The sequence below is a fragment of the Mesorhizobium sp. CA12 genome (assembly GCF_020165255.1).
Classification (GTDB): domain Bacteria; phylum Pseudomonadota; class Alphaproteobacteria; order Rhizobiales; family Rhizobiaceae; genus Mesorhizobium.
Genome location: NZ_JAIUHT010000016.1, coordinates 1 through 113,257, shown reverse-complemented (window position 1 = coordinate 113,257; position 113,257 = coordinate 1). Strand labels below are relative to the sequence as shown.

Genomic DNA, 113,257 nt, shown 5'->3' with positions numbered 1-113,257 from the left:
CGCCAGCCATGTCGGCTTTATTTTCTTCGCCAAGAGTCCGCGTTATGTCGAGCCCGCCGAGGCCGGCCGTTTGCGTCAGGCGGCGCGCGGCAAGGCCCTGGCGGCAGCCGTCAGCGTCGACGCCGATGATGGCTTTCTCGACGAGATCGTCGCGAAAATGCAGCCCGACATGCTGCAATTGCATGGTTCGGAAACGCCTGAGCGCGTGGCCGAGATCAAGGCGCGTTACGGCCTGCCGGTGATGAAGGCGCTGCCCATCAGCGAGGCGGCGGATCTCGACCGCATAAAACCCTTCATCGGCATCGCCGATCGCTTCCTTCTGGATTCCAAGCCGCCGAAGGGGTCGCAATTGCCTGGCGGCAACGGCGTCGCCTTCGACTGGCGCATCCTTGCCGGCCTTGACGCCGGGCTCGAATACATGCTTTCCGGTGGGCTCAACGCCGCCAATATCGGCGATGCCCTGAGACAGGCCGACCCGCCCGGAATAGACGTTTCGTCCGGTGTGGAAAGCGCTCCGGGCGTCAAGGATCCGGCGCTGATCGAGCAGTTTTTCCGGGCCGTCAGGGCCGCGCGCGACGACCGCGCCGCCTGAATACAATTCACATCAGGAGATCGGCGATGAACAAGCCGGCAATGCCCAATTCTTTCCGCACCGGGCCCGACGAGCAGGGCATGTTCGGCATTTTCGGCGGCCGCTTCGTCGCCGAGACGCTGATGCCGCTGATCCTCGATCTGGAAGAGCAGTGGAACAAGGCCAAGACCGATCCCGAGTTCAAGGCCGAGCTGCAGAACCTGTCGACCCATTATGCCGGGCGGCCGTCAAAACTCTATTTCGCCGAGGGCCTGACGAAACATCTCGGCGGCGCCAAGGTCTATTTCAAGCGCGAGGACCTCAACCACACCGGCTCGCACAAGATCAACAATTGCCTCGGCCAGATCCTGCTCGCCAAGCGCATGGGCAAGAAGCGCATTATCGCCGAGACCGGCGCCGGCCAGCATGGCGTCGCCTCGGCCACCGTCGCCGCGCGCTTCGGCTATCCTTGCGTCGTGTACATGGGCGCCACCGACGTCGCCCGCCAGAGCCCGAACGTCTTCCGCATGAAGCTGCTCGGCGCCGAAGTGCGGCCGGTCACCGCCGGCCATGGCACGCTCAAGGATGCCATGAACGAGGCCCTGCGCGATTGGGTCACCAATGTCGAGGACACCTATTACCTGATCGGCACCGCCGCCGGCCCGCACCCCTATCCGGAGCTGGTGCGCGACTTCCAGTCGGTGATCGGCACGGAAGCCCGCGCCCAGATGCTGGAGCAGGAGGGCCGGCTGCCGGACGTCATCATTGCCGCCGTCGGCGGCGGGTCCAACGCCATCGGCCTGTTCCATCCCTTCCTCGACGACAAGGATGTGCGCATCATCGGCATCGAAGCCGGCGGCCGAGGCCTTGACGGCATCGAGCATTGCGCCTCGATGAGTGCCGGCAAGCCCGGCGTGCTGCACGGCAACCGCACCTATCTGTTGCAGAACTCGGACGGCCAGATCCTCGACGGTCATTCGATCTCGGCCGGCCTCGACTATCCCGGCGTCGGTCCCGAGCACTCCTGGCTGCGCGATTCCGGCCGCGTCCAGTACGAACCAATCCTCGACGACGAGGCGCTGGAAGCCTTCCAGCTCACCACCCGGGTCGAAGGCATCATTCCGGCGCTGGAATCGGCGCATGCCATCGCCCATGCGATGAAGATCGTGCCCACAATGGACAAGGACCAGATCGTCATCGTCAACCTGTCCGGCCGCGGCGACAAGGATGTGCACACGGTGGCGAACATGCTGGGCATGGAGATCTGACAATGACCACCCGGATCGATCGCCGCATGGCAAAGCTCAAAGCCGAAGGCCGCCCGGCTTTGGTCACCTATTTCATGGGCGGCGACCCCGATTACGACACCTCGCTGTCGATCATGAAGGCGCTGCCGATCGCCGGCGCCGACATTATCGAGATGGGAATGCCCTTCTCCGACCCGATGGCCGACGGCCCGGCGATCCAGGCCGCCGGCCTGCGCGCGCTGAAGGGCGGCCAGACCCTGGTCAAGACGCTGAAGCTGGCGGCCGACTTCCGCGCCGGCGACGACGAGACGCCGATCGTGCTGATGGGCTACTACAATCCGATCTACATCTATGGCGTCGACCGCTTCCTCGCCGACGCCAAGGCGAGCGGCATCGACGGACTGATCGTCGTCGACCTGCCGCCGGAGATGGACGAGGAGCTTTGCATTCCGGCGCTGAAGGCCGGCGTCAACTTCATCCGCCTGGCGACGCCGACCACCGACGACAAGCGCCTGCCCAAGGTTTTGGAAAACACCTCCGGCTTCGTCTACTACGTCTCGATGACCGGCATCACCGGCTCGGCGTTGGCCGACACGGGCAAGGTAGCCGCGGCTGTCAACCGCATCAAGGGCCACACCGACCTGCCGGTCTGCGTCGGCTTCGGCGTCAAGACCGCTGAGCAGGCGCGTGTGATCGGCGCCAATGCCGACGGCGTCGTCGTCGGCACCGCGATTGTCAATGCGGTCGCCAATGTGCTCGGCCCCAAGGGCGACAAAACAGCCGATCCGGCGGAAGCCGTCGCCACTTTGGTCAGCGGTCTTGCCCAGGGCGTCCGCTCGGCCCGCCTTGCTGCTGCCGAATAGCCCGACTATTTGTTCTTGAGCAAATTCCGGCCGGAAACCGCCACAGACTTTCCCTGGAATTGCTTGAAGTCCTTTCCAGGACAGGAGCCGAAGCCATGAATTGGATCACCAATTACGTCCGCCCGAAGATCAATTCGATGCTCGGCCGGCGCACCGACATGCCGGAAAACCTCTGGATCAAGGATCCCGAGACCGGCGAGATGGTCTTCCACAAGGATCTCGAATCCAACCAGTTCGTCATCCCGGCTTCCGGCCACCACATGAAAATCTCGGCCAAGGAGCGGCTGAAATATTTCTTCGACGACGGCAAATACGACGTGCTGGAAAACCCGAAGGTCGTCCAGGACCCGCTGAAGTTCCGCGACGAGAAGCGCTACACCGACCGCCTGAAGGAGGCCAAGGCCAAGACCAACCTCGAGGATGCGATCCTCAACGGGGCCGGCACCATCGACGGGCTGCCGGTCATCGTCACCGTGCAGGACTTCGCCTTCATGGGCGGCTCGCTCGGCATGGCCGCCGGCGAAGCCATCGTGCATGCTTTCGAGGTCGCGCTGCAGCGCAAGCGGCCGCTGATCCTGTTCGCCGCTTCCGGCGGCGCCCGCATGCAGGAAGGCATCCTGTCGCTGATGCAATTGCCACGCACCACGATCGGCGTCGACCGGCTGAAGGAAGCCGGCCTGCCCTATATCGTGGTGCTGACCAACCCGACCACCGGCGGCGTCACCGCCTCCTACGCCATGCTGGGCGACGTCCATATCGCCGAGCCCGGGGCGCTGATCGGCTTTGCCGGCCCGCGCGTCATCGAGCAGACCATCCGCGAAAAACTGCCCGATGGTTTCCAGCGCGCGGAGTATCTGATGGAACACGGCATGGTCGACATGGTCGTGTCGCGCCTCGAGATGCGCCGGACCATTTCCCGTCTCTTGAAGATGCTGCTCAAGATGCCGGAGGCCGAGAAGCCGCTGGAGCCGGAGATCCTGCCGCCGGCGGTGGTCAATGCCGAGGCGCGCCCGCAAGCCTGACGCGATGTCGGCCTGAAGCGATATATCGGCTTGGCGCGACATCGCTCGCCGCGAACCGCGAGTTGCGCCGCCTGTTGCGTGCTGTAGCCTCTGATTTGCGCACGGCTCGTTTCGAACCGATTCTCGGTTTCGGGAACCGCCCGCCAAAGCAATTCCAGGAAAAGTGTGGAACGGTTTTCCGTTCGGAATTGCGCCAACAAAAAGAGAGAGCGGTTCTGCATTCCATGAGATGATGAACCGCTCTAGGATTCCATCATGACAACGCTTTCCGCCGAACGCGAAATCGAACATCTGATGAGGCTGCATCCGAAAGGCTTCGACCTTTCGCTGGACCGCGTCACGGGGCTTCTCGAGCGCCTCGGCAATCCACAGGACCGGCTGCCGCCGGTCATCCACATCGCCGGCACCAACGGCAAGGGCTCCTGCGCCGCCTTCGCGCGCGCGCTGCTGGAGGCCGCCGGCCACCTTGTCCACGTCCACACCTCGCCGCATCTGGTGAACTGGCATGAGCGCTACCGGCTGGCGGCCGAAGGCGGCGGCAAGCTCGTCGACGACGATATTTTCGCCGAGGCCATCGCGCGTGTCGCCGAGGCCAATGGCGGCCAGAAGATCACTGTCTTCGAGATACTCACCGCCGTCACCTTCATCCTGTTCTCGGAGCATCCGGCGGAGGCGGCGATCATCGAGGTCGGCCTCGGCGGCCGCTTCGACGCCACCAATGTCATCAAACAGCCGGCGGTTTCGGTGATCATGCCGATATCGATGGACCACGAAGCCTATCTCGGCGACCGCGTCGAGCTGATCGCCGCCGAGAAGGCCGGCATCATGAAGCGCGGCTGCCCGGTGGTGATCGGCGCCCAGGAAAGCGACACCGCGCTTCAGGTGCTGATCGAGTCGGCCGAGCGGCTGGATTGCCCGACCGTGGTCTATGGCCAGGATTTCCTCGCCTTCGAGGAAAACGGCCGCATGGTCTATCAGGACGGGGACGGGTTGATGGACCTGCCCTCGCCGCGCCTGCCGGGGCGCCATCAATACGCCAACGCCGCGGCGGCGATCGCCGCCGTCAAGGCGGCCGGCTTCGAGATCGGCCACCGCGCCGCCGAGCGGGCGATGACCCATGTCGCCTGGCCGGCACGTATGCAGAAGCTGACCCAGGGCAAGCTGGTCGACCTGGCGCCGAAGGGCGCCGAGATCTGGCTGGACGGCGGCCACAACCCCGGTGCCGGCATCGTGATCGCCGAGGCATTGGCCGAGCAGGAGGAAAAGAACCCGCGGCCGCTGGTCCTGATCTCCGGCATGATCAACACCAAGGACCAGACCGGCTATTTCAGCGCCTTCAAGGGGCTTGCCCGCCATGTCTACACCGTGCCGGTAACCAGCAGCGACGCCGGCGTTCCCAACGACGAGTTGGCCTTGCGTGCCGAAGAGGCCGGCCTGTCGGCCGAGCCGGTCAGCTCCGTCGCCAACGCGCTGATGCTGTTGCGCGACTCTTGGGACGGCCCGGCGCCGCGCATCCTGATCGGCGGCTCGCTCTATTTCGCCGGCGCCGTGCTGGCCGAGAACGGCACGCCGCCCACCTGAGGCGAAACCGGGACAGCATTGCGGATTTCGGCGGGGGCCGAAAGGAACCGGCCATGATCAAGGTGAAGCAGCTCGCTCACGTCTGCATCTTCGCACATGACCTGGAGGCGACGCGTCGCTTCTATCGTGACGTACTCGGCATGGACACGCGGTTCAATTTCCTGCGCGACGGCAAGATCTTCGGCTTCTATCTCGACTGCGGCGGCCGCAGCCATGTCGAGGTGTTCGAGAAAAATCAATCCAGCTACAGCGATGCAAACCAGATTAACCACTTCTGCCTCGAGGTGGATGACATCGATGCGGCGATCCTTCATATCCGGTCGAAAGGCGTCGCGGTCACGCCAAAGAAGCTCGCCTGCGACGACACATACCAGGCCTGGATCGCCGACCCCAACGGCGTGAAGATCGAGCTGTTCGAATACACCGCCAAGAGCGCGCAATTCACCGGCGGCGACCGTGTCGCCGACTGGTAAATTGGAGCGACACGTCGCCCGCATGAGCAGTTGAAGTTAGACGGCAAGGTGCATCGCGGCGGGCAACGCCAGCGAGAGCCCTGACAGGAAAAGCAGAACAAAGACGATCTTTCGCATCGTCCCTTGCGACAATGACGGTGGCCAGCGCCGCGCCGCATAGGTCATCAGCATTACGGCCGGTATGGCGAGGAGGAGCGCGACAGGCGACATGGTCGGCAGGTTGCCGCTTGCCGTCACCAGGGTAAGCCGCACCACCTGCGCGGCGCCGAAAGCGGCGACCAGCGTTTCGCGGACACGTTTGTGCGGCATTGGCTGGCGAAAGAGATGATAAACGAGCGGTGGGCCGCCGGTCGCAAACAGCCCACTCATCAGGCCCGAAACGACACCGAAGCCGACGAAACTCGCGTCCGACGACCGTTTTGCCAAGCCGGTAGGCCTGATGGCCAGTTGCAGGCTGGACATCACGATGGCCAGACCGAGTCCGATTTTCAGCAGGTCGGCCCGCGTGTCCGCCAGCCATTCCAACAGGGCATACCCCAAGAGCAGCGAAGGCAGGCTTGCGACCAGGATAAGCCGCAGCTCCCGGCGCGCAATCTCGCGCCAGCCGCCCTGGATCAGCATCTGCGTAGCGTTGACCAGGGTCAGCATGCCGACCATCGCGGCTGCGTCGGGCAGCGGCAGCAAGCCGACAAGCGCAATCGCGCCCATCATCACCAGGCCGAAGGCGAAGCCCGTCAGGGTCTGGACATAAGCGGCCACCGCCGCAAAACCGGCAAAGGCGAGGACAGGCGTTAGACCCACGACATCCCGCACGAGGCAGGAAAGGAAACGTGCAAGCCGGCAATCACAGCCGGCCTACTTCAGCTCGATTTCGATGAAGGCGTATTCGCCGTCATTGGCATTGATGACGTCGTGCTCGACGCCTTCCCGGCGGAAATAGGGCGCGCCTTGCTTCATCTCGGCGAAGGATTCGCCGTCCTTGGTCACCAGCTTCACCTTGCCGTCCATCAGCGGCACGACGACATAGTCGTGGCCATGGCGGTGCCAGCCGGTGTTGGCGCCCGGCGCGAAGCGGTATTCGGTGACGATGACGCGCTCATTGTCGACGTGAACTATGGCCTTGGCGGTTCCGGTCATGGAGCTCTCCCTTTCCTGCGAACAGAGAACACGGAGTGCCCGCAGGCGAGAGCCAGAGCGCGACGAGCCATGACGCCAAAGAAAAGCCCGGCGCGATGGCCGGGCTTGGATCTTGAAAACTTCAGATTGGCTCAGGCGAGGCTGCCGTTGATCCAGTGCGACAGCGCGGTCTTCGGCGCGGCGCCCACTTTCATGTCGGCCACTTCGCCGCCCTTGAAAATCATCAGCGTCGGGATCGAGCGCACGCCGTACTGCGCGGCAAGCTCCGGGTTCTCGTCGATGTTGAGCTTTGCGACCTTGATCTTCGCGCCGAGTTCGTTGGCGATGTCTTCCAGCGCCGGAGCGATCATCTTGCACGGGCCGCACCATTCCGCCCAGAAATCCACCACGACCGGCTCCTTGGCGTTGAGCACATCGGCCTGGAAATTGCCCTTGTCGACCTTGACGGTGGCCATGCTGAAATCCTTTCGAAAATTCGGGTTGCACCAAATGTGGTGGTTGTGGCGGCGATGTTCAAGCAGTTCTTGTGTCACGCTGCCGTGAGTCGGGCAAGGGCGTCATCCATGGCGGGGGCGGGCAGCTCGATCAGTCGCGGCGCCTCGGTGAAGAGCAGCGCCGCCGTCACCTCGCGGCCCGGATAGAGCGGCTGGAGCAGAGCGCGGTAGAGCGCAAGCTGCAGCACATAGGCCGGCGGCACCTCCGCCAGGTCTTTGGGGGCCGGCCGGTTGGTCTTGTAGTCGATGATCGACACCTTTTCGGGCGTGACCGCCAGCCGGTCGATCTTGCCGGAGATCGAGCGCAGCCTGCCCTTCACCTCGAGGCTGCCCATGACGGCGACCTCCGCTCGGGAGGATGGCGAGAACAGCGCGCCGAAGCGGGTGTCGGACAGGATGGAGAGCACGGCGTCCAGCGCCCTGTCGCGCTCGCCATCCGGCCAATCCGCGCCGGCGCGCGCCAGGTAGCGCTCGGCGGCGCCCCGCCTTTCCTCCTCCGCGATGCCGGGCAGCATCTGCAGCAATTTGTGCAGGGCAAGGCCGCGCATGATCGCAAAGCCGGGTTCGGCGGCGGCGTCGAGCACCGGCGAGCGCGTGTCCGGGACGGCTTCTTTCGCCTCGTCGATCAACGCCGAAGCGCCGGAAGGCGAAAGCGGCCGCGGCAGCTCCTCATAGGGCGGGAGCGGCCGGAACAGGTTTTCAGGCAGCGGCGCTGTGTGCTCGAACGGCCCTGCCTCGTCGATGCCGGTCAATGCCACCGGGGGCAGCCTGGTCATGTGGAAGCGATGTACCGCCACCTCGGCCGTCGCCGGATGCCGGCGCTCGGAGCTCTCGGGCGCGCCGAGCAACGCGCGGCTGACGATCGAATGCCACGTGCCGGGGCTGGGCTGCCGCTTGCCGTGATAGCCGCAGACGACCAGCCGGTCCTCGGCGCGCGTCATGCCGACATAGAGCAGCCGCCGGTATTCGTCGTCGGCCAGCTCGCGCGCCCGGACCGAGGCCGCCTTGGAGACGCCATTGGCGACATCGCTGGCCGAGCGCCACAGATAGCCCTTGCCTTTCCATTGCGCGCCCGAGCTCTCGAACCGCATTAGCCGCGGCAGATGCTGGTCGCTGAACGGCGCCGAGCCGCCATCGACCAGGAAGACCACCGGCGCCTCCAGGCCCTTGGCGGCATGCACGGTCATGACGCGCACCTCGTCGCGCGTCTGGTCCATCTCGCGCTTGATCTCGGGGCCGGCATTTTCGAGCGTCGAGAGGAAGGATTCCAGCCCCGGCAGGCCGGTCCGTTCCTCGGCCAGGCAAAAGCTCAGGAATTCGTCGAGGATGTCGCCGGCTTCGGGTCCTAGCCGCGCCGTCATCTTGCGGCGCAGTCCGTCGCGCGCCAGTGCCGCGGCGTAGAATTCGAACACCGGCTTGAACGCCACTTCGGTTGCCCAGCCGTCGAGCCGGCTAACGACAGCGGCGAGGGCCACATCCTCGGCCGCATGTTGCCTGAGCGAGGCGACCAGCGGCTGGCCCTTCGGCCTTTGGCCGGCAAGCGTCAGCAACGTCTCCTCTGAGACCTCGAAGATCGGGCTGCGCAGCACCGCGGCCAGGGAAAGGTCGTCTTCCGGCTGGATCAGGAAATGTCCAAGCGCGATCAGGTCCTGCACGGCGATATGGCCGGGCAGGCTCAGCCGGTCGGCGCCGGCGACCGGGATCTGCCGGTTCTTGAGGCTGCGCGACAGCGCATGGACGAAACGATCGCGCTTGCGCACCAGGACCAGGATGTCGCCGGCGGTCAGCTTCCTGCCCTTGCCTTCGATGACCTCGCCGCTGCGCAGCCAGTTCTGAATGGTCGTTGCCACGTGCTCGGCGACACGCACCGCCGGCGCGCTGGCATGGTTGACCGGCAAGGTCCAGTCGTCCGGCTCCTCGACCATCTCGGCGCCGATCGAAGGCCACACCTCGACATAGCCCGGCGCGTCATTGCGGATCGCCTTATGGCTCAAGGGGTCTGGATCGTGGCTGATGCCGCGCCTGATACCCGGCTCGGCGAAGACGCGATCGACGGCGGCCAGCACGTCGTCGCTCGACCGGAACGACCAGGTGAGCTTGAGATCGGCGAAGTCGGCTTTGGCGTCTTTCACGCGCCCGGCGAACAATAGCCGGCTTTCGGCAAAGGAATCAGGCGCCGCGCCTTGGAAGGAATAGATCGACTGCTTCTCGTCGCCGACGGCAAAGACAGTTCGGCGCACCGCTTCGCGCTGGCCAAGCCCGGCAAAGAACTCTTCCGTCAGCTTCTTCACCACTTCCCACTGGTCCGGGCTGGTGTCCTGTGCCTCGTCGAGCAGGATGTGGTCGATGCCCTGGTCGAGCTTGAACTGCACCCAGGGGCCGGCATCCGGTCGCGACAAGAGACTGACCGTGCGGGTGATGAGGTCGTTGAAGTCGAGGAAACCCCGCCCGCGCTTCAACTGCTCGTAGCGCGCGATCAGCCAGCCGGCGACGGTGAGCGCTGCCGCTGTCCCCTCCAGCATGCGGAACAGCGCCAGCCGGTCGGTTACGTCGAGGATTGCCTTCGCCACCACAAAATAGCGGTCCGGCAGGTCGGGCAGGCGGTCGACAAGCGCCTTCCTGAAGATTTTGGGCGGATCGTAGGGGTCGCCGTCCGCACGCAGGAATGCCTTGGCGAGCAGGCGCAGCCGCCGGATCGGATCGGCCTCGGCAAAGGCGCTCTGCGCATAGGGCAGCACATTGTTCAACACCTGCTTGGCGTCGGCGGCCTCGGCGGCGCCGGCAAATTCGGCGAGCTGGCCAGGCGAAAAGCCAGGCAGCGGCCACAGCGAAGCAGCGATATCCTCGGCCGTCTGTCCAGGCCTGAAGCCGAATTCGGCGAACAGCGGCCGGAAGTCCCGATCTTCGCCGAACTTGGCGATGAAACCGCGCAGTTCATCGCGCTTGCCAACAATCTCGGCAAGCAGCGTATCGAGCCCGAACTCGCCGCCGCGCTCCAGCACGGTGGCAAAGGCTTCCGCCAGCCCTTCGACGCCTGCGCCTGCGCCCGAGATCATGTCGCGGCGGGCATCGGCGAACAGCGAGGCCTCCATCTGCGGATCGAGCATCTCGAAATGCGCCGGGATATTGGCTTCGAGCGGGAACTGGTGCAGCACGGATTCGCAGAAAGCGTGGATGGTCTGGATCTTCAGCCCGCCCGGCGTCTCAAGCGCCTCGGCAAACAGCCGGCGTGCGCGCCGCATCATGTCGCGGTCGGCGCCGCGGCCGTCCAGCGCCGCGATCCTGATCGCCAGTTCCGCATCGGGCAGCGCCGTCCATTCCGACAGGGTCGAGAACACGCGGTTCGACATGTTGGCGGCGGCAGCCCGCGTGTAGGTGAGGCACAGGATCTTCGACGGGTCGGTGCCGTTGAGCAGGAGCCTGATGACGCGCTGCGCCAAGACATGCGTCTTGCCCGAACCGGCATTGGCCGACACCCAGGCAGAGTAAGCGGGATCAGAGGCGCGCGCCTGGCTGGCGGCGGTATCGGAGGGGATCGGATATTTCATCCTTCCGCCTCGTCCTCGCTGGCGCCGCCGGCCGACCATTCGAGCACCCGCGCCAGATGATCGTAGTCGCCGTCGGCCTCGCCCTCGCGGAAGGGAAGGGCGCGCGACAGATAGCCGGTGTTCGGGTCGGCATAATGGAAGAGCAGCCGCTCCAGCCGCGCCCAGGCTTCCTCGGAGAGATCGTTGGCGGTGCGGGGCTTGCGGTTGTATTCGAGGATCGATTCCTCGAACACTTCGCCATTCGGCTTCAGCCGCACGAAGGCAAGCTGCGACGGTTCGCGGATGCCGAGTTCCTTGAAGGCGCCGCGCCTGAGCAACGCGCCCTCCAGCGCGAGCTGCGGCGACAGCAGCGTGTGCGCCTGCGCTTTCGAGGGCGAGGATCCTGTCTTGTAGTCGAGGATGTCGGCCATGCCGCCGGCAAGCAGGTCGATGCGGTCGGCATAGCCGGAAAGCGTCACCCCGGTGCGGCCGACGACCGTTTTGTCGGCGCGCTCCTCGGCATAGCGCCTCGCGACCGCATCGGCGCGGCCATGCTCCCATTCGATGATGTTTTCGGCGAGCTTTTCGAAACGCGGCCACCAGATAGCCTCGATATCAGGCGGAAGCTTTGCGTCGGCAAAGCAGGTACGGCCCGATTCAATGAGGCTGGCCAGCGCGTTCGGCGCCCTTAGATCCTCGACCCGCCGCGAGAACAAATGCAGGATCTCGTGGAACAAAGTGCCGCGTTCGGCCGCGCCCGGATCGCGGATCAACGGCTCCAGCGGCATCAGGCCGAGGATGCGCCGCGCATAGACCGCGTAGGGGTCGCGGCGCAGCGTCTCGATCTCGGTGACCGAGAAATGCTGCGGGCGCAGGCTGAGCGGCGGCTTCGGCTGCGGGCGGGAGGCAAAATCCTTCTTCTCGCCGGCATCGAGCGCGCGCGCCCAGGCAAGCAGCGCGTCGCCGCGGCCGCGAAGTGCTGCCGCCGGCTCCTTGCCGAGGAAGGTCAGGATGCGCTGCAGCCAGCGCGACGGCACCGCCGGCGCATCGCCGGAGCGGGCCGAGCGCGTCAGCACGACCTCTTTTGTGCCCATCGCCATCTGGAAGTCATGCGCGGCAAGGCCGATGCGCCGCTCCGGCGGCTCGAGATCGATGCCGGTCTTCATCAGCCGCGACATGAAGCGGTCGCTCTCGGGCTTGCGCGGCCAAACCCCTTCATTGAGCCCGCCGATCACCAGCGTGTCGACATGCTGCAGCCGAGCCTCCAGCGCGCCCCAGATGGCGATGTTGCGATCGGTGCCTTGCGCCGGCTTGACCGTCTCCGGCGCGATCAGCGCCTCCATCACGTCGGGCCACTCCAAAGCGGCGAAGGTGAAGGGCGACGACGCCGCCACCAGCCCACGCAGCAGGTCGGCAAGTTTCTCGCCCGCATCGCCGGCATAGAGCTCCGCCAGGTCGCCGTCGACGGCGCGACCGAGACTTTCCAGCGCGACCACGCTCGCGCGCGTCAGCGTCGCAATATCGGCGCCTTTCTCATCGCGCATCGCGGTGAGCGGCAACAGCGACTTGGTAAGGCGGCTAAGCATATCTTGGGCCTGCTCGATGCCGCGCACGGTCAAGCGCGGGAACCAGAAAGGCTGCCTTGTGTCGCCGCTCAGTTCTGCCAGCCGTGTCTCGAACAGCGCGCCGAGCGACGCGACATCGGGCCGGCCCGTGCCGCCGCGCAGCGCCACCAGCTCGACGAGCTCGGCAGCCTTGCGCATGGCCTGGCGTTCGAGACCGAGCGCGAGCAGCGGATGCTTGAGAAAGGCAAGCAGGCCGACGGGATCGCCCGGCCGGAAGGCGGCGCTCAGCGCCAGCCTGAGCAGGCTGGCGGCCGGTGTGTTGATTAAAGGCGCGCCGCCGGAATCGTCGGCGACGACGCCGAAACGCAGCAGCTCCGCCGAAACCCGCCGCGCCAGCGCGCGGTCACCGGTGACGAGCGCCGCGCGCTTGCCCGGGGTCTCCACGGCGCGCTTCAGCGCGATCGCGATTGCCGCCGCCTCGTCGCGTTCGTTCGCCGCTTCCACCAGCGTCACGCCGGCCAGCGCCTGTTCGATGTCGAGTGCCGTGAAGCGCGGCCGCGTCTCGGTCCAGTATTCGGTGGTTTCGGCCGGCCGCAGCGCCTCGCCGACCAGGGCCGCGCGCAACGCGAGCGGCGATGGCGCGGCGACGATGTCCTCGACGTCGCGGCGCGGAATGCCGATGCCGCCGATCAACTTGGCGAGGCCATATTGCGGATGGCCGAGCGTTGCCGGACGCGCGCCGGGCGCCGTGATTGCCGCGAAGGATGCGTCGTCCAGGTCGCGGTCGAGCCCGGGCAGCACGACAGCGCCATTGGGCAGGCCGGCGATCACGCCAAGCAGTTCGGCGGTGGCGGGGATGGAGCCGGTCGAACCGGCGGCAATCACCGGTCCGGCCGGCGGAGTGCGCTTCAGCCGCGCCGCCTCCAGCCGGATCAGCGCGCTGCGATGCGCGGCTGGATTGGAGCGGTCCCGCTCCTTGAGCAGTTCCGGCCAGTTGTCGGTGACGATGCCGAGGAAATCGAGCGTCACCTGCCACCATCCGGCGAGGTTGCCGGTGACCAGCGTCGCGAGCTTCGCCCAATCCGTGCCTTCGGTCTCGATCTCGTCCATCAGCCGGGCAAGGTCGCGCGCCAGCCAGATGGCGTCGGCGGCCGAGGTCGGCACCACGAATTCCTCGTTGAACCGTGCCCTCACATGCGCCGGCAGGCTTTCCTTCCAGGCGCGCACCAGCGGTGCCAGCAAAAGCAACCGCTCCTGCGCGGCGATCGGCGGCGCCAGATCTATCGCCGGCGCGGCTTCGGCGTCGAAGGCCGCCTCCTCCTCGTCGAATTCGCCGAGCGGCCGCACCGTCGGCAGGATGGCGGAGCGTTTCCCTAAAACATCGACGAAGGCGCCGCGCAGCGCCCGCGCCGCGCGCCGCGTTGGCACATAGATGGTGGCGTCGGCAAGCGCCAGCGGGTCGCCGTCGAAGCGGAAGCCGGGGATCAGGCGCCCGTCGCGCAACGCCCCCGCCAGCGTCGGCAGGAACGGCGCTCCGGGCGGAATGGAAAAGACGCGGCGCGTGCCGCTCATACCGCCTTCGCTAGGGCACCGGCCACGGCTGCCTCGGCCGCCGAAATGGCGTCCGGAGTGCCGACGGTGATCCAGCGTCCGTTCATCTTCATGCCGAACAGGCGCCCTGCGGCGATCGCCTTGTCGAAATAGACATTGAGCGAATGCGAGCCCATGGGCGCGTCCTTGAAGATGCGCGGATGGATGATGGCGGCGCCGGCATAGATCAGGCCCGCCGGATCGCCCTTCGAGCGCCGTAAGGTTCCATCAGGGGCAACAAGGAAATCGGTGCCGACGCAATGCCCGGTCGCTGAGTCGAGGTCGGTAAGCATCAGCAGAATATCCATTCTCGCGGCGTCCCATGCAAGGGCAAGACGCTCTAGGCTGGGCTGGCCGCTGTCGATCCAGAATGTGTCGGCATTGATGATGTAGAAGGGCTCGCCACCCAGAAGCGGCAGCGCCTTGACGATGCCGCCAGCCGATTCCAGCAGCGCCTCGCGCTCGTCGGAGATGACGATCTTCGGTGCGCGCCTATGGGCAACATGCGCGACGATCTGCTCGGGCAGATAGTGCACGTTGACGACGGCCTTGGCGACGCCGGCGGCTTCCAGACTGTCCAGCCCCCAATCGAGCAAGGTCTTGCCGGCGACCTTCACCAGCGGCTTGGGCATCGTGTCGGTGATCGGCCGCATGCGCTTGCCAAGCCCGGCAGCCAGCACCATCGCAGCCGTCGGCTTCATGGGACCCGTTCCTCGAGCAGGCCGTGGGCCATGTAGAAATCCTTCAGGCCGGCCAGCGCCGGATGCATCAGCGCCCGCCTCAGATAATCGCGGATGCGCGGCAGGTGTTTCAGATAGTAAGGCTTGCCGTCGCGCTTTTCGAGCCGCACGAAAATGCCGAGGATCTTCGAATTGCGCTGCGCGGCCATGATCGCATAGGCCTCGGCGAAGCCGGCCTCGTCGAAAGCGCCGGCGGCGCGCCGCGCCGCGACATAAGCCGCGACGGTGCGCCGCTCGATCTCGGGCGAGACGGTGACGCGCGCATCCATGGCCAAAGAGGCGACGTCATAGGCGGCGGGCCCGATCAGCGCGTCCTGCACATCGACGATTCCCAGCCGGTCGAGGCCGGCGCGCTCGCCTCGCCAGATGATGTTGGGCGAATGGAAGTCGCGCAGCATCAGCGTGTATTCGCTGCCTGCCAGGTGATCGAGAAGTGCGTTCCATACCTTGTGGTAGCCTTCCCGCAACGCGTCGTTTGCCGGTTCGCTGGTAATCCAAGGGACATACCAGTCGACCAGAAGGTCGGCCTCGATCAGCATGGCTTCCCGGTCGAAAGGCGGCACGTCGTAAAATACGCCGGGCGCCGCTTCCAAGCGCGTAGGCCAGGCCTTGCCATGCATCATGGCCAGCAATTCGGCCGCCGCCTCATAGCGTTTGGCGATAGGCTGGCCGTCGCGACCGAGGAAACCTTCCGAGCCGAGATGCTCGATGAGCAGAAAGCCCTGGTCGAGATCCTGGGCATGGATCGCCGGCACGCTGACGCCGGCCCCAAGCAGCGCCCGGTCGATGGCGACGAAGGCGGCGACGGATTGCGCCGTGTGGGCGATCACCGCATAGGGCTTGCCGTCGCGAACCGGCGGCCCGAGCACCAGGCGCGGCGAGTTCATCAGCACGCGCGGCCCTTGGCCGGGCAGCGAGACGATCTCATAGGAGCGGGCGGAGGCGTCGCCGACGAAATGACGGCGGCTGGCTTCGCCCCATCCGGCAGAGGCCAGGAAATCGCGCATCGCGAGCGATCGCGCCACGCGATCATAGATCGGTCCCTGCCCGGAAAGCCGCGCCACGCGGCCTTCGCCCTGCTCGGCAAGATCGACCCACAGCGCCGTTTCCGGCAAGCGGTCTGCGGCCCGTTCCGGCCATTCGATGAGCGCCGCGCCTTGGCTTAGCGCGTCGTCGAGGCCGAGCTCGTCGAGCTCGTCCGGCGCGGACAGCCGATAGAGGTCGAAATGGTGCACCGGAACGCGCGTCTCGTAGCTCTGCACCAAGGTGAAGGTCGGGCTCGGCACTTCGAGATTGGCGTCGTCGGCGAGCGCCCGGATCAGCGCGCGGGCCAACGTCGACTTGCCGGCGCCGAGATCGCCTTTCAGCGCGATCGCGTCGCCCGCGCGCAACGCCATGGCGAGGTCCTCGCCAAGCCTTGCCGTGGCCGCCTCGTCGGCGAGAAAACGTTCCAACACTGGTCCAGCCATATAGTCCGCGCTACTCGGCCGCGTCGCGGATGCCCGCCGGCGTATCGGGGATTCCGGAAGGCTTGTCCGGGAAGGTGCAGATTACCGTGGTGCCCCTGTCCTGGCCGGTCTCGATGCGCACGGTTCCACCATGCAGTTCGACGAAGCTCTTGACGATCGAGAGCCCCAGCCCGGCGCCGCGCCTCCGCCCGCCATTGGCGCGCGGCTCGAAGCGGCGGAAGACCGATTCCAGCACGTCCGGCGGCATGCCAGGACCGTCATCATGCACGGAGAACTCGACGCCGTCGGCCAGCCGACGGCAGGTGAGCCGGATCGTGCTTGCCTCCGGTGCGTAATTGGCCGCGTTGCTGAGCAGGTTGTAGAGGATCTGGCGGATGCGGGTCTCGTCGCCATGGAAGCTCGCCGGCGCCTCCGCCGCATCGATCTCGAGCTTGATTTGATGCTCGTCCAGCCGGTCGGCGACCAGCTCGGCGGCCGCGGCGATCGTCCGGTCGATGTTCATTTCGGAGATGTCGAGCTGCATGATGCCGGCATCGACGGTCGCCAGGTCGAGTATATCGTTGACGATGGTGAGCAGCACCGATGACGACGAGCCGACATGCTCGACATATTCGCGCTGCTTGGGCGTCAGCGGCCCGGTCGCGGGCAGCGACAGAAGCTCGGTGAAGCCGATAATGTTGGTCAGCGGCGACCGCAGCTCATAGGACACATGCTGCACGAATTCGTTCTTCAGCTGGTCGGATTTCTCCAGCGCCTCGTTCCTGTCCTTCAGCGCCCGCTCGACATTAACGGTGTCGGTGACGTCGACGAAGGTGATCATCACCTGGCCATTGGGCAGGTGGATCACCGCGTAGCTCAGCACCGTCCCGTCGACGAGCTCGATCTGGCCGCGGCGGTCGCGGCGCTCGTCGTCGAAGCCGGTGACCGCGGCGACGAAGCCGCCCCAAGGGCTGTTCGCGGCGCGCTGGTCGCACAGGTCGCGGATCGCCGAAACATGGACGTTTGGCTTGACCGCTTCCGCCGTCAGCCCCCACAGCGCGACGAAGGCCGGATTGGACAGGCGCAGCCGCCCGTCCGGACCGAACACGACCACGCCTTCGGCGAGATTGTCCAGCGTCTCGCCCTGCACCCGCACGGCGGTCTGGTAGCGGCTTTCGAGGTCCATCTTCTCGGTCAGGTTCTCGAACACCCAGGTGACGCCGCCCTTCGGCTGCGGGTTCGCCACGACGCGGATCGTCTTGCCGTCCGGCAGGTGCCACCAGTGTTCCTGCGATTCGACGGCGCGATAGGCGCTGAGCAGGTTTTCCTTCCAGCGCCGCCATTCCGGTTGCTCGGCGATCCTGCCTTCGCTGCGCAGCCTGTCGAGCAGCAGCGTGTTGGAGGGAGCGCTGAGCAGGAAGCCCGAGTCGAGACCCCACAGCTTCTGGAAGGCCTGGTTGAAGAAGCGCAGCTTTTCCTCGGTGTCGAAGATCGCCACGGCGGTGTTCAACTGGTCGAGCGTGTCGGCATGGCTGCGCACGGTCCGCTCGTATTCGGCGCGGATCGTCTCGGCCGCGCTGGTGTCGCAGGCGAGCCCCGCCGAACCGTCGGCGCCGGCGAAGTCGGTGACCGCGAACATGCGGCGATCGCCTTCGATCACGGTGGAAAGCGTCTGTTCGAAGACCGGGCGCGACTTGTGCTGCTCGGCGATCTGATCGCGCGCCTGGCCGCCAAGGAATTCCGTCGCGTCGCGCACGGCCTCGGCGGCGCTTCCTGCTTCCACGGCCTCCGCATAGGCGCGGTTGACCCATTGCAATCGCCCGTCCGCGCCGCGCAGCCATGCCGGCATCTTCAACGCGTCGAGCAGGCCGATCAAGGTGTCGTAGTCGGCGCTGAGCCGCTGGTTCTCGATCTTCAGCCTGGCCTGTTTGCGCAACGTCTCCGACAGCGAGACGAAACGCACCAGCACATGCGCCGCGCTCTTGCGGCCATGCACCTCCAGCGGCACGCCGGCCTGCGTTTCGATGACCAGATCGAAGGTCTTCGCCTGTTCGCGCAACGCGGCAACCGCGTGCTCCAACGCCGCCGCCGAGCGCGGCATCAGCCAACGGCCGAAAGCGAGGAAGGCGGACCTGTCGTCAGGCGCGCCGCTTTCCAGCGGCAGGCTGCCGATGAGCTCGGGCTTCTTGTTGTCCGTTGTCCAGACGATCAGGCGCTGGTCGCGCAGATTGAGCAGCGCCTCGGAACGCTGCAACGCAGCGTTGACGTCCGCGATGCGGGCCCTGAGCTGCAGGTTTTGCGAGGCGGTGCGTGCGCGCTCGCGGATAAGGAAGATGGCCGAAACCAGCGCCGCGCCCATGACGCCCACGAACATGGCGAGCTGCATGACCTCGAGCGTGCTGACCGGCGCCGCGGCCTTTGCCGGAATGCCCGTCTCGGCGTGGGCCGCAAAGGCGAGGAGCGGGCCGGCAAGCGTCGAGGTCGCAAGCAGCAAGGCCAGTCGCGAGCCGGCACGAAAACCGCCGCGGCTCACGCCGGGGCCGGCATCATTCGAATCCTCATGGCCGCCGGAAACGGCCTTTCCCGCGCGTAGCGGGTAATCCCCCGGCATGTCTTGGTCCTCTTCGCCGCTTGAATGCAAGACCGCCCTGATGCGTCCCCGGCCCAACATGTCCCCGGACCGCGAATCACAACAATAACGCTTGCTGGAATCGGCGTGAAGAATCATTGGCGCAAAAAATAAAGCCGGATGGAAAGTCAACCACCCGGCTTCAATATATGGTAGATAATTTCGCTTTGGTTAATAGCGGTAGTGTTCAGGCTTGTACGGACCCTGCGGCGTCACGCCGATATAGGCGGCCTGTTCGCCGGACAGCTCGGTCAGCTTGGCGCCGAGCTTGTCGAGATGCAGCCGCGCCACCTTCTCGTCGAGGTGCTTGGGCAGCACATAGACCTGGTTCTCGTACTGGCCGTGCTTGCTGAAAAGCTCGATCTGCGCCAGCACCTGGTTCGTGAACGAGGCCGACATGACAAAGCTCGGATGACCGGTGGCGTTGCCGAGGTTGAGCAGGCGGCCCTCGGACAGAAGGATCATCCGCTTGCCGTCCGGGAAGGTGATCAAATCCACCTGCGGCTTGATGTTGGTCCATTTCAGGTTGCGCAGCGCCGCCACCTGGATCTCGTTGTCGAAGTGGCCGATATTGCCGACGATCACCATGTCCTTCATCGACCGCATATGGTCGAGCGTGACGACGTCCTTGTTGCCGGTGGTGGTGATGACGATGTCGGCGGTGGGCGCGGCGTCTTCCAGCGTCACCACCTCATAGCCGTCCATCGCCGCCTGCAGCGCGCAGATCGGGTCGACCTCGGTGACTTTCACACGCGCGCCGGCGCCGCGCAGCGAGGCCGACGAGCCTTTGCCGACATCGCCATAGCCGCAGACCACCGCGACCTTGCCGGCCATCATGGTATCGGTGCCGCGGCGGATGCCGTCGACCAGCGATTCCTTGCAGCCGTATTTGTTGTCGAATTTCGACTTGGTGACGGAATCGTTGACGTTAATCGCCGGGAAGGGCAGCAGGCCCTTCTTCTGCAGCTGGTAGAGGCGGTTGACACCGGTGGTGGTCTCCTCGGTGACGCCGCGGATCGCTTCCCGCTGCTTGGTGAAGAAGCCTGGCGAAGCCTTCAGGCGCTTCTTGATCTGGGCGAACAGGATCTCTTCCTCCTCGCTGCCGGGATTGGATAGCACGTCCTCGCCGGCCTCGGCGCGCGCGCCGAGCAGGATGTACATGGTGGCGTCGCCGCCATCATCCAGGATCATGTTGGAAGTACCGCCATCGGTCCACTGGAAGATCCGGTCGGTGTAGTCCCAATAGTCTTCCAGCGACTCGCCCTTGATGGCGAAGACCGGAATGCCGGCCTCGGCTATGGCCGCGGCCGCGTGGTCTTGGGTCGAGAAGATGTTGCAGGAGGCCCAGCGGATGTCGGCGCCCAGCGCCTTCAGCGTCTCGATCAGCACCGCCGTCTGGATGGTCATGTGCAGCGAGCCGGTGATGCGCGCGCCTTTCAGCGGCTTCTTGGCGCCGAACTCCTCGCGGCAGGCCATCAGGCCCGGCATTTCGGTTTCGGCGATCTCGATCTCCTTGCGGCCCCAGCCGGCAAGCGAGATGTCGGCGACCACATAGTCCTTGCTACCCATCATGGCAGTGCTCCGGTGTGATTTTTTCTCAAGGCGCGCCGACGCCGGGAGGCGCATGGGAGGGCGCGGTTGCCGGCCTGACTAGCAGATCGGCCGCCGCGCGACAATGGGACATAAAGAAATCTTTATGCGCGCATGTCTTGCGTATCGTCCAAAAGCGCGGAACGATTTTGGAAAGACGACATGCATCCAACAAAAAGCGTGACTAGATTTCCTCGCCGAAACGTGAGGCGATCAGCTGCTCCAACGCGTCCATGGCCGGCACGGCTTCCGGGCCGCTGGCGATGACGCGGATCGAATAGCCTGGGCTCGCCGCCAGCATCATCAGGCCCATGATCGAGGTGCCGCCGACCTTCACGCCATCCTTCTCGACATGGATGGTGGCGTTGAAGCCGCTGGCGACCTGGACGAACTTGGCCGAAGCGCGCGCGTGCAGGCCGCGCTGATTGATGATCGGGAACTCCCGCACAACCTCGTCCGTCTGCGGCGCCGATGCGTTCATTTGCTGCTCAGGAGCTGGCTGGCGACGTTGATGTATTTGCGGCCTGCCGCCTGCGCCTCGTCGAGCGCGGCGGCCATGTTGTCGCCTTTGCGGATCGAGGAGAGCTTGATCAGCATCGGCAGGTTCATGCCGGCGATGACCTCCGTGCGGCCGGATTCCATCACCGAGATGGCGAGGTTGGAAGGCGTGCCGCCGAACATGTCGGTGAGCACGATGACGCCTGCGCCGGTGTCGACGCGCGCGACCGCGTCGACGATGTCGGCCCGGCGCTGCTCCATGTCGTCGTCGGCGCCGATCGCCACGGTCTCGAAATTGTCTTGCGGCCCGACGACATGCTCTACGGCATGTCGGAACTCGGTAGCGAGTTGACCGTGCGTCACGAGCACGAGTCCGATCATTCTCTGGTGGCTCCCGTCATCGCCGCTTCACAGGCGTATCTTATGTTCGCCAGCCATTCCAGGCGGCGGGAGCGCTATCTTGTCGACGCACGGCCGGTTGACAAGCCCAAAATTGCGGCGGCCCGGGCCATTTTGACGCATCGCAGCAAAAAACCCGGGCCGGATCATGAAAAAGGCTGGATCGACAGCCGCGCCATCAGCATGGGCAACGCGGCGGTGACATTTTGCCGGGCGACATCGACGCGGGGCAGCCGGCATCCGCCGATCGTCTCCGTGGTCTCGTCCTGCAGACGCGCCATGTCCGCCGGTTCGACAAGCCGCGCCACAAGATCGATCACGGCGGCCGGTTCGAAAGCCAGCGGCCGCGGTCCGATGCCGTGCACCTCGGCGAGGCCGGCGATGCTCGCCGGCGCGCGGCAAACCAGCCGGCCGCCTTGCACGGCCGCAAGCAACTGGTCGTCGCCGACCAGCCGGGCAAAAAGGCCCTGCGCGCGGCAATGATCGACAAGCGCCAGCGCCAGCGTCGTCTTGCCGGCGCCGGACGGCCCGGTGATCAGCACGCCGCGCTCGCCGACCAGTATGGCCGTCCCATGAATGTTGCGGGGCTTTGCGGCGGCGCCTGGCATGTCGATTCGGCGATCAGCCTTCCGCCGGCAGCGTCACCACGAAACGCGCGCCCTTGATCTCGCCGGGCTTGGTGCCGGGGATGTTCTCGGCCGTCAGCGTGCCGCCATGTGCCTCGACGATCTGGCGACTGATCGACAGCCCGAGGCCGGAGTTCTGGCCGAACGCCTCGCCGGCCGGCCGGTCGGTATAGAAGCGCTCGAAGATGCGGTCGATCTTCTCGGCCCGGATACCCGGGCCGTTGTCGTCGATGGTGATGATGTTGAACTTGCCGGCGCGCGCCAACGAGATCGCGATGTGGCCATGCTCGTCCGGTACGAAGGAACGCGCGTTCTCGATCAGGTTGGTGATGACCTGCCCGATCCTGAGGTCATGGCCGACAACGAAATAGCCTTTGGCGCCGGCCGGCAGCTTGGCGACCTTGAGGTCGATCTCGACAGCTTTCTTGTTGCGCGTCGTCTCGCGCGAGACGGCGATGAGATCGGTGATGAACTTCTTCAGGTCGACGGTCGCGGCATCGTCGCGCGCCAGCTCGGCATCGAGGCGGGACGCATCCGAGATATCGGTGATCAAGCGGTCGAGCCGCCTCACGTCGTGCTGGATGATCTCCATCAGGCGCGCGCGAGAAGCATCGTTTTTCGCCAAAGGCAGTGTTTCCACGGCGCTGCGCAGCGACGTCAGCGGGTTCTTCAACTCATGCGACACGTCGGCCGCGAAACTTTCGATCGCTTCGATTCTCGCATACAGCGCATTCGTCATATCGCGCACGGCAATGGACAAATTGCCGATCTCGTCCTGACGATCGGAAAAGTCGGGGATTTCCTCGCGGCTCTTGACGCCGCGCCGCACCCTGACGGCGGCGGCTGAAAGCCGGCGCAACGGATTGGCGATGGTGGAGGCGAGCAGCATCGACAGGATCGCGGTGACGAGCGCCGCCACCCCGAACACGCGCAGGATCGCTTTGCGCTCGGCCGCGACGATCTTGTCGATGTCGCCGCCTTCGGTGGACAGCATCAAGACGCCGAGCACGGCGCGGAAGCGCTGGATCGGCACCGCGACGGAGACGATCTGTTCGCCCTGCTCGCTCACCCGCACGATGGTCGAAGGGCTGCCGGTCAGCGCCTTGACCACTTCGGGAAAGGCCGCGCCGTTGCCGCCGGGCTGCTCGTGGTAGACCGGCAGGTCCTTGTTGCGGAAGAAGTCGAAGATGAACTTCTCCACTCGCTCCACGACGCCCGGCTGCTCCTCGTCGACGGGCGGCAGGTCATAGCGCAGGATCTGGCCGCGCGAATAAAGATGCCGCGAATCGAGCAGCAGGTTGGCGTCGCGGTCATAGATGCGGGCGCGGGTGCGCGTCGGCGAGATCAAGCGTCGCAGCACCGGCGCGACGCGCTCGGGATTGATCGGGAAATCGAGGTTGTCGAGCTGGTCCGACCCCGGCCCCAGGCTTTCGCCCGCCTGCAGCTCCAGCAGCTTTTCCGGATCGATGCTGATCGAATCGGTCTCGACGGTCGCCGAAGCCGCGATGGCGCCGGCGATGATCTCGCCCTGCGTCATCAGGCTTTCGACGCGCGCGTCGATCAGCCCGTCGCGAAAGGTGTTCAGGTAAAGGATGCCGGTGACCAGCACTGCGAGGCCGGCCAGGTTGAGGAACAGGATGCGCCGCGTCAGGCTGGAGAAGATGTGATGGCCGAGAAACCGGCGCATCGGCACCGTGATTTTCGAAACGAAGGCGGGCACGATCCGCGGCGGACGCCTTGCCGCGCCCGCCCGTCTGCCTCGCTCTACTTCCACTGCCATCGAATAGCAGGCCCTGTTTAGTTAGTGAGTAGTGAGTAGGCAGTAGGGAAGTGGTTGGCTGACTTCGGCTATGGGTGGCCGCCCGCATCATTCAAAACTGACTACTGACTATTCCCTACTGCCTATCTTACGCTTCGCGGAACCGGTACCCGACTCCGTAAAGGGTTTCGATCATCTCGAAGTCGTCGTCGACGGCCTTGAACTTCTTGCGCAGCCGCTTGATGTGGCTGTCGATGGTGCGGTCGTCGACATAGACCTGTTCATCATAGGCTGAATCCATCAGCGCATCACGGCTTTTTACCACACCGGGGCGCTGCGCCAGCGAATGCAGGATGAGGAATTCGGTCACCGTCAGCGTCACCGGCTCGCCCTTCCAGGTGCAGGTGTGCCGCTCCTGGTCCATCACCAACTGGCCGCGTTCGAGCGAGCGGGCCTGCTGGCTGGGCGCCTTGGCCGCCGCCTCGCGGGCGCTGGTGCGGCGCAGCACTGCGCGCACGCGCTCGACAAGCAGGCGCTGCGAGAACGGTTTGCGGATGAAGTCGTCGGCGCCCATCTTGAGGCCGAACAACTCGTCGATCTCGTCGTCCTTCGACGTCAGGAAGATGACCGGGAGATCCGACTTCTGGCGCATGCGGCGCAACAGCTCCATGCCGTCCATGCGCGGCATCTTGATGTCGAGGATGGCGAGGTTCGGCGGCCGTGCCGCCAGGCCTTCCAGCGCCGACGCGCCATCGGTGTAGGTTTCGACCCGATAGCCCTCGGATTCGAGCGCGATCGACACCGAGGTCAGAATGTTTCGGTCGTCGTCGACAAGCGCGATTGTTGCCATTTCAAGCGGCTCCCTCATGAGCTGTCCCTTCTGTCGTCGAGAAGGGGCTTTTGCAGGACAAATTGGGTACAAAATGTGGCACGGGCCTTGTCCGAAGTCACGGGCGGCCTGCCGTCACACGCCATCGCACCCACAGTGGGATTGGACGAACCGAGCCTGCCAATCCTTTGGGCAACCTCTACGGTTTTTTGCACATATAAACGATTTAAACAACTTTCAAATTTTTTAAATCGATTAATGATTTGATATCATTCGGCTTTTCTGGTTCTGAACCTGACGGCCCCAGCGCGGGCTCCGGGAAGTAACCCGTCAGATGTGGCCAAATCCAGAGAGGAAATTTGATGTCGGAAGCCGGCAAACGCAACCCCGACTGCGCCATCGACGCGATCGGCCTGAAGACAATGGGCATGGTACGCTATAATTTTGGCGCGGCCGAACTCTACGAGGAAGCGATCCGGCGCGGCGAGGCGAGGTTGACCGCGCAGGGCGCGCTGGTCGCCGAGACCGGCCAGCACACCGGGCGTTCGCCGAAGGATAAATTCGTCGTGCGCGACGAGGCGACCGGCGGCCAGGTGTGGTGGGACAACAACAAGGCGATCTCGCCGGGTGAGTTCGAAGCGCTGCTGGCGGATTTCAAGGCACATGCAGCCGGCAAGGACCTCTACGTGCAGGACCTCGTCGGCGGCGCCGACGCCAATCTGAAGCTGCCGACCCGGGTCATCACCGAATTCGCCTGGCATTCGCTGTTCATCCGCAATCTTTTGATCCGTCCCGAAGCCGCGGAAATCGAGCGTTTCGTGCCGCAGCTTACGATCATCGACCTGCCCTCCTTCCGCGCCGATCCGGCGCGTCACGGCACCCGCACCGAAACGGTGATCGCGGTCGACCTCACCCGCAAGATCGTTCTGATCGGCGGCACCTCCTATGCCGGCGAGATGAAGAAGTCGGTTTTCACCATGCTGAACTATCTGCTGCCGGCAAGGGGCGTGATGCCGATGCACTGTTCCGCCAATGAAGGTGCGGACGGCGACGCAGCCGTCTTCTTCGGCCTGTCCGGCACCGGCAAGACGACGCTGTCGGCCGACCCGTCGCGCACGCTGATCGGCGACGACGAGCATGGCTGGGGCCCGCAGGGCATCTTCAATTTCGAAGGCGGCTGCTACGCCAAGACGATCAGGCTGTCGGCGGAGGCCGAACCGGAGATCTTCGCCACCACGCAGCGCTTCGGCACGGTGCTGGAGAACGTGGTGCTCGACGCCGGCCGCGTTCCGGATTTCAACGATGGCAGCCTGACTGAGAACACGCGCTGCGCTTATCCGCTGGACTTCATCCCCAATGCCTCGAAGACCGGCCGAGCCGGGCATCCGAAGAACATCATCATGCTGACCGCAGACGCCTTCGGCGTCATGCCGCCGATCGCCAGGCTGACGCCGGCGCAGGCGATGTACCATTTCCTGTCGGGCTATACCGCCAAGGTTGCCGGCACGGAAAAGGGCGTCACCGAGCCGGAGGCGACGTTCTCGACCTGCTTCGGCGCCCCGTTCATGCCGCGCCATCCATCCGAATACGGCAATCTGCTGCGCGAGCTGATCGCCGGCCATGGCGTCGACTGCTGGCTGGTCAACACCGGCTGGACCGGCGGCGCCTACGGCACCGGGCGCCGCATGCCGATCAAGGTGACGCGCGCCTTGCTGGGCGCCGCGCTCGACGGTTCGCTGAAGTCGGCCGAGTTCCGCACCGACGCCAATTTCGGCTTCGAGGTGCCGGTGGCGGTCCCGGGTGTCGACGGCGCCATTCTCGACCCCCGCTCGACCTGGGCGGACAAGGCCGGTTACGACCGCCAGGCCGCGAAGCTGGTCAACATGTTCGCCGTCAATTTCGAGAAGTTCGAACGCCATGTCGACGCGACCATCCTCGGCGCGGCGCCGCGGATGCAGGAAGCGGCAGAATAGCAGTCACTGCTAATTTCTTCCTCCAGGGCCTGGCTCGCGCCGGGCCTTTCCTTTTTGCCGCCGTCGCGTCATGAGTGCGTGCATGGCAAGCGACGACGATATCATCATCTCCGGCGAAGCGGTCATCCATCCTGGCGACCTGCATGAGGACTTCATCCGCTCGTCCGGTCCGGGCGGCCAGAACGTCAACAAGGTGGCCACCGCCGTGCAGCTGCGCTTCGACGCGGCGAACGCGTCCGGCCTGTCCGAGCGCGTGCGCGAGCGCGCCATCAAGCTGGCCGGCCAGCGCGCCACCAAGGACGGCGTCATCGTCATCGAGGCAGGCCGCTTTCGCACCCAGGAGCAGAACCGCGCCGACGCGCGGGCGCGGCTGACTGCATTGATCGCCAAGGCGGCCGAGCCGCCGCCTCCGCCGCGCAAGAAGACCAGGCCGTCCAAAGGCGCCGTGGAGCGCCGCCTGAAGAGCAAGGCAGGCCGGTCGACGGTGAAGAAGCTGCGCGGTCGGGTGGATAGCGACTGATCCGGCCAAAGCCGCTGGTTTCGGGTTGCCGCCTTCTTTTGAAGGATGGCATGGCTTGGAGCATGATGCCGAACAGTGTGAAGCGGTTTTCGGGATATCATGCCCTATCTCTCTGATTTAGAGACGGATTCAGATTTCATGTCGAACAGACCCGAAGCCTTCCGGCTCTAGGGAGCAACGGATCGATCCATGCTGGTTCTGCCCAAAGGCGTCCGCCATATGCCGGGCTACCTCCCGCGCCCGGCCCAGGAAGCGCTGGTCGAGGAGATCAGGCGCGTCGTGCAGGCCGCACCCCTCTACGTGCCGGCCATCCCGCGCACCGGCAAGGAGATGAGCGTGCGCATGACCAATTGCGGCGCGCTTGGCTGGGTGACCGACAAGGAGCGCGGCTATCGTTATCAGCCGACGCATCCGGCGACCGGCGAGCCCTGGCCGGCGATCCCGGAAGCCCTGTTGGAATTATGGCGCGAGGTCTCGGCCTATCAGCATCCGCCCGAGGCATGCCTGGTCAACTTCTATTCGGCGGATGCCAAAATGGGCCTGCATCAGGACCGCGACGAACAGGATTTCGCCGCGCCCGTGGTGTCGGTCTCGCTGGGCGACGACTGCCTGTTCCGGGTCGGCCAGGACAGGCGCGATGGCGGCACCAAGTCGTTCAGGCTGAAGAGCGGCGACGTCGTCGTGCTTGGCGGCGAAGGCCGCCTCGCCTTCCACGGTGTCGACCGCATCTATCCGGCGACATCGGCGCTGCTGAGGAACGGCGGCCGCATCAATCTGACGCTGCGGCGGGTGACGGTGCCTGGCTGAGCATATTGGGGCAAGACGATCTTAAGGACACCTGGGCTACAATCGCGGTTGCTATAACCGAGATCGCCATGCAACCGGATTGGATCAGGACCAGAAGCCTTTTGGACGTGGCCATTGTCACGGTCGTGTCGATCATCGCCGCATGGATGACTTGGTTCTACCTGAGCTTTCTGTGGACCTTGGACAGCCGAGGCTTTTCCGCGCTGTCGCACAGGCTCCCCTACTGGGATTTCACCAACCTCTGGGCAGGTTCGCGCATGGCCATCGAGGGCCACGTTGCCGTTCTCTTCGACGTGGAGGCCTATCGCGCGGCGCTGCGCGCGATGTTCTCACCCGACGTTCCAAATCAGGAATGGAGCTATCCGCCGAACATCCTCCTGCTCGGCGTTCCGCTTGCCACCTTGCCGATCCTGCCTGCCTATCTGATCTGGACGGTCGGGACCGTGCTGTGCCTGTGGCTGGCGATCCGGCCGCTGAAGCTCGGAGCGGCGCTGGAACTGGCGATTGTCTTGAGCCCGGCGGTTATCTGGAACTCCTTGTTCGGCCAGAACGGCGCGCTGACCGCCGCGCTGTTGATCGGAGGCCTCGCCGTGGCACCAAGGCGTCCGCTGCTGGCCGGAATCCTGTTCGGCCTGCTGACGATCAAACCGCATCTCGGCATTCTCGTGCCCTTCTGCCTGCTCGCCAGCGGCAACTGGCGCGCCATTCTCGCGGCGATCGGCACCAGCGTCGTGATCGCCCTCGCCACCGGCCTGTTCTTTGGCTTCGATGTCTGGCGCCTGTTCCTGACCGAAACCCGCCCCTTGATGACGGCGATCATGGAGGCGCCTTATCCGCAGCCCTATCAGTACAACGCGATAACGGTGTTCTTCACGGCGAGAGCTTTCGGCGCCGGGGTGACCTCCGCCTATGGCGTGCAGGCGGTCGCAACCATCGCGTCCATCGCCGCGGCGATCTGGCTCTGGCGGCCGGGCCGCGTGGTCTCGCATCAGGAACGCGTGGTGCTTACCGCTGTCCTCGCAATCCTTGCCACGCCCTATGGCTATACCTACGACACGATCGGTGTGGCCGTAGCGGTGGCGATGCTCGCCGCGATGGTTTCCAGGCCGCCTCGGCTGATCCTGGCGATTTGCTGGCTCGCGCCTTTCGTCGTGAATTTTTTCACCTGGGGCGGATATTGCGTCGCTGTCCTGATCCCGCTGTTTCTTGCCGCGTGGATGCTGCATTCGATATGGACGAGAGGCCGGAAGGCTGAACTCTCGGGAGAACCGTCCCTAGCCTGAAACAATTCCAAGATACGTGCGCAGCGATAGGCTCGGCGGCTTTGCCGCAGCCTTCCGTTCGCCGCAGGAAGTATGAAGAATGACGGCCATGTCAATTTGAGGCGGTCGCGGGTCCTCGTGCCTGGCTAATTCCTGCGTTGCGCTGTAGCACCCGTACCTCGCCCCGCGCGCACCACGCCATCAATGACATCAGCGGCAGGAAAAGCGCGACGCCGATATGCTCACGCTCGCTGAAACATTGCCGGGAAACAGCACCGGCATCGCATAGGCGGCAGGGGCAAGCGCGAGAAGCGCCGGTCCTTCCCTGAAACGGGCGGCGCACCGCCGCGCGGCCAGCATCAGTCCCGCCAGGGCAGCCAGAAAGGAGATATCCTTTAAGCGCCAATTGATCTCGATCAGCCAGTGCCGTCCTAATTGCGTTCGGCGATATCGCTGCGGATGAACAGGGTTACGGAGGCGTTCTGATAGAGCAGACGATAGTCCTGCAAAGCCTTTGCGATCAAAGGGCTGTCACGCAACGGGGCCGTTGCGTGCGGCTGCGTCAGATGGAGCTTTATCGGTACGTCCGGTCCTGCGGTTCCGTCATCGGCAACGATATCCGGCCGTTTCGTGGCCAACTCACTGGCGATCGCCTGCGTGTAATCCGCGCGCAAGGCTTCGAGCCTGAGGTGGGTCGCGGTATCCGGCCCAGACTCGATCAGGACCTGGGCATCATTGACCATCCAGCCGGACGGGTGGCGCCCAACCATGCGAGCGCCGGTCATCCGGACGAGCGGATTGCCGATCTGCAGCGCCGAGCCGATCGATATAAAGGTCGGGTGATCGGCGATCCGGTTGATGGCGGCCGTCGCCGCGTCGAGATCGCCACGCGGTTCGACGAATGCCAGGCCTTGCCGTGGCGCGACGGTCGTTACGAGCAAAAGCAGACCGAACCCGACACCCGCCCTTGCCAGCCCAGGCAGGTCGCGCTGTGGCCGCAACCGGATAAACTGGAGCACAAAGGCCAACATGCCGAGCGTCAGGAACGGCATCGCCTGATAGGTCCAGCCTTTGCCCAAGACGACAAACCCAGGGACATAGCCAACACCTGCCAGCAGCAGAACCTTCGCATCGCGATCGGGCCGGTCAGGGTAGGCCATGGCCAACGTTGCCGCGGCCATGGCCACGAAAATCTTCACCGGCAAGAGCATCAACATGTCGACGACCGGCAAGCGCATCGGCAAATAGACCTCGCGCAGCAAAGGCAGGACATCGGTGAAGAAGGGCCGCATGAAGATCACAAGCACGACCAGATAGCCGACGGTCAAAACAGCGCCGAAGACATTCTCGGTCGTCAGCAGAGGCCGCGCCGAGCGTCGCTGCGCGGCAAGGACCAGCACCGGCGCAGCCAGCGCCAGCACGCTGAAGGGCGGTTTGATCATGACGAAAATCGCGGCGCCAATCCCGGCGGCAAGCCGCTCGGCCGTGCTGCCGGCGCGGAAATCCGCTGTCCGGTCGCGTGCCGCAAGCAGCGCCAGCCAAGGCAAAAGGCAGATGACTGCGATTTGTTCGCGCTGGCCGAAATCCGCCGGCGACAGCGCAAGCAGAAGAAACACCAGGGCCGGAACTGCCCAGACGAATCGCGTCAGCGTTTGGTCGGCACGTACGAGGATTCGAGCTGAAAGCCAGACCGAACCGATTGCCAGCACTACCATGCCGAGCCCCACCCAGAGCTCCGCCGAAAGCCCGGTCAACCGCTCAAGAACTAGGAATGGCAGATAGAGCCAGGTCGAAAAGGGCGGATTGGCCTCGGCGACGTCGACATAGAGGCGTTCGCCGCTCAGCACGCGGTCGCCGACGGTCAGCAGCCACGACACGTCGACATTGCCCGGCAAGACGCGCGAGACGACGATCGCATAGAGGGCGATCAACAATGTTGCGGCAGCCGGCAGGCCAAGGCGAAATGCAGTTCCGGCCTGACGGGGCCGCAGATCGGCCTGCTCGCCTGAAGCAACCAATGGCGCATCCATGCCGGGAGCCTCAATAGCAGTACAGCGTTTGTGGCTTAGTTTCTAACGGACCGGCAGTTAAGCGCGCTTTAACCGGCAGCCACCGTTCAAAATTTCCTCGCGACCTCTCCCGAAAGGACGGCTGCGGATCACTCTGCCTGGGCAGTTCCTGGATTGCGCAGCAACACCTGCACTTCGTCATCCTCGGCAATCTGCTGATAGCGTCGCAGGAAGTTGGTGTAGTCTTGCCACTGGGCAAGCTCCGCATTCCAGTCCCTGTCCTTTTTCTCGACGATTATTATGGCAGGCTTCTGGGTCTCGAGTTCGGCGACCTTGCTCTCGATGTAGCGATCGGCGATCTGCCGGTAGTGGGACGCCGCCTCCTGGTCGCCGTTCCGGCTTGCGATGCCCGAAAGATAACGCGCTGATTCACCCAGCCAGTCGTTGCAATGGCGTGAAATCCATGTCCCGCCGAGCATGCGGGTAAGAGGATGGCCTCCCGAGATGTCGGCGCCGACTAGCGCGACGGTCGGCTGAGGAGCAGCGGCCTTAAGCTTGGCGACAAACTCTGCACTGAGCTTCTGTGTCTGCATGAACGGGATGGCGGCGGCGGCAATGATGACAGCCAGCAGCACCTTGAGCACCAGTTCCATCGCCGTGCCCGGCGACTTGTATGTCGCCGGGGCAGCTTGCGCCATCCTCAGCAGGAGGGCCGCCAGAATCAGACTGAAGGCCGGAAACGCGTGATAGGGCCAGCCTTTTGCCTGGTAGATCAGCGGCACGGTCGCAGCCAGCGAAGCAAGCGTGAACACGGTGACCAGTGGCGACAAAGGCAATCCCGGTCTAAGAAGATGTAGCGCGGCAAGAGCGACCACATAGATCGGCACATAGATCTCCAGCAGCGCCTGCATCTTCTGCATCCGCATATAGGTGTCGGCCAGCATTGGATAGACGACGCTCAGGAATTCCGGATAGAAATACTGGACGGCAACGACATAGGCGACGCAGACCAGGCCGATCGCCCAGTTCTCGACGGCGAAAAGCATCCGGATCGACCGGCGGCTCCAGGCCGCGTAGAACGCCGGAACGAGCACGACCAGTGCATAGTAGGGCTTCACCAGAACCAGCACGCTGCCGCTAAGCCCGGCAAGAACCGCCGTCAGGATACTCGGCACGCGTCCTTCGATAGGCGCCGCGCGCCACGCCGTCAGCACCAGCATCGGCAAAAACAACGCGATCCCCAGTTGCTCCCGTTCGGTGAAAGCATTGCCCGGGAAGATGACAAGCAGGGCCAGGAACAGCGGCAACATTTGAAACAGCGCGCGGTTCTCGGCAAGACCGGCCTGCTTGGCGATCAGCCCGGCAAACCCCAATCCTGCCAGGCAAATCGCATAGCTGTAGGCATGAACCGCCACCTCCGGCGACATGCCGACCTTGTGCGCCAGTGCCACGACCGGCATGAACATCCAAGGCGTGAAAGGCGGATTGACTTCGAACACGTCGACATAGAGCCGTGATCCGGCAAGCATCTTCTCGCACAGCGTGATCACCCAACTCGTGTCTGGTATGACGCCCCATCGCATCTGCCAGGGAATGGCGGCCGCCAGGACCAGCAGGCAAAGTATCACGGTCCATGCCCACATGCTGCGCGCTTCGCCGATCGGCGCGTCTGCTGTCGGTCTGTCGAGCACGGCGGTCATCGGCTCTCTCCTTCGGGGCAGAGGGGGCCGTTGGCGCCCATGGGAGCGCCGAAGACAAACTTGCGTAAGACTGCGAAGTTCAGAACCGGCACTAGAATGGAAGCCAGCGCCACCGGCGCCGACAGGTATCCGGCGAGATCGGTGAGAATTGCGGCCAGCCCAACGGAGAGGAGGAATCCGGCCCCGGTTGCACAGGCGAAGCGGAAGATTTCGACGCCAAGCGCACCGTCAGGCATGAACGTCACGCAGCGATGCCCGCAATAGGAAACGCTGCTCCGGCGCTGGCGTCGAGCTTGTCGAGTTAGGCTCATCCCGCCGGACAAGTAGCGGCAGCGCCGCCTCTGCATTGAAGCCCGGAATGATCAGTGAATAGACCGGGGGCTCGCGTCCCGCGGCATTGCCCGCATTGATCACCGGTTGCCTCCCGACACCCGCTGGAGTTTGGCTGGCAACGCTAGCCGGGATTGCCTAAGGCGCCGTTAAGGGGTCACAATTTCCTTAACGCCACTTCCTCGATCAGGTGGTTGGTGCCCTTGCGCAGGATGAGGTCGGCCCGCGCCCTGGTCGGCAGGATGTTCTCGCGCAGGTTCTTCAGGTTGATGTTGGCCCACAGCCCCTCGGCGATGGCCCGCGCGGCATCCTCGGAGAGTTGCGAATAGCGGTGGAAGAAGGAATCCGGATTGCGGAAGGCGGTTTCGCGCAGCCGCATGAAACGCTGGATGTACCATTGATGGATCAGCTTCTCGTCGGCATCGATATAGATGGCGAAATCGAAGAAGTCGGACAGGAACGGCACGATCTTGCCGTCCTTCGGCAGCTTGCCCGGCTGCAGGACGTTGATGCCTTCGAAGATCAGTATGTCCGGCCGGTCGATGGTGACGAACTCGCCCGGGATGACGTCGTAGGTCAGGTGCGAATAGACCGGCGCGCTGACGCTGCTTTGCGCCGACTTGATGCCGGACAGGAACCTGAGCAGCGCGCCGACATCGTAGCTCTCGGGGAACCCCTTGCGCTCCATCAGGTTCTCGCGGCGCAGGATCTCGTTGGACAACAGGAAGCCGTCGGTGGTGATGAGGTCGACTTTCGGGCTCGACGGCCAGCGCGCCAGAAGTTCCTTCAGCACGCGCGCCGTGGTCGACTTGCCGACCGCGACCGAGCCGGCAATGCCGATGATGAAGGGTGTCTTGACGACGTCCTGCGCGTTGAAAAAGGCCTGGCGCTGCCGGAACAGCAGCTGGCTTGCCTCGACATGGGCCGAAAGCAGCCGGGACAGCGAGAGGTAGATGCGCTTGACCTCTTCGAGGTCGACCGGGTCGTTGAGCGAGCGCAGCCGGTCGATCTCGTCCCCGGTCAGCGTCAGCGGCGTGTCCGCGCGAAACTGCGACCATTGCTCGGCGGAGAAGAATCGATAAGGGGAATACTTCTCGGTCGGAGCCAGCTGGTCCATCGGGTTTCCTGCCCTCCTAGAGCGTGCTGCCGAAAAGTGCGAAGCCGGGCGACATCATGCTCTCTCTTTCGATCAACCCTGGGGCCGGGACGCCTTCTCGGAGATGCCCGAGCGGCTGGTTCGGCCCTCAAGCTCCTTCAGCACCTCGTCAAGCGGAATGCCCGCGATGCCAAGGACGACCAGCCAATGATATATAAGATCGGCGCTTTCCGAAACGACGGCTTTCTTGTCCCCCTTGACGGCGGCAATCACCGTCTCGACGGCTTCCTCGCCGAGCTTCTGCGCCGCCTTATCGATGCCTTTGGCGAACAGCTTCGCCGTCCATGAGTCGGCGTCGCCGGAATGGGCGCGCTGATGGATGATCGTTTCCAGCTCGGCGAGCGAAAATTGAGCCATAGCAGCGGTTTAAGTCCGATGGGCGGCCGAGTCCAGCCGCATCGGCAGGCCGGCCCTGGCCATATGCGTCTTGGCTTCGGCGATGGTGTAGGTGCCGAAATGGAAGATCGAGGCGGCAAGCACCGCAGCCGCATGGCCGTCGCGGATACCCTCGACCAGGTGATCGAGCGTTCCGACGCCGCCGGAAGCGATCACCGGCACGCGCACCCCGTCGGCAATCGCCCGGGTGAGCGCAATATCGTAACCGGCCTTGGTGCCGTCGCGGTCCATCGAGGTCAAAAGAATCTCGCCGGCGCCGCGCTCGACCATGCGCTGCGCGAATTCGACCGCGTCGATGCCGGTCTTCTCGCGTCCGCCATGGGTAAAGATCTCCCAGCGGTCGGTCTCGCCTTGCGCCGATATCTTCTTGGCGTCGATCGCCACGACGATGCACTGGTTGCCGAATTTATCGGCGGCTTCCGCGACGAAATCCGGGTTCTTCACCGCCGCCGTGTTGATCGACACCTTGTCGGCGCCGGCCAGGAGCAGCTTGCGGATGTCGGCCACCTGGCGCACACCGCCGCCGACGGTGAGCGGCATGAAGCACTGCTCGGCAGTTCGGGCAACCACGTCGAAGATCGTCTCGCGATTGTCGGACGATGCGGTGATGTCGAGGAAGCAGAGCTCGTCGGCGCCTGCGGCATCATAAGCCTTGGCGGCCTCAACCGGGTCGCCGGCATCGACGAGGTCGACGAAGTTCACCCCCTTGACCACGCGGCCGTTCTTGACGTCGAGGCAGGGGATGACGCGGGCCTTGAGCATTACTTGCGCTCCAGCGTCGAGAGCAGGTCGACCACCAGCGCGCCGACCAGCGGCGGCACGTCGCCCTTGGGATCGAAGGCCGGATCGTAGGCGGAGATGGTGAGCCCGGCGATGGCGAGCGGCCCAGCCAGACCGCACATGGCGGTGCGCAGCTGCTCGGGAGCCGGACCGCCGGGCGTGGTGTAGCGATTGGCTTGCAGCTTCTCGGGGTCATGCACGTCAAGGTCGACATGCATGTGGACCTGGCGTGCACCGTCGGCCTTCAGCCTTTGCGCCGCGCTCTTCCAGTCCGGGCATTCGGTCCGGATGATCGGCAGCTTTTCCAGCAGTTCCTTTTCCGCGCTGTCGAGGTCGCGCGCATTGACAAGAACGCAGCGCGACGGATCGAGCGGCTTGAAGCCCGGGATCTGCGCTGCCATCGATCGCCAGCACAGGCCCAGCACGGTGGCCAGCGCCATGCCGTCGAGAAAGCCCGTTGTGGTGGTTTCCGGCGTGTTGAGATCGCCGTGCTGGTCCGCCCATATGATGGCGTCGGCACCGGCACCGGCCACAGAGCCGGCGGCGGTCAGGCAGTTGCCGGCCAGCACGATCGGAAACCGCTTCCTGTCCAGCGCCATGCGGACTTCGCCTGAAACGGCGTTGCAGACGGCAAATCCGGTACCGATCTCGCGCTCGGCTTCGTCCTCGACCACCTTGCCGATGTCGCTCACCTCGACATCGTGGCCGGCGAGCTTCAGCGCCTCGGCCAGCCCGCCCGAAATCAGCGCGTCCGGGCCCTGGCCGCAGCCGCCGTGGAAATGGCCGCTGTCATAGGAGGCCAGGATGATCGAAATATTCACGCTCTTGCCCCCGTCCGCTCACCGCGCAGGATCGCCAGCGCCTCGGCTGGGTCGATACGTCCGTCATACAGAGCGCGGCCGGAGATCGCGCCTTCGAGTTTTTGCGCGTCGGGCATGGTCATGCGCACGATGTCGGCGATCGAGGCGAGGCCGCCGGACGCGATCACCGGAATCGACACGGCCTCGGCGAGGTCGATGGTCGAATCCCAGTTGATGCCGGAAAGCACGCCGTCGCGGTCGATGTCGGTGTAGATGATGGCGGCGACGCCGGCGCCCTCGAATTTCTTGGCCAGCTCGATGACGCCGAGCTCGGAGGCCTCGGCCCAGCCTTCGACCGCGACCTTGCCGCCCTTGGTATCGATGCCGACCGCTATTTTCCCGGGAAAGGCCTTGCAGGCCTCCTTGACCAGGTCTGGTTCGCGCACCGCCACGGTGCCGAGGATAACGCGCGTCAGGCCGCGATCCAGCCAATCCTCGATCTGCGGCAAGGTGCGGATGCCGCCGCCGAGCTGCACGGGATTCTTCGTCGCCTTCAGAATGGCGCCGACCGCCGCCGAATTGACGCTTTGGCCCTTGAAGGCGCCGTTGAGGTCGACGACATGCAGCCACTCGAAGCCCTGCTCCTCGAAGGCCCTGGCCTGTGCGGCGGGGTCGTCGTTGTAGATGGTCGCGGTGGCCATGTCGCCGTGCTTCAGGCGCACGCATTGGCCGTCCTTGAGATCGATGGCGGGAAACAGGATCATCGGTCAGGCGCCCTCGACAATTGCGAAGTGTCCGGTCGAGGCCGCCCGTCTGTGCACAAGCGCTCTCTGGTAGGCCTCCGACCGATAGCAGTTCAGGGCCGCCTCATAGGAATCGAATTCCACCACGACATGCCGGCCGAAATCCGATCCTTCCGGGTTCGTCACATCCCCTCCGCGGACGAGATAGCGGCCTCCGAAATTGGAAATGGCGTCGCCTATGGCGTCGCGATAGCGCTGGTAGCCTTGCGGATCGGTCACCGAGAGGATGACGATCCAATAGCCCTTCTTGCTCACGCTAGGGCCTCCATTTCAGGAAATTGGTGATCAAGGCCAGGCCGAGCGCCTGGCTCTTCTCGGGATGGAACTGCGTGCCGGCAAGGTTGTCGCGGGCGACGGCCGCCGTCACCGCGCCGCCATAATCGGTCGTCGCCAGCACTTCGCCGGAATTCTTCGCGTCCAGATGATAAGAATGGACGAAATAGGCGTGCAGCCCCTTCGGGCCGGTCTCGATTCCGGAAAACAGCGGGTGCTTGCGTTGGAGTTCGATCGTGTTCCAGCCGATCTGCGGGATTTTCAGCGCCGGATCGGACGGCGTGATCTCCTTGACGTCGCCGGCGATCCAGCCAAGACCTTGGGTGACGGTCTTTTCGAGGCCGCGTTGCGACATCAGCTGCATGCCGACGCAGATACCGAGGAAAGGACGCCCCTTACGAAGCGCGACTTCTTCCACCGCCTCCCACATCCCCGACACCGCATGCAGGCCGGCGGCGCAGTCGGCATAGGCGCCGACGCCCGGCAGCACGATGCGGTCGGCGGAACGCACCCGCTCGGCATCGGCCGTCAGCTCGATCGTCGCGGCAAGGCCCGCCTCATGAGCGGCGCGCTCGAAGGCTTTGGTGGCCGAGCGCAGATTGCCCGAGCCGTAATCGATGATGGCCACCCGCATGTCAGGGCCTTCCAGGCGTATGGGTCAGGCCGAGCGCCATGCCTGTCTGCGGCGGACGTGCCTGCGATGCATCCGGCACGATGCGCGGCAGGGGCTGCTCCTCGCTCTCCTCGCCGGTTTCCAGCACATGGCGCGTCTCGGCATCGGCGAGATTGCCGGCCTCGATCACGCCCCATTCGCGCCAGCCGCGCCGCCGCAGCGAGGCGATCCGCAGGCCCTGGCCTTCGAAGCCGACATAGAGCGAGACCAGCAGCGACAGCAGCGATCCGGCCCCTTCGAGTCCGAGCCTCTCGCCGACCACCGACAGGATCGCCATGACGATGAAGGTCAGGGCCGCCTCGATCCACATCCGACGCCAGGCGAGCCACAGCGGCGCGACCAAGAAACCCAGCCAGGTGAAGCTGTCGCGCACGAAAATTGCGTCCTCGGCTTTGTTGCCGGCCGGCGGCGCCATCACGACATAGATCGCCATAGGGCTATCCTTTCAGGGATCCCTTGGTGGAAGGCACCGCGTCGGGCTGGCGCGGATCGGGCTCCAGCGCCGCGCGCAACGCCCGCGCCACCGCCTTGAAGCAGGTTTCGGCGATATGATGGTTGTTGGCGCCGTAATGATTGGTCACATGCAGCGTGATGCCGGCATTCTGCGCCAGCGCCTGGAAAAACTCGCGCACCAGCTCAGTGTCGAACGTGCCGATCTTCGGCGACGAGAAGCCCACATTCCAGACCAGGAACGGCCGGCCCGACACGTCGATCGCGGCCCTGGTCAGCGTTTCGTCCATGGCAAGGTCGATCGAGGCATAGCGCATGATGCCGCGCCGCTCGCCCAGCGCCTTGCTCAGCGCCTGGCCGATCGCGATGCCGGTGTCCTCGACAGTGTGGTGGTCGTCGATATGCAGGTCGCCCTTGGCCTTGACCGTCATGTCGATCAGCGAATGGCGCGACAGCTGGTCGAGCATATGGTCGAAGAAGCCGACGCCGGTCGAAATGTCGGATTTTCCCTTGCCGTCGACATCGACGGAGACCGAAATCTCGGTTTCCTTGGTCTTGCGGCTGACTTCGGCCGAACGCGTCATCGCTTTGTCCTTGTTGCCCTGCTTGGAGGCGCCAGGGCTTGAAAACGAAAGCCTTCTATCAGCATGATCCGGCGATTGCCAGTTGCCATTCCGGCCGCTATCGGCTCGGCCTGAGGCGGTTTGCAATCGTTGGCCCTATGCATACATATGGCCGATCAAACTCACTCGTACCGCGCCAATCGCCTTTTCAAGGGATAGCGCGCATCGGAGCTCAAATGTCGAATGAACTCACCATGCACGCCACGACCATCATCAGCGTGCGCAAGGGCAACAAGGTCGTGATCGCCGGCGACGGCCAGGTCAGCCTCGGCCAGACGATCATGAAGGGCAACGCCCGCAAGGTCCGCCGCATTGGCAAGGGCGGCAGTGTCATTGCCGGCTTCGCCGGCGCTACCGCCGACGCCTTCACCCTGCTCGAGCGGCTCGAAGCCAAGCTCGAGCAATATCCGGACCAGCTGACGCGCGCCTGCGTCGAGCTCGCCAAGGACTGGCGCACCGATCGCTATCTGCGCCGGCTGGAAGCCATGATGCTGGTCGCCGACAAGTCGGTCTCGCTGGCGCTGACCGGCAATGGCGACGTTCTGGAGCCCGAGCATGGCGTCATGGCCATCGGCTCCGGCGGCAATTACGCGCTGGCCGCCGCCCGCGCGCTGATCGACACCGACAAGGATGCCGAGGAGATCGCCCGCAAGGCCATGCAGATCGCGTCCGACATCTGCGTCTACACCAACAACAATTTTGTCGTCGAAACGCTCGATGCCGCTTGAACATGACCCCGAACCGAAGGACCGCGAAAGCGAACAATGGCCGCCGGTTTTCGGACAAGATCATGGTCGAACAGGAAGACAGCTATGATTTTCGGCCGGTCACGGAAAAAGACCTGCCGATGATCGCCGGCTGGCTGCGCGAGCCGCATGTCGCCGAGTGGTGGGACGATCCGGAAAAGGAAATCGCCGAGATCCGCGAGCATATCGATTCGGTTTCGGTGGAGCCGCTGATCGTCGAGCTCGACGGCAGGCCAATCGCCTATCTGCAGAGCTATGATCCGCATATGGAGGACGACCATCCCTATGCCGACCAGCCCTTCGGCACGCTGGGCATCGATCTCACGATCGGCCCGCCGGAGCTGGTCGGGGTCGGTCATGGCTCGGCCATCCTGCGCCAGTTCGTCGAGGAGCTTTTGGAGGAAGGCGCGCCGCGCGTCATCATCGATCCGCATCCCGACAATGGCCGCGCCATCCGCGCCTATGAGAAGGCCGGCTTCAGGCCGATCGGGCGCAGGCATTCGCAATATGGGGACGTCGTGCTGATGGCCGTCGATGCGGCCGACGACGATGAAAATCTGGGGGACTGATTGAATGACCGCATCCGGAGGGGACAAGACGCTTTCGGCCTATGAAAACAGTTGGCGCATGGGCCTGCTGCTCGTGCTCGCCTTTATCATATTCCAGGCAGGCGCCTTGTACGGCATGGGCCATCCGCCGATCTGCACCTGCGGCTACGTCAAGCTCTGGCATGGCGTGGTCAACAGTTCGGAGAATTCGCAGCACATCGCCGACTGGTACACCTTCTCGCACATCATCCACGGCTTCCTGTTCTATGCGCTGGCCTGGGCGCTGTTCCCGCGCTCGCCAGTGGGCTTAAGGCTCGCCTTCGCCGTCCTCATCGAAGGCGGCTGGGAGATCCTGGAAAACAGCCCCTTCATCATTGACCGCTATCGCGCCGGCACCATCTCGCTCAACTATTACGGCGACTCGATCATCAACTCGGTGTCCGACACGCTGTTCATGGCGCTGGGATTTGTGATGGCGCGAAAGCTACCTATATGGGTGGTCGTGGCCCTGGCGCTCATCTTCGAGTTCGGCACGGGTTACATCATCCGGGACAATCTGACGCTCAACGTGATCATGCTGCTGCATCCGTTCGAGTTTATCAGGCAGTGGCAAAGTGGAATTTGAGTAATATGAGCACATTTTCTCCCCGCGAAATCGTTTCGGAACTCGATCGCTTCATCATCGGCCAGAAGGACGCCAAGCGCGCCGTGGCCATTGCCTTGCGCAACCGCTGGCGCCGCCAGCAGCTGGAAGGCCAGATGCGCGAAGAGGTGATGCCGAAGAACATCCTGATGATCGGCCCGACCGGGGTCGGCAAGACCGAGATCTCGCGGCGTCTGGCGCGGCTCGCCGGCGCGCCCTTCGTTAAGGTCGAGGCCACGAAATTCACCGAGGTCGGTTATGTCGGCCGCGATGTCGAGCAGATCGTGCGCGATCTCGTCGAGGTCGCCATCGGCCTGACGCGCGAGAAGATGCGCGAGGACGTCGCCGCGCGCGCCCAGATCAACGCCGAGGAACGCGTCCTGGAAGCGCTGGTCGGCAAGACGGCGAGCCCGGCGACCCGCGACTCCTTCCGCAAGAAGCTGCGCGACGGCGAGCTCGACGACAAGGAGATCGAGATCGAGGTGGCCGACACCGGCACCGGCGGCATGCCCGGTTTCGAGATCCCCGGCATGCCGGGCGCCAATGTCGGCGTGCTCAACATCAACGACATGCTGTCGAAGGCGATGGGCGGCCGCAGGACCAAGACCCGCAAGACCACGGTGCGCGATTCCTACGCGGTGCTGGTCAACGACGAGTCCGACAAGCTGCTCGACCAGGACGAGGTGGTGCGCAGGGCGCTGGAATCGGCCGAGAATGACGGCATCGTCTTCCTCGACGAGATCGACAAGATCGCCGCCAGGAGCGACATTTCGGGCGGCCCGTCGCGCGAAGGCGTGCAGCGCGACCTGCTGCCGCTGGTCGAAGGCACCACGGTCGCGACCAAGTATGGGCCGATCAAGACCGACCATATATTGTTCATCGCTTCGGGCGCCTTCCATGTCTCCAAACCGTCCGACCTGCTGCCCGAGCTGCAGGGCCGCCTGCCCATCCGTGTCGAGCTGCGCGCGCTGGAGAAGGCGGATTTCATCCGCATCCTCACCGAGACTGAGGCGAGCCTCATCAAGCAGTATATCGCGTTGATGAAGACCGAAGGCGTCGAGCTGACCTTCACCGACGACGCCATCGATTCGCTTGCCGGCATCGCCGTCGATCTCAACGCCAGCGTCGAGAACATCGGCGCCCGGCGCCTGCAGACGGTGATGGAGCGTGTGCTGGACGAGATTTCCTACGACGCGCCCGACCGCCACGGCACGGCCGTCACCATCGACGCCGCCTATGTCGAGAAGCATGTCGGCGACCTGTCGCGCAACACCGACCTGTCGCGGTTTATTCTTTAAGCTCTATCGGGTTCGGGCTGGCTTCCGGCCGGCCTGAAACGCCCGTCCAATGCCCCAATTTCGGGCCGGCTCAGGCCGGCCTGAAACGCCCTTCCAATCCAAAGTGTGGCCAAATGGAAGCATCTGGCCACCATTTTCGCTAGCAGCTCGAAGCCTTCTCTCGACTCTGCCATGCGCTTTACCTAGTTTGCCGCGCATTCGAAGGCGGCGGCGTATGAAGAAACTTATCCTGCTTTTTCTCGGCATGGCCCTGGCGGCGGCGGTGGCAACCGCCGATGCCGCGACCATCGTGCCCCCAGGTAACCGCAACAGCGTGCAGCCGGATATTCCAGGCGCCTCCAGCCGGCGCACCCAGGCCACCAACACCACCTTCCAGGCCAAGTACCGCAAGGTCTACGCGCTGTTGCAGAATGATGCCGAGCTGCGCGGCAAGATCAGGAAGGCGGCAGCAGCCTACGGTATCGATCCCATGCATATCGTCGGCGCCATCGTCGGCGAGCATACCTACAATGTCGACGCCTACGACCGTCTGCAGACCTATTACGTGAAGGCGATCTCCTATTTGTCGAGCAAGCTCTCTTTCGCCTATCACGGCGAGGACGTCTCGGATTTCATCCAGCGGCCGGAATTCGAGAAATGCGCCGGCATGGACGACAGCTACGACCTTTGGGAATGCCGCGAGCAGGTGTGGAACCGCGCCTTCCGCGGCAAGAGCGTCGGCGGCGAGGATTTCCCCAACGATCGCTTCGGCGCCACCTTCTTCCAGCCTTATTATGCCGGCCAGACCTTCGGCCTCGGCCAGTTGAACCCGCTGACTGCGTTGCAGATGAGCGACCTCGTGCACAAGGTCTCAGGCTTGCCCAGGCTCGACGTCAGCGATCCCAACGCGGTCTACAAGACCATCATGGACCCGGACCTGACGCTGCCCTACGTCGCCGCGACCATCAGAAAGTCCATCGACGCCTACCGCGGCATCGCCGGCTTCGACATCTCGAAAAATCCGGGCCTGACCGCCACGCTCTACAATGTCGGCAACCCCGAAGAGCGCGCTTATGCTCTGAAGGCCGAGAACGACAAGCGCCGCGCCGCCGGCGAGCCGGAAAAGCTGCCCGAAGAAAATTATTACGGCTGGTTGGTCAACGACAAGCTGGATGAGCTGAAGGCGCTGTTTTAGGGCGTCACATTCGCGCTGCCCCTCAAGACCCGCGACCCCATCCTTTCGTCATTCTAGGGCGGAGCAAGGAGCGAAGCGACGCGCGCAGACCCTAGAATCCATGCCGTGACATTGGCCGGAGAATGCAGCGGTCCAGAATAGCCGCCGATAACGGCGCCAGCTAAGATCGCCAGATGACCGGCTGTGTCTACATGACCGCAAGCCAGAAAGGCGGCACGATCTATATCGGTGTCACCAACAACCTGGCGCGTCGGATGTCGGAGCACAAGACTGGCCAAGGCTCCAGCTTCACCAGCCGCTATGGTGTGCAGCGTTTGGTCTGGTACGAGGAGTATTTCGACATCGCCGATGCCATTCAGCGTGAGACGTCGTTGAAGCGCTGGCCACGGCGATGGAAGGTCGAGCTCATAGAGAAAGCCAACCCGGAATGGTTCGAGCTCTTTCGCGGAATTGGCTGGTGATCGTTCTGCGCCGCTGCGGTGCTCGTGCGTCACGGCATGGATTCTAGGGTCTGCGCGCGTCGCTTCGCTCCTTGCTCCGCCCTAGAATGACGAAGGATATGCCGGCAGGCAGATGAGGGGCAGCGCGACCTCCCCCGATTAGGGAAAATCACGCCGCCAGCAGCGACTTCAGCTTGACCGCTTGCGAGCCGAGCGCTTCCGGCGCCGGGCTCGCCCGCTTGGCGATCAGCATTTCCGCCAGCCGGATGTCGCGCGCCACCGCATTGCCGGGGCCGATGCCGCTGGCGGCCACCAGCCTGCCATCCTCGGCCAAGTGGAACAGGATGAAGGCGCCGTCGTCGAGGTCGCGCCGCACGATACTCTTGCCTTCGTCCGACAGCCCGGCGATCTGCAGGGTCAGCCCATACTGATCCGACCAGAACCACGGCACGGCGGCATGCGCCTCTTCGGCGCCCAGCATGTTCTTCGCGGCCAAGGCGCCCTGTTCCTGGGCGTTGCGCCAGGCTTCGAGGCGCACGCGCCGGCCGCCATAGACGGCAAGCGGGAACGAGCAGCAGTCGCCCGCGGCGAAGATATCCGGGTCGGCGGTGCGCAACTGCTCGTCGACTGCGATGCCGTTGTCGATCGCCAGTCCCGCCTCAGCGGCAAGCGCGGTCACCGGCACGGCGCCGATGCCGATCACCGCGAGATCGGCGACGATGGCCTGCCCGTCGGCCAGCGTGATGCTGACCTCCGCGCCGTCATCGGCAATCGCCGCTATCCCTTGGCCGGTGCTGATCGCAACGCCCTCGGCCTCATGCGCCTTGTGGATGATCTCGGCGATCTCGGCCGGCACGCCGCGCATCAGGATGCGCGGCTGGGCCTCGATGACGGTGACGGCGGCGCCGAGCTTGCGCGCCGCGGCGGCAAGCTCGAGGCCGATGAAGCCGCCGCCGATGATGGCGACGCGGTTGCCGGCGCTGAGATGAGCGCGAATCGCCAAAGCGTCGTTGAACGTCCTGAGATAGACGCAACGCCCTCCGAGACCCGGCATCGGCAGCGTGCGCGGCACGGATCCGGTCGCCAGCAAAAGCTTTTGATAGGAAAGGGAGGATCCATCCGACAGTTGCACGACATGCGCGGCACGATCGATCGCGACGGCCCGGACGGAATGGATGTGGCGGATCGCGCGCTCGGCGAACAGCGCGTCGGTGGCGATCGCCTTGATCGAAAGCGCCTCGCCAGTCATCGCTTCCTTCGACAGCGGCGGCCGCTCATAGGGCAGATGCGGCTCGTCGCCGACCAGCGTGACCGGCCCTTCGAAGCCGAGATCGCGCAGGGCGAGCGCGGCGCGCCCGCCGCATTCGCCAGCTCCGATGACCACCATTCCTCCCGTCATCAGCGTCACCCGACCTGAACAAGAACTTTGCCGGCGTCGACCTTGACCGGATAGGTCTTGAGGTTGACGCAGACCGGCGCGCCGCGCGCGTCACCGGTCTTGTAATTGAAGCGGCCGTTGTGCTTCGGGCATTCGATGATGTCGTCCATCACCAGCCCGTCGGCCAGATGCACCTTTTCATGCGTGCACAGCCCGTCGGTCGCGAAATATTCGTCGTCGGGGCTGCGGTAGATGGCGAAGGTGCGGCCGGCATGGTCGAACCGCATCACGTCCTCTTCGTCGATGTCTCCGGCCGCGCAGGCCTCGACCCAGTCGCTCATCTCGTTCTCCGCGAAAATCGGTTGGTTAAGCTCTTCGGCAGATCACTCGGCCGCTGCCGCCACCGGATTGTCGTTGTGCAGCTCTTCCCGGTAGGGCTTCGCCGTCGGCGGCAGCGCGCGCTTGAGGAAATAATCCTCGTTGCGCAGCTGGCGCAGGAAGGCCGGGATCATCTCGCGATAGCCGGCCAGGATCGACGGCGTCGGCGCCGGCAGATCGTGCTTGATCATCTCGTGCAGCCTCGGCAGCGCGTGGTAGGGCACCATCGGGAACATGTGGTGCTCCACATGGTAGTTCATGTTCCAGTAGATGAAGCGGCTGACCGGGTTCATGTAGACGGTGCGGCTGTTGAGCCGATGGTCGATGACATTGTCGGCGAGCCCGCCATGCTGCAGCAGTCCGGTCATGACGTGATGCCAGGCGCCGTAGAGGCGGGGCAGGCCGATCAGCAGCAGCGGCAGCCAGGAATGCAGATAGAGCGCCGGGGTGATGGTCGCGATATAGATGGCGAGCCATAGGCGGGCGACGCGGATGGCCTTCGGCTGTTCCTGTTCGGGGATGAAGGTCTTGTCCGCCGCGCTGATGACGCCGGCGGCGTTGCGCAGCATGTCGATCATGGCATGCCATGCGTCGAGAATGCCGAAGAAGTTCAAGACAACGCGCAGCAGATCCGGCGGCCGCATGACGGCGATTTCGGGATCGCGGCCGACGATGATGGTGTCGGTATGATGGCGTGTATGGCTCCAGCGCCATGTCACCGGATTGCGCATGATCATGAAGCAGGCGAGCTGGTAGACGGCGTCGTTCATCCACTGGGTGCGGAAGGCCGTGCCATGGCCGCATTCGTGCCAGCGGGAATCGGTCGAGGACCCGTAGAGCGTGCCATAGACGAAGAAGAATGGCACGCACCACCAGCTGCCCCAGAACCAGGCGCCGCCCGCGCCGCTGAGGATCAGCGCGCCGAGCCAGATGATGGTGTCGCGGATCGCCGGCTGGTCGGAGCGCTGCATCAGCTCCTTCATCTGCTTGCGCGGGATCTCGGTATGGTACCACTCGGCCGCCGCCAGCCCGTTCTCGACCGCGAGCTTGGCGTCGCGGCCGGTCAGGCTGTAGTCGCGTGGCGACGCCGACGAAGACGTCATGGCAGTCATTGAGCTTCCTCCAACAGCGCCTGGCGAACGGTTTGGCAGGTCTGGGCTCGTTCATGGCCGGCTTCCACTTCACCATACCGCCGGCCCATGATAGTCTCAACATCAGGAAGATAGTTTCTATCATTTCCTATCAGAGTGAGATATGCTGAGTCGGACAGGCAATGGAGCATTCATGGCAAAGCGGCCGACCATTAGCGATCTCGCGCGCGTCTCGGGCGTCAGCGTCGCCACCGTTGACAGGGTGCTGAACAGCCGCCTGCCGGTGCGCGAGGAGACGGCGCACCGGGTGTATGAGGCCGCCACCGAAATCGGCTACCACGCGGCGGGGCTGATCAAGCAGCGGATGCGCCAGGAATTGCCGGAATACCGGCTCGGCTTCCTGCTGCTGAGGGGCAATGACGTCTTCTATGGCGATTTTGCCAGGGAGCTCGAGCTGGCGGTTTCGCAGTCGCAACGTTTCCGCGGCACTGCCGCGATCGACTTCGCCACGTCGCTGGCGCCCGATGAGATTGCGGGCCAGATGCGCAGGCTGGCGGCCAAGTCGAGAGCCATCGCTGTCGTCGGCCCGGATCACCCGACGCTGACGGCGGTGGTGGAGGCGCTGAAGGCGAGGGGGCAGCCGGTCTTCTCGCTGCTGTCCGATTTTGCCGCCGGCATCCGCGAGGGCTATGTCGGTCTCGACAACCGCAAGGTCGGACGCAGCGCCGCATGGATGATCGCCAAGGCCGCCAGGAAGCCGGGCAAGGTGGCGCTCTTCGTCGGCAGCCACCGCTTCCATGGCCACGAGCTGCGCGAGATCGGCTTCCGCTCCTATTTCCGCGAGCACGCGCCGGATTTCACCGTGATGGAAACGCTGGTCAACCTCGAGGCGAATGACGTGACGCATGACGCCATGCTCGATCTTCTGGCGCGCCATCCCGATCTTGCCGGTTGCTATGTCGCCGGCGGCGGCATGGAAGGCGCCGTCTCGGCGCTGAGAACGGCGAACCCGGCCGATATGCCGGTCGTCATCTGCAACGAGATCAACGCCGTCTCGCGCGCAGCACTTGCCGACAACATCCTCACCATGGTGATCTCGACGCCGCTCGCCGCGCTCTGCCGGGAACTCCTGGGGCTGATGGCCCATGCCATCGAAAGCGGCGCCGCCAATGCGCCGGGGCAGACCTTCCTGCCCTTCGATATCTATCTGCCGGAAAACATCTAGTAGCTCCGCCGCAGGAATTTTGATCCGTCGCCCGTTTGCGTTGGCAGGCGGCACGCGTTGGAGATTGGCCGAAGCGCCCATCGCGTCGATTCGCTCCTTGCTTCGCCATAGTTCACCATAGAATGACGAGGTTGGGGCGGCTTCAGACAATTCCCGGCGTTTGCAATGGCGTCGATGTGAAAGAATCCATCAGGCTGATGGATTCTTTCATGGCGATTTGCTTCGATTCGGGCTCGGGTTTCGACGATCGGGACCGAAAAACCGGCCAATCTCGTCGGAATCGCCCTTGACGTTTCCAAAACGAAATGGAATAAATATTTCACTAACTAGGCTTTTTGGTTCTTTCGTTCCGGAACGCCTGTGCGAACGGAGGAAGAGGCGTTCCAGTCGAGTTGGGACGCCGCATGGCCGCAGGAGAGATTCCCCGGGCAAACCGGGGATTCCGGTTCAAATGGGTGCAGCCGGACACCAAGTGGAGGAGAATAAAATGAAGAAACTGCTTTTGGGCGTCGCGCTTTCGGCGCTGATGTGTTCATCCGCCTTCGCCGCCAAGATCGGCGTTTCGATGGCCAAGTTCGATGACAACTTCCTGACCGTGCTGCGCAACGGCATGATCGCGCAGGCCAAGGGCATGAGCGGCGTCGAATTGCAGGTCGAGGATGCGCAGAACGACGTGGCCAAGCAGCTCGACCAGATCAAGAACTTCGCCGCCTCGGGTGTCGACGCCATCATCGTCAATCCGGTCGACACCTCGGCCACCCAGGCAATGTCGGACGCGGCCGCCGCGGCCAAGGTCCCGCTGGTCTATGTCAACCGCCAGCCGGTCAATGTCGACCAGCTGCCGGACAACCAGGCTTTCGTCGCGTCGAACGAGGCGGAATCCGGCACGCTCGAGACCAAGGAAGCCTGCCGCCTGTTCAAGGAAGCCGGCAAGAAGGAAGCCAATGTCTACGTGATCATGGGCGAGCTCTCGAACCAGGCCGCGGTGCAGCGCACCAAGGACATCGAGGAAGTCATCGCCACGCCGGACTGCAGCTTCATCAAGATCATCGACAAGCAGACCTCGAACTGGGATCGTGACCAGGCGCAGAACCTGATGACCAACTGGCTGTCGTCGGGCAAGGCGTTCGATGGCGTCATCGCCAACAACGACGAAAGCGCCATCGGCGCCATCCAGGCGATGAAGGCCGCCAACATCGACATGAAGTCGGTGGTCGTCGGCGGCGTCGATGCCACCCAGGACGCGTTAGCCGCGATGCAGGCAGGCGACCTCGACGTGACGGTCTTCCAGGACGCTGCCGGCCAGGGCGCCGGTGCGCTCGATGCGGCGCTGAAGCTCGCCAAGGGCGAAAAGGTGGAACACAAGGTCTATATCCCGTTCCAGCTCGTCACTCCGGCGAACATCGATAAGTTCTTGAAGAAGAACTGAGGCGCGCCGGCGCAATTCCAGGAACGGTTTCGGTACGGAATTGCGTGAAGACAAACCGCGGAGTGGTGCCGCGACGCATCGGACTGGCTGAAATCGGCTGCTGGCGAAGCGGCGCCGCTCTGTTCCTCTCCCGCCCGACAGGGCGGGAGAACGGGGCGCGGTCATTCGGAGGAAGAAGACGTGTCACAGACATCGCATGGCATTGGCGGGTTGAGCTATGACGCCAAGAAGCGTCCATGGCCGGCCGAGTTCAACGTATTCCTGGCGCTGGTCATCCTCGTCGTCGCCTTCGAGTTGATCGGCCGCGTCTTCCTCGGCGACAGCTTCCTGTTCAACACGCGCGAGAATGTGTCGGGCCTCTTCAACGAGCAGCGCCTGCAGATCATCATCCTGCAGGTCTCGATCGTCGGCATCATCGCCATCGGCGTCACCCAGGTCATCATCTGCGGCGGCATTGACCTGTCCTCGGGCTCGATCGTCGGCGCCACCGCCATGATCGCCATGAGCTTCGCGCAGGTTGCGACCGTCAACGGCAATCCCAATCCCAAGGCGATGTTCATCGATTATGGCTGGACCGACCTGCCGGTCATCGTGCCGGTGCTGGTCGCGATCGGCTGCGGACTGATCGCCGGCCTGATCAACGGCCTGTTGATCGCCTATACCCGCATTCCGCCGTTCATCGCCACGCTCGGCATGATGGTCACCGCCCGCGGCATCGCAAAATGGTGGTCGAAGGGCCAGCCGATCTCGTTCCCGACCGACAGCTTCGCGGCCATCGGCAAGGGCCTGATGCCTGTCGTCATCTTCATCTCGCTGGCGCTCCTGTTCCAGCTTATCCTGAGCTATACGAAATATGGCAAGCATTGCTATGCGATCGGCTCCAACGAGGATGCCGCGCGCATGTCGGGCATCAAGATCGCCAATCACAAGGTGCTGGTCTACGCCATCGCCGGCATCCTCGCCTCGCTTGCCGCCGTGGTGCTCTGCTCCAAGAACCTCACCGCCCAGGCCGGCATGGGTGTCATGTACGAGCTCGACGCCATCGCCATGGCGGTCATCGGCGGCGTTTCGCTGTCGGGCGGCCGCGGTTCCATCATCGGCACCGTCATCGGCTCGCTGATCTTCGGCGTCATCATTTCCGGCTTCACCTTCCTGCGCCTCGACGCCTACTATCAGGAGATGGTCAAGGGCGTGATCATCGTCGGCGCGGTCGTTCTCGATCAATGGCGCCAGCGCCGCCGCGCGATAGGAGCTTGACCATGTCCGACATCGTTCTGAAGACCGAAAACCTGACCAAGCATTATGGCGGCGTGCACGCCTTGCAGGAGGCGAATTTCGAGCTGCGCAAGGGCGAGCATGTCGCCATCATGGGCGACAACGGCGCCGGCAAGTCGACCTTCGTGCGCCAGATCACCGGCGTCGAGCAACGCACCGACGGCAAGATCTGGTTCGACGGCAAGGAAGTGAACTTCGCCGGCCCGATCGAGGCGCGCGAGGCGGGCATCGAGACCGTGTTCCAGAACCTTGCGCTGGCCGACGATCTCGACGTGCCGTCGAACCTGTTCCTTGGGCGTGAGAAGGTACTCTTCAACCTCGGGCCGTTCTCGATCCTCGACCGCAAGGCGATGCGCAAGGCGACCGAGGCGGCGCTGATCCGCACGGCGGTGAAGATCCCCAACCTCTCCAGCACCATCCGCCACATGTCGGGCGGCCAGCGCCAGTGCGTGGCGATCGCCAGGACCGCGACCTTCGCCTCCAAGCTGATCATCATGGACGAGCCGACGGCAGCGCTCGGCGTGCAGGAAACCGCGCAGGTCGAAAACATCATCCGTACGCTGAAGGAAAACGGCGAGCCACTGATCCTGGTCAGCCACAACATGCGCCAGGTGTTCGACCTGGTCGACCGCATCGTAGTCTTCCGCCGCGGCCGCATCGTCGCCAATTTGCGCAAGCAGGACACCGACGGCAACGACATCGTCGCCTACATCACCGGCGCCAAGACCGGACAGGCGGAGCTTCAGGCCGCCTGACGGACGCCGCGACGGATCAACCAATCATCCGCGCCGGCGGCGCGGACAGCTTTCTGAACCATCACGAAGGATATTCCATGACTCTCCGCTTCGCTCTTCTCGGCGCCGGTCGTATCGGCAAGGTGCATGCCCGCGCCGTCGGCTCAAATCCGCAGGCAAAACTGGTTGCCGTGGCGGATGCCTTCGAGAAAGCGGCGACCGACCTCGCCTCCGCCTACGGCGCCGAAGTGCGCACGATCGATGCCATCGAGCAGGCCAAGGACATCGACGCCGTCATCATCTGCACCCCGACCGACACCCATGCCGACTTGATCGAGCGCTTCGCCAAGGCCGGCAAGGCGATCTTCTGCGAGAAGCCGATCGATCTCTCCGTCGAGCGGGTCGAAAAATGCCTGGCCGTTGTCGAGGAGACCAAGGCCACGCTGATGGTCGGCTTCAACCGCCGCTTCGACCCGCATTTCGCCGCCGTGCGCAAGGCGATCGACGACGGCGCCATCGGCACCGTCGAGATGGTCACCATCACCTCGCGCGATCCGGGCGCCCCCCCGCTCGACTACATCGCCCGCTCGGGCGGCATTTTTCGCGACATGACCATCCACGATTTCGACATGGCGCGCTTCCTGCTCGGCGAGGAGCCGGTTGCGGTGAGCGCGCATGCTTCGGTGCTGGTCGACAAGAAAATCGGCGAAGCCGGCGATTTCGATTCGGTCAGCGTCATCCTCGAGACCGCCTCCGGCAAGCAGGCCGTCATTTCCAATTCGCGCCGCGCCACCTATGGCTACGACCAGCGCATCGAGGTGCACGGCTCCAAGGGCATGGTCGCGGCCGAGAACCAGCGGCCGGTGTCGATCGAGCTCGCCAACGACAAGGGCTACACCCGTCCGCCGCTGCACGACTTCTTCATGACCCGCTACATCGACGCCTATGCCAACGAGATCGCCTCTTTCATCGCCGCGGCAACCGCCGGCAAGAAGGCGGCGCCGAGCGGGAAGGACGGGCTGATCGCGCTGAAGCTGGCCGACGCGGCTTTGCAGTCGGCCAAGACGGGCAAGACCGTCCGCGTCGATTGAAATTTGAATACGGATTGAGGAGCAGAGCGATGAACGGTTTGGCCGGTCGCAATTCACAAACGCGCGCCATCGTCACCGGCGGCGCGCAGGGCATCGGCTTCGCGGTTGCGGAAGCGCTTGCCGATGAGGGCTGCCGCGCGCTGGCGCTGATCGGCCGCTCGCAGGAAAAGGGCGACAGAGCGGTCGCGGCGCTGAAGAAGAACGGCGTCGACGCCATCTTCATCAGCGCCGATGTCGCCAAGGTCGCCGACTGCAAGCGCGCCGTCGAGACCGCGATCAAGCATTTCGGAACGCTGAACGCGCTGGTCAACGCCGCCGCCACTTCCGCGCGGGGGTCGCTAGTGGAGACCACCGAGGAACTCTTCGACCAGATCTTCGACACCAACGTGCGCGGCCCCTTCTTCCTGATGCAGGGCCTCGTCGCGCATCTGCTCGAACGCAAGGCGCCGGGCTCGATCGTCAACGTGCTGTCGATGTCGGCGCATGCCGGCCAGTCCTTCCTGACACCCTATTCGACCAGCAAGGGCGCGCTGATGACGCTGACCAAGAATGTCGCGAGCGCTTATCGGCGGAACCGCATCCGCTGCAATGCGGTGCTGCCGGGATGGATGGACACCGAGGGCGAAGCGATCGTGCAGAAAAAATGGCACGGAGCGTCGGATGACTGGTTGGAGAAGGCCGAGGCCGCGCAGCCCATGGGCCAGCTGGTCAAGCCCGCGCAGCTTGCCCGGCTGATCACCTACATGCTGAGCCCGCAGGCGGGCGTCATGACCGGCTCGCTGGTCGACTATGATCAGAACATAGCCGGGGTGGTCGGGGAGTAGAGCAATTCCAGGAAAAGTGTGAAGCGGTTTTCCGTTCGGAATTGCGTCAAACGAGACACGTGACAAGCGCTTCGGTATCGACTATATGAACCGCATGATCCACCTGACCGCCTCGTTTTGGTACTTTTATTTCAGCTCGCTGGCGGCGGGAGGATTGCGCTCGATCTGAAAACTCCAGATCGAAAATCCGACAAGCCGCCAGACCTGGCGGCTTTTTTTGTTTGAGCCGGCAGGTCTCCTAAACCGGGAGCAGAAAGCCGTGTTGACCACCACAGACGACCTTCGGGTCACCGAAATCAGAGCCTTGAGCACGCCGGACGAGGTGATGCGCGAGATACCGCGCTCGCTCACCGCGACGCGCACCGTCGCCGCCTCGCGCAACGCCATCCATTCGATCCTCTCGGGGGCCGACGATCGACTGCTTGTCATCGTCGGCCCATGTTCAATCCACGATCCGGTCGCGGCCGTTGACTATGCCAGCCGTCTGGCGGCGCTGCGCGAGGCCCTGGCCGACCGGCTCGAGATCGTCATGCGCGTCTATTTTGAAAAGCCGCGCACCACGGTCGGCTGGAAGGGCCTGATCAACGATCCCGACCTCGACGGCAGCTTCAACATCGAAAAGGGGCTGCGCATGGCGCGCAACGTTCTGTCGGCCGTCAACAATCTCGGCCTGCCGGCGGCGACCGAATTCCTCGACATGACCATCCCGCAATACATCGCCGACCTCGTCGCCTGGGGCGCGATCGGCGCGCGCACCACTGAAAGCCAGATCCATCGCGAGCTGGCCTCGGGCCTCTCCTGTCCCGTCGGCTTCAAGAACGGCACCGACGGCAATCTCAGGATCGCCGGCGAGGCGGTGAAATCGGCCGCCCAGCCGCATCATTTCATGGCGGTGACCAAGGGCGGCCGCAGCGCCATTGCGGCAACCACCGGTAACGAGGATTGCCATGTCATCCTGCGCGGCGGCATTCAGCCGAACTATGATGCCGCAAGCATCGACGCCGCTGCCGCCGAGCTTGGCCGCATCGGCGTCGCGCCGCGGCTGATGATCGATGTCAGCCACGCCAACAGCGCCAAGAAGCCGGAGAACCAGCCGAAGGTCGCGCATGACGTGGCGGGCCAGGTCGCTGCGGGCGACGAGCGCATCATCGGCGTCATGATCGAGAGCAATCTCGTCGCCGGCCGGCAGGACGTCGTGCCCGGCAAGCCGCTCGTCTACGGCCAGAGCATCACCGACGGCTGCATCGACTGGGCGACCACGGAAACGGTGCTGCACGGCCTCGCCGGCGCCGTCGAATGGCGGCGGTCCGTGAAGCGCGAAATGCTCGCCAGCCGGCAGGGTGCGGCTTGAGCGAAATGGAGAGGGCGGCGATCACGCCGCCCTCAAACCTTCCCGGCCGTGAATATCGAAACGGCAAACAGCAGCAGCCCTGCCATGCGCCCGGCGAGAACGGTCGCGCGGGGATTGGCCACAAGCATCTGCCTGCTGCGCCCCGCCGTGACGGCGAGCCCGCCATAGATCGCGGCTTGCGTGGCGACCGTCAGCAATCCCATGATCGTCGCCTGCATCCAGATCGGACCGTAAGCCGGCTTCAGGAATTGCGGATAGACGGCAAGGATGAAGAGATAGGCCTTCGGATTGATCAGGCAGGTGACCAGGCCCTGGCGAAACGCCTTCCAGGCCGAGCGGCTCCCCGTTGGTCCGTTGTCGCCGACGGTGATCGAGCTGCGCATCAGCGAAATGCCGATATAGGCCATGTAGGCGGCGCCGGCGATCAGCAGGGGCGTGAACAGGATCGGCACGAAATGCATGAGCAGCCCGACGCCGATCGCGCCGTTCAGCGTGTGCACGGCGCCTCCGAGCATAATGCCGGCGGTGGCGGCCAAGCCCCTGTTGCTGCCGCCGGTCAGCGCATTGGCCAGCACGAACAGCATGTCCATGCCCGGAACGGCGATGATGCCGAACAGAAGCACGAAGAACAGCCAGAGATTTTCGCCATAGCTCATGTCAGTTGCCTGTCGCATTATCTGCTTGCGCGAAAAGGAATCTGTTGCTTTTCAAGCGGGTAGGCGACTCTATAGGTCACTCCAACTGACGGGGATGTGTCAGTTGCGTTCTGATCGGGCCAAGGAAATGCGCAAGGCCTCGCGGCTGTTCGAGATCATCCAGATCCTGCGTCTGGCCAAGAAGCCGGTGACGGCGGCGACGATCGCCGGGCATTTGGAAGTCACCGTACGCTCGGTCTATCGCGACATCGCGGCCCTGCAGGCGATGCGCGTGCCCATCGAGGGCGGGCGCGGCATCGGCTACATACTGCGCCCTGGCTTCGACCTGCCGCCGCTGATGTTTTCCATCGAGGAGATGGAAGCGATCGTCCTGTCGCTGGCGTTGCTGGAGCGCACAGGCGACGACGAACTCAAGCAGGCTGCGAAACGCGTCGGCGCCAAGATCGCCGGCGTCGTGCCGCAGCCTTTGCGGCAGACGCTCGACGCCAATGCGCTCCATGCCTGGGGCTTTGCCGCGCCCTCAGCGTCGGCCGTCGACCTCGCTTTGGTCCGCCGCGCCATCCGCGACGAGGAGAAACTCAGCCTCTCCTATCGCGACGAGGCGGGACGGCCGACCGGCCGCATCATTCGCCCGGTCGCCCTGATCTACTATGCCGAAACCGCCAACATCGTCGCCTGGTGCGAGTTGCGGCAGGCCATCCGCAATTTCCGCAGCGACCGCATCGAGGATTGCCGGGCGGCCGGCCGATGGTTCAAGGGCGAAGGCGACCGGCTGCGGCAAGTGTGGGTCGACGGCTGGGAGATCAACGCCCCGGCGGCCGCCGGCAACTGACGCGTTGCCGCCTTATGTCTCAGGGAACGATGCCGCGGCAGGCCCAGGCGACATTGGCGAAGGATCGCGGGCCATCGGGTCGACCGGCTTGATAGGCATCGCGGACGGCGGCCTCGACACGCTCCCGCTCGGCCGCGTCCAGCGTGGTCATATATTTGCCGAGCGGACCTTCGCCAGCGCCGATCGGCGTCCAGAAGTCGTCGAAATCCGCGTAGTCCATGCGGATCATCAGCTCGGCCTCGGTGACATCGACGAGACCCTGCTCGACAAAGGTCCGCTTCATCTCGCCCGGCTGCATCATCGGCTGGAAGCAATAGCGGTTGCGCAGCTGACGCCCGCTTTCGCTGAGCGCCGCAACTGTGTCGATCATCATGCGCATCCCGGTCATGCCGCCGTAATGGTCCCAGACCACGGCCGCGACCACACCGCCCGGCCGCGTCACGCGGCGCATCTCGGCCACCGCCTTGCCGGCCTCCGGCACGAAGTGCAGCACCAGCAGCGCCAGCGCGCGGTCGAACGCATCATCGGCGAACGGTAAGGCGGTGGCATCCGCCTGCTGGATGGTGACGCGCGGATCGGTGTTCCTGTCCTTCGCCGCCGCGACGAAGACCGGCGAGAAGTCGATGGCCTGGATATCGGTGAGATCGCCTGACTTCGCCAGCTCGAAGGTCAGGCTGCCGGTGCCGCAACCCACGTCGAGGACTTTTTCGCCGCCGGCCAGACCGGCGAAATCGATGAACTTGGGCGCGAGCCTGCGGCTCCAGCGCCCCATCAGTTGCTCATAGCCCGACGCCGCGTGAACGGTGAAACTTGATGTCATCCCGCCCTCCCTTCGCTGATGTCAGCCTAGACTTCCACGGAAGCCATGCCAAGCAGCCAAAGCAGCGGATCGTTCCGTGACCGCACACAAGCGGTGGGCCCTGGCGGCCCGGCACGTTGCCGGGACTGTGCACAGAAGCTAATATGGCGCCGGACCCTCGCGAAAATTGGGGGACGGGGTGAGCAAGATCCTGATTTGCGGTGGAGGCGTAATCGGGTTGTGCACGGCGGCCATGCTTGGCCGCGATGGTCATGACGTGACGGTCCTCGAGGCCGATCCGGCGGACCGGCCTTCGAGTTCCAGTCAAGGATGGGACTGGGAGCGCCCCGGCGTTGCGCAGTTCAGGCAGCCTCACAACCTCAGCTCGCGTTTCCGGATGGTCGCCGATCAGGAGCTGCCGGGGCTGACGGATATTTTGCTGCGTGCCGGCTGCGTCTGGATGGACTTCTTCGACCCCCGATCGTTGCCCCCGACAATAATGGACAGGGCGCCCCGCCCGGGCGACGAAGCCATGCGCTTCGTCACCGGCCGGCGGCCGGTGATCGAGTGGGCCACAGCAGAGATGGCGCAAGCTGCGCCCAATGTGACCGTCCGGCGGGGGATCAAGGTTCGCGAGCTGATCACGGGAGCCTCAGCCATTCCCGGCGTGCCGCATATTGCGGGCGTTCGCACGATGTCCGGTGAGGAGATTCGCGCCGACCTGGTGGTTGATGCGATGGGGCGGCGAAGCCCTGCCTGCGAATGGATCGTTGCGGCCGGAGGCCGCAGTCCGAGCGAGGAAGCTGAAGACAGCAATTTCGTCTATTTCACTCGCTATTTTACGGGCAAGCAGCGGCCGCGCCGAAAGGGCCGCCTGCTCACTCCGATGGGACTGTTCTCGATTCTCACGCTGGATGGCGACAACGACACCTGGTCGGTCACCCTGTTCACCTCCGCGAGAAACAAGGCCATGCGGGCTTTGCGCGACGCCGCCACCTTCCACCGTGTCGCAACGGCATGTCCGATGCAAGCCCATTGGCTTGACGGCGAGCCAATCACGCATGTCCTTCTGATGGCGGGCGTTCTCGACCGCTACCGGCGGTTTGTCGTCGACGGCCAGCCTGTCGTCACCGGGTTTGCGGCTGTGGCCGACGCCTGGGCCTGCACCAATCCGTCCGCCGGGCGGGGATTGAGCGTCGGCCTTCTGCACGCGCAGGTGCTTAGGAATATCGCTCGCCGGCACATCGGCGACCCTGCCGAATTCTCGCGGGAATACGATGTCGAGACCGAGCGCCAGGTCGGCCCGTTCTATCGCAACCAGATCGCCGCCGACCGTGCCCGGATCGCGGAGATGGACGCCCTGGCGGACGGCCTTCCTGTTCCGCCGCCGAATCCGGTCATGGCCCGGCTTTTCGCCGCCGCAAGCGAGGATGCTGACGTGTTTCGCGGCGTGATCGAGATCGCCATGTGCGTTTCGCTGCCGCAGGATGTCGTCGCCAGACCGCATGTCGCGGCAAAACTGGCCGAACTGGACGGTCGTCCCTTGCCGCCGAATCCCAACATCATCGATCGCGACCGTATGGCATCGCTACTTGCCGGCTGATCTTTCCGCAATCCAGAGTCGACTGGCGGGTTAAAAGCTTATCGGGGACGTCGACGACGAAGACTTCGCTCACGCAGGCGTCGTTTTGCCGGTCGAGAGAGCGTCGAACACTTCGCCCGTTTCGGCCACGAGCGTTCGCACCAGTTGTCCGGCCGGAAGCTCCCTGTTCAGCGCCGCCGCCTGCCCATAGAGATGGAAGGTGAAATCCTTGTCGCCGCCGAGCGGAGCGCTGAGCGCGACCATTTGCGGGAAGTCCGGAACGGGCACCCTGCTCTCCTCCATTTCCAGGGCGTAGCGGGTGCGTCTCGCGCGCGCCGCGCGGCCGGTGAAGGCATCGGTGACCATCGTGTCCATGTCGGTCGCCGTGCGGATCAGGGCGCGGCGCGGTGCGTCCGTGCCGGCTTCGTCGCAGGACAGGAAGCCGGTGCCGATCTGCACGCCGCTGGCGCCAAGCGCGAAAGCGGCCGCTATGCCGCGGCCGTCGGCGATGCCTCCCGCGGCAATGACCGGGAGTTCGACGGCATCGACGACCTGGGGAACCAGTGCCATCGTTCCAACGCCGTCGCCAGGACCATTGGGAGCATGCGAACCGCGGTGACCTCCCGCCTCCCAGCCCTGGGCTATGACCGCGTCGGCTCCACCGTCGGCGAGCTTGCGCGCCTCGGCGACATTCGTCGCGGTGCCGATGATTGCGATCCCGGCCTGCTTCAGCCTGCCGATGGCAGCCACATCCGGAATGCCGAAATGAAAGCTCACGACCGGCGGCTGGATCTCGAGCAGCAGTCCAAGCTTTTCTTCGTCGAAACCTGGTCCGATCGGCGGAAGCCTCCGCGAGGGTTCGCCGAGCGACAGCTCCTCATAGTAGGGCCGCAACCTGTCGATGACCTGGGTCAGCACGGTGTCGCCGGTGTCGGGTCTGGGAAAAACAAAGAAGTTGAGGTTGAAGGGACGCACGGTCAAGGCGCGCATCTGGCGCGCAACGTGGCGCAGGCCATCCGGCAGCATCGATGCGCATCCGAGCGACCCCAGCCCACCGGCATTGCTCACCGCGGCGGCGAGTTCCGGCGTCGCCGAGCCCGCCATCGGCGCCTGGATGATCGGATGCTCGATCTTGAAAAGATCGCATAAACGGCGGTTCGGCCACATGAGCGTTTTTCCTGTTGGGAAGGAACACACGCTCACTCATCATAGGCCGGTCTCGGGGCCGGGTCATCGGAATTGTGCGGGTACACTCCCCACGCTCTCCCGTTCCACCAGCGGGCACTCCAGCTTGGTGATGGGATAGCGGCCGCGGCCAGGCGTCGGCGGCGTTTCGAGCTGCTCGATCGCCCATTGGCCCATCGCCAGATGCTGCAAGGTCGTCAGCGGCGGGAAGTGATGGCGGGCGATCTCCTCGTCATGCAACTCGCCTCAAGTTTTCGAGAACAGCGCCTGTATCGTCTCGATCGGCATCAGCATGACGCGCTCGCCCAGCGGAGACATAGTGAAGCCGTGACGCTGGTAGAAACCAACGTCGTCGTCGTCGATGGCGTGTGCCACCACGGCACGAACCCCGGCAATGTCCGAAACCGCGAGGCAACGCCGCAGCGCATCGGAAAGCAGGTCGCCCCCGAGGCCCATTCCCTGGAACGCCTGATCGATCGCCAGACGGCCTATCAGCAGCAAAGGAACCTGTTCAGGCATGCCCCGGCGTAGCTTGGCGCTTGGCAGCGCGACCCGTTCTTCCATCGCCGTGGAGATCGCGTAGTAACCGACGACACGATTTTTCGTGCCCGCGTCGCAGACGACATAGGTTCGGGCAGACAATCCCTCGCCGCCGAGGGCACGGTTTCGCAGCCAGTCATCAGGGGTGGGATGCCTGCCGTTGCGAAATTCTGCGACATCATGACTGATGGTCAGCCGTTCCGGAGCGCGGACTCGCGGGCCTTGCGATTGCCCAGCGGGCATCAGCGCTCCCAGGCTGGCTTGCGCGTGATGCGGGCGCGAAGCTCTTGCGACGGCTTGTTCGGAGCATCAAGCAGGTCAAGAAATTTCTCATGCGCGTCGGCATCGAGAAAGAAGGCACGCTGGTCCAGAATGGTCTCCTCAGCCTGCTTGCGCGCACTGTCCAGCATGAACTCCGACAGTTTTTGCCCGCGCAAGCTCGCGGCGCGGTTGAGAATGGCCTTCGTCTCGGCCGAAGCGCGGATCTGAATCACATCATCCTTGCGAACTGCGTTGCGATTGCTGCCAGCATGACTGGACTGCGCCATCGAAATCCTCCTGTGTCAGGGTCAGATATCTAGCGATTGTCAGTACAATGTCAATACGTTCCGGGCCGTGAAGTGGCGATCTGGGACATCCTATCCCTTCACGCCTGCCACGCTCTCCCTTTCCACCAGCGGGCACTCCAGCTTGGTGATCGGATAGCGGCCGCGGCCGGGCGTCGGCGGCGTCTCCAGCTGCTCGATCGCCCATTGGCCCATCGCCAGATGCGGCAGGATGGAGGTCGTCAGCGGCGGGAACAGATGGCGGGCGATCTCCTCATCGTCATAGCCGACCACGGAGATGTCCTGCGGGATATGCAGGCCGGCTTCCTTCAGCGCTTCGTAGCAGCCGATCGCGGTGCGGTCGTTCTGGCAGAAGATGGCGGTGGGCCGGTCCTTGAGCCCGAGCAGCTTGACCGTCGCGGCATAGCCGGCGCTGGCCGACCAGTCGCCCTCGACCACCAGTTCCGGGTCGAACGGGATGTCGGCGGTGGCTAGAGCGCGGCGATAGCCCTTGAGCCGATCCTGCGCCGCCTGCATCCACGGCTCGCCGGTGATGGTGGCGATGCGGCGATGGCCATGGCCGATCAGGTGTCTCGTCGCGCTCTGGCCGCCGGCGATCTCGGAGGGAACCACGGCCGGGAAGGCATAATCGGCGGTGTAGCAGTTGAGCAGGATGACCGGCATCTCGAGGCTGTAGAGGAAATCCGGCGCGGCGATCTCGCGAGTGAAGATGGTCATATAGATCAATGCCGTGATGCCGCGCCCCGTCAGCGCCTGGATGGCGCGCGGCTCCATCACCGCGTCGCCCATGGTCTGCGCCACCAGAAGCACGTTGCCGGCGTTCCACGAGGCCTGCCGCGCACCCTCGATGGCGACCACCGCCTCGGGGCTGGTGGCGAGCTGGTCGACCGCGAAGCCGATGACGCCATCCAGGCCCTCGAAGGGCGTCACCGGCGGCCGCAGCGCGGAAAAGACCGGCGGCGAATAGCCCAGCGCTCTGGCCGCCTCGATCACCCGGTCGCGTGTCTGTTGCGACAGCCTGATGCCCGGCGAATTGTTGAGCACGAACGAGACCGTCGCCTGCGAGCAGCCGGCGGCGCGCGCGATGTCGGTCATGGTGACACGTCCTTTGGGCTTGGCGGCCGGCTTGCGGCGCCTGGAAGCCCCGGGAGGATCGCGCAGTTCCGTCGGTTCACTCATGGTCGGTTCCCAAACCCGGCCGGCTCCAAAGCAAAGGCCGATTGCAACGGCAAGATGGTCGGCACGCTCATCTGAAACACACTATTGATAATAAGTATTATCATGCGCGACATGCAAATCGCCGGCCGCGCCGCGGCGCGACGAAATCAGTCCGATAAGGTCAGCAGCGCTGACAATTCCTACTGGTTTCCGTGCGATAGAACGCTTTTGCGCACGTGCTCTCCTCACTCTCGGCGCATCTTTCGACCAGCGTCTCCTCCGCTTCGAAAGCACGCGCCTCAGCCCCAAACTAATACTCTTTACTAATAGCTGTAAGCGTTCTACTGTCAACTCGTCGTAACCGTCCGGGCTTCCGCTCGGTGCCGGCAAAGTGCGAAGGATGCTCGCTCGAAAGCCGGCGGGATCGCCGGTTTGGGCGCGTGTCCATCCTCACGAAAATGTCAGACAAATCGGACTATTTACGAATGCCACATGAGTGTCTAGTGTCTCGACCGCGGCCGGATCGGAACCGTTCTTAAGTCGGCGGACCTTTGCCACACCCTTGAGGAGGAGGGTTATCCGCGCCGCAGCCGAGACATCAGCGAAGAGTTCTACAAGGGAGGTTGAACTATGAAGTCCATGATACGCAACGCATCCGTCGCCGCGGCGGCCTTGGCTTTAGGCCTGTCGGTAAGCGCCAGTGTGCGCGCCGACGACAAGCCGACGCTGGCCTTTGTCGTCAACGGTGCGTCAGACTTCTGGAAGGCGGCGGAAGCCGGCGTGAAGAAGGCGCAGGGCGAACTGCCCGACTACAATCTCGAGCTCAAATATCCGGAACAGTCTTCGGTCGCCATCCAGCAGCGGCTGATGGACGATCTGGTGACGGCAGGCGTCAAGGGCATCATGGTCTCGGCCGTCGATCCCAAGACCTCGACCGACGGATTGAACAAGATTGCGTCGGAAACCGCGCTGTTCACCACCGACTCGGATGCGCCGCAGACCAAGCGCGTCGCCTATATCGGCTCTTCCAACGTCGATGCCGGCAAACAGGCGGCCGAGATCGCCAAGAAGGCGATGCCCAACGGCGGCAAGTGCCTGGGCTTCGTCGGCCTGCTCGGCGCCGACAATGCCAAGGAGCGCATCCAGGGCATGAAAGACGGGCTCGCCGGCAGCAAGATCGAGCTGGTCGACGTGCGCGGCGACGACATCGACCAGGCGCGTGCCAAGAAGAACGTCGAGGACGCGCTGGTCGCCAGCCCCGATATCACCTGCATGGTCGGCTTCTATTCCTACAACACGCCGCGCATCTATGAAGCGCTGCGCGACGCCGGCAAGCTCGGCCAGATCACCGTCGTCGGCTTCGATGACGATCCGATCACGCTGGGCGGCGTCAAGGAAGGCACCGTCGCCGCGACCGTGGTGCAGCAGCCGTTCGAATGGGCCTATCAGGGCATGAAGCTGATGGCTTCCTACCTCAAGGGCGACAAGTCGGGCATCCCGGCCAACAACCTGATCATCATCCCGACCAAGATCATCGGCAAGGATGATGTGGACGCCTACGCCGCCAACCTCAAGGCGATGCAGGGCAAGTAAGCTCAGCACAGTTGCGCCGGCTCAAGGTTCGCCTTGAGCCGGCGTTCGTATTGACGGACCCGCCAAGGCCCGTCAGTCTGTGGCCACCGGCTGTTGCCCCGTGCGGTAAACTATGGCGTGATGACCTCTACCGATTCCACTCAACCGACCACTGCTCCGTTCCTGAGCCTCGAGGCCGTGCGCAAGACCTATCCGGGCGTTGTGGCGCTGGACAGATTCTCGATGGAGGTCCGGCCCGGCGAGGTCATAGGCCTGGTCGGCGAAAACGGCGCCGGCAAATCGACGCTGATGAAGATCCTCGGCGGTGTGACGCGGCCGGACAGCGGCACCATCACCGTCGATGGCGCGGCGCACGACGCGCTGACCGTCGAGCAGAGCATCGGCTCCGGCATCGCCTTCGTGCACCAGGAATTGAACCTCTTCGAAAATCTCGACGTCGCCGCCAACATCTTCTTCGGCCGCGAGCCGCTGCGCGCCGGGCCGCTGAGGCTGGTCGACCGCGCGAAACTGCGCGAGATGGTGGCGCCGCTGCTAAAGCGCGTCGGCGCCAATTTCTCGGCCGAGGCGCCGGTGGCGTCGCTGTCGCTCGCGCAGCAGCAGATGGTCGAGATCGCCAAGGCGCTGTCGATCAAGGCGCGCCTTGTCATCCTCGACGAGCCGACTTCCAGCCTGCCGATGGCGGAAACCGAAAAGCTGCTCGACGTCATCAAGGGCCTGAAGGCGCAAGGCATCAGCGTCATCTTCATCTCGCACCGGCTGCATGAGATCGAGCGCGTCGCCGACCGCGTCGTGGTGCTGCGCGACGGCACGCTGGCCGGCACCCTTCCCAAGAGCCACATCAATCACGACGAGATGGTCAGGCTGATGATCGGCCGCATGCTGAAGGAGCGCGAGAAGGCCGGCGAGGCCGCGCGGGCTCCGGGCAGCGTAGCCCTGTCGGCGGATGCGATCCGCACCAGCACCTATCCGGACCGGCCGGTCAGCATCGAACTGAGGCGCGCGGAGATCCTCGGCCTGGCGGGCCTGGTCGGCTCCGGCCGCACGGAGCTGGCGCGCGTGCTGTTCGGCATCGAAGAGCGGTTGGCCGGCAGCGTCACGCTCGACGGCAAGCCGCTGAATGTGACATCAGCGGCCGACGCGGTGGCGAATGGCATCTTCCTCGTGCCGGAGGACCGCAAGCTCACCGGCATATTGCTCGATCTCTCGATCGCGCAGAACATTTCATTGCCCAACCTGCCGGCCCATGCCAGGCGCTCGCTGGTATCGGTCGGCGCCGAGCTCGCGACGGCGGAAAAGCAGAAGAAGAACCTCGGCATAAAGGCGCCGTCGGTGCTCACCCGCACCGGCACGCTGTCGGGCGGCAACCAGCAGAAGGTGGTCCTGGCCAAATGGCTGGCGATGAACCCCAAGGTGATGATCCTGGACGAGCCGACGCGCGGCATCGACATCGGCGCCAAGGCCGAGATCTACGGGCTGATGCGGGCGCTGGCCGACGCCGGCGTCGCCGTGCTGATGATCTCCAGCGACATGGAAGAAGTGATCGGCGTGTCGGACCGCATCGCGGTCATGCATGAGGGGCAGATCTCCGGCATCCTCGACAAGGACGATTTCAGCCAGGAGAACGTGCTCTTGCTGGCGGTCGGCAAGAAGCCGAAACTGCTGCAAGCGGCGGGAGGAGCGCAATGAGCAAGAAAGATCTCGGCCTGCTGATCCTGATTCTGGTGGTCGGCGCGGTGGTGACGGCCATCAATCCGCGCTTCCTGTCGGCGATCAACCTCGCCAACACCTCCAATCTGGTCGCTCTGTTCGGCATCCTTTCGATCGGCCAGGCCTTCGTCATCATCACTGGCGGCATCGAGTTGTCGGTCGGCTCGGTGATCGCCCTGCTCGGCACGCTGTTCATCGACTTCATCGCTGTGCGCGAGGTGAGCTGGCCGCTGGCCTTCGTGCTGATCCTCGCGCTCGGCGCCATCATCGGCTTCGTGCATGGCTGGCTGATCACGCGGCTGAAACTGCAGCCCTTCGTGGTGACGCTGTGCGGCCTGCTCATCTATCGCGGGGTGGCGCGCTTCTATACCGCCGACGGCACGGCCGGCTTCGCCTTCGGGCAGAACTTCCCGACGCTCGAGTTCCTGACCGCGGGCCGCTCCTACGGCCTGCCGAACAGCTTCATCGCGCTGATCGTCATCGCCATCGTGATGTGGGTGGTGCTGCACCGCTCGGTCTTCGGCCGCTATCTCTATGCGATCGGCAAGAACGAGGAAGCGGCGAAATATTCCGGCATCCGCACGGGCCGGGTGATCATCGCCGCCTATGTCATCTGCGGCGTGCTGACGGCGCTGTCGGCGATCTATTTCGCCATGTACACGCGCTCGATCTCGCCGGCGAGCCACGGCCAGTTCTATGAGCTTTATGCCATTGCGGCGGCGGTGCTGGGCGGCTTCTCGCTGCGCGGCGGCGAAGGGTCGCTGGTCGGCGCTGTCCTCGGCACCGTGCTGCTGCAGGAGTTGCAGAACCTCGTCAACCTGCTCGGCATTCCTTCCTCGCTCAACTTCGCGGTAATGGGCGGCGTGATCCTGATCGGCGTGCTGGTCGACCAGCAATGGGGCGTCTTCCGCGCCCGGCGCCGGATGCTGGAGGCGTCGCGCAGGGGCATCGCCGGCGCGCCGGCGGAGTAGTCTCGCTCTTCCGTCCACACCCGGACCGGGTTCCGATTGGATCGATGCTCGCGGTGAAGCCGCGGGCAGGGCCGGATTCGTGGGCGGATTGCAACAACGCGTGAACCGGAAAACAGCCCTTGTCGCAGAATCGGGGCTGGGCTAAGCAATTGGTATCTGAGGGTTCCAAGAACAAAATATGGGAGAAATTACCGTGACATCATCACGTTGGATCGCGCTCGCCGCGCTGGCGTTGACCTGCTCGACCCCGGCTATGGCCAAGGACTGGAAGACCGTGACGGTCGCGATGGAGGGCTCCTACGCCCCGTGGAACCAGACCGATGCCAGCGGCAAGATCGTCGGCTTCGAGGTAGACATCCTGAACGACGTCTGCGCCCGCGCGAAGCTGGAATGCAGCATCGTCGCGCAGGATTGGGATGGCGTCATTCCCGGCCTCACGGCAGGCAAGTTCGACATCGTCATGGACGGCATGTCGATCACCGAAGAGCGCATGAAGACCATCGACTTCTCGATCCCCTATGCCTCTTCGCCGGTGGCTTTCCTGGCCGACAAGAACGGCCCGCTGGCGCAGATGTCCAACACCGGCAAGATGATCGATCTGTCGAAGGACGACGCCGAATCCAAGGCGGCGCTCGACACGCTGCGCAAGGAGCTCACCGGCAAGAATGTCGGCCTGCAGGTCTCGACCACGGAGGCGACCTTCGCCGACAAATATCTCAAGGATGTCGCCAACGTCCATGAATACAAGACCACCGACGAGCACGACCTCGACCTGATGGCGGGCCGTATCGACGTCGCCTTCGCCGATACCACCTATTTCCTCGGCACGCTGGCCAAGCCCGATGCGAAAGACCTGGAATTCGTCGGCCCGCAATTCAAGGGTGGCCCGATCCTCGGACCGGGCATCGGCGCCGCTTTCCGCAAGACCGACAAGGACCTGCAGGACATCTACAACAAGGCGCTCAAGGCCGCGCTCGATGACGGTTCGGTGTCGAAATATTCCATGCAATGGTTCAAGATCGACATTACCAAGTAATGTCGCAACGGGAGCAGCCAAGGCTGCTCCCGTTTGCATTGAGCATATACGTCGATGCCTATCTCGGCGCCCGCAGGAGCCGTAAGTGGAGTTTCTCAACGATCTCAAGGATCAGGTTTCGACGGCCTATGAGCTGTTGGCCGCCGGCTGGGGCGTGCAACTGCTCTGGGGCATCGCCTGGACGCTCGCCGTCACCGTCGTCTCGATGCTGATCGGCGCGGTGCTGGGGTCCTTGGTCGCTGCGGCCAAGCTTTCGCATCGGGGCGGATTGAGGTTCATCGGCGAGAGCTACACCACCGTCTTCCGCGGCGAACCGGAACTCCTGATCATCTACCTGTTCTACTATGGCGGCACCCAGGTCCTGACCGGCGTGGCGCGCTCGACCGGATCGATCGGCTCGGCCGATATCTTGAACATGCCGAGTTTCCTCGGCGGCGTTCTCGCGGTCGGCATCATTTCCGGCGCCTATCAGGCCGAGGTTTTTCGCGGCTCGTTCCTGGCGATCCATCGCGGCGAGCTGGAAGCGGCGCGTGCCTACGGCATGTCGGCCTGGCTGCGGTTTCGCCTCGTGATCATGCCGCAGGTCCTGCGTCTCGCGGTACCGGGGCTGGGCAATGTCTGGCAATTGACCATCAAGGATTCGGCGCTGATCTCGGTCACCGGCGTCGCCGAGCTGATGCTGACGGCCAACAAGGCGGCGCGTTCGACGCATCATTCGCTGGTTTTCTACACGCTCGCCGGCATCCTCTATCTGGTGATGACCTCGATCTCGACGCCGATCTTCGACAAAGCCGAGCGTTACACCTCCCGAAGCTTCACACGGCCGAAATAAGAGGTGGCGGTGGATTTCGACTTCTACCTTTCAACCATGTGGAGCGTGCTGAAGGCGCTGCCGCTGACGCTCGAGATCTGGTTCTTCGGCATCGCCTTCGGGCTCATCATCGCCACCGGCCTGACCTGGCTGCGGGCTTCCGGCTACAAATCGGGCGAGTATTTCACCCGCGCCTATGTCTTCGTCTTCCGCGGCTCGCCGCTGCTGGTGCAGCTTTATCTGGTCTATTTCGGGCTCTCCCAATTCGACTTCGTGCGCCACAGCCCGATCCTGTGGCCGATCCTGCGCGATCCGATGTACTGCACCATCGTCGCCATGGCCTTGAATACCGCGGCCTATGAGAGCGAGATTTTCCGCGGCGCGCTGCGCGCGGTGCCTGTCGGCCAGATCGAGGCGGCCAAGGCGTTCGGCATGTCGGCCTTCACCCGCTTCCGCCTCGTCACGCTGCCGATCGCGCTGCGGCTTGCGTTGCCGGCCTATTCGACCGAAATCATCCTCATGACCAAGGCGACCGCGCTGGCGTCCGTGGTCACCATCATGGAGATGATGGGAACGGCGCAGAAGATCCAGCATGACACGTTCCGGCCGATTGAGGTGCTGACCTGCGCCGGTGTGATCTACCTGCTTCTCAACCTGTCGATCGCCCGGTTGTTCGCCTGGGTCGAACACCGGCTTTCGCCGCATCTGCGTCCCCCGCCCGAGCAGAGCCAACAAGTCAAACCCGTACCGGAGGTGTTGTGATGTCGGCAAATGTCGCCGCTGCCGCGAAAGCCGCGCCGTCCTCCGACGAGACGCCCGCCATCAGCGTCAAGAATCTGCGCAAGTGCTTCGGCGATCATGAGGTGCTCAAGGGCATTTCGCTCGAGGCCCACAAGGGCGACGTCATCTCGATTCTCGGCTCCTCCGGGTCCGGCAAGAGCACGATGCTGCGTTGTATCAATCTCCTGGAGACCCCGGATTCCGGCGAAGTGCGGGTCGACGGCGAGCTCATCAAGATGAAGCGGGGTCGCGACGGCCACCAGATGCCCGCCGACATCCGCCAGGTGGAGCGGATCCGCGCCAACCTCGCCATGGTGTTCCAGAGCTTCAATCTGTGGTCGCACATGACCGTGCTGGAAAACCTCGTCGCCGCGCCGACGCATGTGCTGAAGCGGCCGCGCGCCGAGTGCCTGGAGCAGGCCGAGGCATTGCTGAAGCGCGTCGGTATATGGGAGCGCCGCAACTACTACCCGCCGCATATGTCCGGCGGCCAGCAGCAGCGCGCTGCAATCGCCCGCGCCCTGGCGATGAATCCCAAGGTGATGCTGTTCGACGAGCCGACATCGGCGCTCGATCCGGAACTGGTGGGCGAGGTGCTGCGCGTGATGCGCTCGCTCGCCGAAGAAGGACGCACCATGCTGGTCGTCACGCATGAGATGGGTTTTGCCCGCGACGTGTCGAGCAAGGTGATGTTCCTGCACAAGGGCGAGGTGGATTCGGTCGGCGAACCGAAGGAGATGTTCGCCAGGCCGCCGACGCCGCAGTTCAAGCAGTTCATCGCCAACTTCAATAAGTGAAGCGCGGCGCCCCCTTCTCCCCTTGTGGGAGAAGGTGGCCGCGAAGCGGCCGGATGAGGGGTGCTGGACGGAGCGAGGCGCTGGCGTTTGGGCACAACGGTGCTGCCAGGCGAAAGCCACCGCCAAGCTGGAGCACCCCTCATCCGTCTCGGCGCTTCGCGCCGATCCACCTTCTCCCACAGGGGGAGAAGGGAAAGCGCTAGATCATGTCCGACAGATCCGAGAACGCCATCGCCTTGCGCAGCACCTCGGCGAAGCGTTCGCCGGCGATTTCCTTGTCGCCGCTGTTGTCGATCGAGGTCACATCCGGTCCCGTCAGCTTGACATTGGCGCTGCGCGCCAGGCGGGCAAGCACTTCGCCGCGCGATTCACGGCCGCGCGCCGCCAGCCGCTCGGCGAGGATCTCCGGCGTGGCGGTGATCTCGACCACAGCCAGATTGGCGTAGCGCTCGCGCAGCGCCGGGATGACCGATCGGGAGACATTCGCCACGGCTACATGACCGTTGGCCACGGCCCAGTCGACATCGGCCGGCAGGCCATAGCGCAGGCCGTGCGCGTCCCAGCACAGCGAGAAGGCGCCGTCCGCCTCCGCCTCGGCAAAGGCGGCATCGGCCAGCGTGTCGTGGTCCTCGCTTGCCGTGTCGCTCGGCCTGGTGATGACACGGCGCACGAATTCCAGCCGCGTCTCGCCGGCAAAGCGCGCCTTGGCGTAGCCGATCAGCGTGTCCTTGCCGGCGCCGCTCGGGCCGACCACCGCGACGAAGACGCCGTTGCGAATCGGCAGGCTGTCGGCCAGCTCGCGCTCGATGAGGGCCGAGACCATCATGCGACCCGGCCGCCCTGACGCCACACGGTGCGCACGACCGGCACATGGTCGTCCACGCGCACCCGCACCAGGTCGGCCCGGCGGCCGGGCTCGACGACGCCGCGGTCGGCGAGGCCGATCGCTTCGGCCGGGTTCTTCGAGACCATGGCGACCGCCTGCGGCAGCGAGATGCCGTCGACGACATCGCCGAGGAAGAAGGCCGACTGGATCAGGCTGAAGGGGATGTAGTCGGATGAAAGGATGTCGAGCAGGCCGTCGGCGGCGAGCGTGCGCGCCGAGACATTGCCGGAATGCGAGGCGCCGCGCATGACGTTCGGCGCGCCCATCAGCACGCCGAGGCCCGCCGCCTTCGAGGCCTTGGCCGCCTCTTGCGTCGTCGGGAACTCGGCGACGCGCACGCCCTGCTCGATCGCTTCGTCGACATGGCCGGCGGTCGCGTCGTCATGGCTCGCCAGCACGATGCCGCGCTCCCGGCAGGCGGCCGAGATGAAGACGCGGTTCGGACCGGAATTGCGGGCCGATTCGGCCATCCGCTTCTCGCAGAATTTCTGGAAGTCGCGGTCCGTCAGCTTCAGTTTGCGCTGGTAGTAGTAGGCATAGGTCTCGAGGTTGACGAACTGGCGCTGTCCGGGCGCGTGGTCCATCAGCGAGGCGAGCTTAACCCGCTCGTCGGTCTCGAAATTAGCGAAAGCCTCGAGGCAGTCCGGCGCCGAGACCTCGCAACGCAGGTGGATGAAATGGTCGGCCCTGAGCCGATCCTGGCGCACGCTGTCCTCGATCGCGTCGGCCAGCTTGCGAACGTCCTCGGATTTCAGGTCGGCATCCTCGTCCATGCCGACGCGCAAGGCGTCGAGCACCGTCGTGATGCCGGCGGTCGCCACCTGGGCGTCATGGGCAAGCACGGCGGCGATCGGGTTCCAGCGCACTTTCGGGCGCGGCGCGTAGTGGCCTTCGAGGTGATCGGTGTGCAGCTCGACAAGACCTGGGATGATGTAGTCGCCGCCCATGTCCTCGCCGGCGCGGGCAGCCCCCGGCTCGACGGCGGCAATCAGGCCGTCGCGCAACAACAGCGAGCCCTCGACGATTTCATCGGGCAGCACGATGCGGGCATTGGTGAGAACGGTTTCGGCGGTCATCTCGGGCGGTCCTATATCAATCAAGCTGTTTTGCGGGCGGGGCTACGGCCAAGCGTATGATGGGAAAGCACCATGAACGGGGCGCCGGGCTCGCTTTCGACGAACAATGTCAGCGCATCCACCGGCACCGGCTGCCGCAGCACATCGGCGAACAGGCCGTCGATCGCTGCACGAAGACGTGGGCTTTCCTGTGGCCCGACCCGCCCCGACAGCGTCATGTGGAAGCGGAACGTGTCGAAGACGTAAGGATAACCCCATTGGCAGAGGTTGCGGAACTCGTCCGGCTTCAGCGCATCGGGACTGCGGCGCTCGATCTCGGCCTCCGTCAGCGGCGCGCGGAACGGATCGAAGGCGCGCACCACCTCGCCGGCGAAATCGTTGAGTGGCGCGAACTGCGCTTCCGGCACCAGCGCGAAAAAGCCGTCGATCTGGCCGACGACGAGACGCGGGATGATCACAGGCGGCGTCGCCTCGGCGAAAGCGTCGAGCGCGGCGCGCAGCGAAGCTTCCGTCTCGTTCGGCGCCAACCGGAACGGCGCTTTCAGCGTCGCGTGGAATCCGTAGCGCCGGGCAGAGGCAGTATGGAAAGCGACTTCCGCGGCCGACAGATCGCCTACGGCCTCGACCGGCCGCGTCGCCGCGCCAAACGGGTCGCGGCCCAGCCAGTTGGCGGCAATGCGCGCCAGCTTCTCGTTCTGCCCCGGGGTGTAGTAGATCGCGTAGCGCATGGGCGTTCCTCGTCAAGCGCGCTGCGCGCCCCAAAGGAATATGCGACGCGCTTCAAGTCATTGTCTTGGCAAGTCGGGACCCAAAAACGCCGGAGCGCTTGCGGCGACATGCACCGGAACCGCTGCCATAGGTGATTTCCATGACGGATTGACGAAGCTTTCGTGGGTTTTCGAAGGCAAGTCCAGCACGGAGCTCGTTAGCCGACGATTTTTCCGGGCTGGACCAACGGCTTTGCCGGCGTGCCGATCAGGCCTTGATCAGCCATTCATGCTCGGCCGCGTTGTGGAATTTCCACGTCCGCTTCGGTCCGGCCATGACGTTGAGGTAATAAAGATCGTAGCCGTGGCAGGCCGCGCAGGGATGATAGCCCTTGGGCACCAGCACGACATCGCCGTCCTCGATCGCCATCGCCTCGTCCAGCTCGCGCACGCCGTTGCGGTCGGCATCGGTGTAGACGCGTTGGAAGGCAAAGCCCTGCGGCGGGTTGAGCCGGTGGTAATAGGTCTCCTCGAGATAGGACTCGGCCGGCAGATTGTCCTGGTCGTGCTTGTGCGGCGGGTAGCTCGACGTGTGGCCGCCGGGCGTAATCACCTCGACCACCAGCAGCGAATCAGCCGGCTTGCCCTCGGGCAGGATGTTGGTGACGTAGCGCGTGTTGGTGCCCTTGCCGCGCACCTCCTGGCCGAGATCGTCAGGTCCGATGACGCGCACCGGCAGGCCGCCGCTTAAGCCGGGCGCCGAGCAGACGGCGAGTTCCAGCTCGGTATCGGCGGTCACCGACCAGTCGGCGCCTTGCGGCACATAGACCGACCACGGCTTGCCTTCGAAGGGCGACATGCGCTCGCCGAGCAGGCCGAGATCCTTGCCGCCGGCCGACGCTTTGCCCTTGCCGGTGACGAACACCAGGCAGACCTCGCGCTCGCCGGTTTTGCCGGACACCGTCTCGCCCGGACGAAGCCGATGCAGGTCGAAACCGACATAGGTCCAGCCGGCGCTTTGCGGCGTGACGTGAGCGACATGGCCGTGGCCCTTGTCGGGCTTGACGAGCAGTTTCGACATTTTTGTCTCTCCTATTCCGTTGGCCTTCGTTGGTTGCGGATCAAGGATCTTGCCGGCTGACAGAACCAGCACAACCTTCGAGATTGGCCGAGGCCTCCAAACTTCGTCATTCTAGGGCGAAGCAGGAGCGCAGCTCCGTCGCGGAGACCCTAGAATCCATGCCGGTTACCTCAATCGAAGGGCGCTGCGGAGCAGAATTCTGTACCGCAGCGGCTGCTTCGAAGTCACGGAATGGATCCTAGGGTCTGCGCTACGTCGCTGCGCTCCTTGCTTCGCCCGTGGATGACGAAGCGAGGGGCGTTTCGGCTAATCGCCAACGCATGCGATCCGCCATGCACGCAGTATCCGATCCGTAGACGCTTCTGAGCCATGGATTAGTCACTCCTTCGGTCCGGGTTCGGCCTTGTTCTCCTCAATCGGCTTATAGAGGTAGAAAAACTGCCACACGGCATAGCCGGCGAAGCCCAGCGCGATGACGCCCCAGAACGGCGTGCCGGACGCGAATTCGATCACCGACCAGACCAGGCAGACCGCGACGACCGCGATACGGCGCCACAGCGGCCGGAAGAAGGGATGCTCATAGTCTTTCATCGCGCCAATCCAGGATTTGCCCAAAGCACAACGGATAAACCGGGCGCCCCGACTAATCCACTGCTCAGGCCGGAAAACCCTGCGTCTCGACCGTATAGCCGGCGGCCGTCATCACCCGCATAAGTTCCTTGTGGCCGACCTGGGCCATCTTGAGCGGCGGGTTCTTCTTCGGATCCTGCTCGGCCTCGACCACGAACCAGCCTTCATAGCCATGATCGGCGAACCGCTGGACAATCGCCCCGAAGTCGAGTGAGCCGTCGCCCGGCACGGTGAAGGCGCCGAGCGCCACGGCGTCGAGGAAGGACTGTTTCGTGCGGTCGAGCCTGTCGATCACGCCCATGCGAACATCCTTCACATGGACGTGGTTGATGCGCTTGTGGTGATTGTCAATGGCGCGCAGCACGTCGCCGCCGGCAAAGGCGAGATGGCCGGCATCGAGCAGCAGCGGAATGCCTTCGCCGGAGTTGCGCATGAAGGCGTCGAGCTCCGGCTCGGTCTCGACCACCGCCGCCATGTGGTGATGGTAGGAGAGCGGCATGCCTTGCTCAGCGCACCACTCGCCGAACTCGGTGACGCGCCGGCCGTAAGCCTTCATCTCGTCATCCGAAAGTTTCGGCTTGGTGGCCAGAGGCTTGGAGCGGTCGCCCTGAATGGACCGGCCGACCTCCCCATAGACGATGCAGGGCGCATCGACCGCCTTGAACAGGTCGATCATCGGCTGGATGCGGTCCTTGTTCCGGGAGATGTCCTCGTTGACAAGCGTGCCTGAGAACCAGCCGCCGCAAAGCGTGACGTCGGCCTCCTTCAGGATCGGCAGCATCACCTTCGGATCGTTGGGGAAGCGGCGGCCCATCTCCATACCGGTGAAGCCGGCCGAGCGCGACTGGCGCAAACATTCCTCCAGCGACACATCATCGCTCAATTCCACGAGATCGTCATTCCACCATGCGATGGGGGACATGCCCAGTTTGGCTTTCAAGTCGTCACTCCAATGTCGGTTCGTTGCGAGCCGGTTCAGCCCTGACGGCTGCCCACGGCTTCCTCGTATTTCTTGCGCGCGGCATTGACTTCGCGTCGCGACGAGACTTCCGGCACGGCGACATCCCACCAATGGCCGCCCGCCTCGGTCGAGACCAGCGGGTCGGTGTCGATGACCAGCACCGTCGTCTTGTCGTTCTTCTTCGCCTTGGCCAGTCCCGTCTCCAGCTCGGCGATCGACGCTACCTTCTCGGCCACGGCACCTAAGCTTGCCGCGTGCGCGGCGAAGTCGACGTCAGGCATCACCTCGTGGCGGGCGTCCTTCAAGAGGTTGTTGAAGTTGGCGCCGCCGGTCGCCATCTGCAGCCGGTTGATGCAGCCATAGCCGCGATTGTCGAGCAAAACGATGGTGAGCTTCAGGCCAAGCATCACCGAAGTGGCGATCTCGGAATTGAGCATCAGATAGGAGCCGTCGCCGACCATGACGACCACCTCCTGGTCGGGCTTCGCCATCTTGACGCCGAGCCCGCCGGCGATCTCGTAGCCCATGGTCGAGAAGCCGTATTCGGCATGGTAGGAGCCCGGCGCGCCGGCCTGCCAGAGCTTGTGCAATTCGCCGGGCAGACCGCCCGCGGCATGCAGCAGCGTGACGCCCGAGCCCATGGCGCGCTGCACGGCGCCGATCACTTGCGCATCGGACGGATAGGCGGCGTTGGTCGACGCCGTCACCTTGGCGGCGGCGGCCTGCCACTCCGTCTTGCCATTCAATGCATTGTCGGTCCAAACGGCCGGCGCTTTCCAGCCCTTCAGCGCGGCGGACAGCTCGGCAAGCCCTTCGGCCGCGTCGGCGACCAGCGGCAGTGCCCAATGCTTGCCGGCGTCGAAACCTTGCGTGTTCAGGCCGATGATGGTGCGGCCGGCATTCTTGAACAGCGCCCAGGAGCCGGTGGTGAAATCCTGCAGCCTGGTGCCGACCGCAAGCACGACATCGGCCTCCTCCGCCAGCCGGTTGGCGGCCGACGTGCCGGTGACGCCGACCGCCGCCATGTTGAGCGGATGGTCGTCGGGCAACGAGGATTTGCCGCCCTGGGTCTCGCAGACCGGAATGCCAGCGCCCTGCACCAGCTTGGCGAGCTCGTCCGAAGCTTGCGAATACAGCACCCCGCCACCCGCGATCACCAGCGGCTTCCTGGCGCCCTTCAGCGCCGCGACGGCTGCCGCCAGCTCGTTGCGGTCCGGGCGCAGCCGGCGCGGTGTCCAGACGCGCTCGGCAAACAGGCTTTCGGGATAATCATAGGCCTCCGCCTGCACGTCCTGGCAGAGCGACAGCGTCACCGGGCCGCATTCGGCCGGATCGGTCAGCACCTGCATGGCGCGATTGAGTGCCGGGATGATCTGCTCCGGCCGCGTGATGCGGTCGAAATAGCGCGATACCGGGCGGAAGCAGTCATTGACGGTAGCGGTGCCGTCGGAGAAATCCTCGGCCTGCTGCAGCACCGGGTCCGGCAGGCGGTTGGCGAAGACATCGCCCGGCAAAAACAGGACGGGCAACCGGTTTACATGCGCGAGTGCGGCCGCCGTCACCATGTTGAGCGCGCCGGGACCGATCGAGCTGGTCGCGGCCATGAAGCGGCGGCGGAAATTCGCCTTGCCATAGGCGATCGCCGCGTGAGCCATCGCCTGCTCGTTATGGGCGCGGAAGGTCGGCAGCTCGTCGCGGACCTGGTAGAGCGCCTCGCCGATGCCGGCGACATTGCCATGGCCGAAGATGGCCCAGACGCCGCCGAAGATCGGCACCTTCTTCCCGTCGATCTCGGTCATTTGCCGGCTGAGGAAGCGGGTCAGCGCCTGCGCCATCGTCAGGCGGATTGTCTTGCTCATGATGTCTCCTCCGCAGTCCTTCAGCGGTCTTGTTATGCGGCTTTGCGGCCGCGCGCGGCAAGCCATGCCTCGGTCAACTGCTCGAAGCGCGCGGCCATGTCGGCGATCGCCTCGTCATCCGACATCCTGCCGGCCAGCCATTGTTCGGCGGCGTTGACAAAGATGGTGCGGCCGACGGCAAATCCCTTGACGATCGGCGCATTGGCGGTGGCGGCAAACGCCGCGACCAGCTCGTCCTGCGGCGCTTCCAGCCCGAGCAGCACCACGCCACGGCACCAAGGATCGTTCCTGACGATCACCTGTTCGATTTTCGCCCAGGCGCCTGCGGAAGCCTGCGGCTCGAGCTTCCACCAGTCCGGCTTGACGCCCAGCGCATAGAGCTCTTCAAGCGCGCGCGGAATGGTGGTGTCGTCGAGCTTGCCATGCTTGCCGGCGATGATCTCGACCAGCAGCTCGCGGCCGACCTTCCGCGCCGCCTCGAACAGCGCGCGCAGCTTCTGCTGCTGCTCAACTTTGAGCGCCTCCGGGTCGTCCGGGTGATAGAAGCACAGGCATTTGATGCAATGCTCGACCGGCCATTCGGTGAGCTGCGAGCCGATATCCTGCGAAAACTCGAAACGCAGCGGCCGCGACCCGGGCAATTCGACCGGGCGGCCGAGCCAGGCGAAGGAATGACGGGCGAATTCGAACATGGCGTCGCGGCCATATTTTTCGTCGATCAGCATGCCGTAGCCATCGCGGCCGGCGGCGACCTTTGCCGCCGCCTTGACGGTGAGCACCTTGAAGTCGGGGATGCGCGAAACGTCGGCCCCGACCTTGGCGGCAACGTCTTCAAGCTGGACGCGATGGTCGCAGGCTAAAGCCATCAGCGAGGGGATGTCGCGCCGCCGCGTCGTTGCCCAGTGGACGTGGTTGATCGCCTCGTCTTTGCGCAGCGCCAGATGCTTGCTGCCGTGCTTCAAAAAGAACTGCAGTTCCTCGAAGGTCGGATATTCCGGCGCGCAGAGCAGGCGCGAGACGGCGAAGGCGCCGCAGGCGTTGGCCCAGGTCGCGGCGGTGGCAAAGCTCTCGCCGCCGAGCCAGCCGCGCAGGAAGCCCGACATGAAGGCGTCGCCGGCGCCGAGCACATTGTAGATCTCGATCGGAAAACCCTTGCCGACGATGCCGTCCTCGAGATCGTCGCTGATCGGGCCGTCATAGACGATGCAGCCCTTGGCGCCGCGCTTGAGCACGATGGTGGCCGGCGACAGCGCGCGGATCGTCTTCAGCGCGCTCAGGCAATCGTCGGCGCCGGAAGCGATCATGATCTCTTCCTCGGTGCCGACGATGAGATCGCAATCCGGCAGCACGGTCTTGAGCTGCGCCGAGACGCGGTCCGACTTCACGTAGCGCTCGAAGCCCTCGGCATGGCCGGCAAGGCCCCAAAGGTTCGGGCGATAGTCGATGTCGAACACAACCTTGCCACCACGGGCCTTCATCAGGCGGATGGCCTTGCGCTGGGCGGCATCGGAATTCGGCCGCGAGAAATGCGTGCCGGTGACGACCACCGAGCGCGCCGAGGCGACGAACGCCTCGTCGATATCCTCCTCGGCCAGCGCCATGTCGGCGCAGTCCGAACGATAAAAGATCATCGGCGAGACGCCTTCGCTCTCGACCGAAAGCAGCACCAGCGCCGTCAGCCTCTCCTTGTCGGTCTTCAGCCCGTCGACTGAGACGCCCTCGCGCCGAAGCTGCTCGCGGATGAAACGGCCCATCTGCTCGTCGCCGACGCGCGTCAGCAGCGCCGAGCGCAGGCCGAGCCTTGCCGTGCCGACCGAAATATTGGCCGGGCAGCCGCCGACCGACTTGGCGAAAGAGGTGATGTCCTCCAGCCGCGAGCCGATCTGCTGGCCGTAGAGATCGACCGAGGCGCGGCCGATGGTGATGACGTCGAGCGGCGGGTATCTCCCTTCCACGGCTTCGCCCATTCGAACCTCCCATCGGCCTTGTTGTGCAGAGCAGCGTTTGTTTTGGACAGCGCGCGCCGGCGACGGCGTGGCGTCGTCAATATGAAATATTAATTCCAATCTATAGTCAATATGGAATGAGCATTCCCGAGCCGAAAAGCGCTCGTCTGGGAGGCTCAGCCCTTGCGTCGGCGCCCAGCTTCTCGGCGCTTCTCGCCAACGGCGACGGTCAGCGCCATGGCCAGCGCCATCGTCGCCGAGATCGAGCGGAAGCCGCCGAAATCGGCCTCGGCGACCTCGAACCAGACCTTGGCGAATTGCGCCAGCGGCGAGAAGGACGAGTCAGTGATCGCCACGATCGGCACGCCCTGCTCGGCGATCGAGCGCGTCTCCTCGATGGTCGCCGGCGCGTAAGGCGAGAAGCTGATGGCGATGACGGCGTCGCGCGGCGTGGCGAAGCCGATCATCTCGGCGTTCAGCCCCGCGGCCGATTCCACCAGCTGGTTGCGGATCTTGAGCTTGCCCAGCGCATAGGCGATGTAGGACGCCACCGGATAGGAGCGGCGCTTGGCCAGCACATAGATCGTCTCGGCCTTAGCCAGGAGCGCCACCGCCTCCTCGAAATGGGCATCGTTGAGCGAGCGTGAGATGTCGCCCAGCGAGGTGCTGGCGGCGGCGACGAAGCCGTCGAAGATCGCCCGATGCCCGCGGCCTTCCTCGGCCTTGGCGCGCAACGCCGCCAGCCGCTCGTCATAGGAGGAGTTGCGCTCGCGCAGACGCTCGCGGAAAACCTGCTGCAGGCTGGTGAAGCCGTCGAAGCCGAGCTGCTGGGCAAAACGGATCAGCGTCGAGGGCTGCACGCCGGCCGAGGCGGCGATGCTCGCCGCCGTGCCGAAGGCGATGTCGTCGGGATTGTCGAGCGCATAGGCGGCGATCTGCGCGATGCGCTTGGGCAGGCTCGCGCGCCTGTCCAGGATCCTCGCGCGCAGCGTTTCGAAATCGCGAGGCACCCGTTCGTCCATCGTCGCTCCGCCCACGCTCATAAGGTTTTTCCCTCTCCTGCCTCATCATAGCGAGTTCGCGCAAGAACACCATAAAAAATGATTTAGATATTCCATTCTTTATCAAAATAGACTAATTCATCCACGCATACTTTCCTTTATCCTGGAGACAATCGACATGGTCGGAGTGGGCCTCATCGGCACTGGCTTCATGGGCAAGTGCCACGCCATCGCCTGGAACGCGGTGGGCACCGTCTTTCCCGATGTCGACAAGCCGAAACTGGTGCATCTGGGCGAGGTGAATGACGAGCTTGCCAAACGCAAAGCTGCCGAGTTCGGCTTCGCAAAAGGCTCCGGCGACTGGCGCGCCGTGGTCGAGGATCCGGACGTCGAGATCGTCTCGCTGACCACGCCGAACCAGTTCCACCCGGAAATGGCGATCGCCGTCCTCGAAGCCGGCAAGCATCTGTGGTGCGAGAAGCCGATGGCGCCGAGTTTCGCCGAGGCCGAGGCGATGGCGAAGGCCGCGAAGAAATCCGGCAAGGTCGCCGTGCTCGGCTACAACTACATCCAGAACCCCGCCATCCGCCATATCGGCGCGCTGCTCGAGGAAAAGATCATCGGCGACGTCAATCTCGTGCGCATCGAGATGGACGAGGATTTCATGGCCGACCCGGAAGCGCTGTTCTTCTGGAAACACGAGGCTTCGTCCGGCTATGGCGCGCTCGACGATTTCGCCGTGCATCCGCTGTCGCTGATCAAGGCGCTGTTCGGCCGCGTCTCGCGCGTCATGTGCGACATGGTCAAACCCTATGCCGATCGCAGGACCGCTTCCGGCGCCCGCCGCGCGGTCGAGACCTATGACATCGCCAGCGTCTTGATGCATCTCGAGAACGGCGTTGCCGGCTCGCTGCTGGTCAACCGCTCGGCCTGGGGCCGCAAGGGCCGCATCGCCATCCAGATCTTCGGCTCGAAGGGCTCGATCCTCTACGACCAGGAGCGGATGAACGAGTTCCAGCTCTACCTCACCGCCGACCGGCCGACCGAGCAGGGCTACCGCACTATCCTGGTGGCGCCGCACCACAAGCCCTACGATTCCTTCCTGCCGGCGCCCGGCCACGGCCTCGGCTTCAACGACCTCAAGATGATCGAATGCCGCGAGCTCCTGATGCGCATCGCCGGCAAGCCGGCCCGCATCATCGACTTCGACGAGGGGCTGGAGATCGAGCGCACCGTGCACGCCATGGCGCGCTCCTTCCAGGAGCAGCGCTGGGTCGATGTGAGATGATCGAGCCGAGCGCTGGGGGCCAGTATGGCGGCCGACGGCGGTCGGCCAATGCAAAATCGGATCTGAGCATCAGGCCAGGTTGATGGCGACGTTGCGCAGCAGCGCCACGGATTTGCGCATGCCTTCCATTGGTGACAGCATCATGTCCTCGTGCTCGATCGACAGCACGTCGTCGTAGCCGGCCTGCTTCAGCGCCGTGCAGAACTGCCGCCACCAGGTCTCGCCGTGGCCGTAGCCCAGCGTGATGTAATTCCAGGCCCTTTCGGCATAATGATTTGGCGGGCGCGCATCGAGCACGCCGTCGATGGCCGCCGGTATCGGCTCGATGCGTGTGTCCTTGGCGTGGACATAGTAGATCGCCGAGCCAAGCTTGCGCACGGCGGCGATGGGATCGGCCCCCATCCATATCGGATGGCTCGGATCGTAGTTCGCGCCGACGGTCTCGCCGACCGCATCGCGCAGCCGGAACAGCGTCTGGACATTGTACACGGCCTGATGGCCGTGCAGCTCCAGGCAAAGCTTCCTGATGCCCAGCTTGTTCGCAAATTCGACGAGATCGCGCCAATACGGGATGATGCAATCGTCCCACTGGTAGCGCTGGATGTCGGCGCATTCGGGCGGCCAGTCGGTGATGATCCAGTTGGGGTTGGCATCGCCCGGGCCTCCTGGCAGCCCCGACATCATCACCACCCGGTCGATGCCCAGGAGGCACGCCAGCCGGATCGTGTCCTCGGTCACTTGGCGATGCTGCTTGCCCTGCGGCCCCGGGTGCAGCGGATTGCCCGAGCAGTTGAGCGCCGCGATCGTCAGCCCGTGGTCGCGAACCTTGGCGACGAATTCGGTTCGGGTCGTCTTGCTGTCCAGCATGGCGGCCAGATCGATGTGCGGCGCCGACGACCAGTTGCCGCAGGCGAACTCCAGCGTCTCCAGTCCGAGATCGGCCGAGGCGCGCAGCATCTCGTCGAAGGACAGGTTGCCGAGGCTGTCGGTGATCATGCCAATCTTCATTTCGGAAACTCACGCTTATTTCGGACCATCCGCTCACAGCTCTACGGGTTCGAACCTGCCGGACCGGGCCGACGCTAGCGCTGCCTCGCAGAGGATCATGGCCTTGCGCCCATCGCTGGCCGTGACTGCCGGACTCCTGCCCGTCTCGACGCAGGTGATGAAGTGATCGATCTCGGCGGCGTAGGATTCCGCATAGCGTTCGACGAAGAAGTAGTAGGGCTTGTCGCGCGATATACCTTTGCCGCCGTACATTTCCACAGAGGTCGGCAGCCGGTTGCCGGCCTGCAGCATGCCGTCGGCGCCGTGCACCTCGATGCGCTGGTCATAGCCATAGGCGGCCCTGACGCTGTTGTTGATATGACACTGCCGGCCGGATGCCGTTCGCAGGATGAACATCGCCGTGTCGTAATCGCCGAGCTTCCTGTATTGCGGCGCAACAAGCGAGGAGCCGGTCGCGAAGAGCTCTACAGGCTCTTCGCCAAGCATGTTCCGCGCCATGTCGAAATCGTGGATGGTCATCTCGCGAAAGACGCCGCCGCCCCCGGCCAGCGCTTCCTCGGTCTCCGGTTCGGGATCGCGGCTGGTGATGATGACCTGCTCGACGGCGCCGATCTCGCCGCCATCGAGGCGCTCCTTCAGCGCCCGGAAGCTCGGATCGAAGCGGCGGTTGAAGCCGATCTGGAAAGGCACGCCGGCTTTCGCGACAGCGGCCAGGCATTCATCCGTGCGCTTCAGGTCGAGGTCGATCGGTTTCTCGCAGAAGATCGCCTTGCCATGCGCGGCGGCCGCCATGGCAAGCTCCGCGTGCGTGCGCGTGGCCGAAGCGATGAACACCATTTTCACTGCCGGATCGTTCATAACGGTCTCGGTGTCCACGATCTCGGCGCCGGTTACGGCGGCGACCTTCTCGGCCGCCTCGCGATTGGGATCGACGACGTAGCGCAGGCGCACCTTCGGGTGGCGCGCGAGATTGCTCGCATGCACGCGGCCGATCAGCCCCACCCCGAACAGACAAACATCCATCATGCGTTCGACTTTCTCATCAGGCCGCTCCAGCGCTGCCCGCCGGTTCGTGTATCCGAGCGGCAATCATTTCACCGCGCCCATAGTCAGCCCGCGTACCAGATGCCGCTGCACCAGAAGTGCGAAGAAGACGATCGGCAACGCGCCGATGACGCCGGCAGCCGCCATCGAGGCCCAGTCGGTATCGATGCGCCCGATGAGTGTGGCGGTGCCGCGCGGCATGGTCATCGCCCGCGGCGTCGCGGTCAGCGCTAGCGCAAAAAGGAATTCGTTGAAGGTGACCAGCACGGCGAAGATCGCGGTGGCCGCGAGCCCTGGCGCCGCCAATGGCAGCGTGATGCGGCGGAAGGCGCCGAAGCGTGAATCGCCGTCCACCATGGCCGCCTCCTCGAGATCGACGGGGATCTCGCGGAAGAAGCTCTCCATCATCCAGACGCAGAAGGTGACGTTGAAGGCGGTGTAGGTGGCGATCAGTCCGAGCCAGCTGTCGAGCAGCCCGAGGCTCAGCATCAAGAGATAGACGGGTATCAGGATCACCACCGGCGGGATGATGCGCAGTGTCAGGAGGAAGAGCCCGATCTTGCGCTCCGCGGCGAACGGCAGGCGGAACCTCGCTATCGCGTAGGCGCCCGTCGCGCCGAAGACCAGCGCTATCGCGACCGAGAAGAAGGTCACCACCACCGAGTTCGTCAGGTAGGAGCCGAACTGCTTTTCGGTGAACAGTCTGACGTAATTGTCGAGCGTCGGCACATGCGGATAGAGGGTGCCTTCCTGCGTGATCTCGCGGTTGGACTTGAGCGAGGTGGACACCAGCCAGTAGATCGGCAGCAGCACCACTGCCAGCACGAAAATGGTGGTGAGGATGCGCGCCAGGCGGGTGCTCATGACGCGTCGATCCTGCGCAGGAGCCTGATGGCGCTGAAGGCCAGCGCGAGCACGACGAGGCCGATCGTCACGAACAGCGCCGCCGCGTATCCGGTCTGCTGGAATTTGAAAGCGGTGTCATAGCCATAGATCGAGATCAGCCTCGTCGCTTCGCCCGGCCCGCCCCGGGTCAGCACGAAAACCTGGTCGAAGGTGCCGAAGGCATCGATGGTGCGGAGCACGATGGCGACCGCCAGCACCGGCCGCATCATCGGGAAGGTGAGATCGGCGAAGACGCGCCAGGACCCGGCGCCGTCGACGCGCGCCGCCTCGAACGGCTCGTGCGGCAGCGACTGCAGGCCGGCGAGCAGGATGAGGAACATCAGCGGCGTCCACTCCCAGACGTCGAGCACGACAAGGCCGATGAAGGCATTGAGCGGGTTTCCGAGGATCTGGACCCCGCCGCCGCCCATGGCCTCTGAGAGCGCCGTCAGCATGCCGGCGTCGCTGGCGTAGATCAGCCTGAACAGGATGGCGACGACGACCGGCGTGATCACCATGGGAATGATCAGCACCGTCCTGAGCAGCCGAATGCCGCGGAATTCGTGCAGGCAGAACAAGGCAAGCGCGAAGCCCAGCACTGCCTCGATCGAAACCGACAGCGCCACGAACTTGACGGTGACCCACAGCGAATTCAGGAACTGCGCGTCGCTCCAAAGCTGCACATAGTTCCGGAAGCCGACATGGGAGACCGGCGAGCCGTAGCGGTAAGCCCTGGTGCTGGCGCGCAGCCCGTCCCAGAGCGGATAGACAAGCACGCCGAGCACGATCGTCAGGCCCGGCGCCAGCATGAGATAGGGGAGGGCGAGGTCGAGCCCCGCCCCCTGCAGGCGATATTTGCGTGCCTGCATGCCGGTTTGCATCAGTAGTACCCGGCCGTGGTCAGATAGTCCTTGACCTGCTTGGCCGCCGTGTCCAGGGCCGCACCGCCGCCGGAGCCGGCCTGCAAAGCCTTGTTGAGCTCGATGCCGAGCAGTTCCTCGACCTTCGCCCAGTCCGGCGTGCGCGGCCGCGGCAGCGCGCCGGCGTCGAGTTGCTGCAGGGCGACCGGTATCAGTCGGTTGCCGGGCTTGGCGATGCCGAAGGCGCTGCGCTTGACCGGGATCGAGCCCGCCTCCGAGAGCTTGGCCTGTGTTTCGGCGCTGACATACCACTTCAGGAACTCGATCGAATTCGCCTTGTTGGGCGCCGATTTCGGCACGCCGGCTATGAAGATGCCCATCTGGGCGACCGCCTTTTCCTGCTTCGGCACAACGCCGAAATCGAGCTTGCCGGCGACCTTGGTCTGCGCCGGGTCGTCGGCCTTCAACGCGTTGCCCGAATACTGGATGATAGCGCCGGCATCGCCGCCGAGGATTGCCGCGCCCTCCTGGTCGGAGTCGAACTCGACCACACCGCTTGGCGCGTTCTGCTTCATCGTGCCGACAAAGAAATCGGCCGAGGCCTTGCCTTCGGCCGAATTGAAGATCGGGTTCCACTTGTCGTCGAAGAACGAGCCGCCGAACGACAGGAAGACCGGATACCAGCTGGTGACGATCGGGTTGCCGGAAACGCCGCGGAAGACGACCGGGTATTTGATCTTGCCGGCCGCGACGCCTTCCTTGCCCTTGGCGATCACCTCGTCCCAGGTCTTGGGCGCACCGCCGGTGAAGACGTCGTTGCGATAGGTCAGCGTCTGCAGGTCACCGACGAAGGGCACGCAGATCAACGTCGGCTTGGCGTTCTCGAAGCCCTTGACGCGCGGCCCCTTCTGCGGCGGCCAATAGCCCATGTCGATCATCGCGCCGATCCAGTCCTTGTCCGACCCATCGATGCCTCCGGCGCCAAGGTCCTCGAGCACGTTGGCGGCGCCGAACTGCGGCACCCATGGGTCATCGAGCAGGTAAAGGTCATACTGGCCGGCGCCGCTCTGGGCGTCGGCGAACCACTTCTCGAGCGTCACCCCGTATTCGTCCTCGAGGAACTGGATGTCGAAGCCCTGCTCCTTGGCCAGCGGGATGATCTTTTCCTTGAACGGCGTCAGGCCGCCATCGGCGAAGGCGCCGATGATCACCTTCTTTCCGGCGGCGCGGGCAGGCATCGGCAGGCCAAGCGTGGTGAGGGCGGTGGTCGCCAAAGCCAGGCCAAGCCCACCCTTGATGACGGAGCGGCGAGTAAGTCTGCTGGAATGCATCATGTCACTCTCCCATTGTTGTTGACCCTGTGGACGGCTGTCAGGCCGTCCGAATTGAAGAAACAGGCGTTCGCCGGGTCGAAGGCGACGCCGATGCTTTCACCCACCACGCCCCTGAAATCGCGGCCGGCCCGGACCTGGACGTTGCCGCCTTCGAGGCGGACATTGACCAGCGTCTCGTTGCCCATCGGTTCGACGACGTAGATTTCGCCAGGCAGGGCATCGGGCGTGCCGACGCCGGCAGCGCTGCAGTCCTCCGGCCGGAGGCCGATTTCGGCGACGGAGGCGGCGCGGCAGGCAGCAAGCCGCGCGGCGTCCAGTGGGACGACCTTGCCGGCCACGATGACGCCTTGCTCGCAAAGCGCTGCCGGCAGAATGTTCATCGGCGGGTTGCCGACGAAGGTGGCGACGAAGCGGTTTGCCGGGCGGTCGTATATCTCGATGGGCGGCGCCATCTGCTGCAGCTCGCCGCCCTGCATGACGGCGACGAAGTCGGCCATCGTCAGGGCTTCGACCTGGTCGTGGGTGACATAGATGGTGGTGGCGCTGAGGCGCTGGCAGAGCCGCTTGATCTCGCCGCGCATGGTGAGCCGCAGTCTTGCGTCGAGATTGGACAGCGGCTCGTCCATCAGGAAGGCCGCCGGGTCGCGCACGATGGCGCGGGCCAGCGCGACGCGCTGGCGTTGTCCGCCCGAGAGCTGGCGCGGACGGCGGTCGAGCAGGTGGCCGATCTCGAGCACGGCGGCGACCTCGCCGATCTTGGCCTTTCGCCCGGCTTCGGGCGTGCCGCGTATCCACAGCGGATAGCCGATATTTTCGGCGACCGTCATCTGCGGATAAAGCGCGTAGCTCTGGAAGACCATGGCGATGTCGCGGTCGCGCGGCTGCAGCCGGGTGACGTCGCGTTCGCCGATAAAGACCTTGCCGGCGGTCGGCATGTCGAGCCCAGCCAGGATGCGCAGCGCCGTCGTCTTGCCGCAGCCCGACGGGCCGAGCAGGGCGAGGAATTTGTGGTCCGGCACCGCAAGGTCAAGCGATCGCAGCACGTTGAGCGCGCCGAAGCTCTTGACCACCTTCTGGTACAGAACCGAACTCATCTGCCTCCCCGGCGCCCCATGCTTTCTTCAGGCCTTGCGCTCGTGGACGTAGAAGCCCGCGCCCTCGGCCAGCCTCTTCAGATTCCGATACCCCATCGTCGCGTAGGTCAAGGGATGCGCCTTGGCCGGGTCCTGCTCGGCCTCGACCACCAGCCAGCCGGAATAACCGTGGTCGGCCAGGATCTTTAAGAGCGTCGGATAGTCGATCGCGCCGTCGCCCGGCACGGTGAAGATGCCGTCCATCACCGCGCCCATGAAGCTCATGTCGGCCTCACGCGCCTTCTTTAAGATGGCCGGGCGCACATCCTTGCAATGGACATGCACGACGCGCTCCACGTGCCGGCGCAGCAACTGCTCCGGGTCGCCGCCCGAAAAGGCGCAGTGCCCGGTATCGTAAAGCAGGCTGACCGCCTCGCCGGTGGTATGCATCAGCCTGTCAATCTCCGCGTCGGTCTCGACGATCGTGCCCATGTGATGGTGGAAGGCCATGCCGACGCCAAAATCGGAAAAACGCTCGGCGAGCCGGGTGATCTTGGCGCCATAGGCCTTCCATTCCCCGTCCATCAGCTTCGGCCGCTGCGAGATCGGGTCGTGGATCGCGCCATGCCGGCCGCGCGAGGTGTCGGCATAGACGACGCGCCTGGCGCCGAGGTCGCGAAGCAGCGTCAGATGCGGCCGAATCGCCTCGAACTCCTCGTCCACTTCCTTTTCGCAGATGCGCCCGTCATACCAGCCGGAGACCAGCGCCAGCCCGTAATGGTCGAGGATGGGCCTCAGCGCACGGCTCTCGCGCGGGAACTTGCCGCCAAGCTCGGTGCCGGCATAGCCGGCCTCCGCGGTCTCGCTGAGGCAGGTCTCGAGCGGCGTGTCACCACCCAGTTCCGGCACGTCGTCATTGGTCCAGGTGATCGGGTTGATGCCAAGTCGAACTGTCGTCATTGCTCGCTTTCCGCCCCGCAGCCATGATGGCTGCGGGGTGTCCTGTCTCGGGAGGAGATGGCTGCGGTTGCCGGCGGCGGGGCGAAACCCTGCCGTTTCGTTCGGCAAGACGCCCTCCCAGCGCCGCGCCTCAGATGTTTTGTCGGCGTCTTACCCCAACGTCATTGAGCGAAGTCTACGCCGCTCTGTCTCCATCGCGAGGGCCAGTTTTCTGGAAAATAAAGGAACCAGTTTGTGCGGAGAGGCGGGTGTGGCAGGATGGGTAGATGGGCTACCTCGAAATCATTGATCGTCGGCGCGAGGCCCCCCTCTCTGGCCTGCCGGCCATCTCCCCCTCAAGGGGGGAGATCGGATGTCGCGCCGGCTTTCGCCAATCGCCGACGCCGCAAAGAAAAGCGAGGCGCCTGAACTGCCAATCTCCCCCCTTGAGGGGGAGATGTCCGGCAGGACAGAGAGGGGGGCGAAGGAACTCGACCTTGCAGCACAAGCGTGTCGCGGCACGCCATTGCCATTGCATCCATGGGTGGGGATAAACGATGCGCTCCCACCCCAAGCCCCAGGTCTTCCCGCTCGACATGCTGGCCGTGAACCGCTCGAGCCCCGAGCACCTTTCGCGTCAGCTCTATCACGGCCTCGTCGCCATCATCCGCAATCGCACGCTGGCGCCAGGCTCGGAGCTTCCTTCCACCCGCTCGTTGGCCGCCGAGCTCGGCCTTGGCCGCAACACCATCGTCGCCGCATATGACCAGCTCGTCACCGAAGGCTATCTCGCCAATCGCCAAGGCGCCCGTCCGGTCATCGTCGACCTGCCCGAAGGCCCGCGCGAGACACCGGCCGAGGAGCCGCCCGTGCCGCTGCGCCAGCCCTCGCTGCGCGGCCAGCAGCTGCTGAGCCAGCCCTATCATCACGGCAGGCCGGGGCATGTCGCCTTCCACCCCGGCATGCCGGATGCGCAGAGCTTTCCCTTCGGCGTCTGGGGCCGGCTGGTCGCGCGCCGCGCCAGCCATGGCGGCGAGACGCTGTTCGGCACCTATGACGTCACCGGCCACCCGGCGCTGAAGGGCGCAATCGCCGGCTACCTCTATTCCGCGCGCGGCGTGCGCTGCCGGCCGGAGCAGATCGTCATCACCACCGGCGCGCAGGCGGCCTTCGATCTTTTGGCCCGCCTGCTGCTCGACCCCGAGGACACGGTGTGGATGGAGGAGCCCGGCTATTACGGCGCAAAGGCCGCGTTCACCGTGGCCGGCGCAAGGATCCTGCCGATTGCGGTCGACCAGGAGCGCGGGTGGCGCCTCGATGCTCCAACCTTCTCGCCCCGTCTCATCTATGTGACGCCGGCCTGCCAGCATCCGCTCGGCATCACCATGCGCATGGAGGAGCGGCTGCGCCTGCTCGACATCGCCGAGACCGCGAACGCCTGGGTGATCGAGGACGATTTCGACGGCGAATACCGCTTTCAAGGGAGGCCCGTGCCGGCGATCCAGAGCATGGACCGTTCCGGCCGCGTCATCTATGTCGGCACCTTCGCCAAGCTTTTGTTCCCGGCGCTGCGCCTCGGCTTCATGGTGCTTCCGCCGGAGCTTGCCGGCCGCATCGTCAACGCGCTTTCCACCACCGGTCAGTTCGCGCCGCTGCTGCTGCAGGCCGCCTTGGCCGACTTCATCACCGAAGGCCATATGAGCCGGCATCTGAAGCGCATGCGCCGCATCTACGCCCAGCGCCGCCAGCTTTTTCGCGACATCGTGACCGAGCGCCTGCGCGATGAGATCACGCTGTCCCCCGCCGAAGCCGGCATCCAGGTGGTGGGCTATCTCAAGGATGGCATCGACGACATCAAGGTCAGCCAGGCCGCAGCAAAAAGGGCGATCAACGTCTCGCCGCTGTCGAAATATTTCCAGAACACGGCCCCGACGCAAGGCCTGGTGCTGGGCTATGCGGCGTGTGATGCCGCGCAGACGCGGGACGGGGTGGAGCGGCTGGCGCAGGCGATCCGCGAGACGCTGGGGTGAGGGTTTCGCGGCGCCGGTAAATGGCGCACCCGACGTCCTGCTTGGCTAGGTCGCACGAGGCGGCAAGCCTGCCGAGGAACAATGGCCTCTTCGCGGTCGCTCAACCAAAAAGGTGCATGGAGTGCCGCCGCCGCATTGATTGAATCAATTATCCCGATATACAAGCTGATTTCGGGTGCAAATCGCATAGGCTGGCAATCCATTGAGTCGCAATTTTCTGGTGATCGACCCTGAGGAGGGCATGGCCGTCCTTAAGGGCCTTGCCTCTTCGGCGCGCATTTCCATGCTGAGGCTGCTGCATGAGAAGGGGCCGATGAATGTCAACGAAATAGCCTCCGTGCTGTCGCTGCCGCAGTCGACGGTCTCGACCAATATCCAGGTGCTTGAGGATGCGGGCCTGATCCGCACCGAGAACCAGAAGGCGAAGAAAGGCAGCCAGAAGATCTGCTATCCGACCGCCGAGGAAGTGCTCGTGGTCTTCAAGAGCGAGTATCGCGCGGTCAAGAACGACGCGATCGAAGTATCGATGCCGATCGGGCTTTACACCGGATTCGAGGTCACCGCGCCCTGCGGTCTCTGTTCGCCGGACGGGATCATCGGTCTGCTCGATGTGCCCAACACTTTCCTGGATCCGGACCGTATGAAGGCCGGTTTGTTGTGGTTCACGCGCGGCTTTGTCGAATATCAGTTCCCCAACAATGCCAAGCTCGCCAATACCGAGATTACCGAGCTCGAGCTGGTGGTGGAACTGTCCTCGGAAGTGCCGGGCACCAGCGCCGACTGGCCCTCCGACATCACGCTGACGATCAATGGCGTCGACGTCGGCACCTGGACGTCACCCGGCGATTTCGGCGACAAGCGCGGCGTTTTCACGCCCTCCTGGTGGAAGCTCAAGGGCTCGCAATATGGCAAGCTGAAGAACTGGCGGGTTTCCGCTGACGGAACCTATGTCGACGGTGTCAGGATTTCCGAGACCAGCCTCGCCGCCCTCGACCTCAAGGGCCATCATTCGATCCGGGTTCGTATCGGCGTCAAGGATGACGCCGAGCGCCCCGGCGGAATCAATATTTTCGGCAAGGGATTTGGAAATTACGATCAGGACATTCTGCTGAGGATCAAAACCGGTTGATATCATCAAATCGGGTCTCAAAAATAGTGCAATAATTTCAAACATTTGGCAGCATTTGCGGCTGAGGCTGCCGGTCAATTGTCAGACTTTTGGCGGTTTTTCGCTTGACGAACGGATGCTGTTCCCTTTGATATCTAATAAGGTGATTTAAATCATCATTTATGATATTATCGGAGGGAATGCATGAAGGCGGCCGTTACGGCGCATCCGCGTTATATCGTCTCGAAGATCGATCCCAGGCTCTATGGGTCCTTCATCGAGCATCTTGGGCGGGCGGTCTATACCGGCATTTATGAGCCCGGCCATGCGACGGCGGATGACAACGGCATGCGTCGCGACGTCATCGATCTCGTCAGGGAGCTCAGAGTTCCGATCGTCCGCTATCCTGGCGGCAATTTCGTATCCGCTTACAATTGGGAAGATGGCGTCGGCCCTAAGGAAGGGCGCCCGGTGCGCCTCGACCTTGCCTGGCACACGTCGGAAAGCAATGAAGTCGGCCTGCATGAATTTGCCGACTGGTGCGCCTCGGCGAACACCGAGATGATGCTTGCCGTCAATCTCGGCTCGCGTGGGCTCGATGAAGCCCGCAACCTTCTGGAATACGCCAATCATCCCGGCGGCAGCGAGTGGAGCGACAAGCGCATCGCCAACGGCCGCAAGGAGCCCTTTGACGTCAAGCTCTGGTGTCTTGGCAACGAGATGGACGGCCCTTGGCAGATCGGCCACAAGACCGCCGACGAGTATGGCCGCCTGGCCCACGAGACCGCCAAGGCGATGCGTGCCTTCTCCAAGTCGCTCGAGCTCGTGGTCTGCGGCTCGTCGAATGCCAAGATGCCGACATACCCGGAATGGGAAGCGACCGTTCTCGATCATACTTACAACGAGGTGGATTACATCTCGCTGCACATGTATTTCGACAATGAAGCCAACGACGCGCCGAACTATCTAGCCATGAGCGAGAAGCTCGACGCCTACATCGTCTCGGTCGCCGGCGTCATCGATTATATCAAGGCCAAGAAGCGCTCCAAGAAGCAGGTCTACATCTCGTTCGACGAATGGAACGTCTGGTACCATTCCAAGGAGCAGGACAAGAAGATCCTTGGCGGCAATGAGGGTTGGCCCTTCGCCCCGCCATTGCTCGAAGACATCTACAATTTCGAGGACGTGCTGCAGGTCGGCCTGATCCTCAACACCTTCATCCGTCGTTCCGACGTGGTCAAGATCGCGTGCCTGGCGCAACTGGTCAACGTCATCGCGCCGATCATGACCGTTCCCAACGGCCCGGCATGGCGTCAGACGATCTTCTATCCTTATCTCTATGCCTCGATCTACGGCCGTGGCAATGCGCTGGATCTGAAGGTGGAAAGCCCGACCTACAGTTCCACGGTCGCCGGCGATGTTTCCTATGTCGATGTCGCCGGCGTGCATGACACGGAAACCGGACATGTCACCTTCTTTGCCATCAATCGCCATTCGAGCCAGGAAATCGAAACCGCGATCGACATAGCGGGCTTCGGCGCGGCTGAGATCGTCGACCATCAGCTGATGACGCACGCGGATCTGAAAGCCGTCAATTCGGCACAGAACCCAAGCAATGTCAGTCCCAGGAAGGGGACCGGCGCGTCGCTGGTGGGCGGCAAGTTGAGCCTGCCGCTGCCGCCCTATTCCTACCAGATGGTCCGCCTGAAGCTCTGACTTCAGGCGCATCGTCGTGCATGGGCTGAGGAGGAGCCTCGACGTGACGGCCGATATCGAGATCAGGAATGTGAGCAAGCATTTCGGCGCCATGACGGTGCTGGATGATCTGTCTCTCTCCATCAAGGCACGCGAATTCATCGTGTTTCTCGGGCCCTCCGGCTGCGGGAAATCGACGCTTCTGCGCATGATCGCGGGCCTTGAGACTGTAGATACCGGCGAGATAGCCATCAACAACGAACGTATCGATCATCTGCCGCCGGGCAAGCGCGGCATTGCCATGGTGTTCCAGTCCTATGCGCTTTATCCGCATATGAGCGTGCGCGACAACATGGCATTCGGGCTTGAGAATATCGGCATGCCGCGCGACCTCATCGACGCGCGCATAAAGGAGAGCGCCCGCATCCTCGAGATGGAGCACCTGCTCGAGCGCAAGCCGGGCCAGCTCTCCGGCGGCCAGCGGCAGCGCGTCGCCATCGGCCGAGCGATCGTCAAGGAGCCGAAGGCCTTCCTGTTCGACGAGCCGCTCTCCAATCTCGATGCGGCATTGCGGACCCGTACCCGCATCGAACTTGCCCAACTGCACCAGCGCCTGCAATCGACGATGATCTTCGTCACCCACGACCAGGTTGAGGCGATGACGCTCGCCGACCGCATTGTCGTCATGAATAATCGCAAGATCGAGCAGATCGGCTCTCCCATGGAGATCTACGACCGCCCCGCGACCAAATTCGTCGCAGGCTTCGTCGGCGCGCCGGCAATGAATTTTGTCGAGGCGACGCTCGACAGGTCGAGCCGGAATGCCACGGCCAGGTTTGCGGACGGCATATCGGTTCAGACCGAGATTGCTTCCGGCCAGACGATCGATGGCAAATACACTTTCGGCATCCGTTCGGAAGACGTGCGCATCGCTCCCGCCGGGCAGGGCAATGCCGATGGCGTGGTCGATGTGCTTGAGCGGCTCGGCGATCGCACCTTGGTCTACGCCCGGCTTGGCGACGGCCAGCAGATCGTCGGCTCGGATGCTGGCAACAGCCGCGTTGCGGTCGGCGACAAGGTCGGGCTCGCCTTCGACGGCCGGAAATCGCATCTGTTCGGCGAGACCGGTCGCGCCTGGCACGCGAGGGAGGTCTGACATGGACGACCGACGGGCGACGCCGCGCACCGCGCTTCCGGCCGCCGGCGACAGAGCTGCAAGCATCGATATCTACGCGCCGCAATGGCGAAACTTCATTTTCGTCGCGCCGTTCCTGTTCTTCTTCACGACGCTTCTGCTGGTCCCGCTGTTCTGGGGAATGTGGCTGAGCTTCCACAAGGCCGACACGTTCTCATCCGGAAACTTCGTCGGTTTCGGCAACTATATCAGGCTGTTTCACGACAAGGTGTTCCTGCAATCGGTCTGGAATACCTTCTACTTCGTGCTTCTGACGGTGCCGACCCTGGCACTGATCGGTCTTTTTCTCGCGCTTTGCCTCAACCGCCGCACGCGCACCGCCGCGGTGCTGCGGACCCTGTTCTTTTCTTCCTCCGTGCTGTCGGTCACGATCGTCACGCTGATCTGGCGCATCGTGTTCATTCCGAATGTCGGCCTTCTGTCGACGATCTACGGATGGTTCGGCGCAACCGCCCCGGCTTTCATTTCTGATCCCAGCCTGGCGATGATCGGCATCGCCATTGCCACCGTCTGGTGGTGCATCGGCCTGCCGATGATGCTCTTTCTCTCCGCCCTCCAGCAGATTCCGCAGGATATTTACGAAGCGGCAGCCCTGGACAATGCCAATCGCTGGCAGACGTTACGCTCGATTACGCTGCCGTCGATCAAACGCACCTTCGTCCTGGTGGTCATCGTCCAGATCGTGCTGCAGTTCCAGCTGTTCGGCCAGGCCTGGCTGATGACACGCGGCGGTCCGAACAACCTGACCAAGCCGATCGTGCTCTACATCTATGACACCGCGTTCCGCCGCTGGGATCTCGGCATGGGTGCCGCGGCTTCGGAGGTCCTGTTCATCCTCATCCTGATGGCGGCCATGGCCCAGTACCTGGTCACGCGCAACAAGGCAGGTCAGGCATGAGGGCTCCAGCCATCTCCATCAAGGGACGCGCATTCGGCGACCGCGTGTTGCTGGCTCTGGTCATCCTGCTTTCCCTGGTCATGGTCGCGCCGGTCCTGTGGGTTATCGGCCTGTCGCTCAAGGAAAATGCCGAGCTGATGGCAAATCCGAATTCGGTGTTTCAGGCGCCCTATACGCTCAAGAACTACATCAACACCATCGGCACCTCGTCGGTGTTCGTCTGGGTGCTCAACAGCATCATCGTCTCCGGAGGATTGACGCTCGGAACGCTGATCCTGTCATCGCTTGCCGGCTATGGCTTTGCACGGCTGAATTTCCCCGGCCGAAACGTCCTGTTCGTGGTCGTCCTCTTCGGCCTGGCGGTTCCGGAACAGGCCGTGCTTGTCGCCCGCCATCAGATCTTCAGCATGCTGAACTTCCACAACACCTATCACGGGCTCATTCTCCCGGGCCTGTCGGCTTCTTTCGGCGTCTTCCTGATGACCCAGTATTTCAAGGCCATCCCGAAGGAGCTGGACGAAGCCGCCATGCTGGACAATGCCAGCCGGTTCAGGACGTTCTGGAAGGTTCTTTTGCCGCTCACGGTGCCCGCCCAGGCAACCCTCGGCATCTTCACCTTCCTCGGCGCGTGGAACGATTACTTGTGGCCGCTGATCTCGGCAACCAAGAAGGATATGTACACGCTGACGGTCGGCATGGCCTCGACACAGACCAATTTCGCCCAGTCGGAAGGCATCGGCTTCTTGATGGCACAGGCGGTGTTTGCCGGCGCGCCGATCCTGATCGTCTACCTGTTTTTCCAGAAATACATCGTCACGGCCGTCTCGGGCGCCGCGGTGCGATGACGAGATTGCCTGACGGCGGCGTCGCAGCGATTGAAGCATGAAGCCAGTCCAGCGTGGAATGGCGCAGACTCAGGAGGAGGAACTGATATGAAAATGAAGAAAGTCCTGTTTGCAGCGGTCTCGGCGGGCGTGCTGATGCTCGCAAGCCCGAGCTTTGCAGCGACGGAATTGACGGTGCAGCGGTTTTTCGGTGCCTGCGATGCCGATTTCGGCACCAACACCGATGTCGCCAAGGCAGTAGGCGAATGCGGCATCATCACCTCGCTGATCAACAAGTTCAACGCCGACAACCCCGATGTCCACGTCAGTGTCAGCACCGTGGAATGGCCGGGCTATGACCAGCTGACCGCGCAGTTCGCTTCGGGCGAGGCTCCCGACATCGTCACGATCCATGAATCCGCGCTTTCGGATTACCAGTCCAAGGGGCTGTTGATGCCGCTTGACGATCTGTTGAAGTCCGTCGGCGTCACACCCGATTCCTTCACGGACGCGGCGCGCAACGGCGCCACCAAGGACGGCAAGATCTATGGCCTGCCGATCGACAGCTGGACGATGCTCTATCACATCAACATGGATCTCTTCAAACAGGCTGGCCTCGTCAATGCCGACGGCACGCCGATCCTTCCGACGTCGCCCGAGGAGCTGCTCGCCCAGGCCGAACAGTTCAAGCAGAAGACCGGCAAGCCCTACTTCGTTCAGAACCTGGCCAATGAGACCGCGCTCTACACGCGCAATCTCTACACCTATCTCTTCCAACAGAATTCCGATTTCTTCGCCGATCCAAAGCATGTGAAGCTGAACACGCCGGAAGCCAAGAAGGTCGTCGAGATGTACAAGGCGATCTTCGACAAGGACTACACCACCAAGGACCTCGACTATGGCGGCGCCATCAACGCCTTCCTTGCCGGTGGAGGTGGCGTGCAGCTCAACGGCACGTGGGTCGTCGGCGACAACAACGCCCAGTCCGAAACCAAGGGCACGGCCCTCAACAAGGGCGGCTATGCAGTCTACCCGTATCCGCAGCTATTTGCCGGCGCCCATGCGCAATATGCCGATGGCCACACCTGGGCAGTCTCGCAGAAGGACCGCACACCCGAACAGACCGCGGCTATCGGCAAGTTCCTGAAGTTCTTCGCCGACCATGACTTCGATTGGTCGCGCACCGGCCACCTGCCGGCCTACAAAGCCATCATCTCCTCGGACGCCTTCAAGGCGCTGCCGCATCGCAACACCATCGCCGCGGTCGCCGATCTCGGCCGGCCGCTGCCGTCCGCGGTACAGCGCCAGTTCGCGATCCAGGACATCGTGGGCGAAGAGATGAGCGCTGCAATCACCGGCCAGAAGGACGTCGATGCCGCACTTGCCGACATGGAAAGCCGCGTCAACGAATTGCTCGCCAACATTTGACCGCAGGTTTGTCGAAAACGCTTTCGATGCCCGCGGCTGGAGACCGTCGCGGGCATTCTTGGTCAATGAAGCAGCACCGCTTCTTCGGACCGTCCGCAAATTTCAGGCCACGTCCCGCCGAATTGGCTTGCGATCGTCAGCCGCGAACACCGCGCTCGCCTCGCTGACGATAGAGACATGGTCCCTGGCGGCCTTGCCCGCAGCCACGCTGTCTCCGCGCATGATTGCGGTGACGATCAGGTCGTGTTCCTGCCAGGATTTGGCCAGCCGTCCGGGCAGCATGAACTGGGCGCGGCGGAAGGGTGCCAACCGGCTGCGGGTCATCACGGTGAGTTCGTGGATATGCGCATTGTGGGCGCCACGATAAAGCCGGCTATGGAATTCGGTGTTGAAATACTCATAGTCCTCCTCGGCGCCCAGCTGCACCATCCGCGCCGAAGCCTGGTGCTCGATCTCGAGCCCGCGACGCTCGCTGCTGGTCATGCGCTCGGCCGAGAAGCGCGCGCAGATCGCTTCCAGTTCGGCCATGCTCTCGAACATCGAGGCGAGATGCTCCTGCGTCACGACGGCGACGATAGCGCCCCTGTTGGGCCGCCTCTCGACCAGGCCCATGGCGCTGAGCTGGCCGAGCGCCTCCCTGACAGGGGTGCGTGATACGTCGAAGCGAGCGGCGAGCGCGGTCTCGTCCAGCTTTTCGCCCGGGCGCAGGTAGCCGGTGACGATCCGGTCGCCGATCGCCCGAACCATCTGATCCACGGTCGTGCCCGCCCTGATCAAGCTGCGTTTCCCCGACAATTTTCCTCCGTCGCGTCTTCTCGTGGAATCGGCCGACTCGTTGGCCTTTCGACTCAGGCATGCTCTCTATGCCTCTATTTTAATCTGTCTGTCAAATTGACTACTTTCAAGGCAAAAAGTGCATGCAATTGCCTCCGGCATAGGCATAAGCCTTCGATCTGGTAACTGATTTTATTGGATAAATTCCAAGACATAAACTGGCACGGCGGTTGCATGCACTTTCTTGGACGGCATGTTAACCGACCCGGAAAAGGGTCCCAAAGGGGAGCATTCACCATGACCGACAGATTCATGCTTAATCGCCGCCAACTGCTCAAGACCTCCGCTGCGGGAGCCGCGCTCGGCCTCGCCTCGGCATCCTTTCCGATCAGCCGTGCCTTCGCCGCCGCCGCCACTGTCGGCTTCATCTATGTCGGCCCGAAGGACGACTATGGCTACAACCAGGCGCATGCCGAAGGCGCGGCCGCGCTGAAGGGCATCGAAGGCATCTCCGTCGTCGAGGAGGAAAACGTTCCCGAGACGGTCGACGTCCAGAAGACGATGGAATCGATGATCAACCTCGACGGCGCTTCGCTGATCTTCCCAACCTCCTTCGGCTATTTCGATCCGCACATGCTGGCCATGTGCACGAAATTCCCCGACGTGCAGTTTCGCCATTGCGGCGGCATGTGGGACAAGGCCAAGCACCCGATGAATGCCGGCTCCTATTTCGGCTATATCGGCATGGGCCAGTACCTGAACGGCGTCGTCGCCGGCCACACATCGAAGTCGAAGAAGCTAGGATTCGTCGCCGCCAAGCCCATTCCGCAGGTGCTGCTCAACATCAACTCCTTCCTGCTCGGCGCGCGCTCGGTCGATCCGGCGATCACCTGCCAGGTCATCTTCACCGGCGAATGGTCGCTGGCGGTGAAGGAAGCGGAAGCCACCAACGCGCTGGTCGACCAGGGCGCCGACGTCATCACCTGCCACGTCGACAGCCCGAAAGTGGTGGTCGAGACGGCCGCGGGCCGCGGCGCCTTCGTCTGTGGCTACCACGCCAACCAGAGCCCGCTGGCGCCGGAAAAATACCTCACCGGGGCCGAGTGGAACTGGGCCAAGGTCTACAAGATGTTCGTCGACGATCTCATCGCCGGCACCCCCCTGCCCAATTTCACCCGCGGCGGACTGGCCGACGGCTTCGTCAAGATGAGCCCGCTCGGTCCCGCCGTCGGCGAGCCGGCCCGCAAGCAATTCGACTCCACCCTGGCCGAAATGATGAAGGGCGGCTTCTCCGTCATCAAGGGCCCGCTGAAGAGCAACAAGGGCGCCGTCGTGGCGACGGAGGGCCAGGCCTTCGTCGAGACCGCCATCGAGCTCGAAAGCATGGACTATCTCGTCGAGGGCGTCGTCGGCTCGACCGCCTGAAGCCGAGCGGAGACGGGGACCATGACCGATACGGTCAGCAGTGCGGAGGCGCCGGCCCTGCTCGGCGCGAGGGGATATCCGGCGGCGCTGGAATGGATCGCGCGGCGGGCGGAGGCTTTCGTCATTCCGCTCGCGGCCCTTGTCGTCGGCATGGCGCTGTTCAGCCTGTTCATCGCCCTGGTCGGCAAGTCCCCGGTCCTGCTTTACGAGACCATGTGGCGGGGCGGCTTCGGCTCGTGGTTCTCCATTCAGAATTCGCTGTCGCGGGCCGCACCGCTGCTGCTGGCGGCGCTGTGCGTGGCACTGCCGGCGCGGCTCGGCCTCGTCGTCATCGGCGGCGAGGGCGCCATCGTGCTCGGTGGCGTCAGCGCAGCTGCCATAGGCGTGATGCTGAGCGGCGCGCCTTCCTTCATCGTCATTCTTGCCATGGGCGTGGCGGGCCTGGCCGCCGGCGGCATCTGGATCGGTGCCGTCGGCGCGCTCCGCCACTACCGGGCCGTCAACGAGACCATTTCCAGCCTGCTGATGGCCTACATCGCCATCGCCTTGATGAACCAGCTGGTGGAAGGGCCGCTGCGCGACCCGGCCTCGCTCAACAAGCCCTCGACCCAGCCGCTCGCCGACATCTACCGCGTCGGCAACATTCCGGGCATGGAGGTGCATTGGGGGCTTGCCGTCGGCGTCGTCGCCTGCGTGCTCTCCTGGGGGCTGATCGAAAAGACCCGCTGGGGCTTTGCCGCCCGCATTGCCGGCGGCAATGTCAGGGCAGCGCAGGTGCAGGGGCTGGCCGTCGGACCGCTCATCGTCGGCTTTACCGCGCTTGCGGGCGGCTTTGCCGGTCTTGCCGGCATGCTGGAAGTCGCAGCCGTGCAAGGCAGCGCCAACGGTTCGCTCGCCGCCGGCTATGGCTACACCGGCATCCTTGTCGCCTTCCTCGCCCGCCATAACCCGCTGGCCATCATCCCGGTTGCCATCCTGCTCGGCGGCATCGACGCGTCCGGCGGGCTGATCCAGCGCCGCATGGACCTGCCCGACGCCACTGTCCTGGTGCTGCAAGGCATGCTGTTCATCGTCATCCTGCTCAGCGAAACCTTGTACGGCCGTTTCAAGGCCTTCAACCCCGATTTGTGGCGGAGGGCCTCGTGATGGATGCGGCCGGGATCGGCCTCTGGGGCGTGCCGCTCGCCATCCTCGGCGGCGCGATCCGCGTGTCGACGCCCTTTATCTTCGTTTCGCTGGGCGAGGCCATCACCGAGCGCTCCGGCCGCATCAATCTGGGGCTGGAAGGCACGCTCGTCTTCGGCGCCATGACCGCATATGCGGTCGCGGTCATGACCAGCTCGCCATGGCTCGGCCTGCTTGCCGCCGCGGCCGCCGGCCTTTGCTTCGGCCTGTTCCATGGCTGGATCTGCAAATTCCCGAAAGTCAACGACATCGCCATCGGCATCGCGCTGATGCTGTTCGGCTCGGGACTCGCCTTCTTCTTCGGCAAGCCGTTCATCAAGCCGAAAGCACCCAATCTTCCGGCCATTCCCTTCGGCGCCTGGTCCGACATTCCGCAGGTGCAGGCGGCACTCGACGTTAACGTCCTGTTCCTGATCGGTGCGGTGCTTTCGCTGGTCCTGTGGTGGGCCTTCCGCAATACCCGCGCTGGCCTCATCGTGCGCGTCGTCGGCGACAGTTCCGATGCCGCGCGCGCCATGGGCCTCAACCCGAACACAGTGCGCCTCATCGCCACCGGCGTCGGCGGCGCTTTGGCCGGCATCGGCGGCGCCTATCTATCGCTCTACTATCCCGGCAGCTGGACCGAGCGCATCTCGTCCGGTCAGGGGCTGATGGCGGTGGCGCTGGTCATCTTCGCGCGCTGGAATCCGCTCGGCTGCTTTGCCGCCGCGCTTCTGTTCGGCGGCGCTGGAGCGCTCGGACCGGCGCTGCAGTCGGTCGGCGTCACGCAAGGCTACTATTTGTTCTACGCCGCCCCCTACATCCTCACCCTCATCATCATGATCGCCACCTCGTCGCCGACACGCTCGCTGGCGGGCGCGCCGGGCGAATTGTCGATCACCAGATAGCTGGAGTTTTTGCCATGAACGCCAGAGCCGAAATCACCCAGCGCTATATCGACGCCGACCCGTATCCGTGGCCCTACAATGGCGAGCTTCGCCCCGACAACACGGCGTTGATCGTCATCGACATGCAGACCGATTTCTGCGGGCCGGGCGGCTATGTCGATCATATGGGATACGACCTGTCGCTGGTGCGCGCACCGATCGAGCCGATCAAGTCGGTGCTGTCGGCCATGCGCGCGAAAGGCTACACCATCATCCACACCCGCGAGGGCCACCGCCCCGACCTCGCCGACCTGCCCGCCAACAAGCGTTGGCGCTCGCGCCGCATCAATGCCGGCATCGGCGACCCCGGCCCCTGCGGGCGCATCCTGGTGCGCGGCGAGCCGGGCTGGGACATTATCCCCGACCTCTACCCGGCCGAGGGCGAGCCGATCATCGACAAGCCCGGCAAGGGCTCGTTCTGCGCCACCGACCTGGAGCTGATCCTCAACCAGCGCGGCATCGAAAACATCGTGCTCACAGGCATCACCACCGATGTCTGCGTGCACACCACCATGCGCGAGGCCAACGACCGCGGCTTCGAATGCGTGATGCTGGAGGACTGCTGCGGCGCGACCGACTACGGCAATCATCTTGCCGCGATCAAGATGATCAAGATGCAGGGCGGCGTCTTCGGCGCGGTGTCGAGCTCGGCGTCCTTCGTCGCCCAGCTGCCGTAAGGAAACCAGGATGAGCGCGATCACCGGCAACAAGGCCGTCGGCGTCGAGACCATCGGCATGACGATGCGTTTCGGCGCCTTCACGGCGTTGGGCGACGTCTCGATCAAGGTGCCGGCCGGATCATTCCACGCGCTGCTTGGCGAAAACGGCGCCGGCAAGTCGACGCTGGTCAAATGCATGATGGGTTTCTATCACCCGACCGCCGGCGACATCCTCATCGACGGCCGCGAGGTGGCGATCGCCAGCCCCAGGGACGCCTCGGCGCTCGGCCTCGGCATGGTCTACCAGCATTTCACGCTTGTCCCCTCGCTCACCGGTGCCGAGAATCTGGTCATTTCGCGTGAGACGGTTCCCGGCGTGATCGACTGGCGCAAGGAGCGCGGCGAGCTTGCAATGTTCATGGATCGAATGCCGTTCAAGCTGCCGCTCGACGTCAAGGTGGCCGAGCTCGCTGCCGGCGAGAAGCAGAAGCTGGAGATCATCAAGCAGCTTTATCTCGGCCGCTCCTTCCTGGTGCTGGACGAGCCGACCTCCGTGCTCACCCCCGGCGAGGCGCAGGAAGTGCTTGGCCTGGTGCGCGCCATGACCAGGGCTGGCGATCTGACCGTGCTGATGATCTCGCACAAATTCCACGAGGTGACGGCATTCGCCGACGACGTCAGCGTGCTGCGCAAGGGCAGGCTGACCGGCACTGGCCGCGTCGTCGACCTCGACCGCAAAGCCATGGCGGCGATGATGATCGGCGACCAGCCGATCGCGGTCCTCGACAGCCGCGCCGAGCCTAGGCGGGACGCCGAGATCGTGCTCAAGGTCAAGGCGCTGAAGGCGCCGGACCGCACCGGGCTGAAGTCGATCCGGATCGAGGATCTCGGCGTGCGCGCCGGCGAGATTGTCGGCATCGCCGGCATTTCCGGCAACGGCCAGAAGGAATTGCTCGAAGTGCTGGCCGGGCAGCGCCCCCGCGATGCCGGCGAGGTCATGGTGCGCGGCACCGCCTATGCGGCAACGCGGGCCGAGGCGCGCGCTCTCAATGTGCGGCTCATTCCCGAGGAGCCGCTGAAGAATGCCTGCGCGCCGAAAATGACGGTGGCCGAAAACATTTCTTTCCGCACCTTCGACATCGACGCCGACGGCAAACCGGTGAGCTGGATCAGTGCCGGCGCCATCAGGGCATTCAGCGCCAGGCTGGTCGAGCAGTTCAAGGTCAAGACCGCATCGCTTGCCTCGCCGATCGCCTCGCTGTCGGGCGGCAATGTGCAGCGCGCCGTGCTTGCCCGCGAGCTCACCGGCAAGGTCGACCTTCTGATCGTCTCCAACCCTTGCTTCGGCCTCGACTTCTCGGCCGTGGCCGAAATCCGCGCCCGCATCATGAAGGCGCGCAATGCCGGTGCCGCCGTGCTTCTGATGTCGGAGGATCTCGACGAACTGCTCGAGCTCTCGGACCGCATCTTCGTCATGTCGGACGGCGCGCTGGTCTACGAGACGCCGATCGCGCAGGCCAGTGTCCAGACTATCGGCGAGCACATGGCGGGACATCACTGATGGCGGAAATCGCAGCGCAGCCATTTCCGTTCGCCTTCAAGCCGCGGACCATGGTGCTGGTCGTCATCGACATGCAACGCGACTTCGCCGAGCCCGGCGGCTTCGGCGCCAGCCTCGGCAACGACGTCAGCCGGGTGACCGCGATCGTGCCGACGGTGAAGCGGTTGATCGACGGCTTTCGCGCCGCAGGCCTTCCGGTGATCCACACGATGGAGTGCCACCGGCCCGACCTTTCCGACCTGCCCCCGGCCAAGCGCAACCGCGGCAATCCGTCGGTTCGTATCGGCGATGCCGGGCCGATGGGCCGTGTGCTGATCGCCGGCGAGCCGGGCACCGCGATCCTCGACGAGCTTGCGCCGCTGCCCGGCGAGATCGTCATCGAGAAGCCGGGCAAGGGCGCCTTCTATGCGACCTCCTTCGGCGATGACCTGAAAAGGCTCGGCGCCGAGCAGCTCGTCTTTGCCGGCGTCACCACCGAAGTCTGCGTGCAGACGACGATGCGCGAGGCCAACGATCGCGGCTATGAGTGCCTGCTCGCCGAGGACGCCACGGAAAGTTATTTTCCCGAGTTCAAGGCGGCGGCGATCGCCATGATCAGGGCACAGGGCGCCATTGTCGGCTGGACGGCGACGACCGACCAGGTGCTCGAGGGAATTGCCAATGCCTAATCTTGCCTTTGCCGGCCTGCTCGACGGCGGCTGGCGCGATCTGGCGTTCGAGTCTTTCCGCGACGGCATCGGCGTGCACTGGCTGCTGCAGGGCGGGCCGGTCGAGCCGTCCGTCGCGATCCTGAAATACCGGCCTGGCGCCGGCGTGCCGCGCCACCGCCATGCCGGCCTGGAGACCATCGTCGTGCTGGAAGGCACCCAGAGCGACGAGAACGGCGACTATCCTGCCGGCAGCGTGATCCTCAATCCGGTCGGAACCGAGCATTCGGTGTGGACGAAGGACGGCTGTGTCGTGCTGATCCAATGGGACCTGCCGGTGATCATTCTGGGGGAGACGAAATGAGTGATGTCCACTTCGACATAGCGAGCCTGCGCGCCGCCTATCGTGGAGGTGTCGGCGTTGGCGATGTGATCGCGGCGATTTATGCCCGCATCGAGACTGCCGACGATCCGGGCATCTTCATCCATCTCGCCGCCAGGGTGGATCTGCTTGCCGCGGCCGAAGCGCTCGGCCCGTTCGACCCGGTGGCAAAACCGCTGTGGGGCATTCCCTTCGCCGTCAAGGACAACATCGACGTCGCCGGCATGCCGACGACGGCGGCCTGCGCGCAATACACCTACTGGCCCGACAAGGACGCCACCGTGGTGGCGCGGCTCAAGGCCGCCGGCGCGCTGGTCGTGGGCAAGACCAATCTCGACCAGTTCGCCACCGGCCTCGTTGGTGTGCGCACGCCCTGGCCGATCCCGCGCAACGCCATCGACGCGGAGCTGGTGCCGGGCGGCTCCTCCTCCGGGTCGGCGGTGGCGACGGCGCGCGGCATCGTCTCCTTCGCGCTTGGCACCGACACCGCCGGCTCCGGCCGCATCCCGGCCGGCCTCAACAACATCGTCGGGCTGAAGCCGACCGTCGGCGCGTTGTCGACGGGCGGCGTCGTTCCGGCCTGCCGCACGCTCGACTGCGTGTCGGTGTTCGCGCTGACCGTCGACGACGCCTATGCAGTGTTCTGCGTCGCGGCAGCGCGCGATGCGGCCGATCCCTATTCGCGCGACATCGCCGTCCGGCCGCTCGCCGCTCGCCCGCCTGTGCCGAGCGTCGGCATCCCGGCAAGAGCCGACCGGAAATTCTTCGGCGATGCGGCGATGCAGGCCGGCTTCGAGACCTCGCTCGCCATGCTGTCGCGGCTCGGCTGCCGGCTGGTCGAAATCCCGTTCGGCGACTTCTACGCCACCGCCAACCTTCTCTATGAGGGTGCCTGGGTGGCCGAACGCTATGCTGCGATCCGCGATTTCATGGAAGCCAACGAAGCTGCCATGCATCCGGTGACGAGCAAGATCATCGGCGGCGCCAGGAAGCTGTCGGCGGCGGACGCTTTCCGCGGCCTCTATGCCTTGCAGGCCTACCGGGCCAAGCTCGCCCCGCTCATCGCCTCGGTCGACCTGTTCTGCGTGCCGACCGCGCCGACGCACTACACCACCGCCGCCGTGCTCGCCGATCCGGTCGAGACCAACAGCCGGCTCGGCACCTACACCAATTTTGTCAACCTGCTCGACATGTGCGGCATCGCCGTGCCGACCGGCACGCGCGATGACGGCCTGCCGATGAGCGTGACACTGCTTGCGGCCGCCGGACTGGACGGCCTTGTGGCGTCCGTCGCGCGCGATCTCCATGCCGCGAGCGGTCTCACCCTCGGCGCGACCGGTTGGTGGCAGCCGAGCGTGCAGCCTGTCGGCGCATTGGCCGAAGACGGCACGATCGAATTGGTGGTGGTCGGCGCTCACCTCTCGGGAATGCCGCTCAATGGCCAGCTCAAGCAGGCCGGCGCCCGATTCTGCCGGGCGATGAGGACGGCCTCTTCATACAAGCTTTACCAGCTCGCCGGCCAGGCCACGCCCAAGCCCGGACTGGTCCGTGTGGAGAGCGGCGGCACTGCGATCGATGTCGAAGTCTGGCGGCTGCCTGCCGAGGCCTTCGGCCGCTTCGTGGCCGCCATCCCGCCGCCGCTGGGCATTGGCAACATAGAGCTTGACGACGGCAGCAGCGCCAAAGGCTTCCTGGTGGAATCCGTGGGCTTGCTGGGCGCTTCCGACATCTCGTCATTCGGCGGCTGGCGCCGCTTTCTGTCTGATCGCGTTCCCCTTTGAATGTGTCGTCAACGGGTTCCGCGAACTGCTTTGCATGGAATCAGTGCCGGGCACGTCGTCCGAACGATGACGAAGAGGGTGTCATCGTCGCCTTTCGGCGGAACACTCTGCTGCCGCTCAATGATTGCTGTTATGCGCTGCTGCCGACAGTCCCGAACCTGACGCGTGCTGATGCCAGACGTCGAGCACCGCGGCAACGATTGCTTCGGGCGCGTCTTCCTGGACAAGGTGCTTGGCGTTGGCGATAACCGTGAATGACGCGTTTGGAATACGCCTCGCGAATTCCTCCCCATCCTTTAGCGGGATGAACTCGTCTTCAGCACCCCACAGTATCGTCACTGGGCAGCGAATCTCGCCATAGCGCCATTCGACCTCCTCGCTGTATTTGTCGTCCATTTGAGCGATCTGGCGCCAGAACGCCTTCTGCCCCTCTTCCTCAAGCCAGGGATCGAGATAGAGCCGCATCTCCTCCTCAGCCAAAGTGCGCTTGACCGCCGCGCTGATGTACGCGCGCAGCATGGCCTCATGGACATAGGCGGGCAGTCTCGCGAACACCTCTCCATGCGCTTTCGCCGCCTGCACCAGCGCTGAACCCTGCGGGCTGATCGCGACCGGGTCGATCAATACGAGGCTGCGGTAGTCGACACCGTCAAGCAAATGCGCACGCAGCGCCACCGAGCCACCGAAGTCATGCGCCACGATATCGGGCTGCTCGGCGCCCCAATGGTTTACGAGTGCCGCGAACAGGTTGTTCTGAGCGCCGTGCAGGACGTCGCCCTCGGGCTTGGTCGAGCGCCCATAGCCGAGCATGTCGTAGTAGAAGACCCGTCTGTGCCGCGCGAACCATGGCACGATCCGCCGCCATTCGAGCGAAGAGAATGGCGAGCCATGCATGACCGCGGGCGGCCCTTCGCCAATGACGCCCCAGGCGATCTCATCACCGTTGAAGTCGAACCGCTCGGGCAACTGCCAATCCATGGCTTTTCTCCTGATCAGATTTCCACTGGGATCGAAATCACTCGTGCTATCGAGGTAGAATCCAAATTGCGGTCGTGAACAACGAATGCACGCAGCGCATTCCCCAGCCCGTGCCCGACTGGCACCTTAAGACAGCATCTGCAGACATCCGGCGGCCATGCATGGGAAATGACCGATGCCATTCACGGGCCGGTGCAAATGATCCCGGGACCGGTGATCCAAGCCCCGACTGTCAGAACCTCGACGCCGATCTGTCCGAAATCAGATGGCGCAAGAACCATTGAGCCGCGAGATCCGCGACTTCGTCCAGGGCGCCGGGAGGCAGCGCCAATACGATGACGTCGTCGCGCCCGGCAAAGCGAACGAGTTCCCCGGCCAGTCGCCGTCCGGCCGATCTGTAAAGATGGCAGCCATGACCTTCGATCCGCGTGCATCTGTTTTCCCGATATTCTTTCAATCTGCGGCCACTCTCGTGGGATGACCGCGGCACCGGTATCATTTTGGAACTCGCTCGCTGTCTCGACGTTCCAGGAATAGTTTCGATCGCGAGGGAGGCGCGTTGGCGCGCGGATCGAGCAGACCGCGATCCGTGCTCCGGACGCTTGGCGATCTCCGATGCGCAGCAGGAGGCGGTTTGGAGCCTCAGCAATCAGAGAGAGGAACATCCCATGCAAGTTCAGGAGATCATGTGCCGTCGGACCGAACTGGTCGGCCCGAACACGACGATCAGGGATGCCGCCCGGAAAATGCGGGCCGACAATCTCGGCGCCCTTCCGGTCGGCGAGAATGACAGGTTGGTCGGCATGGTGACAGACCGCGACATTGTGATGCGCGGCGTCGCCGAAGAGCGCTCAGCCGGCAACACGACCGTTCGCGAGGTCATGTCTGAGCATGTCCATTGGTGCTTCGATGACGCCGACATCACCGATGCGGCGAAGATCATGGCCAAGCATCAGGTGCGTCGTCTTCCGGTGATCAACCGCGACAAGCGTCTCGTCGGCGTCATTGCTCTGGCTGACCTCGGGCGGACCGATGAGGAAGCCGCCAAGATCGCCCTCGAAGGCATTTCCGAGGCGACGGACGATCCTCGTCGCTAGAGCAATTCCAGGAAAAGTGCGTAGCGGTTTTCGCTCCGGAATTGCTTAAAACCAAAACTTGGAGCGGTTTGGGGATTCCGTGAACACTGAACCGCTCTAGACGCTCGCCTGAGCGGTTGCGGTCATGCGTTCTCCTCCGTCGGGGCTGAACGCCCCCTGCTCAGGCAGCCTTTAGTTTGGCCACTATCGCGCTTATGCGGCGTGTCTTGTCCTTTGCAGCGGGGTTCTTCGGAAGCTCGACAGCCGACAAGAATGCGCATCGGGATATGCCATCGCGGAACAACGGGCCGGTACGCCTGTTTGGTCAATCCACCTAGTCGGATTTCAACGAAAGGAGATTTCGATGAACGCCACCGGACTCGACGTATTCGACAAGACACTGCAGACCACAAACATCTGGCTCGACGAGATCATGGACGAGATTGGACCGGATCGGCAGGTCGCCTGGCACGTTCTCGGAGCGGTGCTGCACGCCCTGCGCGACCGTATCCAGCCGGATCTTGCAGCCCACCTCGGCTCGCAATTGCCGATTCTGGTTCGTGGTGCCTTCTATGACCGATATCAGCCCTCCAAAGCTCCCGAGGAGGCGCGGTCGCTCGACGAGTTTCTAGCCAAGATCAAGGCGGAGCTTGAACTCATCCGTCCGCTCGATTCCGAGGATGCATTCAGGGCCGTGGCCAAGGTGCTTGCCCATCATGTCGAAGAAGGACAGATGCACAAGGTCTGGGACGCCCTGCCAGGAGAGATCAGACGGGTCGCCGAAGCTCAGCAAGCGGCGTGAACGGCGCCGGCGCGGGTTTCTCGGTCGCAATCTCCTGGGGAAATAGCAATGCCACTCACCCTTATCAGCCCGGCGTTCCCGGCAGGCGGAAAAATTCCCGAAAGGTATGCGCGCGACGGCCAGAACGTCTCGCCGCCGCTGAAGTGGTCCGGTGTTCCTGCCGGGACCAAGAGCCTTGTTCTAGTCGTGCAGGATTCCGATGCTCCAAGTGGGACGTTCGGGCACTGGGCGGTCTTCAATATCCCGCCGGATGCCGGCGGACTTGCCGAAGCCGAAGATGGCAAGCCCGGTCCGTCGGCACTCAGGCAAAGCACCAACGATTTCGGCAATGCCAATTACGATGGACCGCAGCCGCCTGCGGGGCATGGCGTCCACCATTGCCACTTTCGGCTGGCCGCGCTCGATGTACCGAGCCTCGGCGTACCGGGACAGGCGGGCGTGCATCAAGTCTGGAAGCAAGCCCAGAAACACGCATTGCAGGAGACGGAGTTGGTCGGAACCTACGAACGGCCAGCATGAGGTCGGCGGCATTGGTCGCCGCCTTCACAGCTGCCGCTTTCACAATGCAATCTGGGCAAGCGGTTTTCGGGCGGGGCCGTGGATGACCGAGCCGTCGGCGGCAAAGATCGAGCCGTGGCAGGGACAATCCCAGGTGCGGTCGGCATTATTCCAGGATACGGTGCAGCCTTTGTGGGTGCAGGTCGCCGAAACCGCCCGGAGTGCTCCTTCGGTGTCTCTCCACGCCGCAATCTTTTCGTCTCCCCTGACGATCACGCCACCCATGCCGGGCGCGATATCGTGCGTGCTCGAGACGATCGATTGACTGCGGCCATTCTTGTGGAAGTCCTCGGGATAGGGCCGCGCCGGATCGTAGAGGTTTTGCCATCGGCTTGGGCGGCCGCAGATCAGGTCGGCGATCATCGTGCCCGCGACCGTTCCGTTGGTGATGCCCCAGGCGTTGAAACCCGTGGCAATGTGGAAGCCGGCCGCCTTGGTGGGATCGGGTTCGCCAGCGTATGGGACCCTGTCGGCCGTGTCATAGTCCTCATTGCACCAGCGCCACGCAACGTCACCGACGGGAAGGTTCTTTCTCGCCCATTTTTCCAGTTCGATGAACCGCCTCGCCACGTCGCCATCCCAGCCGGTGTTGAATTTGGGGCCGAGCGCGACCAGCAGTGGACCTTCGGCGTCACGGCCAGTGCGAATGGAATGCGTCGGATCGTCGATGCCGATAAACATGCCGTCGACAGGGCGGGGATCATCGATCCGAAAGGCCATGGCGGTGTGGCAGCGCGGTTGCGTCCGGTTCGCCATGCCGACGGGACTCTTCACCGTCATGTTGGTGGCCACGATGACGTCCCCGGCATCAACGGCGCCGCCATCGGCGACGACGCGCCAGCGGCTTGCCTCGTCGATCGAGGTGGCGCGGCTGTTTTCGAAGATACGACCACCATGGGCTGTCACCGCTGCCGCCAAGCCAATCAGATACATCGTTGGATTGAACTGCGCCTGGTCGGGAAACCGTAATGCTGCGGTCGTTTCGAAAGGCAGCGGCGCGCGATCGAGGAGATCGGCCTCCAGTCCGACCTGGCGCGCGGCCTCCGCCTCGGCCACGACCTCCGCGCGCCGGCTTTCACTGCACGTGTAGGTATAGGCGTCCTTGCTCTCGAGATCGCAGGCGATCGCGTAGTTGTTGATCCAATCGCGGATTTGTTGCGCGCCAGCGGAATTCGCGTCGGCGTAGTCCTGGGCCAACTCCAGGCCGATAGTGTCGATGAGATGACGATAGATCAGGGCATGCTGCGTGGTGATCTTGGCCGTCGAGCGGCCGGTGACCTGGCCGCCTGTCCGCAGGCCTTCGACAACGACCACCGATCGGCCCGCCTCGCAAAGGCGAAGCGCCGTCGTCAGGCCGACAATTCCAGCCCCCACGACAACGGCGTCCGCACGGAGCGAACCTTCGAGCCGGGGAAAGTCGGTGGCGGTGGCTGCCGCAACCCAACAGCTTCCCGGTTTTCCCAAGAGAATGGCCATTTCAACCGTGTCCCTTGCGTCTCGATGCGCTTCCATCGACAACCGGGCCGGCGGAGGAACGTTCCCGGGGTTCGTCGCTTTCAGTCGATCCCTCGCCACCCCGGGTCAGAAAAGCGCCGGGAAGATGCGAGGTGCAGGCCATCACCCAAGTGATCGCCTCGCGGTCGTATTCGTCGCCCGAGCGCCAGTCCTCGAAGAAGGCGTTCAGCCTGTCGATACGCCCCGGCCAGATACCGGCGGCCTGCAGGCCGAGTGAAACGCCGTAATTGGTGAAGGCGAACTTGGTATCGCCCAGCCATGGGGCGCGGCTGAAATAGCCGGGCGGGTCGACCCACATCGTTTCCAGGGTTCGCAGCGAACGCCTCGTCTGCGCCTCTGCCCGCGGCTCGTCGGGAAAGAAATGGGCGAGCCACAGCATCATGCCCAGGCCGAGGTCCTGCTCGATGTCGAGGGTGCGCCAATCCCGCTCCATCAGGTCGCGCATTTGCGCGATCTCGACCGCCAGCGCGTCCTCACCGAGCATCCGGTAAGAGACGTAGCCGTCATAGGCATCCATGCTGCCGAGACCGTAGCCAGGATATGGGCTGCTCAGATCCTCCTGCATCTTCCAGATCACGCCGCGGCCGGGGATCACAAAGGCTGGGTGAATGTCACGCGCCAGCGCAATGCCCCGCTTGCGGTATTCCGGCTTCAGATCGCCCAGACGCGCCAAGGCGAACAGCCACATCGCCAGATAATGGAAATACTGGCCATCGCGATCCGCCGCCTCGCCAATCCTCAATCCGCGCCGGCGGCCGAGCACACGCTCGACATCGGCCACCAGCCGGTCGGCCGCGCCCAGCCAGCGCTCTTCGCCAGTTTCTGTGTAGAGCGAGACATAGAGCACGACGCCGAATGCATCGGTCCAAAGATACCGCAAGCCGTTGGGCCAGATGCCTTCGGCGCGCAGCCAATCGAGTTTTCGCAGGACATAGTCGACGTTATGCAACATTGGGCCAAAGTCCTAAAACTGGCGGAACTGGCCGGTATTCGGCACCGCGCGACTGCGAGCATGCCGAATTCGAGTTCTCCTCGGTCCGTTGATCTGGCCAGATATCGCGAAACGATCTGATCGGCGGCGGGTTCCTTGGCCGCTTTGCCCGGCGCGACCGGATATCCTCGTCCTGATCACGAGTTTCGGGTCCAGGCACTCATAGCGGGATGTGCGAGGTTGCCAGGCGTTTCGGGCGTTTCGATCGGGGAGGCAAAGTTGCGACGCCGCCAAATCCGAATTGAGGCTGGCGAGGCCGCAGCCGAGCGCGGTTCTCAGCGCTTACGCCGCTCAACCCCGAACGACTTCAGCTAAGCAAAGCCTAGTGCTAACTACCTGTTATACAGTGAGAAATTGGCGCACCCGACAAGATTCGAACTTGTGACCTCTGCCTTCGGAGGCCGATTTAGCCAGTCTTTCAATAGCTTCTGTTTCTACGATATCGTTCGCTAAGCTACTA

The 113,257-nt window shown here is 64.1% G+C and carries 106 protein-coding genes and 2 pseudogenes (1 of these 108 cut by a window edge); 52 read left to right on the top strand and 56 right to left on the bottom strand.

All coding sequences use genetic code 11. From position 1 onward, the window contains the following. From LB520_RS23575 to LB520_RS23550, 6 genes are all read left to right on the top strand, one after another. Window positions 1-592: the 3' portion of a phosphoribosylanthranilate isomerase gene (locus LB520_RS23575; protein WP_224639583.1), read on the top strand. 68 nt of this gene lie to the left of the window's left edge; 592 of the gene's 660 nt are visible here — the last part of the coding sequence; the start codon falls outside the window, past its left edge; it ends in the stop codon at window positions 590-592. A 26-nt stretch (window positions 593-618) separates the two neighbouring features. Continuing rightward, a complete protein-coding gene (trpB, locus tag LB520_RS23570) occupies window positions 619-1,839 on the top strand; it encodes a tryptophan synthase subunit beta (RefSeq protein WP_224639567.1) in 1,221 nt (406 codons plus the stop codon). 2 nt (window positions 1,840-1,841) lie between these two features. Then, entirely contained in the window at window positions 1,842-2,681 is an 840-nt protein-coding gene (gene trpA / locus LB520_RS23565) for a tryptophan synthase subunit alpha (protein ID WP_224639566.1), read from the top strand. 95 nt (window positions 2,682-2,776) lie between these two features. Further along, on the top strand, window positions 2,777-3,703 hold the full coding sequence (gene accD / locus LB520_RS23560; protein ID WP_224639565.1) for an acetyl-CoA carboxylase, carboxyltransferase subunit beta: 927 nt from the start codon (window positions 2,777-2,779) through the stop codon (window positions 3,701-3,703). A 255-nt stretch (window positions 3,704-3,958) separates the two neighbouring features. Beyond that, a complete protein-coding gene (locus LB520_RS23555) occupies window positions 3,959-5,284 on the top strand; it encodes a bifunctional folylpolyglutamate synthase/dihydrofolate synthase (protein WP_224639564.1) in 1,326 nt (441 codons plus the stop codon). Between the two features lie 53 nt (window positions 5,285-5,337). Further along, window positions 5,338-5,757 (top strand): VOC family protein, encoded by a 420-nt coding sequence (locus LB520_RS23550; RefSeq protein ID WP_224639563.1) that lies wholly within the window; start codon window positions 5,338-5,340, stop codon window positions 5,755-5,757. Window positions 5,758-5,793: 36 nt separating this feature from the next. Here the strand turns inward: LB520_RS23550 and LB520_RS23545 are convergent, their stop codons facing one another. From LB520_RS23545 to LB520_RS23480, 14 genes are all read right to left on the bottom strand, one after another. Then, a complete protein-coding gene (locus LB520_RS23545; protein ID WP_224639562.1) occupies window positions 5,794-6,558 on the bottom strand; it encodes a TSUP family transporter in 765 nt (254 codons plus the stop codon). Between the two features lie 54 nt (window positions 6,559-6,612). Next, complete coding sequence (locus LB520_RS23540) at window positions 6,613-6,894, bottom strand: cupin domain-containing protein (RefSeq protein WP_140546375.1); 282 nt, start codon at window positions 6,892-6,894, stop codon at window positions 6,613-6,615. Between the two features lie 131 nt (window positions 6,895-7,025). Further along, on the bottom strand, window positions 7,026-7,349 hold the full coding sequence (gene trxA, locus LB520_RS23535) for a thioredoxin (protein ID WP_095767992.1): 324 nt from the start codon (window positions 7,347-7,349) through the stop codon (window positions 7,026-7,028). A gap of 74 nt (window positions 7,350-7,423) precedes the next feature. After that, window positions 7,424-10,936 (bottom strand): double-strand break repair helicase AddA, encoded by a 3,513-nt coding sequence (gene addA, locus LB520_RS23530; protein WP_224639561.1) that lies wholly within the window; start codon window positions 10,934-10,936, stop codon window positions 7,424-7,426. Next, window positions 10,933-14,052, bottom strand: a complete 3,120-nt coding sequence (gene addB / locus LB520_RS23525) for a double-strand break repair protein AddB (protein ID WP_224639560.1) — start codon at window positions 14,050-14,052, stop codon at window positions 10,933-10,935. The genes addA and addB overlap by 4 nt, the downstream gene beginning before the upstream one ends. After that, window positions 14,049-14,771 carry a nucleotidyltransferase family protein gene (locus LB520_RS23520; protein WP_224639559.1) on the bottom strand — a complete coding sequence of 241 codons (723 nt, stop codon included), beginning with the start codon at window positions 14,769-14,771 and terminating at the stop codon, window positions 14,049-14,051. Before LB520_RS23520 ends, addB begins: the two co-directional genes overlap by 4 nt. After that, the gene (tsaE, locus tag LB520_RS23515; RefSeq protein ID WP_224639558.1) at window positions 14,768-16,279 is read right to left on the bottom strand and encodes a tRNA (adenosine(37)-N6)-threonylcarbamoyltransferase complex ATPase subunit type 1 TsaE; all 1,512 of its coding nucleotides are present in this window, start codon (window positions 16,277-16,279) and stop codon (window positions 14,768-14,770) included. Before tsaE ends, LB520_RS23520 begins: the two co-directional genes overlap by 4 nt. 10 nt (window positions 16,280-16,289) lie before the next feature. Next, entirely contained in the window at window positions 16,290-18,869 is a 2,580-nt protein-coding gene (locus LB520_RS23510) for a sensor histidine kinase (protein ID WP_224639557.1), read from the bottom strand. 189 nt (window positions 18,870-19,058) lie between these two features. Further along, window positions 19,059-20,459: an adenosylhomocysteinase gene (ahcY, locus tag LB520_RS23505; protein ID WP_224639556.1), complete on the bottom strand. Its 1,401-nt coding sequence runs from the start codon at window positions 20,457-20,459 to the stop codon at window positions 19,059-19,061. A gap of 202 nt (window positions 20,460-20,661) precedes the next feature. Then, window positions 20,662-20,958, bottom strand: a complete 297-nt coding sequence (locus LB520_RS23500; RefSeq protein ID WP_224639555.1) for an HPr family phosphocarrier protein — start codon at window positions 20,956-20,958, stop codon at window positions 20,662-20,664. Beyond that, window positions 20,955-21,356: a PTS sugar transporter subunit IIA gene (locus tag LB520_RS23495; RefSeq protein ID WP_027166957.1), complete on the bottom strand. Its 402-nt coding sequence runs from the start codon at window positions 21,354-21,356 to the stop codon at window positions 20,955-20,957. The genes LB520_RS23500 and LB520_RS23495 overlap by 4 nt, the downstream gene beginning before the upstream one ends. Window positions 21,357-21,520: 164 nt before the next feature. Beyond that, window positions 21,521-21,982 (bottom strand): HPr kinase/phosphorylase, encoded by a 462-nt coding sequence (locus tag LB520_RS23490; protein ID WP_224639554.1) that lies wholly within the window; start codon window positions 21,980-21,982, stop codon window positions 21,521-21,523. Window positions 21,983-21,995: 13 nt separating this feature from the next. Beyond that, window positions 21,996-23,780 carry a sensor histidine kinase gene (locus LB520_RS23485; RefSeq protein WP_318012130.1) on the bottom strand — a complete coding sequence of 595 codons (1,785 nt, stop codon included), beginning with the start codon at window positions 23,778-23,780 and terminating at the stop codon, window positions 21,996-21,998. Between the two features lie 127 nt (window positions 23,781-23,907). Further along, the gene (locus LB520_RS23480; protein ID WP_006201274.1) at window positions 23,908-24,609 is read right to left on the bottom strand and encodes a response regulator transcription factor; all 702 of its coding nucleotides are present in this window, start codon (window positions 24,607-24,609) and stop codon (window positions 23,908-23,910) included. A gap of 341 nt (window positions 24,610-24,950) precedes the next feature. Between LB520_RS23480 and LB520_RS23475 the strand changes: the two genes are divergently transcribed. The 4 genes from LB520_RS23475 (at window position 24,951) to LB520_RS23460 (ending at window position 29,171) form a co-directional block, all read left to right on the top strand. Beyond that, the gene (locus tag LB520_RS23475) at window positions 24,951-26,561 is read left to right on the top strand and encodes a phosphoenolpyruvate carboxykinase (protein ID WP_224639553.1); all 1,611 of its coding nucleotides are present in this window, start codon (window positions 24,951-24,953) and stop codon (window positions 26,559-26,561) included. A gap of 82 nt (window positions 26,562-26,643) precedes the next feature. After that, window positions 26,644-27,081 carry an alternative ribosome rescue aminoacyl-tRNA hydrolase ArfB gene (gene arfB / locus LB520_RS23470; protein ID WP_224639552.1) on the top strand — a complete coding sequence of 146 codons (438 nt, stop codon included), beginning with the start codon at window positions 26,644-26,646 and terminating at the stop codon, window positions 27,079-27,081. A gap of 189 nt (window positions 27,082-27,270) precedes the next feature. Then, the gene (locus LB520_RS23465; RefSeq protein ID WP_224639551.1) at window positions 27,271-27,888 is read left to right on the top strand and encodes an alpha-ketoglutarate-dependent dioxygenase AlkB family protein; all 618 of its coding nucleotides are present in this window, start codon (window positions 27,271-27,273) and stop codon (window positions 27,886-27,888) included. A gap of 107 nt (window positions 27,889-27,995) precedes the next feature. Beyond that, complete coding sequence (locus tag LB520_RS23460) at window positions 27,996-29,171, top strand: glycosyltransferase family 87 protein (RefSeq protein WP_224639550.1); 1,176 nt, start codon at window positions 27,996-27,998, stop codon at window positions 29,169-29,171. Between the two features lie 410 nt (window positions 29,172-29,581). Here the strand turns inward: LB520_RS23460 and LB520_RS23455 are convergent, their stop codons facing one another. From LB520_RS23455 to hisB, 12 genes are all read right to left on the bottom strand, one after another. Then, complete coding sequence (locus tag LB520_RS23455) at window positions 29,582-31,180, bottom strand: hypothetical protein (protein WP_224639549.1); 1,599 nt, start codon at window positions 31,178-31,180, stop codon at window positions 29,582-29,584. 128 nt (window positions 31,181-31,308) lie between these two features. Further along, window positions 31,309-32,859 (bottom strand): hypothetical protein, encoded by a 1,551-nt coding sequence (locus LB520_RS23450; RefSeq protein ID WP_224639548.1) that lies wholly within the window; start codon window positions 32,857-32,859, stop codon window positions 31,309-31,311. Then, entirely contained in the window at window positions 32,856-33,170 is a 315-nt protein-coding gene (locus LB520_RS23445) for a GtrA family protein (RefSeq protein ID WP_224639581.1), read from the bottom strand. The genes LB520_RS23450 and LB520_RS23445 overlap by 4 nt, the downstream gene beginning before the upstream one ends. Before the next feature lie 176 nt (window positions 33,171-33,346). Next, on the bottom strand, window positions 33,347-34,306 hold the full coding sequence (coaA, locus tag LB520_RS23440; protein WP_224639547.1) for a type I pantothenate kinase: 960 nt from the start codon (window positions 34,304-34,306) through the stop codon (window positions 33,347-33,349). A 72-nt stretch (window positions 34,307-34,378) separates the two neighbouring features. Further along, the gene (locus tag LB520_RS23435) at window positions 34,379-34,702 is read right to left on the bottom strand and encodes a phosphoribosyl-ATP diphosphatase (RefSeq protein ID WP_224639546.1); all 324 of its coding nucleotides are present in this window, start codon (window positions 34,700-34,702) and stop codon (window positions 34,379-34,381) included. A 9-nt stretch (window positions 34,703-34,711) separates the two neighbouring features. Further along, window positions 34,712-35,503 (bottom strand): imidazole glycerol phosphate synthase subunit HisF, encoded by a 792-nt coding sequence (hisF, locus tag LB520_RS23430; protein ID WP_224639545.1) that lies wholly within the window; start codon window positions 35,501-35,503, stop codon window positions 34,712-34,714. Then, window positions 35,503-36,342, bottom strand: coding sequence for an arginase family protein (locus LB520_RS23425; RefSeq protein ID WP_224639544.1), 840 nt, complete (start codon window positions 36,340-36,342; stop codon window positions 35,503-35,505). Before LB520_RS23425 ends, hisF begins: the two co-directional genes overlap by 1 nt. Beyond that, window positions 36,339-37,085 carry a 1-(5-phosphoribosyl)-5-[(5-phosphoribosylamino)methylideneamino]imidazole-4-carboxamide isomerase gene (gene hisA, locus LB520_RS23420; RefSeq protein WP_224639543.1) on the bottom strand — a complete coding sequence of 249 codons (747 nt, stop codon included), beginning with the start codon at window positions 37,083-37,085 and terminating at the stop codon, window positions 36,339-36,341. The genes LB520_RS23425 and hisA overlap by 4 nt, the downstream gene beginning before the upstream one ends. A 3-nt stretch (window positions 37,086-37,088) precedes the next feature. Further along, complete coding sequence (locus tag LB520_RS23415) at window positions 37,089-37,379, bottom strand: DUF1330 domain-containing protein (protein WP_224639542.1); 291 nt, start codon at window positions 37,377-37,379, stop codon at window positions 37,089-37,091. A gap of 1 nt (window position 37,380) precedes the next feature. Continuing rightward, a complete protein-coding gene (gene hisH, locus LB520_RS23410) occupies window positions 37,381-38,031 on the bottom strand; it encodes an imidazole glycerol phosphate synthase subunit HisH (protein ID WP_140843540.1) in 651 nt (216 codons plus the stop codon). A 1-nt stretch (window position 38,032) separates the two neighbouring features. Next, entirely contained in the window at window positions 38,033-38,503 is a 471-nt protein-coding gene (locus tag LB520_RS23405; protein ID WP_224639541.1) for a DUF2628 domain-containing protein, read from the bottom strand. Window positions 38,504-38,507: 4 nt separating this feature from the next. Beyond that, a complete protein-coding gene (gene hisB, locus LB520_RS23400) occupies window positions 38,508-39,104 on the bottom strand; it encodes an imidazoleglycerol-phosphate dehydratase HisB (protein ID WP_140843544.1) in 597 nt (198 codons plus the stop codon). A 215-nt stretch (window positions 39,105-39,319) separates the two neighbouring features. Between hisB and hslV the strand changes: the two genes are divergently transcribed. The 6 genes from hslV to LB520_RS23370 all read left to right on the top strand — a co-directional run bounded on the left by hslV (window position 39,320) and on the right by LB520_RS23370 (window position 44,013). Continuing rightward, on the top strand, window positions 39,320-39,871 hold the full coding sequence (gene hslV / locus LB520_RS23395) for an ATP-dependent protease subunit HslV (RefSeq protein ID WP_040986886.1): 552 nt from the start codon (window positions 39,320-39,322) through the stop codon (window positions 39,869-39,871). A 62-nt stretch (window positions 39,872-39,933) separates the two neighbouring features. Next, on the top strand, window positions 39,934-40,458 hold the full coding sequence (locus LB520_RS23390) for a GNAT family N-acetyltransferase (RefSeq protein ID WP_224639540.1): 525 nt from the start codon (window positions 39,934-39,936) through the stop codon (window positions 40,456-40,458). A 4-nt stretch (window positions 40,459-40,462) separates the two neighbouring features. Next, window positions 40,463-41,062 carry a DUF2585 domain-containing protein gene (locus LB520_RS23385; protein ID WP_140843559.1) on the top strand — a complete coding sequence of 200 codons (600 nt, stop codon included), beginning with the start codon at window positions 40,463-40,465 and terminating at the stop codon, window positions 41,060-41,062. 5 nt (window positions 41,063-41,067) lie between these two features. Next, window positions 41,068-42,378 carry an ATP-dependent protease ATPase subunit HslU gene (hslU, locus tag LB520_RS23380; RefSeq protein WP_224525955.1) on the top strand — a complete coding sequence of 437 codons (1,311 nt, stop codon included), beginning with the start codon at window positions 41,068-41,070 and terminating at the stop codon, window positions 42,376-42,378. 214 nt (window positions 42,379-42,592) lie between these two features. Continuing rightward, complete coding sequence (locus LB520_RS23375) at window positions 42,593-43,552, top strand: DUF1402 family protein (RefSeq protein ID WP_224639539.1); 960 nt, start codon at window positions 42,593-42,595, stop codon at window positions 43,550-43,552. Window positions 43,553-43,725: 173 nt separating this feature from the next. Then, complete coding sequence (locus tag LB520_RS23370; protein ID WP_224639538.1) at window positions 43,726-44,013, top strand: GIY-YIG nuclease family protein; 288 nt, start codon at window positions 43,726-43,728, stop codon at window positions 44,011-44,013. A gap of 148 nt (window positions 44,014-44,161) precedes the next feature. On the opposite strand, the gene LB520_RS23365 is transcribed toward LB520_RS23370, so the two are convergent. From LB520_RS23365 to LB520_RS23355, 3 genes are read right to left on the bottom strand one after another with little or no spacing between them, the layout of a single operon-like run. Then, window positions 44,162-45,391 carry an NAD(P)/FAD-dependent oxidoreductase gene (locus LB520_RS23365; protein WP_140843567.1) on the bottom strand — a complete coding sequence of 410 codons (1,230 nt, stop codon included), beginning with the start codon at window positions 45,389-45,391 and terminating at the stop codon, window positions 44,162-44,164. Between the two features lie 5 nt (window positions 45,392-45,396). Further along, the gene (locus tag LB520_RS23360; protein WP_140674315.1) at window positions 45,397-45,711 is read right to left on the bottom strand and encodes a MocE family 2Fe-2S type ferredoxin; all 315 of its coding nucleotides are present in this window, start codon (window positions 45,709-45,711) and stop codon (window positions 45,397-45,399) included. Window positions 45,712-45,753: 42 nt separating this feature from the next. After that, entirely contained in the window at window positions 45,754-46,860 is a 1,107-nt protein-coding gene (locus LB520_RS23355) for a fatty acid desaturase family protein (protein WP_181174824.1), read from the bottom strand. Between the two features lie 172 nt (window positions 46,861-47,032). Here LB520_RS23355 and LB520_RS23350 point away from each other — a divergent pair, with 172 nt between their 5' ends. The 7 genes from LB520_RS23350 to LB520_RS23320 all read left to right on the top strand — a co-directional run bounded on the left by LB520_RS23350 (window position 47,033) and on the right by LB520_RS23320 (window position 54,768). Then, a complete protein-coding gene (locus tag LB520_RS23350) occupies window positions 47,033-48,064 on the top strand; it encodes a LacI family DNA-binding transcriptional regulator (RefSeq protein ID WP_140843569.1) in 1,032 nt (343 codons plus the stop codon). 487 nt (window positions 48,065-48,551) lie between these two features. Continuing rightward, complete coding sequence (locus LB520_RS23345) at window positions 48,552-49,493, top strand: sugar ABC transporter substrate-binding protein (RefSeq protein ID WP_095768205.1); 942 nt, start codon at window positions 48,552-48,554, stop codon at window positions 49,491-49,493. A gap of 180 nt (window positions 49,494-49,673) precedes the next feature. Beyond that, window positions 49,674-50,750 carry an ABC transporter permease gene (locus LB520_RS23340; RefSeq protein WP_095768206.1) on the top strand — a complete coding sequence of 359 codons (1,077 nt, stop codon included), beginning with the start codon at window positions 49,674-49,676 and terminating at the stop codon, window positions 50,748-50,750. Window positions 50,751-50,752: 2 nt separating this feature from the next. Then, on the top strand, window positions 50,753-51,523 hold the full coding sequence (locus LB520_RS23335; RefSeq protein ID WP_140858779.1) for an ATP-binding cassette domain-containing protein: 771 nt from the start codon (window positions 50,753-50,755) through the stop codon (window positions 51,521-51,523). A 77-nt stretch (window positions 51,524-51,600) separates the two neighbouring features. Continuing rightward, the gene (iolG, locus tag LB520_RS23330) at window positions 51,601-52,593 is read left to right on the top strand and encodes an inositol 2-dehydrogenase (RefSeq protein ID WP_224639537.1); all 993 of its coding nucleotides are present in this window, start codon (window positions 51,601-51,603) and stop codon (window positions 52,591-52,593) included. Between the two features lie 29 nt (window positions 52,594-52,622). Continuing rightward, window positions 52,623-53,417 (top strand): SDR family oxidoreductase, encoded by a 795-nt coding sequence (locus tag LB520_RS23325; RefSeq protein WP_224639536.1) that lies wholly within the window; start codon window positions 52,623-52,625, stop codon window positions 53,415-53,417. 259 nt (window positions 53,418-53,676) lie between these two features. Next, complete coding sequence (locus tag LB520_RS23320; RefSeq protein WP_224639535.1) at window positions 53,677-54,768, top strand: 3-deoxy-7-phosphoheptulonate synthase; 1,092 nt, start codon at window positions 53,677-53,679, stop codon at window positions 54,766-54,768. 21 nt (window positions 54,769-54,789) lie between these two features. Here LB520_RS23320 and LB520_RS23315 read toward each other — a convergent pair. Further along, window positions 54,790-55,424 (bottom strand): annotated as a pseudogene (locus LB520_RS23315) (LysE family translocator). Between the two features lie 127 nt (window positions 55,425-55,551). Here LB520_RS23315 and LB520_RS23310 point away from each other — a divergent pair. Beyond that, entirely contained in the window at window positions 55,552-56,256 is a 705-nt protein-coding gene (locus LB520_RS23310; protein ID WP_224639580.1) for a helix-turn-helix transcriptional regulator, read from the top strand. Between the two features lie 19 nt (window positions 56,257-56,275). On the opposite strand, the gene LB520_RS23305 is transcribed toward LB520_RS23310, so the two are convergent. After that, the gene (locus tag LB520_RS23305) at window positions 56,276-57,076 is read right to left on the bottom strand and encodes a class I SAM-dependent methyltransferase (protein ID WP_224639533.1); all 801 of its coding nucleotides are present in this window, start codon (window positions 57,074-57,076) and stop codon (window positions 56,276-56,278) included. Window positions 57,077-57,254: 178 nt separating this feature from the next. Here LB520_RS23305 and LB520_RS23300 point away from each other — a divergent pair, with 178 nt between their 5' ends. Then, complete coding sequence (locus tag LB520_RS23300) at window positions 57,255-58,658, top strand: FAD-dependent oxidoreductase (RefSeq protein ID WP_224639532.1); 1,404 nt, start codon at window positions 57,255-57,257, stop codon at window positions 58,656-58,658. Window positions 58,659-58,727: 69 nt separating this feature from the next. Here LB520_RS23300 and LB520_RS23295 read toward each other — a convergent pair whose 3' ends face one another. From LB520_RS23295 to LB520_RS23275, 5 genes and pseudogenes are all read right to left on the bottom strand, one after another. After that, window positions 58,728-59,804 (bottom strand): NAD(P)H-dependent flavin oxidoreductase, encoded by a 1,077-nt coding sequence (locus LB520_RS23295; protein WP_224639531.1) that lies wholly within the window; start codon window positions 59,802-59,804, stop codon window positions 58,728-58,730. Window positions 59,805-59,867: 63 nt separating this feature from the next. Next, a pseudogene (locus tag LB520_RS23290) lies at window positions 59,868-60,056 on the bottom strand (LacI family transcriptional regulator); the annotation flags it as partial. 12 nt (window positions 60,057-60,068) lie between these two features. Next, the gene (locus LB520_RS23285) at window positions 60,069-60,605 is read right to left on the bottom strand and encodes a GNAT family N-acetyltransferase (RefSeq protein ID WP_224639530.1); all 537 of its coding nucleotides are present in this window, start codon (window positions 60,603-60,605) and stop codon (window positions 60,069-60,071) included. Then, complete coding sequence (locus LB520_RS23280) at window positions 60,605-60,910, bottom strand: DUF1778 domain-containing protein (RefSeq protein WP_224639529.1); 306 nt, start codon at window positions 60,908-60,910, stop codon at window positions 60,605-60,607. The genes LB520_RS23285 and LB520_RS23280 overlap by 1 nt, the downstream gene beginning before the upstream one ends. Window positions 60,911-61,000: 90 nt before the next feature. Beyond that, window positions 61,001-62,023: a LacI family DNA-binding transcriptional regulator gene (locus LB520_RS23275; RefSeq protein WP_140843704.1), complete on the bottom strand. Its 1,023-nt coding sequence runs from the start codon at window positions 62,021-62,023 to the stop codon at window positions 61,001-61,003. A gap of 693 nt (window positions 62,024-62,716) precedes the next feature. Between LB520_RS23275 and LB520_RS23270 the strand changes: the two genes are divergently transcribed. The 7 genes from LB520_RS23270 (at window position 62,717) to LB520_RS23240 (ending at window position 69,781) form a co-directional block, all read left to right on the top strand. Further along, entirely contained in the window at window positions 62,717-63,679 is a 963-nt protein-coding gene (locus LB520_RS23270) for a sugar-binding protein (RefSeq protein ID WP_095768035.1), read from the top strand. A gap of 120 nt (window positions 63,680-63,799) precedes the next feature. Next, window positions 63,800-65,365 (top strand): sugar ABC transporter ATP-binding protein, encoded by a 1,566-nt coding sequence (locus LB520_RS23265; protein WP_224639528.1) that lies wholly within the window; start codon window positions 63,800-63,802, stop codon window positions 65,363-65,365. Continuing rightward, window positions 65,362-66,357: an ABC transporter permease gene (locus LB520_RS23260; RefSeq protein WP_224639527.1), complete on the top strand. Its 996-nt coding sequence runs from the start codon at window positions 65,362-65,364 to the stop codon at window positions 66,355-66,357. The genes LB520_RS23265 and LB520_RS23260 overlap by 4 nt, the downstream gene beginning before the upstream one ends. A 193-nt stretch (window positions 66,358-66,550) precedes the next feature. Beyond that, the gene (locus tag LB520_RS23255) at window positions 66,551-67,393 is read left to right on the top strand and encodes a transporter substrate-binding domain-containing protein (RefSeq protein WP_224639526.1); all 843 of its coding nucleotides are present in this window, start codon (window positions 66,551-66,553) and stop codon (window positions 67,391-67,393) included. 85 nt (window positions 67,394-67,478) lie between these two features. After that, window positions 67,479-68,225, top strand: coding sequence for an ABC transporter permease (locus tag LB520_RS23250; protein WP_224639525.1), 747 nt, complete (start codon window positions 67,479-67,481; stop codon window positions 68,223-68,225). Between the two features lie 9 nt (window positions 68,226-68,234). Then, window positions 68,235-68,966: an ABC transporter permease gene (locus tag LB520_RS23245; RefSeq protein WP_224631606.1), complete on the top strand. Its 732-nt coding sequence runs from the start codon at window positions 68,235-68,237 to the stop codon at window positions 68,964-68,966. Next, window positions 68,966-69,781: an ABC transporter ATP-binding protein gene (locus tag LB520_RS23240; RefSeq protein WP_224639524.1), complete on the top strand. Its 816-nt coding sequence runs from the start codon at window positions 68,966-68,968 to the stop codon at window positions 69,779-69,781. The genes LB520_RS23245 and LB520_RS23240 overlap by 1 nt, the downstream gene beginning before the upstream one ends. 199 nt (window positions 69,782-69,980) lie before the next feature. On the opposite strand, the gene phnN is transcribed toward LB520_RS23240, so the two are convergent. The 9 genes from phnN to LB520_RS23195 form a co-directional block, all read right to left on the bottom strand. Continuing rightward, window positions 69,981-70,607: a phosphonate metabolism protein/1,5-bisphosphokinase (PRPP-forming) PhnN gene (gene phnN, locus LB520_RS23235; RefSeq protein WP_224639523.1), complete on the bottom strand. Its 627-nt coding sequence runs from the start codon at window positions 70,605-70,607 to the stop codon at window positions 69,981-69,983. Beyond that, on the bottom strand, window positions 70,604-71,743 hold the full coding sequence (locus LB520_RS23230) for an alpha-D-ribose 1-methylphosphonate 5-triphosphate diphosphatase (protein WP_224639522.1): 1,140 nt from the start codon (window positions 71,741-71,743) through the stop codon (window positions 70,604-70,606). The genes phnN and LB520_RS23230 overlap by 4 nt, the downstream gene beginning before the upstream one ends. Window positions 71,744-71,763: 20 nt before the next feature. Then, on the bottom strand, window positions 71,764-72,471 hold the full coding sequence (locus tag LB520_RS23225; RefSeq protein ID WP_224639521.1) for a DUF1045 domain-containing protein: 708 nt from the start codon (window positions 72,469-72,471) through the stop codon (window positions 71,764-71,766). 247 nt (window positions 72,472-72,718) lie between these two features. Continuing rightward, window positions 72,719-73,531, bottom strand: coding sequence for a 5-deoxy-glucuronate isomerase (gene iolB, locus LB520_RS23220; protein ID WP_224639520.1), 813 nt, complete (start codon window positions 73,529-73,531; stop codon window positions 72,719-72,721). A 378-nt stretch (window positions 73,532-73,909) separates the two neighbouring features. Continuing rightward, window positions 73,910-74,122: a DUF3329 domain-containing protein gene (locus LB520_RS23215; protein WP_095768043.1), complete on the bottom strand. Its 213-nt coding sequence runs from the start codon at window positions 74,120-74,122 to the stop codon at window positions 73,910-73,912. Between the two features lie 64 nt (window positions 74,123-74,186). After that, window positions 74,187-75,101 carry a myo-inosose-2 dehydratase gene (gene iolE / locus LB520_RS23210; RefSeq protein ID WP_224639519.1) on the bottom strand — a complete coding sequence of 305 codons (915 nt, stop codon included), beginning with the start codon at window positions 75,099-75,101 and terminating at the stop codon, window positions 74,187-74,189. A 35-nt stretch (window positions 75,102-75,136) separates the two neighbouring features. Beyond that, entirely contained in the window at window positions 75,137-76,981 is a 1,845-nt protein-coding gene (iolD, locus tag LB520_RS23205) for a 3D-(3,5/4)-trihydroxycyclohexane-1,2-dione acylhydrolase (decyclizing) (RefSeq protein WP_224639518.1), read from the bottom strand. A gap of 32 nt (window positions 76,982-77,013) precedes the next feature. After that, entirely contained in the window at window positions 77,014-78,948 is a 1,935-nt protein-coding gene (locus LB520_RS23200; protein ID WP_224639517.1) for a bifunctional 5-dehydro-2-deoxygluconokinase/5-dehydro-2-deoxyphosphogluconate aldolase, read from the bottom strand. Window positions 78,949-79,103: 155 nt separating this feature from the next. After that, window positions 79,104-79,949, bottom strand: a complete 846-nt coding sequence (locus LB520_RS23195; RefSeq protein WP_224639579.1) for a MurR/RpiR family transcriptional regulator — start codon at window positions 79,947-79,949, stop codon at window positions 79,104-79,106. 157 nt (window positions 79,950-80,106) lie between these two features. Here LB520_RS23195 and LB520_RS23190 point away from each other — a divergent pair, with 157 nt between their 5' ends. Beyond that, the gene (locus LB520_RS23190) at window positions 80,107-81,216 is read left to right on the top strand and encodes a Gfo/Idh/MocA family protein (protein ID WP_224639516.1); all 1,110 of its coding nucleotides are present in this window, start codon (window positions 80,107-80,109) and stop codon (window positions 81,214-81,216) included. 69 nt (window positions 81,217-81,285) lie between these two features. On the opposite strand, the gene LB520_RS23185 is transcribed toward LB520_RS23190, so the two are convergent. The 7 genes from LB520_RS23185 to iolE (LB520_RS23155) all read right to left on the bottom strand — a co-directional run bounded on the left by LB520_RS23185 (window position 81,286) and on the right by iolE (LB520_RS23155) (window position 88,380). After that, the gene (locus LB520_RS23185) at window positions 81,286-82,212 is read right to left on the bottom strand and encodes a sugar phosphate isomerase/epimerase family protein (protein ID WP_224639515.1); all 927 of its coding nucleotides are present in this window, start codon (window positions 82,210-82,212) and stop codon (window positions 81,286-81,288) included. A 45-nt stretch (window positions 82,213-82,257) separates the two neighbouring features. Further along, on the bottom strand, window positions 82,258-83,250 hold the full coding sequence (iolG, locus tag LB520_RS23180) for an inositol 2-dehydrogenase (protein ID WP_224639514.1): 993 nt from the start codon (window positions 83,248-83,250) through the stop codon (window positions 82,258-82,260). 63 nt (window positions 83,251-83,313) lie between these two features. Beyond that, entirely contained in the window at window positions 83,314-84,132 is an 819-nt protein-coding gene (locus tag LB520_RS23175) for a carbohydrate ABC transporter permease (protein ID WP_224639513.1), read from the bottom strand. Further along, on the bottom strand, window positions 84,129-85,022 hold the full coding sequence (locus tag LB520_RS23170; RefSeq protein ID WP_176477056.1) for a carbohydrate ABC transporter permease: 894 nt from the start codon (window positions 85,020-85,022) through the stop codon (window positions 84,129-84,131). Before LB520_RS23170 ends, LB520_RS23175 begins: the two co-directional genes overlap by 4 nt. Before the next feature lie 11 nt (window positions 85,023-85,033). Continuing rightward, entirely contained in the window at window positions 85,034-86,347 is a 1,314-nt protein-coding gene (locus tag LB520_RS23165; protein WP_224639512.1) for an extracellular solute-binding protein, read from the bottom strand. After that, the gene (locus LB520_RS23160) at window positions 86,344-87,441 is read right to left on the bottom strand and encodes an ABC transporter ATP-binding protein (protein ID WP_224639511.1); all 1,098 of its coding nucleotides are present in this window, start codon (window positions 87,439-87,441) and stop codon (window positions 86,344-86,346) included. The genes LB520_RS23165 and LB520_RS23160 overlap by 4 nt, the downstream gene beginning before the upstream one ends. 27 nt (window positions 87,442-87,468) lie before the next feature. Next, entirely contained in the window at window positions 87,469-88,380 is a 912-nt protein-coding gene (gene iolE / locus LB520_RS23155; RefSeq protein WP_224639510.1) for a myo-inosose-2 dehydratase, read from the bottom strand. Between the two features lie 536 nt (window positions 88,381-88,916). On the opposite strand from iolE (LB520_RS23155), the gene LB520_RS23150 reads away from it, so the two are divergent. From LB520_RS23150 to LB520_RS23120, 7 genes are all read left to right on the top strand, one after another. After that, the gene (locus tag LB520_RS23150) at window positions 88,917-90,389 is read left to right on the top strand and encodes a PLP-dependent aminotransferase family protein (protein WP_224639509.1); all 1,473 of its coding nucleotides are present in this window, start codon (window positions 88,917-88,919) and stop codon (window positions 90,387-90,389) included. 202 nt (window positions 90,390-90,591) lie between these two features. Continuing rightward, window positions 90,592-91,518, top strand: coding sequence for an ArsR/SmtB family transcription factor (locus LB520_RS23145; RefSeq protein ID WP_140545631.1), 927 nt, complete (start codon window positions 90,592-90,594; stop codon window positions 91,516-91,518). Window positions 91,519-91,701: 183 nt separating this feature from the next. Then, on the top strand, window positions 91,702-93,213 hold the full coding sequence (locus LB520_RS23140; RefSeq protein ID WP_224639508.1) for an alpha-N-arabinofuranosidase: 1,512 nt from the start codon (window positions 91,702-91,704) through the stop codon (window positions 93,211-93,213). A gap of 43 nt (window positions 93,214-93,256) precedes the next feature. After that, window positions 93,257-94,348, top strand: coding sequence for an ABC transporter ATP-binding protein (locus LB520_RS23135; RefSeq protein ID WP_224639507.1), 1,092 nt, complete (start codon window positions 93,257-93,259; stop codon window positions 94,346-94,348). A gap of 1 nt (window position 94,349) precedes the next feature. Then, window positions 94,350-95,285, top strand: a complete 936-nt coding sequence (locus LB520_RS23130; RefSeq protein ID WP_224639506.1) for a carbohydrate ABC transporter permease — start codon at window positions 94,350-94,352, stop codon at window positions 95,283-95,285. Continuing rightward, on the top strand, window positions 95,282-96,130 hold the full coding sequence (locus LB520_RS23125; protein WP_224639505.1) for a carbohydrate ABC transporter permease: 849 nt from the start codon (window positions 95,282-95,284) through the stop codon (window positions 96,128-96,130). Before LB520_RS23130 ends, LB520_RS23125 begins: the two co-directional genes overlap by 4 nt. 93 nt (window positions 96,131-96,223) lie before the next feature. Further along, window positions 96,224-97,537, top strand: coding sequence for an ABC transporter substrate-binding protein (locus LB520_RS23120; protein WP_224639578.1), 1,314 nt, complete (start codon window positions 96,224-96,226; stop codon window positions 97,535-97,537). A gap of 102 nt (window positions 97,538-97,639) precedes the next feature. On the opposite strand, the gene LB520_RS23115 is transcribed toward LB520_RS23120, so the two are convergent. Then, window positions 97,640-98,284, bottom strand: coding sequence for a GntR family transcriptional regulator (locus tag LB520_RS23115; RefSeq protein ID WP_224631680.1), 645 nt, complete (start codon window positions 98,282-98,284; stop codon window positions 97,640-97,642). Window positions 98,285-98,608: 324 nt separating this feature from the next. Here LB520_RS23115 and LB520_RS23110 point away from each other — a divergent pair, with 324 nt between their 5' ends. From LB520_RS23110 to atzF, 8 genes are read left to right on the top strand one after another with little or no spacing between them, the layout of a single operon-like run. Next, the gene (locus tag LB520_RS23110) at window positions 98,609-99,736 is read left to right on the top strand and encodes a BMP family ABC transporter substrate-binding protein (RefSeq protein ID WP_224639504.1); all 1,128 of its coding nucleotides are present in this window, start codon (window positions 98,609-98,611) and stop codon (window positions 99,734-99,736) included. Window positions 99,737-99,757: 21 nt separating this feature from the next. After that, window positions 99,758-100,882: an ABC transporter permease gene (locus tag LB520_RS23105; protein WP_224639503.1), complete on the top strand. Its 1,125-nt coding sequence runs from the start codon at window positions 99,758-99,760 to the stop codon at window positions 100,880-100,882. Then, complete coding sequence (locus LB520_RS23100) at window positions 100,882-101,808, top strand: ABC transporter permease (protein WP_224639577.1); 927 nt, start codon at window positions 100,882-100,884, stop codon at window positions 101,806-101,808. Before LB520_RS23105 ends, LB520_RS23100 begins: the two co-directional genes overlap by 1 nt. Before the next feature lie 14 nt (window positions 101,809-101,822). Further along, window positions 101,823-102,524, top strand: a complete 702-nt coding sequence (locus LB520_RS23095) for a cysteine hydrolase family protein (protein ID WP_095768065.1) — start codon at window positions 101,823-101,825, stop codon at window positions 102,522-102,524. A gap of 10 nt (window positions 102,525-102,534) precedes the next feature. Then, window positions 102,535-104,067: an ABC transporter ATP-binding protein gene (locus LB520_RS23090; protein WP_224639502.1), complete on the top strand. Its 1,533-nt coding sequence runs from the start codon at window positions 102,535-102,537 to the stop codon at window positions 104,065-104,067. Further along, window positions 104,067-104,735, top strand: coding sequence for a cysteine hydrolase family protein (locus tag LB520_RS23085; RefSeq protein ID WP_224609661.1), 669 nt, complete (start codon window positions 104,067-104,069; stop codon window positions 104,733-104,735). Before LB520_RS23090 ends, LB520_RS23085 begins: the two co-directional genes overlap by 1 nt. Beyond that, window positions 104,728-105,078, top strand: coding sequence for a cupin domain-containing protein (locus tag LB520_RS23080; protein ID WP_224631579.1), 351 nt, complete (start codon window positions 104,728-104,730; stop codon window positions 105,076-105,078). The genes LB520_RS23085 and LB520_RS23080 overlap by 8 nt, the downstream gene beginning before the upstream one ends. Continuing rightward, window positions 105,075-106,877, top strand: coding sequence for an allophanate hydrolase (gene atzF / locus LB520_RS23075; protein ID WP_224639501.1), 1,803 nt, complete (start codon window positions 105,075-105,077; stop codon window positions 106,875-106,877). The genes LB520_RS23080 and atzF overlap by 4 nt, the downstream gene beginning before the upstream one ends. A gap of 117 nt (window positions 106,878-106,994) precedes the next feature. Here atzF and LB520_RS23070 read toward each other — a convergent pair whose 3' ends face one another. Continuing rightward, the gene (locus LB520_RS23070; protein ID WP_224639500.1) at window positions 106,995-107,855 is read right to left on the bottom strand and encodes an alpha/beta fold hydrolase; all 861 of its coding nucleotides are present in this window, start codon (window positions 107,853-107,855) and stop codon (window positions 106,995-106,997) included. 265 nt (window positions 107,856-108,120) lie between these two features. Here LB520_RS23070 and LB520_RS23065 point away from each other — a divergent pair, with 265 nt between their 5' ends. The 4 genes from LB520_RS23065 to LB520_RS23050 all read left to right on the top strand — a co-directional run bounded on the left by LB520_RS23065 (window position 108,121) and on the right by LB520_RS23050 (window position 110,252). After that, window positions 108,121-108,336 carry a hypothetical protein gene (locus LB520_RS23065; RefSeq protein WP_224639499.1) on the top strand — a complete coding sequence of 72 codons (216 nt, stop codon included), beginning with the start codon at window positions 108,121-108,123 and terminating at the stop codon, window positions 108,334-108,336. A gap of 187 nt (window positions 108,337-108,523) precedes the next feature. Beyond that, window positions 108,524-108,952: a CBS domain-containing protein gene (locus LB520_RS23060; protein WP_095768072.1), complete on the top strand. Its 429-nt coding sequence runs from the start codon at window positions 108,524-108,526 to the stop codon at window positions 108,950-108,952. A gap of 343 nt (window positions 108,953-109,295) precedes the next feature. Then, window positions 109,296-109,733: a DUF2267 domain-containing protein gene (locus LB520_RS23055; protein ID WP_224639498.1), complete on the top strand. Its 438-nt coding sequence runs from the start codon at window positions 109,296-109,298 to the stop codon at window positions 109,731-109,733. A 48-nt stretch (window positions 109,734-109,781) separates the two neighbouring features. Next, window positions 109,782-110,252, top strand: a complete 471-nt coding sequence (locus LB520_RS23050) for a YbhB/YbcL family Raf kinase inhibitor-like protein (protein ID WP_224639497.1) — start codon at window positions 109,782-109,784, stop codon at window positions 110,250-110,252. 39 nt (window positions 110,253-110,291) lie between these two features. On the opposite strand, the gene LB520_RS23045 is transcribed toward LB520_RS23050, so the two are convergent. Together LB520_RS23045 and LB520_RS23040 are read right to left on the bottom strand one after the other, a co-directional pair. Beyond that, window positions 110,292-111,767, bottom strand: coding sequence for an FAD-dependent oxidoreductase (locus LB520_RS23045; protein WP_411969933.1), 1,476 nt, complete (start codon window positions 111,765-111,767; stop codon window positions 110,292-110,294). Between the two features lies 1 nt (window position 111,768). Continuing rightward, complete coding sequence (locus LB520_RS23040) at window positions 111,769-112,758, bottom strand: hypothetical protein (RefSeq protein ID WP_224639496.1); 990 nt, start codon at window positions 112,756-112,758, stop codon at window positions 111,769-111,771. Window positions 112,759-113,257 lie beyond the last annotated feature (499 nt).

Excerpts from the sequence above, each read along its gene's own strand:
- LB520_RS23065 (WP_224639499.1), top strand. The coding sequence starts at position 108,121 with ATGGCGCAAGAACCATTGAGCCGCGAGATCCGCGACTTCGTCCAGGGC.
- LB520_RS23160 (WP_224639511.1), bottom strand. The coding sequence starts at position 87,441 with ATGAGTTCGGTTCTGTACCAGAAGGTGGTCAAGAGCTTCGGCGCGCTC.
- LB520_RS23550 (WP_224639563.1), top strand. The coding sequence starts at position 5,338 with ATGATCAAGGTGAAGCAGCTCGCTCACGTCTGCATCTTCGCACATGAC.
- LB520_RS23150 (WP_224639509.1), top strand. The coding sequence starts at position 88,917 with ATGCGCTCCCACCCCAAGCCCCAGGTCTTCCCGCTCGACATGCTGGCC.
- LB520_RS23285 (WP_224639530.1), bottom strand. The coding sequence starts at position 60,605 with ATGCCCGCTGGGCAATCGCAAGGCCCGCGAGTCCGCGCTCCGGAACGG.
- LB520_RS23115 (WP_224631680.1), bottom strand. The coding sequence starts at position 98,284 with ATGGTTCGGGCGATCGGCGACCGGATCGTCACCGGCTACCTGCGCCCG.
- LB520_RS23390 (WP_224639540.1), top strand. The coding sequence starts at position 39,934 with ATGGTCGAACAGGAAGACAGCTATGATTTTCGGCCGGTCACGGAAAAA.
- LB520_RS23105 (WP_224639503.1), top strand. The coding sequence starts at position 99,758 with ATGACCGATACGGTCAGCAGTGCGGAGGCGCCGGCCCTGCTCGGCGCG.
- LB520_RS23040 (WP_224639496.1), bottom strand. The coding sequence starts at position 112,758 with ATGTTGCATAACGTCGACTATGTCCTGCGAAAACTCGATTGGCTGCGC.
- LB520_RS23140 (WP_224639508.1), top strand. The coding sequence starts at position 91,702 with ATGAAGGCGGCCGTTACGGCGCATCCGCGTTATATCGTCTCGAAGATC.
- phnN (WP_224639523.1), bottom strand. The coding sequence starts at position 70,607 with ATGATGGTCTCGGCCCTCATCGAGCGCGAGCTGGCCGACAGCCTGCCG.
- LB520_RS23405 (WP_224639541.1), bottom strand. The coding sequence starts at position 38,503 with ATGGCGATCTATGTCGTGATGGCGCCGCCGGCCGGCAACAAAGCCGAG.
- accD (WP_224639565.1), top strand. The coding sequence starts at position 2,777 with ATGAATTGGATCACCAATTACGTCCGCCCGAAGATCAATTCGATGCTC.
- LB520_RS23520 (WP_224639559.1), bottom strand. The coding sequence starts at position 14,771 with ATGAAGCCGACGGCTGCGATGGTGCTGGCTGCCGGGCTTGGCAAGCGC.
- LB520_RS23365 (WP_140843567.1), bottom strand. The coding sequence starts at position 45,391 with ATGACGGGAGGAATGGTGGTCATCGGAGCTGGCGAATGCGGCGGGCGC.
- LB520_RS23085 (WP_224609661.1), top strand. The coding sequence starts at position 104,067 with ATGGCGGAAATCGCAGCGCAGCCATTTCCGTTCGCCTTCAAGCCGCGG.
- LB520_RS23350 (WP_140843569.1), top strand. The coding sequence starts at position 47,033 with ATGGCAAAGCGGCCGACCATTAGCGATCTCGCGCGCGTCTCGGGCGTC.
- hisH (WP_140843540.1), bottom strand. The coding sequence starts at position 38,031 with ATGCGGGTGGCCATCATCGATTACGGCTCGGGCAATCTGCGCTCGGCC.
- LB520_RS23090 (WP_224639502.1), top strand. The coding sequence starts at position 102,535 with ATGAGCGCGATCACCGGCAACAAGGCCGTCGGCGTCGAGACCATCGGC.
- iolG (WP_224639537.1), top strand. The coding sequence starts at position 51,601 with ATGACTCTCCGCTTCGCTCTTCTCGGCGCCGGTCGTATCGGCAAGGTG.
- LB520_RS23375 (WP_224639539.1), top strand. The coding sequence starts at position 42,593 with ATGAAGAAACTTATCCTGCTTTTTCTCGGCATGGCCCTGGCGGCGGCG.
- LB520_RS23370 (WP_224639538.1), top strand. The coding sequence starts at position 43,726 with ATGACCGGCTGTGTCTACATGACCGCAAGCCAGAAAGGCGGCACGATC.
- atzF (WP_224639501.1), top strand. The coding sequence starts at position 105,075 with ATGAGTGATGTCCACTTCGACATAGCGAGCCTGCGCGCCGCCTATCGT.
- LB520_RS23240 (WP_224639524.1), top strand. The coding sequence starts at position 68,966 with ATGTCGGCAAATGTCGCCGCTGCCGCGAAAGCCGCGCCGTCCTCCGAC.
- arfB (WP_224639552.1), top strand. The coding sequence starts at position 26,644 with ATGGCAAGCGACGACGATATCATCATCTCCGGCGAAGCGGTCATCCAT.
- LB520_RS23495 (WP_027166957.1), bottom strand. The coding sequence starts at position 21,356 with ATGATCGGACTCGTGCTCGTGACGCACGGTCAACTCGCTACCGAGTTC.
- LB520_RS23225 (WP_224639521.1), bottom strand. The coding sequence starts at position 72,471 with ATGCGCTACGCGATCTACTACACCCCGGGGCAGAACGAGAAGCTGGCG.
- LB520_RS23510 (WP_224639557.1), bottom strand. The coding sequence starts at position 18,869 with ATGCCGGGGGATTACCCGCTACGCGCGGGAAAGGCCGTTTCCGGCGGC.
- LB520_RS23260 (WP_224639527.1), top strand. The coding sequence starts at position 65,362 with ATGAGCAAGAAAGATCTCGGCCTGCTGATCCTGATTCTGGTGGTCGGC.
- hisA (WP_224639543.1), bottom strand. The coding sequence starts at position 37,085 with ATGATCCTGTTTCCCGCCATCGATCTCAAGGACGGCCAATGCGTGCGC.
- LB520_RS23270 (WP_095768035.1), top strand. The coding sequence starts at position 62,717 with ATGAAGTCCATGATACGCAACGCATCCGTCGCCGCGGCGGCCTTGGCT.
- LB520_RS23110 (WP_224639504.1), top strand. The coding sequence starts at position 98,609 with ATGACCGACAGATTCATGCTTAATCGCCGCCAACTGCTCAAGACCTCC.
- trxA (WP_095767992.1), bottom strand. The coding sequence starts at position 7,349 with ATGGCCACCGTCAAGGTCGACAAGGGCAATTTCCAGGCCGATGTGCTC.
- LB520_RS23465 (WP_224639551.1), top strand. The coding sequence starts at position 27,271 with ATGCTGGTTCTGCCCAAAGGCGTCCGCCATATGCCGGGCTACCTCCCG.
- LB520_RS23485 (WP_318012130.1), bottom strand. The coding sequence starts at position 23,780 with ATGGCAGTGGAAGTAGAGCGAGGCAGACGGGCGGGCGCGGCAAGGCGT.
- LB520_RS23095 (WP_095768065.1), top strand. The coding sequence starts at position 101,823 with ATGAACGCCAGAGCCGAAATCACCCAGCGCTATATCGACGCCGACCCG.
- LB520_RS23190 (WP_224639516.1), top strand. The coding sequence starts at position 80,107 with ATGGTCGGAGTGGGCCTCATCGGCACTGGCTTCATGGGCAAGTGCCAC.
- LB520_RS23275 (WP_140843704.1), bottom strand. The coding sequence starts at position 62,023 with ATGACCGACATCGCGCGCGCCGCCGGCTGCTCGCAGGCGACGGTCTCG.
- trpB (WP_224639567.1), top strand. The coding sequence starts at position 619 with ATGAACAAGCCGGCAATGCCCAATTCTTTCCGCACCGGGCCCGACGAG.
- LB520_RS23305 (WP_224639533.1), bottom strand. The coding sequence starts at position 57,076 with ATGACATCAAGTTTCACCGTTCACGCGGCGTCGGGCTATGAGCAACTG.
- LB520_RS23215 (WP_095768043.1), bottom strand. The coding sequence starts at position 74,122 with ATGAAAGACTATGAGCATCCCTTCTTCCGGCCGCTGTGGCGCCGTATC.
- hisB (WP_140843544.1), bottom strand. The coding sequence starts at position 39,104 with ATGACGCGTTCGGCCGAAGTCAGCCGCAAGACCAAGGAAACCGAGATT.
- LB520_RS23450 (WP_224639548.1), bottom strand. The coding sequence starts at position 32,859 with ATGACCGCCGTGCTCGACAGACCGACAGCAGACGCGCCGATCGGCGAA.
- LB520_RS23335 (WP_140858779.1), top strand. The coding sequence starts at position 50,753 with ATGTCCGACATCGTTCTGAAGACCGAAAACCTGACCAAGCATTATGGC.
- LB520_RS23080 (WP_224631579.1), top strand. The coding sequence starts at position 104,728 with ATGCCTAATCTTGCCTTTGCCGGCCTGCTCGACGGCGGCTGGCGCGAT.
- LB520_RS23055 (WP_224639498.1), top strand. The coding sequence starts at position 109,296 with ATGAACGCCACCGGACTCGACGTATTCGACAAGACACTGCAGACCACA.
- LB520_RS23310 (WP_224639580.1), top strand. The coding sequence starts at position 55,552 with ATGCGCAAGGCCTCGCGGCTGTTCGAGATCATCCAGATCCTGCGTCTG.
- addA (WP_224639561.1), bottom strand. The coding sequence starts at position 10,936 with ATGAAATATCCGATCCCCTCCGATACCGCCGCCAGCCAGGCGCGCGCC.
- hisF (WP_224639545.1), bottom strand. The coding sequence starts at position 35,503 with ATGCTCAAGGCCCGCGTCATCCCCTGCCTCGACGTCAAGAACGGCCGC.
- coaA (WP_224639547.1), bottom strand. The coding sequence starts at position 34,306 with ATGGACCAGCTGGCTCCGACCGAGAAGTATTCCCCTTATCGATTCTTC.
- ahcY (WP_224639556.1), bottom strand. The coding sequence starts at position 20,459 with ATGATGGGTAGCAAGGACTATGTGGTCGCCGACATCTCGCTTGCCGGC.
- LB520_RS23045 (WP_411969933.1), bottom strand. The coding sequence starts at position 111,767 with ATGGCCATTCTCTTGGGAAAACCGGGAAGCTGTTGGGTTGCGGCAGCC.
- LB520_RS23295 (WP_224639531.1), bottom strand. The coding sequence starts at position 59,804 with ATGTGGCCGAACCGCCGTTTATGCGATCTTTTCAAGATCGAGCATCCG.
- LB520_RS23540 (WP_140546375.1), bottom strand. The coding sequence starts at position 6,894 with ATGACCGGAACCGCCAAGGCCATAGTTCACGTCGACAATGAGCGCGTC.
- LB520_RS23480 (WP_006201274.1), bottom strand. The coding sequence starts at position 24,609 with ATGGCAACAATCGCGCTTGTCGACGACGACCGAAACATTCTGACCTCG.
- LB520_RS23435 (WP_224639546.1), bottom strand. The coding sequence starts at position 34,702 with ATGGCTCAATTTTCGCTCGCCGAGCTGGAAACGATCATCCATCAGCGC.
- LB520_RS23360 (WP_140674315.1), bottom strand. The coding sequence starts at position 45,711 with ATGAGCGACTGGGTCGAGGCCTGCGCGGCCGGAGACATCGACGAAGAG.
- LB520_RS23355 (WP_181174824.1), bottom strand. The coding sequence starts at position 46,860 with ATGACTGCCATGACGTCTTCGTCGGCGTCGCCACGCGACTACAGCCTG.
- LB520_RS23125 (WP_224639505.1), top strand. The coding sequence starts at position 95,282 with ATGAGGGCTCCAGCCATCTCCATCAAGGGACGCGCATTCGGCGACCGC.
- LB520_RS23345 (WP_095768205.1), top strand. The coding sequence starts at position 48,552 with ATGAAGAAACTGCTTTTGGGCGTCGCGCTTTCGGCGCTGATGTGTTCA.
- hslU (WP_224525955.1), top strand. The coding sequence starts at position 41,068 with ATGAGCACATTTTCTCCCCGCGAAATCGTTTCGGAACTCGATCGCTTC.
- LB520_RS23265 (WP_224639528.1), top strand. The coding sequence starts at position 63,800 with ATGACCTCTACCGATTCCACTCAACCGACCACTGCTCCGTTCCTGAGC.
- LB520_RS23175 (WP_224639513.1), bottom strand. The coding sequence starts at position 84,132 with ATGAGCACCCGCCTGGCGCGCATCCTCACCACCATTTTCGTGCTGGCA.
- LB520_RS23070 (WP_224639500.1), bottom strand. The coding sequence starts at position 107,855 with ATGGATTGGCAGTTGCCCGAGCGGTTCGACTTCAACGGTGATGAGATC.
- LB520_RS23280 (WP_224639529.1), bottom strand. The coding sequence starts at position 60,910 with ATGGCGCAGTCCAGTCATGCTGGCAGCAATCGCAACGCAGTTCGCAAG.
- LB520_RS23100 (WP_224639577.1), top strand. The coding sequence starts at position 100,882 with ATGGATGCGGCCGGGATCGGCCTCTGGGGCGTGCCGCTCGCCATCCTC.
- LB520_RS23165 (WP_224639512.1), bottom strand. The coding sequence starts at position 86,347 with ATGATGCATTCCAGCAGACTTACTCGCCGCTCCGTCATCAAGGGTGGG.
- LB520_RS23185 (WP_224639515.1), bottom strand. The coding sequence starts at position 82,212 with ATGATCACCGACAGCCTCGGCAACCTGTCCTTCGACGAGATGCTGCGC.
- LB520_RS23120 (WP_224639578.1), top strand. The coding sequence starts at position 96,224 with ATGAAGAAAGTCCTGTTTGCAGCGGTCTCGGCGGGCGTGCTGATGCTC.
- LB520_RS23455 (WP_224639549.1), bottom strand. The coding sequence starts at position 31,180 with ATGGATGCGCCATTGGTTGCTTCAGGCGAGCAGGCCGATCTGCGGCCC.
- LB520_RS23050 (WP_224639497.1), top strand. The coding sequence starts at position 109,782 with ATGCCACTCACCCTTATCAGCCCGGCGTTCCCGGCAGGCGGAAAAATT.
- iolG (WP_224639514.1), bottom strand. The coding sequence starts at position 83,250 with ATGATGGATGTTTGTCTGTTCGGGGTGGGGCTGATCGGCCGCGTGCAT.
- iolE (WP_224639510.1), bottom strand. The coding sequence starts at position 88,380 with ATGACGACAGTTCGACTTGGCATCAACCCGATCACCTGGACCAATGAC.
- LB520_RS23200 (WP_224639517.1), bottom strand. The coding sequence starts at position 78,948 with ATGGGCGAAGCCGTGGAAGGGAGATACCCGCCGCTCGACGTCATCACC.
- hslV (WP_040986886.1), top strand. The coding sequence starts at position 39,320 with ATGTCGAATGAACTCACCATGCACGCCACGACCATCATCAGCGTGCGC.
- LB520_RS23130 (WP_224639506.1), top strand. The coding sequence starts at position 94,350 with ATGGACGACCGACGGGCGACGCCGCGCACCGCGCTTCCGGCCGCCGGC.
- LB520_RS23490 (WP_224639554.1), bottom strand. The coding sequence starts at position 21,982 with ATGCCAGGCGCCGCCGCAAAGCCCCGCAACATTCATGGGACGGCCATA.
- trpA (WP_224639566.1), top strand. The coding sequence starts at position 1,842 with ATGACCACCCGGATCGATCGCCGCATGGCAAAGCTCAAAGCCGAAGGC.
- LB520_RS23170 (WP_176477056.1), bottom strand. The coding sequence starts at position 85,022 with ATGCAGGCACGCAAATATCGCCTGCAGGGGGCGGGGCTCGACCTCGCC.
- LB520_RS23385 (WP_140843559.1), top strand. The coding sequence starts at position 40,463 with ATGACCGCATCCGGAGGGGACAAGACGCTTTCGGCCTATGAAAACAGT.
- LB520_RS23475 (WP_224639553.1), top strand. The coding sequence starts at position 24,951 with ATGTCGGAAGCCGGCAAACGCAACCCCGACTGCGCCATCGACGCGATC.
- LB520_RS23230 (WP_224639522.1), bottom strand. The coding sequence starts at position 71,743 with ATGACCGCCGAAACCGTTCTCACCAATGCCCGCATCGTGCTGCCCGAT.
- iolB (WP_224639520.1), bottom strand. The coding sequence starts at position 73,531 with ATGTCGAAACTGCTCGTCAAGCCCGACAAGGGCCACGGCCATGTCGCT.
- iolD (WP_224639518.1), bottom strand. The coding sequence starts at position 76,981 with ATGAGCAAGACAATCCGCCTGACGATGGCGCAGGCGCTGACCCGCTTC.
- LB520_RS23445 (WP_224639581.1), bottom strand. The coding sequence starts at position 33,170 with ATGAGCCTAACTCGACAAGCTCGACGCCAGCGCCGGAGCAGCGTTTCC.
- LB520_RS23325 (WP_224639536.1), top strand. The coding sequence starts at position 52,623 with ATGAACGGTTTGGCCGGTCGCAATTCACAAACGCGCGCCATCGTCACC.
- addB (WP_224639560.1), bottom strand. The coding sequence starts at position 14,052 with ATGAGCGGCACGCGCCGCGTCTTTTCCATTCCGCCCGGAGCGCCGTTC.
- LB520_RS23500 (WP_224639555.1), bottom strand. The coding sequence starts at position 20,958 with ATGAACGCATCGGCGCCGCAGACGGACGAGGTTGTGCGGGAGTTCCCG.
- LB520_RS23555 (WP_224639564.1), top strand. The coding sequence starts at position 3,959 with ATGACAACGCTTTCCGCCGAACGCGAAATCGAACATCTGATGAGGCTG.
- LB520_RS23060 (WP_095768072.1), top strand. The coding sequence starts at position 108,524 with ATGCAAGTTCAGGAGATCATGTGCCGTCGGACCGAACTGGTCGGCCCG.
- tsaE (WP_224639558.1), bottom strand. The coding sequence starts at position 16,279 with ATGGCTGGACCAGTGTTGGAACGTTTTCTCGCCGACGAGGCGGCCACG.
- LB520_RS23195 (WP_224639579.1), bottom strand. The coding sequence starts at position 79,949 with ATGGACGAACGGGTGCCTCGCGATTTCGAAACGCTGCGCGCGAGGATC.